Here is a 91,889-nt window from a genome sequence, read left to right on the forward strand (position 1 = left end):
ACAGGGGCGCCGCTACCAAACCTGGTGGCGATACGCTCAGTTGGGCTGGTCATCGGCGACAACTGTCCCTAACAGACACAGATTGGCTGGTGCGCATTGGTCAAGCTGATGCTGCTAGCCAATTTTCAACGGGCTGCTAGTCCCGGTCCTGCACGATCACCGGGCGGCCATCCGGATCGACGAGTTCCAGCAGATGGCTACCCCAATGGCTCTGCGACCAGGGCGCGCTAACGCTCGCCTCAGGCACGGGCACCGGGGCGTGACGGTCTCCGGTGAGATAGATCCGCATAGCGGGCTCGCGGTCCTCGCTCACCTGCTCTAGGAATACCGCGCCTTCGCTCTCAGGGTGCACGAACTTGCCCGCAGTGCCGAGACTCATTATCAGCTCAAAGCCGAGCGACTGCCAGAAGGCCTTACTCCCCTCCCAGTCGTGGGTTTCCATGTACAAGTACTCGAGGCCCTTGATCGCCATTGCACTCACCCTTCTGCACTAAGGAGAACGAGTTGATCCTACACGCAGGCTCACGACGTCACACCACTCGGCGAGTAAGTCGCTAGACCGCGCTAGCCGCTCCTCCGCCGCTGCGATGTGCCGGCGTGGCTTCCCTCAAGTAGGGTTACCCTACAGAACTTCACCACTGAGCGATGCGCAGGGCGAGGGCATGGCGATGGGACTCTCTCTAGGCCGTGGCGTTGGCGAAATGCGCTTGAGAGCGCCACAACTCGGGTTAACGACTTGTTTTCGGTTAGCGCTGACGTCTGGCGCGTTGCTAGGGCTCGCCGCCTGCGACGTCGACGACGCCAGCAGCCCCACAGCCTGCTCGCCCACCAACATCGCCCTCACCGCTACCAAGGACAGCGATCGCGTCAACGCCGTCACGAGCCACGTCGATGAGGCCATGAACGCCCTCATGGGCACGGTCGGCAACGGCTCGTGCAGCGTGGTTCTGGTGGCCGGCAACACGATCAAGACCATCAACGGCTACGGCGACCCGCGGCCGCCGGAGTCCACGGATTCCATCCCCGTGACCTGGCCCGCGCAGGCGCCCTACTACGTGGGGTCCATCGCCAAGACGGTCACCGCCCTCGCCATGCTGCGGATGATCGAGGAGAGTCCGGACCTAGGGCTCGACGACACCCTCGGCGAACACTTGGCCGATTACGACATCCCCTCGGGCTGGTCGGCCCTGACCCTACGCCAGCTCCTCTCGCACACCAGCGGCATCGCGAAGGACCCCACGAGCATCGACAGCGAGGCGTCCCTGCAAGCGACGTTCCCCGAAGCGGGGGACCACCCCGGTATTCACCCACGCTACGCCTTCGAGAGCTACAAGCGCTTCATGCCCCCTGGGCTGGGCTTCAATCAGCAGTTCACCGCCCTCTACTCCAACATTGGCTACTCCCTGCTCGGCTTGATCATCGACGATCGCGTGGCCGGCGAGCTGGCGGCCGACGCGTCGGGCTACGAAGCTTACGTCTTCGATAACATCGCCCTCGACGCAGGCGGGCTGAACGAGCCGGCCATGGTGTCTATGTGTTTGGGGGCCTCCTGGCGCGCGGACAACATCGAGAACCTCGCGGCGCCACGCAACGCTGCCGGGGTTGGCATCTCCGTGTTCCAGGGCAACGGCTGGGAAGGGCCCTCCGGCGGCTGGACCATGACCGTGGGGGATCTGGGTCGGCTCATGATTGCCATGGAGTACAACGAGCGGATTTCGCCGACCATGCGCGAGGAGATGTTGACCCGCGAAGGCCGCGACTCGGGCACGCAGATGAGCAGTGAGACCGGCGATGAAGTAGCGCAGTACGCCCTTGGCGTGGCGGTGGAGCCGAGCGGCGCCGAGCCGTACTTCGCCAAGGGCGGTGATATCGACGGTTACACCTCCAACTTCAAGTACTACACGTCGGCCAACGTGGGCGCAGGCATCCTGTGCAGCCGCCAAAGCGTGTCGCACGAAGCGCTCCTGGACGCCATCCACGCCATCCTGGAGCCGTGCTTGGGTGAAGGCTTGAACAAGCCGGCTTTCTGCTCGCCCACCGGCGGGCTGGCGGGCGGTTGACGCGCCGTGCGTAACGGTCGGCCCCCGCCGCAGAGCAACGAGGGCCGCACGTCGACCTAGACCCCGAGGGGGGTCTTTAGTATCTCGGTCCTAGCAGCGCTACTCGCTAGTTGCCGGCGAAGTCCGGGATAGCGTACTCGCTGTACGGGTCGCCCAACACACCGATGCCTTCGATCTCGCCTGTGGCGTGATCGACAGCGCCGCTGACGTTGCCGAAGCAGAAGCCGAAGGTGTCCTCGTAGGTGGACGAAGTCTCGCCCCAGGGCAGGCCGATGAACAGGCCCGTGGAACCGCAGCTCGTGCTCGTGAGCTGGTCGAAAAGCTCAAAACTATAGCGTCCGATGTTGCCCACGGAGTTGTTGACGAAGGTCATGTAGCCCGGCCAGGGGAACGACGGGGTGGTACGTCCGATCGGCTTGACCTTACGCGTGGTGTTGCCCACACCGATGCCGTTGCCCGGCTCAGCCCCGGTGATGCCCAGCAGCGTCTCGCCATACGCCTTCGTGAACTGAAGCGTGCCTGGCTCTCCCAGATCCTGCACTTCGCGTACCGTCCACCCCACGAGCTGGGTGGTGGGAGTACAGCCCCGAATGCGTACCCAGCCAAAGCCGGTCTGCCCCGCAGGATAGCCGAGAGTGCCCGGCTGCAGACGCAGCGTCTGGCCCGGCGGTAGGCTCGCCTGCGTGCCGGAGCTGATCTGCGTGCCGTTGGCATCGAAGTACTGCACGGTCACGGGCCCGGCATCCGCGTTGCCTACGTTGGAGACGCCCATCAGCGTCTGGATGATACCGCCGGGGCCAGGATCGAAGCTGAAGTCCGGGTTGACCAGGACCCAGTTGGGGTCGTTGGCCATCATCGTCGTCGCCATGCGGTAGCGCGTGTTGAGCGCCAGATTGTCGGCGCCATCGTCACCGAAGAAGTCGGTCATGATGCCGTCGCCGAGGATCGGTAGCCCCTGTTCGCTGGCCACGTGCACCGTGACGTCCAAGTCGGCCCCGACTGCCGGCAGCAGCAGGCTTAGGGCGGTTTCGAAGAACCCAGGCGCCGCGCCTCCGATAGACAATAGGTGCGATCCAGTGATGTCCAGCAGAGTGCCGTTTGGCGGCAAGGTGATCGTGCGCCACGGAAGGTTGACGACGAAACCGGTGTTGCGGTCAAAGAAGTCCACGTCGATCGTGATCGTGTTGGGGACATCGTTCGGGTTGACTATCCAAAACGTCGGCAAGTTTCCGTTGAAGAAGTCGACGGCGGAGCTACTAGTGACCGGCAGCGGACCCCACCACAGTTCCGAGGTCTCGGGCTTGACTTGAAGCTGCTGCGCCGAGGAGGCGCCAGGCGTGAAGTCGTCCGGGTCGACCAGGCCTGCAACATCGTTGGTGTGCATCAGCGTCGTGCCCACGATGCCCGGGCAGTCCTGCGGGTTGGTCACCCGAATACGCGCGGAGCCGACGCCAGAGACTGAGCTCAGGTTCACCGGCGTGACGGTGCGGAACTGCTCGGGCGGGATCTGGAGAGAATCCGTCTGTGTCGGGTTGCCGCGCTCATCGAAAGTGTCGACATCCACATCACACACCGCGGATGGATCGGGGTTGTGGATCGCCATGGCGCTGGTGAAGCCTGAGAAGATCGTTGGTACCGGGTTGTAGACCAGGCCACCGGCCCATTTCTCCAGCGCACGGTTGCCCTGAAGGTGCGTGCTCGAGTGAACGTAGCGGTGATCTTGAGGGCCGAAGATCGCAGGAAAGCCCTCAGCCGGCTTGCCGGAGCCTCCGGTGGGGAAGGGGTCGACGACGAAAGTGCATAGCTGCGCGCTAGCGGGCGCAGCAGCGAGGGCCACCGCTGCAACGAAGACGGATCGCAAAGCAAGGGCTCGATCGCGGGATGATCGAAAGCGAGTACTCATACATCACCTCATCAGGATCTACAGTGACAGCGCCAACACTTCGGGCGCTTCCCTTGTGTAAGGAGTACTCATCGGGTGCGGATTGCCCCTGTCGGGGTCGACAGTCGCGCTGCGACCGAGGGAGTTTCCTCGCATCAAGTAGAGCGCCCGACGAGAGGAGATGCGTGCGTGCCCACAACCGCCGTGCATCGAACGCTCACCTCCCTCCCGCGCCCGCCCTTCACAACACGAGCCGAGCTGTCCGCGTACGTCGAGCGCGCCAGCGCCGGCCAGGGGACTGAGATAAGTGTCTATCTGCGGACACTACCCCCTAGTCCATTCCGCCTCAGAGAGGAGCCCGTCGTGCGCATACCCACCCTGACGCGCCGCGCCGCGGTCGCGTGCATCACGAGCGTGATGATGGCCAGTGCAATGGCAGTTGCCGGCGAAGTCACCCTGGCGGGCACGATCGTCATCCAGGATCCGATCACGTTCGAGATCATTGACGCGGACCCAAGCCCCGAGGCGCTGGTGGACTTCGGTGACAACATTCTCATTGCTGGATTCAACGACAGCGCACGCCTCACGCTGAGCGGCGGTTTCCAGTCCACCGGTCACCGCCTCACGGTGAGCGAGGCCTTCCAGGCCTCGGGCTTCGCCTCGGTACAGATCTCCGGCGTTGGCACCCGCCTGGAGCTGCTCGGCTCGCAGCGAGCAGGCTTCGGCTCCCTCGTCATCGCAAACGGTGCCGACGCCTTCGGTGAACTTATCGTAGACACCGGTGCGGTGGTGGACGCCTCCACATGCCTGGACGCCGACGGGTCATGCTTCGTCATCGTCGGCAATGGGGCGGGACTGGAGCAAGGCACGCGAGGGTCACTCATCGTGCGCGACGCCGGCACGGAGATCTCCGTCAACGAACGCTTCATCGTCGGCAATCTGGGTGTGCTTGAGGGCTTTGGCACGCCGGGCGGCGCAGTCACCGGCGAGATGCTGCTGACTGCGGGCGCGCGTGCGGTCGGCAGCGGCTTTGCGATTGGCGCCGCCAACGTGGATCCCAACCTGGCCACTGGCACCGAAGTTGGGTTCGGCGTGCTCACCGTTAGCGATGGCGCCGAGATGATCGGCGACCTGGCCGCTTACGTCGGCTTCGGCACTCAGGCTCGGGGGGAGGTGCAGATCAGCACCGGCGGACTTATCCAGCAGCAGGGGTTCCTCGCCGTCGGTCTCGCCGAGGGGGCTGGCGACGTCGATGTGAATACCGCGGGTCAGCTGCTGCTCACGGGCGCGGACCCAGCCCTGTTTATCGGTGACGCCTTCTCCGGGGAGAGCGATCGACAGCGCACCAATCGGGTCTCCGTACACGGCGCTGGCTCAACGCTTCGTCTCGCGGCCCAGAACGGCGCACTTATCGATCTGTTCGCCAACGGCGTAGGGAGCCTCACGGAGCTAAGCGTGTCGGACTTTGGGGTGATCGATGCGAATGCCGGCGAAGGTGACGGCATCGTTCAGTTAGGTGCCGTGGTAAGCAGCACGGCCGTGCTCAACGTCTCCACGGCAGGGCGCCTAATCGCTTCGGAGATCTTCGTGAACGACGGCGGGCATCTGGAGGGTGATGGCGGCCTCATCGAGGGAGATGTCTTCATTACGAACGGCGGCCGGCTGGCGCCGGGCAATTCCGCAGGTATCCTGAGCATCGACGGCAGCCTCGACCTGGATGGGACTCTCAGCGCAGAGATCTTCGGCCTGGACGCAGGGCAGTTCGACGTACTCGAGGTGAGCGGTAGCGCGGACCTCTCAACAGGGAGAGTCGAACTTCTGCTGAGCGACGGCTTCTTGCTCGAGACCGGTGATCAGCTGGCCTTGCTCACCGCAGGGGAAGTGCTCGGCTTGGATACGGCTCAGTTCGCGTTCCCGGGTATCGCTCCTGACTTCGTCTTCGATCTGACCTTCGACGGGCAGACCGGAGACTTAGTGCTCACCGCCCTAAACGACGCCGCCTTCGTGCCCTTGCCGGGCACCCTGCCCCTCCTGGCGGGCGCGCTCGGGCTGCTGCTTCGCCGGCGCGCGGGGGGCTCTCGCTGATCGCTCTATGGGGGCGGTCGCATCACGATGCCCGCAATCCTTCGCGATACAGTGGCTTGGAGTTTCCCGGCACGCGAGCCCACTCCCGTACGCTGAGGCCCTGCTGGTTCGGGACCGAGAAGCCCCGCGCACCCTACCCTAGTGTCTTGAGTTAGAAGTTCGTTGATGAATTCGCGGCACCTTTTCGCCCCTGAACACGTTGCTCCTCCTCCCGTGGGACCTGCCACGCTCGTCCTCGCGCCGCGCTCAGGCACAAAAACTCGCCTGCGAATTCATCAACGAACTTCCAACTCAGGACACTAGCTCTAGTGGGCCGCTTGGTAAATAAGGTAACGCTCAGTCTGCGTAGGGGCAGCGTCAGTAAGGCGCGTCGCGCAGCCAGTGGCATCGCCATTGGCAAGCGATGCAACGCCGCGGACGCTGCCCCTGGGCAGACCCGAAGGGCGAGTAGCACGGGCGCCATCGCGGCGTTGGTCAAATGCAGCCATAGCTCGGCTATGGCCGCATTTGACCGCCTTGCCCTGGCGCCCATGCTACTCGCTGAGCGTCACCTTGTTTACCGAGCGGCCCACTAGGGTCTGACCTTCCGCTTCACACGCCGCAGCAATCAGTGGCGCTAGGTGCGTCTCATAGTGCTGCCAGCGCGCCTTCGAGGAGGTGTAGATGGGCTGGCGCACCTGCCAGCGACTCGGCGTCTGCACGGCCCGCGAGCTCTCGTGGAAGGCGAGCACGCTCGGATCCCACGGCAACTCCAGGAAGTCCAGCAGGCGGCGTGCCTGGCGTTCCGGGTCTTGCACCATCGCTTCGTAGGGCGCCTCGATCATCTGCAGCGACGTGACCTCCCCCCAGTGCGCCATCAGCCGCCGGTAGCCACGCCAGTAGGTCGCGATGTCCTCGAGGTCCGTCGACCAGCGCTGGTGCACGTTGAAGTTCTGCGAGTAGATCGAAAATCCGTTGTCGCGGATGTCCCGCGTGCAGTGGATGATCTTCGCGTGTGGCAAGGCGATCGCCACCAACCCGAGCTGCCAGAAGTTGAGGGGCTGCTTGTCGATGATGCGCACAGCGCCCGGCGGCGCCAAACGCGTCACCTGCGCCGCGTAGTCGTTGCCCAGGGCCTGGGCCTGCGCGTCGGAGAGGTCCGGTGCGTTCTCGGGCCAGGGCGGCTCGGCGCGGCCGAGGCGATCTGGTGTGCCCGTCGCGAGGTCCGCGAGCACGCCTAGCTCGCCCGCCCCGAAGCAGGCGGGGTGGGCCCCCAGGATCTGCTCGGTGAGCGTGGTGCCCGAGCGCGGCAGTCCGACGATGAACACAGGCGCCGTCGCGGCGGCCCCCCACCCGGTACGCCCATGAAAGAATTCAGCGGAGAAGATCTCCGTTAGGCGCTGTACACGCGTCTCGAAGGCGTCCGGAACGAACGGCCCCGCCAGGCTGCGGCGGGCCGCGTTGGCAGCGGTGAGCACGGTGAAGGCCTCGTCGTAGCGCTGCAGGCGATCGAGCGCCTTTCCTAGCCCATAGCCGATCAGCGCACGGTCGCGGTCCTCGGCGGCCGCCATGCGCTGCTCGGCGAGGGCAATCTCATCGCTGATGTCCACGCTGCGCCCAAGGCCCAACAGATTCGCTAGCGCTTCCCCATGGTCCGGATAGCGTGCCAAGACGCCGCGATAGGCATCAGCAGCCGCTTGCGGATCTCCCTGGTCTTCACACAGCTCCCCCAGTCCGAGCCGGGCCGACCGTGAGGTGGGGTCGAGGGCCAGCGCCTGGTCGTAGGCGCGGCGTGCACCCTCGACCATACCGAGTGCCTGAAGCGCGCGCGCGAGCCTGGTGGCGGCCACCGCGCTCTTGGGTTCCGCGGCCACCCCACGCCTGTAGCACTCGAGGCCATCGCGGGGCTGCTGGTTGGCGTCGAGCACCTCGCCGAGGCCGATCCAGGCTGCGGCGGCGTGGGGGTTGAGCTTCAGGGACCGACGGAACGCATCCAGCGCGCCGGCGAGGTCGCCCGCACGCTGCTTCTCCTTCCCCGCCTCGTACCAGCCTCGGCCGGTGGTCGGTGCGGGCGCGGCGGACGCATCAGACCGGGAATCGCTCAATAGCTCCACCGCACCTGAAGTTGAGCATTCAGTGGCTGGCCGAAGGTGAAGCCACCGCCGGCACCGAAGCCAAAGCCGAAGGCCCGCAGGTATTCGTTGTCCAGGGCGTTGAACACGTTCAGCTGCACGTCCCAAGAATTGTTGAACTGATAGCCTAGCATCAGATCGGCGATGGCATAGCCGTCGACGAAGCCGAGATCGCGGTGCGGAACGAACACCGTCGGGAAGCGCAGGGGCACATCGCCCGTGAAGCGCACGCCGATGGAGCCGCGAAAGCCCGTGCTGAGCGAGTTGTAGTCGATGTACGCGCTGCCGTTGTACTCGGGGATCAGCCACACCTGACCGATGTTGCCGAAGATCTCCTCGGTGATCTCCACGTCGTTGTAGCCAAAGTTCACGCTGATCGAGATCGTGTCGGTCACGTTTCCGCTGGCGCTGACCTCGAAGCCCGTGCTCTGCTGCCCGCCGGCGGCGACGAAGAAGCCATCGCCCGGCTCGTTGGTGGGATCGAAGGCGGCCAGGTCCTCGCGGGTGATCTCGAACACGGAGGCATCGAAAGACAGGCCGCGCGGTCCGCGGTACTTCACGCCCACCTCGTGCGCCCGGCCGCGCTCGGGGTTGAGAAATCCCGTGCGCGAGAGCTGGGCCTGGGGCACGAAGGACTCTGCATAGCTGTAGAAGACGCGCACGGAGTCCGTGATGCTGGCGTTGATGCCCGTCTTGATCGTGGTATCGCTCTCCGTGCGCACCTCCGGCGTGGCGAAGCGAGAGGTGGCACGCGACTCCTCCACCTCATCCCAACGGAAGCCGAAGGGCACGGTGATGCGCTCGTGGGGCCTCAAGTAGACCTCGGCGTAGACAGAGGTCAGCTCGTCCTGGTTGTTGAACCCATCGGCGTCTTCGGGCAGCTCGAGGGTGATCGCCGGGCCGATAAAGGTGGAGGGATCGGTGAGGACGACGATGCCCAGATCTTCCGTGAGGAAATTGGTGTTGAAAGACTCACGGTCTGAGTAGGTGAAGCCGAGGAGCGCGTCGTGCTTCTGGCCGAAGAGGTCGAAGGCGCCGGCAAGCTGCACGTCGAGGTACACCTGCTCCTCCTCGTTGGCGCGGACGAACCCGTAGCGATTGCCGGTGCGATCGTCGAAGGGGATGCCGTTGAACTGGTAGTCCGGGTTGTAGTCGTCGTAGTAGCTGCAGCGGTAGAAGCCGTTGCCGTAGGCCTGATCGCCTTCGGTATCGAGGTAGCTACCGCGCACCGTGAGCTTGAGGTTGTCGAGGAAGTCGTGCACCACCTGCGCTACGGCGTAAACGTACTCATTGTTAAGGCTATTCCTCGCCGAGCCGATGAAGGTGCCGGTGGTGATCTCCTCGGGTACGGTCAGATCGACATTGAGGGGGAAGTACGGCTCGAAGCCTCCCTCGAGGTTTTTGACCGGCTGCAAACTGGCGAAAGCAAATGCGCACTCGAGGATGGAGATCGCGCTAAGAAAACCCCATGACCGCTGGGGAATCTGCGCCAGGTCAGGGGGTTAGCTGCCGTTCCTGAAAATGAGATGAGGCATTGCTTCCCCGCAAACGCGAATCATTTGCGACCGGGTACGAATGCAACCAAGATGGCGGCAGTGCAGTGCGGTAATGCCGATGGCAGGTGGCGTGAACAGCGAAACGGACACCGAGCAAGAGGGCCTTCGCGCCGCCGTGGCGATGGCCACCCGGGTGGCCCTGATCGTCGCGGGCGGCTACGCCTTAACCGGCGGGCTCTCCGCCCTCGGCGGGATCGCCATGCACGCCTCGGGGATGCCCCTGGACGATGCTATGCTGCTAGCGTCCATGGTCGGCTTCCTCGTGTACGTCGGCATCGTGATCTGGGGCTTCAGCGCCCCACCGCACTGGCGCCCGTCCCTCATCATCTTGACCCTCGCGGTGATCACGATGGCCGCTGCCTCCACGCTAGCCCCGAGCGAGGTACTCACGCCGTGAGCAAACGCCAGCCCGGTTTTCGAGACTCCATGGAGTGGCTCCACACCTGGACCGGCGTGGTGGTCGGCGCCCTGCTGTTCACGATCTTCTGGATGGGCACGCTCTCCGTGTTCGACAAGGAGATCGATCGCTGGATGATGCCGCAGATGCGCGGCTCAGCCGCGCCTGTCCCCGCGCCGAGCGCCATCGATATAGACAGTGCCATCGAGGCCCTGAGCGCCGCGCCTTCCGAGTTGCCGATCGAGGGCATTTACCTCTCCCTGCCCACCGCACGCACGCCAGTGATGACCGGCTACGTCAGCTACGCCGCCGCCCAGGAGGGCACGACGGCGCGCAGCGGCGAGGAAAGCGAGGAAGAGGCGCAGTACATCGCCCGCATCATCGAGCCGAGCACCGGCGAGTTCCTCGGCGAGCCAGACTCCCACGCCGGCACTAGTTTCTTCTTCCCCTTTCACTTCCGCCTGCACATCCCCGGCAACCTCGGCTATTGGCTGGTCGGCTTCGCCGCCCTCAGCATGCTGACCATGCTTATCTCCGGCGTGATCATCCACCGCAAGATCTTCGTCGACTTCTTCACCTTCCGCCCGCGCAAGCACGTGCGACGCTCAACGCTCGATCTGCACAACGTCACGGGCGTGCTCCTGCTGCCGTTCACCTTCATGTTCGCCCTCTCCGGGCTGATCATCTTCGCCGGCTGGTACGCCTCCTTGCCGTGGCAGTTCGCCCGTGACCTCGCCGGCGACGAGACGGTCGCCCTGTACGATCACGCCGACCACTACGCCCACTACGAGCAGAAGGCGCTCGGCGAGCCCGGGGAGCTCACCGCGATCGCGCCGCTGCTCGCACAAGCCGAGGCGATCTGGACCGAGCGCTACGGGCAACCGGCCCGCGCTGATGGCCTCAACATCCAACACGCGGGCGATGCCAACGCCCTGGTGGCTGTGCGTCGCACCTTCCCCGAACAGCGCGTGGAAATGGGGCAGGACATCGTCTACTTCCACGGCGTCACCGGCGAGCAGCTTGCCGACTTCACCCCATCACCTATCTTCCACGCCAGGCAGTGGCTCGAGGGTCTGCACTTCGTGCAATTTCGCCACGTCGCCCTGCGCTGGTTTTACTTCGCCGCCGGGCTCGGCGCCTGCGTGATGATCGGCACGGGCTTTCTCTTCTGGTCGGCCTCACGGCGGGCGACGCGCGCCGGCAAGGCCGACCCGCTCAAGGTGCGCGTGGTGGATTCGCTGAGCGTAGGCACCGTGGCCGGAATCATCCTGGCGAGCGTCGCCTATCTCGTCTTCAACCGGCTGCTCGCGATCTTCGGGGGTCCCGAAGGGCACGCCCGCGCCGATTTGGAAGCCCTCGTCTTCTTCATCGTCTGGATAGGCACCTTCGTGCACGCTGCCATTCGTGGCCGCCCCGCGTGGGGCGAGCAGGCGTGGGTGATCGGCGCCCTCGCCGTTGCCGCCCCCGTGCTGAACTGGCTGACCACCGCAGACAATCCGGTGTCCGCCGCCTTGACCGGTCACTGGGCGATCCTCGCCATGGATCTCGTGCTCATCGCCTTCGCCGCCGCCGCCATCGCCACCGCGCGCCGGCTCACCCGCCCGGCGGTCTCGACAGGCTCCACGCGACAGGCACCCGACGCCCTGCCGGTGCCCGGGGACTCGCCCGGGCTCGCGGTCAAGTAGCGTTACACGCGGTGGAGACCTTGCTGCTAGCGTTGGCCAGCGCGAGCTGCATGCTGTCGGCGGCGCTGCTCGCCCTCAGCCAGCAGCGCAACTGGCGTGCGGTAACGGCAGCGCCGTACCCTAGCGCGATCCGCACCACCGCCCGACCCCTGGCATATGGGCTGATGGGGCTCGCCCTCGTGCTATGCGTGGCTCGCGATGGCGGCAGTTTCGCCGCCCTGCTGTGGCCCCTACTGCTCGGTGCTGCCGGCCTCGCCGTGACACTGGTCATCGCCTATCGCCCACGTTGGCTGCGTCCGTTGACGAGCCCTTTCGCGCGGCGCTGACATCCCTGCGCTCGACGCCCGTGACGCCCTCACCGCGAGGGCGTATCACTCGCCCCACGCCGCGGCGCCACCTCAGCGCCCTCGTAGGCTGCCTCGAAGCGGCGATACCTGATCCAGTCGCTCACTAACGGCAAGTACCCAGGCGCGTACCCGGTCATTTGGCGCTCGCCCTGCTCGTCCTCTGTGAACTCGACGATCCCGTGGTCCGTATCGGGAAAGAAGGCGACGTCGATCGGGCGGCCCTCGCTCTGCAGCTCCGTGAGGATCACGCGCGTTTGCGCGGACGGTGCCGACCGGTCTTTGCCGGCCAACACCCAGAGCATGGGGGCGTCGATCGAGCGCAGCACGGGCACGGGCTCGTACTCCCAGCTCGTGTCCTTGCTGAGAAAGAAGTAGCCGATGCGGAACTGCCACAGGGGTCGGATCACCATGTCCCAGGAGACCCCACCCTCGATGTGGGCAAACCAGTCCTCATCCTCGTAGGCTTTGCGCACGCGCACGAGATCCTCTTTGCCATCCTGGAAGTCCGAGGCCAGGAGGCGACCGGTGATGTCCGTCACCTCGCGCGCCTTCGCCAGCACGTCTTCGCCGTAGCCCGCCTCACGCAAGCGAAGCTGCACTTCGTCGCGATCCTCCGCCAGGGGTCCCTCGGCCATGCCGTAGCTGGCGATGACGAAATCGCCCTCACTCAGCGTGGCGGCCAGCGGCGCCACCCAACCGCCCTGGCTGCCACCGAAGTAGCCGCTCGACGCCACCCGATCACCTGCCATTTCAAGAGCCGTGCGGTGCGCGGCGGCAGCGTCGCCGGCAAGGAGATCGAAGTCCTGCGTGTACTCGCCGGTGGATCCCCCGGTACCACGCTTGTCGTAGACGAATACACCTATGCCCTGGGCGGGCAGCATGCGCTGATGGTAGGAGTAGTCGAGGGCGCTGTAGTCTTCCGAGCCGTGCACCAGGACGACCACGGGGACGGCGTCTTTACCTTTCGGCAGTACTAGGCGACCGGCGAGCTCTTCCCCGACGCCCTGGAAGCGGGTGCCCACGGCGTCCACCGCCACGCGCTCACCCTGCCCGTCGACACCCGCGATGCCCTCGACGCGGATCTGCGCGTCGCTGCACTCCCCGAGGTGAATGCGGGCCGGGTGAGGCTGCGTCGTCCATCCTGCCGTGCCCGTCCATACGCCCGCCTCGTCGGCCAAGGCTACGCGACCGACGCGGCCATCGAGAGTTCGCCAACGCAGGTGGTCGGCGCTGGACACACCGATGTCGATGAGCGCACCGGACGCCATGCGATACGTGCCCAACTGGCAGCGCAGGTCCTCGCTGATCGGCTCAGGCTGATCAGCGCAGGCAGCGAGTAGGAAGAAGCTGAGGAATACGAGGGGTGAGCGCACGGCGAGTCCTTTGCACAGTCTGAACGTAGAGGTTACGCGCCAACATCGGGCCAGGGCCAGGCCACACCGGGACCAGTGCGCCATGGTGGCCGCCGCCAGTGCCGATGTTCCCATCATCTCTGGGGTGTTGGCATCATCTGGGAACCCACTGCACACTGGTGAGCTCGCGAATCCCGAGGGCGCTCACCCTGAAGACACATCTCCCTGAGTTTTGGTCGCAATGATCACGCGACGAGACGGCGATCGAGGAGTTCTGAAGATAGGGGGCTGGCAACCCACGCTGACGCCGCAGGGCAAGTCGTTCGGCACACGGCTCTCGCGCTGATCGTCCTCGACGGACAGGTCGTCGAGGGAGAGGGTGAAGCCCCACCTAGCGGCGCCTATGGTTGCGGGCCTCACCAAGCTTTCGCTAGAGAAATCGCGCCACGGAGAGATTCGCGTGCGCGTTGCGTTCACCACGCCCCTCGCGCCACTTAGGCGAGCGCATGCTCGGGGACATCGTTCGCCTGGCAGCGCTGAGTGCAGACTTCACCACCATCGGGCTGTTCTGCGCACCCGTCCGGCCGCACCAACGTGGGACCCTTCGTTGACAACGTGTTCGACGAGCTATTCCGGGAGACCGCCGCCTACTGTAGACTTTGCGCGCCGCCCAACTCCCGTTGGAAAAACCTCACCATCGACGCGATCGCGTAGGCGTAGCGGTCGCCCCGTCCCTCGTGCGCATGATTGGTGCCGGGGAACAGCACCAGATCGTAGGGCTTTCCGTGCTCAGCCAGCGCATCCAACATGCGATGCGTATTGCTGATCGGCACGTTCACATCGCTGGTACCGGCGATGAGCTGCAGTGATGCCTGCCACCCGGCCAAGCGCTCGCTGAGCTCACCCCGCGCGTAGGCTTGCGGGTGCTCTCCCGGCGCACCGAGCACAAATTCGATGAAGGCCGTGTGATCCGTGAAGCTCGTCTGCGGCACGCTGACCGAGACGGCGCGATAGGCGGTCGGCGCCTCGATCCCGGCCAGCAGCGCCGAAAAGCCGCCCCAGGAGTTACCAGCGATGCCGAGGCGTGACAGGTCCATCCACGGGCGCTCCATCGCCAATGATTGCAAGGTCGATAGGTGCTCCGACACCTGCCCCTCGGGCCAGCGCCCGTAGGTGGCTTGGCGGATCGCCCTACCTCGCCCGGGCGTGCCGGCGCCGTCGATGGTCACCACCACAAAGCCTGCGCGCACGAGCATGCCGATGACGCTCGTGTAGTCAGACCCACTGCCATGTTCGCCGAATCCGTAGTAGCCGAGCGGGGTCGCCAGCAGAGAAGGCGCGCCGTAGACGCGCTCGATCACCGGGTAGCGACGCTCGGAATCGAAGTCCGGGGGGCGGAAGATCATCCCGGTCACACTGTGCGGCCCTAAGGATCCGGCGATGGAAAACGGCTCCGGCGAGGGCCAAGTGCTGCGTGCCGCGGGTACGGACGCTTCGAAGGGAGTGCTCAGCACCGCCCCGTCCTGCAGGCGTCGCAGGCGCAGCGTGGGTGGCTCGTCGACGGCTGAATGCAGATCGAGGAAGCGATCCTGGTCGATCGCCACGTTGATGGAATGCACGCCCGGGCGGCTCGTGAGGAAGCGTTGCTCATGCGCCCCCTCGGCTCGCTGCGTCACCCGCAGCAACTGTCGATCGAGGGGCCGCTCCGCCGTGCCGGCGGTGAAGTAGAAGCGGTCCGTCGTGTCATCGTGGGCGATGAAATCAACCACGTCGAACGCCCCGGTCGTGAGGCGCGTGGGCGCTCCACCCTCGCGGTCGATCAGGTAGTAATGGAAGTATCCCGTGTGATCCGAGCGCCAGAGCACCTCATCGCCGCCGTTGAGGTAGCGCGCCGTCTGCGGGCCGCCGGGCCACTTCACGGCGCGCTCGCTGGACTGCATGTGCAGGATCGACACGCTGCCGTCGGCCACCGAGATCTCACTGAGCACGTACTCGCTTAGATCGCGCGCCACATCGATGACGAGGAAGCGCTCGCCGTCGGCGGCCCACTCGATGAAGAATCGGTAGCGATCGCTTGGCGGTGGCGGCACCGTGAGCGCTACATCGGCCTTGTCGGCGTCCACCACCACGAGGGTGGTGCGTGGCAGGGGTTGATCGACGCGGCCCCAGTAGCGAAACTCGAGGAGTTCGTGCGCGAAGGGATCCAGCGCGCGCATCGGGACCATCTCGGTGCTGTCGTGGCGACGGCCGACGAAGTAGCGAGCCGTAGGTGAGAAGATGCTCGCGGACGCCTCCCAGATGTCGCTGCCCAGGAAGTAGGGAGCGGGCGAGGTGCCGTCGTCGGTGATTGCAACGGCGTTGGCCTCACCCACCTTGCGCAGAGCGAGGTCCGGACCTAGCAGCGAGGCGAAGTAGCGACCGTCCGGCGACAGGCGCTCCCGACGGTCCCACCCCCACATGGGAAACATCCCGCGCACCGTCCTGGGCGATGGGGGCCGCGTCGACGCCAGCTCGACGAGCGCGCCATCGCGCACTCGCCACTGAAGCCCACCGGGCTTCGCGCCGTAGAACTCGCAGGGACGATCCCCCGCCACGAGGGCTTGCGGATCTGCGTGCGTCGATGCCGCGCCGTCCTCGCTGCGAAAGACGCGGTAGCCGACGCACACGCCCATGCCGTCCGCACTGAATCCCCAGCCTGGCGCGGGAACGGCGAGGCCCTCGTGGAGGGCCTCGATCTGCTCCCGCACCTCGACGAGATCGTAAGCACGCTCCGCCGCCGCAGCCGCATGCGGCGCGATCGCCGCAATCGCCGCAATCGCCGCGACTAACAGCCTAAGTTGGATAGCCATCGCGTCCTTGGCACCGGAGCACAGCGATGCACCCGTGGCCTGGCGGCCGTGCCTAGCGCCCCCCGAAGGTCACATTGAGGGTACCGAGCACCACCAGCGGCTCGCCAAAGTTGAAGCCGCCGTTGGGCCGGCCGCTGTTACCGACGGACTCGAGGTACGACTCATCCAGCAAGTTGTTCACATTCACCTGCAGCCGGTAGCGCTCGTTGAAGCGATAGGAGGCGAAGAAGTCGACCAGCGTGTAGCCATCGTAGGTCAGGCCGCTGCCGGTGGAACCCGGCCGATCATCCAGGAAGCGCACACCGCCACCGATCTGCAGTCCGCTGAGGTTCGGCTGCTGGAACCGGTACGACGTATACGCGCTGAAGGTGTTGTCCGGCGCCACGCTGGGGCGAAGGCCCTCCAGCCCGTCGAGGTTCTCGGTGAACTCCGCATCCAGGTAGCCGTAGCTCAGGTCGATGTCCCAGCCGGGCGCGATCTGGCCATTGAGCGCGAGTTCGAAGCCCCGGTGACGCTGCTCACCCACGGCTACCACGAAGAACTCGTCGACGCCGTTGTTCGGATCACTGTTGGCGACGTCCTGGCGCACGGTATTGAAGGCGGCGGCGCGCAGGCGCAGCCGCCCGTTCAGGAAGCTCGCCTTGGTGCCGATCTCGTAGCTAACCGCCGTCTCCGGCCCCACCGGGTTACCCGAGCGCAGGACCCCACTTTGGGGGACGAAGGACTGGGCGAAGCTCGCGTAGACGTTGGCGTGCTCAGTCACCGAGTAGGTGGCACCAATACGGAAGGACACGTCGTCGTCCTCTTCCACGGTCTCCTGCACGAAGTCATCCTCAGCCAGGTCATCGCCGCCAGACGTCGGGTCGCGCAGGGTGTTCTCGAGGTCGTCGAAGCGCACGCCTACAGGGATCGTCAGGCGTGGCGTGGGACGGAAGATCACCTCCGCGTACAGGGACGCCAGCTCCGTGGTGAAGTCGAAGAACGGCGTCGGCTCCACCGTGTTCACCGGCACGGGCACCGTGTCGAAGTCTGGGTCAGTGATGTCGACGACGGCGTTGAAGCCGTCGAAGCCGAAGGTGGAAAGGCCGTTGGTCTCCTGCAGCGTGCCGCCGAACACGAAGTCGATCTCGGCGCTGCCGATCGATGTGGACCAGGCGAGCTGCGCATCGAAGTAGGTGACTTCCTCATCGAAGGAGCCGGTCGAGGAGTAGAAGTTGCCAACCGGGTTGCTCGGCGCGATGCCGGGCAGCCCTTCATCGAAGTTGTAGTTGTAGAGGCCCTGAGAGTTTTGGTAGTCGAGGTTCGTGTCCTGGTAGCTACCGCGCACGGTGAGCTTCAGGTTGTCCAGGAACTCGTGCTGCACCTCACCGTCGACGAGGATGTCATCGCCCTGCCCGCCCACGTTGTCCGGCGGCCCGAAGAAGACATCGTTTTCGAAGGCCTCCGGAATCGAGCCGTCCTGGAAGATGGGGAAATCCAGGTCGGGCACCGTGTCCAAGTCGCGGTAGGCAATGCTGAAGTTCGAGCGGGTGCGCGGCGAGAAGTCGATCTCCACCACCGGGCGCACGGCGAAGGTCTCGCGGGCAGCGTTGTCGGCGGCGAACTGGGCATCCTCGTAGGCCACGGTCAAGCGTCCGCGCACTGCGTCCGTGCCGAACAGCGCACCGCCGTTCGCATCGATCATCCCGCGAATGGTGCCGAAGCTGCCGCCGCGCAGCTCGACGTCGACGAAGGGATCGAGTTCGGGCAGCTTGGTCACCGTGTTGATGATGCCGCCGGGCAGCACCGGTCCGAGGCTGATCGACGCGGGCCCCTTCAACACCTCGTAGCGCTCGACGAAGGCGTTGTCGCGGCGACCGAAGCCGCGGCTGCTGGTCTCGGGCCGGTTGTTCACGAGGATCGAAGCATCGAAGCCGCGGACCAGGAAGTTCAGGCCGCCAGAGCTGAACTGGTCGCCGCTGATCACCACGTTGGGGATCGTCTGCAGGGCCTCCAGGGGACGCACGAAGCCGCGCTCGTCGAGGAAACTGCGATCGATCACGTCGAGCGAGTAGGGCAGCTCCTCAATGGTGATCGGCAAGCGGTTGACCAGGGAGTTCTGGAAGCGGCCGGTGACGATGATCTCCTCATCGACCGACCCGTTCTCGCTCTCCTGAGCCACCACCGTGAGCGTCGAACCGGCGTAGGCAGCGATCGCCAAGGCGGTGCATCGACCTAGGGAATAGCGCGCTTGCGGGCGGCGGGCGGTGGTGGGTTCGGATGCCGAGGGGCGCGCGGAGGTCGTCAGGTCCATCGAGGTCACTCTCAGTACGAATACGAATGAGAATGATGTGCATTCGTGGACTTAGTGTCAAATTGCGCCGTGTGATTTCAGCGGGAGAGCGCTATGGGGTAGCCGCATGCCGTCGACGCGACCGCGTGACGGGCACTTCGGCCGGGCACCGCTACCAACCCGGCGGGAATGGATCGGGCGTCTCGAAGCGGACGAGGCCTCGACTGCCCTCCAGCGTGAGCGACATGCGCGGTGCGCCTTCGCGTGCGTCGGCGCTGCAGTTGCTCGACGCTAGGGGCTGCTCAAACAGCTATACGGCGGTGTCCAAGAGAGTCGCGGTCATGGACTCGGGTCCCGCCCGCCTCCATGCTGGCACGCCCGTCTGCTCCGTCTCCAGCGCCCACAGTGCAGCGTCGAGCGCGCAGCGTGCGCCGTTGGCCGGTAGCAGCCCGAGGAGATCTCGCCGCGTCGTCCGATCTGTCAGGTCAGGGGCGAGGGCTTCGATCTGCGCTGCCAGACTTTGCGCCGTCTCCGGCCGATAGAACAGGGCCATGCCCTCCCCCTGGCCGACGGCACCCCCCTCGCCACCCGCGCCGTGACGCATGGGATCGATCGCCAACGAAAGGTGGCGATATCGATCGGTTGGCGCAGGGCGCGCGGGCACGCCGCAGCCATCACCTGCTGCTGGGGTTCGCCGCTCAACTTAGCAACACTTGACAACTCCTTCCCGGCGCGGAGCAGGGCCAGCGGGAGGCCCAGGCGACAACCCTACCTCACTCACGCGGCGCTCGATAATGAACCAGCGGGCCGGCAGCGGCGATGACGCACGAACGACGCCGACCGCTGCCGACCCCGAAGGTCATGGTTCAGCCTAGGCTAGTACTCGCCGAAAGCGAGCATTACGAGCTGATTACCAGGATCAAACGTCAGACCCGCACTCGCGCAGTCCCACGCCGCCGCGCCGTCGGTCGGGGCGACCACCGTCTGCCCGGTGCTGAGGTTGCGACACTGCACGGCACGCGCAGCGAAGCCCGTCGTACCGCCGCGCAGCTCGCTTGCGGTATCGGCGGACGCGATGCCCCGCAGGAGCACGATGAGTCGATCCTCATCGCCCACCACCAACCCGCTCGCCTCACAGTCCCAGCTGCCATCCCCGGCCACCGCTGCCACCACGCTCTCGCCCGTGGTCCGGTTGAGGCACCGGGCCGCCGTGAGATCCAAGCCTTCTGCGATACCGCCGACGGACGGGCGCAAGGTCAAGATTTGATCGGCGCCAAAGGGGCCTGCGAAGCGCTGCGTGCGCGAGGCGAGCGCGCCCGCCCGCGGCCAAACGACCTCGATCCAGTCCGCGCTGGCGCTCGCACCGAGGCCGAAGTGAGCACGCAGGTCTTCCGTGGCGGTGACGCTCGAGCCGCTGCGCACCTCGCGCACCTGCTGCAGTTCCCCGGTGGCCACGCGCACCAATGCACCGATGCCCTCGCGGTTGGTATTGCCACGGCCGTCGAGTTTCACCTTCAGCCAGTGGCCGGCGTCTGAACTGGTGTTCTCGTACACCGTGACCTGGGCGAAGGGGTCGTTGACGACCAGATCCTGGCGACCATCGTTGTTGTAATCAACTACTAGCGAGTGATAGCTGAAATCAAGGGTGCTGCCGAGACGTGTCGAGACGTCGACGAACTGGCCACCGCCCAGGTTCTCGATCAGGAAGTCTGGGAAGAACTCATTGCTGTGGCAGTCGCCTGCGGTAAAGAAATCCAGATCGCCGTCGTTGTCACCATCCAGCCAGTTTACGCCCCAGGTGCAATCAACGGTAAAAGGAGTGACAGCCGTGAACACGCCATCGTCGTTTCGGTAAACGATTCCGTTCGCTACGCCGTCCACACTGACGGCGAGGTCGAAGTCGCCATCGCCGTCGTAGTCGCCGGCGGCGATGCCCATCGGTGAGATGCCGGTAAGGGCGACGGTCTGGCCTGCCGCAAGCTGGCGGCCGCCATCCTCGGCGGCAACGTTGTTTAGGATCATCATGAACCCTGCCTGGAAGCCGACCACGGCGTCGGCAAAGCCGTCTAGGTCGACATCCGTCCACAGGGCGGAATAGGCGTAGCTCGGCACCGAGGGCGCAGCCACGCGGTCCGAGGCGTCGCGGAAGCTGCCGTCGCCGTTGTTGAGCAGGAGGCGGAAGTTCTCGGCCTCCGGGGTAACGATAAACAGGTCTGGCCAGCCGTCGAGATCCACATCGCTCCAGGTGGCTGGCGAGGTATTCTCCACGTTGCGCAGCTCCACGCCCGCCAGCGCCGTGACGTTGGAGAACTGGCCAGCGTCGTTTCGGAACAGAATCCCCAAGCGTGATCCGAACACCGATCGCGATGAGCCGTAGATGTCTGGGTCTCCATCGCGATCGTAATCGGCGGCGACTACCGCCTGCACTTCGTTAGAGCGTGGCAGCCCGGTGTCGTCGAGGCCGCTGCCAGCGGTGACGTCGAGGAAGTTGCGATTGCCAGGCCGCGACGGATCCTCGACGTTGCGCCACAGGACATAGGTGCTGTCGGGTCGCACCACGAGCAGATCCATGTAGCCGTCAAGATCCACGTCGATTGCGCTGACGCCCTCGGACGGAGCACCGAGGTCGATATGCCCTTGCGAGGTGACGTTGTCGAAGTTGAGCCCTTGACCCAGGGCAGCCAGCGGTACCACGGATGCGAGGACCACTAGGCGGGGCGCGAGCACCCTTTCGACCCCCATGGGTCCCGTAAGTTGCTGATTTACCATCACACGAACTCCTTAGGCGTTTAACATACGCCCTTAGTCTACGCGCGACAGTTTTTGCGGCGACATACAGTTCGCACTAAGGGATCATACAAATATGTAAAGTAAGAGCCCGCCCAGACGCCACGCCTCATCCCGGCGACTGTGAGCCCTCCGGTGCCGCCGGAATCGCCACGGTCACCACCAATCCGCCATCGTTCGCCACCCTGAGTTCCGCCTCGTGCAAGCCACTTACGGCCGCCACCAGCGATAGGCCAAGCCCAGTGCCCGCGGACCCTCGGTGCGCCTCTACACGATAGAAGCGCTCGGTCAGTTTCGTTAGGGCGTGTTCCGGCACCCCAGGCCCCTGATCGCGCACCTCCAGGTGCCAGCGGGAGCCCGCCCGGCGCATCGACAGCGTGACTCTGGCGCTGCCCGATGCGTACTTCAGCGCGTTCTCCAGGAGATTGGTCAACGCCTGCGCCCATAGGCCACGATGACCGACGATCGATGCGCTGCGCGGCAACGCCGCGACCAACTGAATCTGGCTGTCGGTGAAGACGGGCTCGTACAGATCCGTAACCTCGCGGCAGATCTGCGCAAGGTCGATAGCGGTGAACGCTTCGCGTGGCCCGCCCTGCTCGAGCTGCGCGATACGCAGCAGAGCGGTAAAGGTCGCCAGCACCTGATCGGCCTCCTCGGCGATCTGCGCTACATCCTCAGCCCGCGGAGCAGCTGCCTGCGTGAGGTGCTCGATGCGGTTACGCAAGCGCGTGAGCGGCGAGCGCAAATCGTGAGCGATGTCATCCGATACCTGGCGCACGCCGCGGATCTGCTGCTCGACCTGATCGAGCATAGCGTTGAGCGTGGCACACAACCTATCGATGTCATCACCCGCCCCACGCACAGGCAATCGGGACGATAGGTCGCCTCGTCGTACCTGATCGCTGAAGGCTTCGATCTGGCGTACGCGTCCGTGCAGCCGCAGACCGAGCAGCGCGCCCAATACCAGCGCGCCCACTAGGCTCGCGAGCGCGGCGCCCTGCCCGTAGCGCTCGCCGAGGTACACGGCGCGCAGCGTGTCGTCTGCAATGATGCCGTAATCGAGGAACTGGCCTGCCTCGTCCAGGGCCATCTCGTGCACCCAACAGCGCCGCGTTGTCGCCGCCAAAAGCGCGCCTCCTGACAGGGACACGGCGCGCATCGCTGGCGAGCCCGTCACCTTCAGGTCCTGCCAGCGCGGGGCCTCACCGTCCCGTTCGCCAAGCCTCATGCAACGGTCGCCTGGGTCCAGCTGCTGAGCGACGCCGGCGAGTACCGCAGCGAAGCGCTCAGGTGGCGACATCGCCGACCAACGCCAGGCGGTGGGCCAGAGGGGTTCTCGTAATCGCAGCATGGGGCTGAGCTCATGGTGCCATCGCGGCGGCAATTCACGCCGCAGCAGCTCAACGTAGAACTCGAAGGGTCGCTCGACGGTGGGCAGGAGGGCGCCGCTGCCGATCAGCCACAAGCGCGCGTCGATCGCCCGCCGGTTGCCCTCGTCGTCCACCCCTTCGCGCATCAGCTGCAAGCGTCGCGCGTAATCGGCCAATACGGTGTCGAAGTCGTCATGATCAACGTCGCCGAGATCGAGCGAGCGCCGCGCCAGATCACCCTCGAACCACAACCACACCTCGAGCTCGTCGCTCTGCGCTACGCCTTGAAGCTCCTCGATCTCCTCGAGCACCACCGCGGTCAGTGGCTCGAGCAAGGCATCACGCACCTGGGACAGCACTAGGAGCATCGAACTGAGCGCACATGCCCACACCACCAGGGTGATCAGCAGGAAGCGTCGAACGCTAGCGCTGCGCCAGGCACCAGCATCACGTGCGAAGGACATACCCCATCCCCCGCACGGTCTGGATGATCGGTCGAGAGAAACCCCGATCGACCTTTTGGCGCAGGCGAGAAACATGCACGTCCACCACGTTGGTCTGCGGGTCGAAGTGCAGCCCCCACAAGCGCTCCAGCAGCATCGTACGCGTCACCACCTGGTCCGCGTGCTCCATCAGAAACTCGAGCAGCGCGTACTCGCGCGGGAGCAGATCGAGCAGCCGACCAGCGCGCCTCGCCGTGCGCGCGAGACGGTCCAGCTCGACCTCGCCCACCCTCAGGTGCGTATCGCCCACCGCCCGCGAGCGACGCCGGCCGAGCGCCTCCACCCGTGCTAGAACCTCACTAAAAGCGAATGGTTTAGTTAGGTAATCATCGGAACCTGCGCGAAGGCCCTCGACCCGATGATCCACCTCGCCGAGAGCGCTCAGGATCAACGCGGGCGTCTCGTTGCCGTTCGCACGCAGCGCCCTGATGATGCTAAGGCCATCCATCCCCGGCAGCATGCGATCGATGATCATGACATCGAAGGCACCGCGGGACGCCTCGATCAAGGCGGCATCGCCATCCCCGATGGCCTGCGCCCTATGCCCTGCTTCGCTAAGGCCCTTGGCCAGATAGGCGCTGATCTTCTCGTCGTCTTCGGCGATCAAGATATTCATTATGTCCGTGGACCTGTCGCGTACACCAGACAGTGTAGGCCAGAGCGTGGTCCGCTTGTCACATTACACGCCTGTAATGTGCCCTCCACCTTGTTGCAACCCTCCCCCGCGTAGGCTCGAGACAGTCGTACTTGATAGGGCGAGTGAGCCCAAGGGGGAGAGTGGTGTCGATTCGATCTGGCAAGGGGCCTGTCCTAGTGCTCGCGTTGCTGGCCGCGACGGCTTGCTCGGATGCGACGGACAGCGAGGAGCTGAACGCGGCACCCGAACCCGCGGCGGTGACCAAACAGATAGACGGGCTGCTAGCGACCTCCACGGTCAGCCTCAGCGAACCTCCCCTCGTGCCCACCGCAAACGGCGGCGGCGCGTTCGCCACGGCCACGAGCACGAGTCGATTTCTCACCCAAGCCACCTTCGGCCCTAGACCCAACGAGGTAAGCCGCCTCATCGGGAGCAACCCCTCGCAGTGGTTCGTGCGGGAGCTGAACAAACCCCCGTCTCTGCACTTACCGGTGTTACAAGCCTACCTTAGCGTGATCGAAGACCCCCTGGAACTCACGGAGTTTCGGGGCGAGCGCACAACCTTCTCCTTCTGGAGTAAGGCGCTCGGAGCCCGCGACCAGCTGCGCCAGCGCACGGCCTTCGCCCTGTCTCAGCTGCTGGTCGTGTCCAACTTCGGGGGCGAGACCCTATCGGACATCGCCGAGGCCGTCGCCTACTTCGAGGACGTGCTGATCACCGGCGCCTTCGGTAACTACCGCGATCTGCTCGAGCAGGTGACCTACGCCCCAGCCATGGGCTTCTACCTCACCTACCTCGGCAGCATCAAGGCGGACCCGCAGACCGGCCGCATGCCGGATGAGAACTACGCCCGGGAGATCCTTCAGCTGTTCTCCATCGGACTGGTGGCACTGAACCCGGACGGCACGCCGCGCCTAGACGACGATGGGCACCCGATCGAAACCTACACCAACGAAGACGTGACGGGCCTCGCCAAAGTCTTCACGGGGCTCGACATCTTCACCGATGACGAGGAGTTTCCGTTCGATCCGTGGATCGCGCCGATGTTCGTCAACCCCGAGGAGCACTCGACGGCGGCCAAGACCTTCCTCGGTGTCACCATCCCGCCGTTTACGGACTCCGCGACGAGCATCGATATCGCCCTCGACACGATCTTCGCCCACCCAAACGTCGGGCCCTTTGTCGCGCGTCAACTGATCCAGCGCTTCACCACAAGCGACCCGACGCCCGCCTACGTCGAACGGGTGGCGGCGGCTTTCGATGCGGGCAGCTACCCGCTGCCCGACGGCACCCGGGTGGGTACCGGCGAACGCGGGGATCTGGCCGCAACCGTGGCGGCGATCCTGTTCGACGACTACGTGCGCAGCGATGAGCGCCTCGACGATCCCACCTTTGGCAAGCTGCGCGAGCCGATCCTGCGTTTCACCTCGTGGGCGCGAGCCTTTGGCGCCAGCACCGTCACGCCCCAATACACGCGGGAACTGTGGGACACATCGGCAAGCGGCGCCCTCACCCAGCACCCGTATCGATCGCGTTCCGTCTTCAACTTCTACCGCCCCGGCTACGTGGCCCCCGGCACGCAGTCCGGCGCCCTCGGCATGACCGTGCCGGAGCTACAGCTGGTCAACGCCTCGTCAACCCCGGGCTACGTGAACTTCTTGGATTTCTTCATCGACGGTGAAACGGCGTTCACCGACGTGCGCGCCCTCTTCGAGGCCTTCCGCGATGAAGGCGTGCGCCTTGACCCCAGGCGGGCCCGCACGAGCTTTCTGCCCAATTACGCACCGGAGCTCGCGCTCGTCGACACGCCCACCGCGCTGATCGATCACCTGGCGGACAAGCTCACCTACGGCACCCTTTCGCCCGAACTGCGCGCAGGGATCGTGAGCGCCCTCGACGCCTTCGCGCTGGATCCCGCGGTGGACGATGCAACGCTCGTGCAAACCGCCATCACCCTCGTCATGTCCTCTCCCGATTTCCTCGTGCAACGCTAGGCCCCGCAGCAGGAGTATGTCCATGAGCCTCTCGCGCAGAACGTTCCTAAAGCACTCCATCGCCTCCTCCCTCGCGGCTGCTAGCCTCACCGGCGTCGGCGGCGCCCTGGCCGGTTTTCAGGCCAAGGCGCAGGAAGTGGGCGGCTACCGCGCCCTGGTGTGCGTGTTTCTCTTCGGTGGCCTCGACAATCACGATGTCGTCCTGCCCTACGACCCGCCCTCCTACGACGCGTTTGCCGCAATTCGAAGCACGCTGCTCGCGCAGCAAGGCGATGCCCGATCCCGGGAGAATCTCCTGCCCCTACTCACGGCAAACCCCGATCAGTTCGGCAGTCGTCGCTTCGCCTTGCCGCCAGAGCTGGCCGGTATCAAGTCCATCTACGACAGCGGTCAGGCCGCCGTCGTCGCCAACGTCGGCCCCCTCATCGTGCCCACGGACCGCCAAAGCTACGACAGTCAATCGGTACCCCTCCCCTTACGCCTGTTTTCGCACAACGATCAGCAGGCGACTTGGCAGGCGAGTGCCCCCGAAGGCGCTCAGTTAGGCTGGGGTGGCCGCTTCGCCGACGTCGCCCTCGACGCTGGCGCCAATGGCGCGCCGGAGTTCTCCACCATCAGCGGCAACGGCGACGGCCTGTTCCTCACCGGGCAACTGGCCCAGCCCTACAACGTAAGCCCAGGCGGCGCCGACACGATGCGCCTGCTCGATGAGCTGGAAGCCCGCCCGGGCCGTCCGGGAGCTGCCGAGACATTGGCCCAAGTGCGCGCCCTGCTGCGCAACGAGCTGTACCAAGGCGCAAACGTCATCGCTCAAGACATCGGCACCGCTTTCCGCAACGCCATCGACAGCAACGACCGCTACAACGATGCCCTGAGCGGTGGCGATCCGCTCGGCACTCCCTTCCCCGAATCCGACTTGGGTCAGCAGCTGCGCGCCGTGGCCGAAGCCATCCAGATTCGCGATAGCCTGCAGGCCACGCGGCAGGTGTTCTTCGTCGGCATGGGGGGCTTCGATACCCACTCCGAGCAGGCCCGCGCCCTGCCGGAGCTGCTCGCTGATCTGGACGCCGCCGTCAGCGCTTTCCACTCGCAGATGCAGGAGAGTGGCCTTGCCAACGACGTCACCCTGTTCACTGCCTCGGATTTCGGCCGCACGCTGGCCGTAAACGGTGACGGCACGGACCACGGCTGGGGCGGCCATCACTTCGTGGTCGGCGGCAGCGTGCAAGGCGGCGCGATCTACGGAGACTTCCCACCGGTGGGCTTCGACCACACGCAGGACGCTGGCAACGGTCGACTCATTCCGACCATCGCCGTGGAGAAGTTCGCGCAGCCCCTCGGCAGCTGGTTTGGACTCAGCGCCGAGCAGCTCGATGAGGCCTTGCCGAACCTCGCCAACTTCGCCGCAGAGCCGGACCTGACCTTCCTCTAGCGCGCCGCTGGCGGTGGGATCGACGCAGGCCGCGGGCGCAAGCGCCAACCGCGCAAAGGGATATCCCCAGATGACACAGCCACTGCGATTTCCTCGCCATAGGAGGGCGAGGGGCGGATCCGAGGAGGTCCCTGGTCCTCGTCAACCTAACACCGGAGAACACATATGCGTGCATTCGCAACGATTTCTGCCCTTGCACTTGCCGCCGCCAGCGCCACCGCCGGGCCGGTTGAGGACATGGAGGTCAAGCTCCTGGCGTGGGAGGCGCTCGCCATCAACTTCCCCGTCGTCGACGACGTGCAACGCCTAGTGGACGACGCCCAGCGGGACCTTGCCGGCGACGATTTGCTCAAGGCGATGGTCCACATCGACGACGCGCGAGGCAACCTGATCGATGACTTCATCGACGGTGACCTCAGCACCGGTGATTACGAGCTGCTCTTGCGCGACCTGGTCGATGCGATACGCATCGGCGCCGCGGACCTCATCGGCATGCCCGCCCCAAGCCCGGTCGCGCAGCCGTTCGCCTTCGATGGGCGCACGGGGCTATGCAGCCGCACCATGGACGACGGTTCCACCGTGTCGTGGCCGTGCACCAGCGTACCCGCGGGCGGGCCGCCGCTCCCTGCCAATTGTGACGTCGAGCAGGCCGTGTGCACGCTGGGCGGGGTGGTCATCGGCACCTACACCAGCACAGACACGGACGAAATCGTCGCGACCGTGACGATTCAGGGAATCACCGTCGATCTTCTCGTCGCCGAGCCGTCGGGCGTCATCGAATACACGGCGCTGGATATCGACAACGCCTGTGGCACCCTCGGGGTGACGCCTCAGCCCGTGTGGCCATTGCGTAGCGTGGGCACGCGCCCGGGCAATCCCGGCGTGGCCCTGGCCATGAACGCAGCGACTGGGCAGCTCGAGTGGCTGCTGCTGAGCACGCCTTATACGGGGCCAGCGTGGACCTCAGACGCGCGGATCGAGGGCAGCCCCTGGGAAGACTCCGGACCGACTGTGCCGGGCACATGCAGGTTCGCCGGCGGTGGCGATGAACCCGATCCGCAAGACCCGATCAGCCAGGGCGCTTTCTTCATCACCAGCGACAACTTCCTGGGGGTGCCCACCTTTGATGCCGTACGGCTTGGACCTTCGGGTCCGTAGCGCCACGTGACCCGGCGACGCTTGGGCGTCGCCGGGCAAGAGCTGCGCGCACCGCCAGCAGCGACGAGCACGCCCAGAGGCCCGTTCCAAACGCCCGAAACGCCGCTTCCCTTTTGAGCTTCAGATAGTAATAATTCCCATTTGCATTTAACCTCGAATAGGTGAAGCGCAAGTGAGACAGTCGGCACTGCACTGGCGTGGGCGCAGGCGCTGCCCCGACCTGGAGATCCTGGGGTACTCGGGATGATCCGCGAGGCGGTGGTCTTTGGCCTACTGAACAGCGCGCTGATCAGCGTGCTCATCCTGCTCTCCTTCAAGCACGAACCTCGCCTGTGGCTCCACCACTTCCCCGAGCAGATGCAGGCCTTGGTGCCGGCGAAAACGGCTGCTGAAAAGCGCCTCGAGAGGCGCTGGGGCGTCCCTATCATCGGCTGCATGATCGTGCTGCCCCTGGCGGTCGCCATGTGGCGCCACCAAACCCACGGCTTCACCTACCTCGACGCCTATCTGTTTCTCTGGATCGCCACGCAGACCTTCAACCTAATGGATCTTCTCGTCCTCGATTGGTTGGTCACCGTGCGCTGGAGTCCACCTTGGATGCAGCTGCAGGGGGCAGAGTCGATGAAGCGCTACGACAACTATTGGTTCCACTTTGTGGGCTTTCTTAAGGGCCTCCTCATCGGTTCCGTCGGCGCCGCCGTGATTGCCCTACCCTTTCTCTGGCTCTGAGCCAGGGTTGACTCTATCGACAACGGAAAAGGCGAAGCTATGACCTTGAAGGCGGCCAGCGTGGCCCTGGTATTCGGTACGGACCTCGGCAACACGGAGGAGGTGGGAGAGAAGATCATCGAGCGTCTCGCGCCAATGGTGGCGAGCGCCGTGGAGATGTTCAATGTGCGCGAGGCCTCGACCGAACTCCTGGAACGTTACGACTTTCTGATCCTGGGTATCCCCACCTGGGAGTTCGGCGGTATCCAAAGCGACTGGGAGGACTTTGAAGCCCAAGTGCTCGCTGCAGACTTCGAGGGCAAGACCGTGGCGTTGTACGGACTGGGCGATCAGATCGGCTACCCAGACTACTTCCTAGACGCGATGGGCTGGCTGCACGAACGCGTGCTACGCAACGGCGCAAACATCATTGGCACCTGGTCGACACAAGGCTACGACTTCGAACGCTCTGCGGCAGCGAACGAGGACGGCAGTCAGTTCTGCGGACTCGCCATCGATCAAGATCGCCAGCAGGCACTTACCGACGAGCGCGTGGCGCAGTGGGTGACGCAGTTGGCAGTGGAGTTCGAGCAGATCGTGCCGGCGTGAGCAGCCACCGAGGCGCGCGCATGAACCGCCGCAGGCGCCCTTTTCGATATTGATAATCATTCTCTTTTGGCGCTGCCATCAGGCCAAGCATCGGCTCTCGAGTGAGCTGAGGCTGGCATGCCCGCTCGCAGCACTCACCCCCCTGCGCAGCGATGATCTTGCGGCAGACAAGCTGGAGCCCCTAACGCCAGTGAACCCGATCCCAGCCCGCCACACGCTCGAGGAGAGCGTGCGCTTAGGCTCATCGCCGGATGACCCACAGCTGCTCCACGCCTACCTAGCCCTGTGCGACGAGCTCGACTGCTGGCGCGTGTACCTGCGCGCCCACCGCACGGTACTCGCCGTCATCCGCGACGCCAAGGTGGCTCGGCGCTGGCGCTTGTGCTGCCAAGATCACGCCTATCGGCCCCTCGCGGGACTCTATCGCCTGGCCCGCACGGACGCAGAGCGCGAAACCGTACGCCAGTGCAACCATGAGCTCAGCCTATCGAGCCACATGCACTTGGTAGAGGAAAGGGCAGCGTCGGTAAGCCGCTCTCGCCGCGCCTGTTAGCTGCCCCGCACCTCGATGGCACTTAGGTGGTTATCCCACCGCAGCGTGCGATGGGTCGCGCCCCGGTGAGCCTGCACGGAGCGCACTTCGCCCTCCCCAGTGCTCACGATCATCCCGTCGCTGCTCCTGGCGACACCGCAGACGTCCACCAGCGACGTCGCGTCGAGGAGGCGCCCGGTCGTCGCCTCGTAGGTGTTCACCCGATTGCCGCGAGGACTGGTGACCGCGACGATCGGGCGCGAACTGTGTGCGGAGACCGAACCCACGTAGCCTGCGAGTGCGCTGGTTTGCTGTGAGTCACCGATCACCTGCAGCGCCGCGTCTCCCCGCCGGTGTCGAAGGACCAGCGGTGCGCCGCCCCCCCCCCCACCCTCGTCCTGCCCCCCGACCCAGACGCTGCCATCGCTCGCCTGGGCCAGGTGCCGGAGCGACACCTGGTGCCACTTTGCGGGCAACTGCACCTGCTCAAGCAATGCGCCGTCAGCCGCGCGAAGGTACGCCAGGGACGGGCGCATGTTGGCCAGATTCAGCTTGCGTCGCGGGTAGTCCGGGTGGGTCTCGATGCCGCCGTTGGCCACGGCGATGGCAGCGCCGTCACCGAGGAGCACCGCCTCGTGCGCGCCGATACCGTGGGTGATCATCTCGCCAAGGCGGCGAAAGCCGGCATTGACGTCGTAGACTCCAAGCACGCTGGTAGGCGCCTCGAAGTCGTTCTCCGTGGTGTAGAACAGCCCACCGTTAGGGCCGAAGAACCCATGTCCGAACAGATGCCTCTGCCGCGGCGTGTCGAAGGTGTGGGCCGCGCGCAGCTGGCGCAGGTCGATCACGGTGGCCGTGCGGCTCGGGCGCCGCCCCAACACCACGGCCAGGTGGCCTTGGGGCGCCACCGCGATGCCGTGCCCCCTGGCGGCCAGGGGAATGCTCGCTAGCTCGCGCCACGCTTGATCGAGCACCACGGCAGCGAAGCCGCCCTCACGCAGCGCGCAGCAGCCGATCAGGCGAGGGGAGCGGTCCGAATTCTCACGAACACAAGCGTTGGGCAAGACCCCAAGCGGCGGCAACGCCGCCAGCCACCTAAGCGAGCGCCGGCGCTGGCGGTCAATCGCCATCGGTGGAGTTGAACCCCGCGCTCAGGCCCAGGGCGCCGGTCAGCCCGGTGCTCAATCCATTGTGCGCACTCAACAGGGGCTGGCGCAGGTAGCGCAGGCGCTTTCGGTGCTCCTCATCACGCACCACCCTCTCCCAGGTGCCCGCCTCGGCCAGCACGCCCAGGTGAAACTGGACATCCTCCAGTTCGCGCAGCATGCCCGCGCCCACGTACCGACTGTCCTCTGGCAGCAGCCGTTGGAACTCATCGCCTAACATTTCATGAAGGCTACCTACCATGGCGCCAATCGCCCGCGCGGCGAGACTCGAGCGCGAGAAAGGGGCCAAGGCTGGGCGCGCCGCGGACGCTTGCTCACCCATGGCTCGGCCGATCTTGCCATCGGCCGCGAGCGTGAGCGCAGAGGCCGCCTCCTGCATGGTCTTGCCTAGGGCCCGTTCTTCGCTCAGAGGCTCATCGGTGCGGCTCAAGGCCGCCGCCAGGGTTCGCTCCGATCGCCAATCCCGTGCCAGGGAGGCGGTGACTTCGCTCACGAGGGCAGCCATGGGGCGGGCGGCGACGCACTGGGCACTCTCCGCGCGGATCGTCGGAGGATCAGCGTAGAGCACGTACTCCAGTGCCGACAGCCCCTGCAGCGCGACGCTCTTAGTGGCCAGGCCGTCGCGATCGAGCTGCCCGGGGCCGAGCTCAGCGATGAAACGCGCTAGCTGGCGTCGACCGCGCAGGCCGCGATCGGGCCAATAGAACAGGCGCTCGTAGCGATGGTCGGTAGCGACGGGCCCGAGACGCAGCCACTCCACCCGTGACCAGGCGGCCACTAGAGCCTCGAAGGCAGCATGCGCCTCTCGCAGCGCGCTCGCAGGGTCGACATCCGGCTGACAGAGCTGCTCAACTGCGCCCTGTTGCGCGCGAGCGCGCTCGGCCAACGCGTCGTAGTCGCTCGCGAGGTGCTCGAAGGCTTGGTCGAGAAACGCCCGGTAGGCGTGCTCCGGGGGGCGCGGCTGCGCACCGCAGCCGGTCAATAGCAGTGCGCACAGCGCCAAGAGGCGTGCCGCTCGCCCCAAACCCCGCGTCTCGAACCGCACGTTCACAGGGATCGTAGGAACGCGAGCAGCGCGCGACGCTCACTCGGGGCTAGGGCCATGACCCGATCGCGAGCGGCACTGGCCTCGCCGCCGTGCCAGAGGATCGCCTCAAGCAATCCGCGGGCACGCCCATCGTGGAGCAGCTGCGTGTGGCCGCTGACGGCCTCCGTGAGTCCGATTCCCCACAGCGGCGGCGTCCGCCACTCCCGACCGGACGCTTGACCGACCGGCGTTTCGCTGCTGAGCCCCTCCCCCATGTCGTGGAGGAGTAGATCGGTGTAGGGCCAAATCATCTGGAACTGGTGCGCAGCCCGCGATGCATCGCGCCGAGTGACGTAGTTAGGTCGATGACAGCCGGCGCAGCCAACCTCGTGAAACAGGCCCTTGCCGGCCAGCACCTGCGGATCGTCCACATCGCGCCGCGCCGGCACCGCCAAGTTGGCGGAGTAGAACACGACAAGATCGAGCATTTCGTTCGTGGCCTCGAAGGGGCCCTGGGCGTCCTGAACTCCGGTCGGCGCCGCGAGACAAGCGGTCTGTTGCAAGGTGCACTCCCCGGATGCGCGGGGCTGTACGGCGGAGGAGATGCCCATGTCGTTCAGAAACGCCCCACCAGTCTGGGCGCGTAAGCTGGGCGCGGCAGCCTTCCACCCGAAGCGCCCTACGCGCCACTCGCCGCTCTCGGGATCGCGCACGCGCTGGGCGCGACCGGAGATGCCGTCCCCGTCAGCGTCCTGTGGATCCTCCCGATCGAGTAGATCGCCCTCGTGGATCGCCTCGAGCAAGCCGAGACCGATCATCGGTTGCGCCACGCGAGCCGAGAGCACTGCGCTGGGATGCAGAGGACCGTAGGCCGGATTGGCGAGTGTGAAGTGGGGCTCGCGCAAGCTCACGCGCTCACCGCCACTCAACTGCACCTCATGCTCTACATAGGCGAGCCCCACCCTGCCCTCGGCCGGTACGCCGGCAACGGCCACGTCCTGAATCTGCCCGCCGTACGCGGGATCTGGCGTGGCCAGTCGCTCGCCCTCGCGGCGCGCGCGCACATCGTCGTCCGTCTCTGCCGTCAGGGCGACCCGCAATAGCAGCGAAGTGCTATCGTCCTGATCGTCCACCGGTGGATGGCCCCGCCCGTCCTTGAGATGGCAGCGTTGGCAGGACCGTGCGTTGTAGATCGGCCCGAGGCCGTCGGAGGCTTGCGTGGAGGACGGCGAGGAGACCCACAGTTTGCGGAAGATCGCATTGCCCAAAGCGAACGCCTGGAGGCCCTCGAGGGAAAGGTTGCTGGACGGATTGGAGAAGGCGTTGCGCGATACGCTGCCGGTGAAGGTGGCCGCACCGGCGCTGTTGATCTCGAAGGGCTGCGCAACCGCGACCGCCCCGGGCGCGGCGGTGAGATCGCGCACTCGCTCACGGTCCCGCGGAGTCAAATCGGTGCGCCATGGGAGCGGCCCGGAATCAGCTTCGCCCGGCGCTGGCCCCTGCGCTGGCCAGGGTATAGGCCGCAGTGCGAGCGCCGCGAGCACGACCGCGACGCCGATCGCAGCGGCGATCAGGAAGCGGCCGTCAACACTCACTGGAAGATGGCGGCAGGGTCGTCCAAGGCATCGGAGCCTTCGATGTACACGCTGCCAAGGCCGAGCGCCGTGACTAGCTGCTCCAGGGGACGGGTCTGGGCGATCAGCGCGTCGACGCCCTGTTCGATCGCTCGCTGCCCATCCGCGTTGCCCTCGGCGATCATCTGATCGAAGGCCTCAATGTCATCCCCGCGTGCCTTCAGGGCGGTGAGGGCCTGGGTCGCAGCCAGCACCGCCTCCTCCAGCTGCGCTGCCAAGGCCGGGTCGGCTTCCTGCGCCAGACCGGCAAGGGAGGGGCCGCTCACGGTGCTGCCGTCGACCCGACGGTAGCGACCTCGATACACGTTCTCGATGCCCACCTGGTTGTAGTAGTGGGAGTTGTGCGTGTTGTCCGAGAAGCAGTCGTGCTCCTCTTCCGGGTCGTGTAGCACCAGACCGAGGCGCATGCGCTCTCCGGCCAGCTCGCCGTAGGAGAGTGAGCCCATGCCGCTGATCATGGCGTTCACGCCCGTCACGGGGTCGTCGGTAAGGTTGGTGCGCGCCGCGCCGCCGTCCTCCCACAGGGCGACCATCGTCTCGAGATCGTCGATCAGCAGCTGCGCCGCCGTGCGCAGGTAGGCGACGCGGCGTTCGCAGTGCCCCCCGGTGCAGTCCGCTGCCGCCTGAGCGAAGTCGCTCGCCGGCCGTTGGCCAGCACCCGGGCCGGTCCCATTCAAATCCTGCCCCCAGAGCAGAAATTCGATCGCGTGATACCCAGTTGCCACGTTAGCTTCCACGGCTCCGGCCTCGTGCAGTACTTCGCGCAGTAGCTCACCGTTGATGGCGCTGGCGTCGACGGGCTCACCGTTGACCGATGGTTGAGCGTTGGCGATGACGTTCACCGCATATGCGGGATTCGCGTCCGACTGCTGCCCGTAGCTCGCGTCGACGTAGTCGATCAGCCCCTCGTCCAGAGGCCAGGCGTTAACTCGCCCTTCCCAATCGTCCACCAGCGGATTGCCGAAGCGAAAGGTCTCCGTCTGCTGGTAGGGGACGCGGGCCGCCAGCCAGGCGTTGCGTGCCGCGTCGAGGGTGCTCTGCGCTGGCGCGTCGACGAGCGCCTCGATCGCCTCACTCAGGGCCCTCGCCGTTAGCAAACTGTCTTCATAGGTCGCGTGGGCGAGGTCGGCGTAGGTATCTACCACCGCGCCTGCGCGCTCGACGCTCAGGCTAAGCACCTCGGGCTCATCGGACTCCACGGCCGTCGCAGGCGGCGCCTCGTCGGCGCAGGCGCCAAGCAGGAGCGCTGCGGTGGCAGCGACACCCAGGGTCCGTGCCGGCCTACTTCCAGCCAGCACGGTCAAAGGCCATGATGGCTTGCGCTTGATGCTCTCCGAGCAATGCAGCATTGAGTTCATCCTCTTTAAAGGTCCCCAAGGTTTCCACAGTGGAAGACGCATCCAGCCCGGCCACGGCCGGATACTCGTTGTTGCCGTTGGCGAAGTACTGCTGCGCCTCGGGAGACGTTAGGTACTCCAAGAACTGAACGGCGTGATCGCGATTCGGTGCGCCCTTGACGACACCCGCGCCGCTAATGTTGATGTGGGTGCCGTGACCCGCTTGTTCGGGGAAAACCACGGCGACGGATTCGGCAATCGCGCGCTCGGCGGGGTCATCGGAGGCTGCCAAGCGGGCGATGTAGTAGGTGTTGACCACACCGATGGCGCACTCGCCCGTCGCGACCGCGCGAATCTGGCCGGTGTCGTTGCTCTGCGGCGGCCTTGCGAAATTCTCGACGACCCCGCGCGCCCACGCCTCGGCGTCATCGATTCCCTGGCGCGCGACGATGCTCGCCATCAGGGAAACGTTGTAGATGCTCGAGGATGAGCGCACGCAGACTGTGCCACGATGGGCAGGGTCCGTAAGGTCAGCGTAGGTGTCGAGTGGCTCGGGCTTGCCGCCCGCGCGATTGTAGATGATGACCCGCGCGCGCTTGGATAGACCGAACCACAGGCCGTCCGGATGGCGCAGGTTGCTCGGCAGGCGCTCGCTGAGCACCGTCGATTGCACGGCTTGCAGAATTCCCGCCTGCTCGGCTCGCCACAAACGCCCGGCATCGACGGTGACGAGCACGTCGGCGCGGGTGAACTCGCCCTCGGCGCGAATCCGTTCGATCAGCTGGTCGGCGTCCGCCTCGATCAAGTTCACGCGGATTCCCGTCTGTGCAGTGAAACCGTCGTAGAGCGCCAAGTCCGTGTCGTAGTGGCGCGAGGAGTAGAGGTTGACCTCTCCGCGCGTCGCCACAGGCAAACTCTGCGCTGCGCCGTCGGGCGCGCCCGACTCGGCACAGCCCCCTAGAGCCCACGCGAAGCACAGCAGAAAACCGACGGGAAGGACGCGCATTCGGGGAGCACCTCGCAATGGCAAGACGGGCGCTGATGGTAGAGCCCTCGCCCGGCGAGTTCAATTCGTTGCGCGGGGTCAGATCACGCGCTCAGAGCCGCGAACACGCAGCGATCGACTGGCGTGACGGATACTCGTTCCCCCGGTGCCAGCGGCGGCGCATCGCGCATCCGCAGGACCTGTAGGCGATCCTCGGAATTGGGCGCTTCCAAGTGCACGATCAGGGCGTCGTCCGAGCGCCGAATTTCAATCACTGTGGGTCCGTTCTGCGCGACCGCTAGGCGCAGATCCTGAGCGCGCACCACAATCTCCACCGAACCGTCCTCGAGGGTACGGTCGACCAGGCAGTCGCGCGACCAGCGACCGAACGGCGTGCTTAGGGCATCGTCCTGCAGGGTGCCGCGCAAGCGTTGAGCGCGGCCGAACATGGCGGCGACCTGGAGCGTCGCCGGCCGATCGTAGAGCTCGCCCGGGGTGCCCTGCTGACTGACGCGGCCGCGCTCCAGAACCACCACTTTGTCCGCCACTGCCATGATCTCCTCGGGATCGTGCGTTACGAACAGGCCCACGGCGTTGCGCTCGCGGATCGTGCGCCGCGCATCTTCGCGCAGGCTGCGGCGCAGGGCGACGTCTAGATTGGCGTAGGGCTCATCGAACAGTAGCGCTCGGGGCGCACGGGCGAGTGCCCGCGCCAGACCGACCCGCTGGCGCTGGCCGCCGGACAGCGCGTGCGGGAGGCGATCGCCGAGGGCATCGAGCTGCACCTGGGCGAGCAGCGCGGACACCGTCGCCTCTCGTTGCGCTCGGGCGAGCCCGAAGCCGACGTTCTGCGCCACGCTCAGATGAGGGAACAGCGCCCCTTCCTGGAACACCAACCCGATCGGTCGCCCCTCCGGCGGCAGCGCCGCCGGCAGCGCTTGCCCATCCAGGGCGATCGAGCCGGCCTGGAGGCGCAACAGGCCCGCCGTGATTCGCAGCAGGGTAGTCTTACCGCACCCGGACGTGCCGACCAGGCAGGTGAGTTCTCCCGCGGCGGCGCTAAAGCTGACGTCGGTGAGCGCCGCGAAGGCATCGAAATGATGAGAAACTTGATCGAAGGTGAGCACAGGCGCCGCTAGCGGACCTCCATGGATCGAATGACCGATCAGCCTACACGCAGCCCCAAGCGCGGATCCAGCGCCCTTTGGACCCTGCCACCGCTCCTCGTTGCGCTGGCGATCGCGGTGCCACTGCTCATCGTCCTTAGCGTGCTCCCCGCCCCCGCAGGCGAAGCTTGGCGACACCTGCGCGAGACCCTGCTCCTAGAATACATGGGCAGGTCACTGCAGCTGATGCTGCTAACGGGATCGTTCGCTCTGATCATCGCCGTGCCCTGCGCATGGTTCACGGGGGCCTGCCGCTTTCCCGGTAGCGCTACCTTGGGCTGGCTGTTGGTCTTGCCCCTCGCCGCGCCCGCCTACGTCGTGGCCTACGCCTACACGGACCTGCTGGACGTCTCAGGTCCGATTCAAGCGGCGCTGCGCCAAGCGCTGGAACTGTCGCCCCAAGCGCTCGTACTGCCACCAATTCGCAGTCTGCCGGGCGCGGCGCTGCTGCTCTCGCTCGTGCTCTACCCCTACGTCTACGTGCTGGCTCGCAATGCCTTCGCCACCCGCTCGGGGTTGCACTTCGAGGCGGCCCGGGTGCTGGGAGTGGGACCGCTGCTGGCGTTCTGGCGGGTGGCGCTGCCGGCGGCGCGGCCAGCCATCGCGGGCGGCCTCGCCTTGGTCCTGATGGAGACCCTCGCCGACTTTGGCGTGGTCGAGTACTTCTCGGTGCCTACGCTAAGCACGGGGATCTACCGCACGTGGATCGGTTTGGGCGAGAAGGCCGCCGCGCTCAAGCTCGCCGCCCTCATGCTGCTGTTCGTGCTCTTGCTGGTAGGCCTCGAGGCAGCTGGCCGGCGCGGGCGCGCCGACCGCAGCGACCACTCCCGCGCTGCGTCGCTCGAGTTGCGAGGATGGCATCGATGGGTCGCCTTCGCCTGGTGTGCCGTGCCCGTCGCGTTCGGCTTCGCGCTGCCCGTGATGCTGCTTGCGTTCTACGCCATCGGCGCAGGCGATGCGGTGCTGGGGCGAGGCTTCGCCCGCTACCTGTGGAACAGCATTTCGATGGCGGGCGGTGCTGCCCTGCTCGCCACTGCCCTGGCCCTGCTCCTCGCCTACTCCATGCGGCTCGAGGGGCATCGCGCTAACCGGGCACTGATCCGCATCTCCACCCTAGGGTACGCGCTGCCCGGCGTGTTGCTCGCAGTGGCCTTGCTCGGCCCCGTGAGCGCCCTGGATCGCTGGCTCATCACCTGGTTGCCAGGGGCCCAGGGAGGCCGCGCGCTCGTGAGCGGCAGCGTGGCGGTGCTGCTCTACGCGTACGTGTGTCGCTTCCTCACGGTGGCTTATCAGTCAGTGGATGCCGGTTTGACCGCCATTTCCTCGGAACTCGACGCCGCAGCCCGCACCCTTGGCGCAAGCCCAGGCGGGGTCTTAAGGCGAGTGCACTTGCCGCTGCTGGCGCGTCCGCTCGCTGCTGGCATGCTGCTGGTGTTCGTCGACGTGATGCGCGAGCTGCCGGCGACGCTCCTGCTCCGTCCCTTCAACTTCGAGACCCTGGCCACGCGGGTGTACCGCCTCGCCAGCGACGAGCGCCTGGCCGAAGCCTCCACTGCAGCGCTGTGCATCGTGCTCATCGGGATCGTGCCGGTGCTGCTCATCAACCGGGCATCGCGCGGCCGCGCCTGACGCACCCGCCGCCCATCGTCGCAGGGCAGATGCCGCGTTACCCCCTTGTCGAGGGGCGGGCCCAGCTTGCATCGCCACCTGCCCACCGCTATCGTCGCGAATGCTTCTCGTTTAGCGTGGGCGGGCGCTTCGCGGCGGCTCGGCGGCTCCCCCCATCGACCACCTGTTCGAGGTAACACTTATGTCCCAGGGAACCTCTGCCCTGCCAACCCTCCGCGTCGTCTCAGCTGCGCTGCTGCTGAGCATCGGCACTCTCTTCGCGCCGAGCACCTTCGGCCACGGCGAGTCGGTAGCCCGCTTTGTCGCCCCCCAAGGGATCGATGGCGGCGACTGCACCGACGCCGCTGCCCCCTGCAGATCGATCATGTACGCCATCGAGCGCGCGCAGAAGGGCGACAACGTGTTGCTAGCCAAGGGGACCTACACCTTCGACCCGAAGGAAGCCGTGCTTCTCGTGAGCGACGTGATCCCCGTGACCGGCGGCTACAGCACGCGCGACGGTTACCTAAATCGCAACACCTCCAGCGCCCAGACCTTCGTGATCGGCCTGCCGGCGCGATATCGCGAACGCTTGGCTAAGCGTGGCATTACCCTCATCCAGGACCGCAAGGGATTGGCGATCGGCCACGATCGCTACGCAGCACAAATCAACGCCGTCGCGACCGCGCCAGCAACCATCTTCTGCGTGGGTGGCCTCGTGGGACCCTACCCGTGCGAGAACGTAAACCTCCTCGGCCTGCGCCCACTGTCCACCTTCAGCACCCTGCCGTCCGCCGCCAATGACATCTGGGGATTCGTTGATCTTAACAACGGCCGCGAGTACGCGCTGTTGGGGCTCAACAACGCGACGGCGATCGTCGATCTCGCGCGCCCCCGCCGCCCGCGAGAAGTTGGCAGCATCCCCGGGGAGAGCACCGTCTGGCGTGACATTAAGGTGCTGCAGTTCTTCGATCGCGACGAGGGCCGATGGAAGGGCTACGCGTACGTGGTCTCCGACTCGACCGACGATGGCCTACAGATCATCGATCTAACGAACCTGCCCTTTAGCGTGTCCGTCGCGAATACTTACACGGAGTTTGCGAGCGCCCACAACATCTACATCAGCAACGTGGACTACGCGACCGGCCGCGTGACGCCAGGCCGTACCCCCTACGCCTATATCCTCGGATCCAACCGCGACGGCGGCGCCTTCCGAATCCTCGATTTGAGCGATCCCCTCAACCCCGTTGAAGTGACCGCCCCGCCGGGGGGTACGCAGTACGTGCACGACGCCTCGAGCATCACCCTAGAGGGCGAACAGGCCGAGCGCTGCGGCAAGAGCCGCACGCTGTGCGAGATCTTCATCGACTTCAACGAGAGCACCGTGGACCTCTGGGATACCACGGACAAGGACCTCCCCGTGTTGATGAGCCAGACGCCGTACGAGCTCAGCGCTTACACGCACTCGGGCTGGTGGTCTGAAGACGGCCGCTACGTCTACATCCAGGATGAGATCGACGAGCTGGTCTCCGGGATCAACACGACCCTTCGCATCCTGGACATCAACGATCCCTTCGCACCCACGCTAGCAGGCGAGTGGATCGGCCCCACGCCCGCGATCGACCACAACGGGTTCGTCAAGGGCGACCGCTACTACATGTCCAACTATCGGCGCGGTCTGACGATTCTCGACATCAGCAACCCCACGGAGCCCACCCAGGTCGGGTTCTTCGATACTTATCCGGACAGCGACAGCGCCACCTTCAGCGGCGCCTGGGGGGTGTACCCCTACTTCCCGAGCGGCCGCATCATCGTGAGCGACATCGAGACGGGGCTGTTCATCTTCCAAGAAGCCACGCCCCAAGAAGAGGCGCAACGCTAAGCGGGCGCCGGGGGTTGCGGCGCTCCCAAAGGTAGGAGCGCCGGGCAGAAACGGGGGCCGTCGCCGTCGCTCTAGCCGACGATCATCTGCTTTAGCTGCAGAGCCTCGAGCTCCAGCTCCTTGAGACGGAAATGGACGACGTCACCGATGGTGACCATGCCGACCAACTCCCCACCCGTCACCACTGGCATGTGGCGGAAACGGCCTTCCGTCATGCGACGCAGCACGGTCATCAGGGGCTCGTCGGGGTCGCAGGTCTGCACCTTAGAGGTCATCACCTCTTCGACGCGCTGAGGCAAGGTCCGACCGGGCGTGACCGCGAGCTTACGCACGATGTCACGTTCGGAGAGAATGCCCGTGAGCTTGCCGTGCTCGTCCGTTACCACCAGGGCACCGATGCGCTTCTCGCTCAGGGCGTTCACCGCCTGGGCTAAGGTGTCTTGGGGCTGAATCGAGAAGATGTCCGAGCCCTTGGTGTCGAGGAGCTTCTGCACCGTAGAAGAGCTCACGGACATGTTGCTGCGCTGCGACTGGCTGACCGTGCGATGGTCTTTGTTCTTTTGCTTATCGGCGCGCGTCGGCGCCTGGTACGAGCTTGGCATAAGCACCTTCCCTGCTGGCTTGACTGAGCAACGTTCCTAAGGACACTTGAGCTTAGTCGAAGAACGAGCCGCTAGGAAACACCCGCCTTGCACCTCACACCACTTAGCGCCACCACCCTGTTCGTACTCGCCTGCCTGGCGGGCTACCGGTATCGCCGCACGTGGAAGCGCCGCGGACCGGCCTGGCAAACCTGGCTGTACGGCACCGTGGCCGCGCTTGCCCTGCTAGCCCTGGGCTTCGCTCCCCTGTCCGCGGCAGTGCCACCTGGCGGCTAGCGGCGATACTAAGTCAGTCGCGCGCCTGCTCGATGGCGCCGCGGGTGCGAGGGCAATTGAGCCGGTTCTTGAGCGGACTGTTTGGGTCGATCTCGCGCTGACAAACCAGGCAGCGATCGGCCCCTGCCACGGCGTTCAAACCGCCGCAGCTGCCCTTGATCGTCCTGCCCGAGAAGACCACACCGAGGGCCATGGCAAACACGACCAGGAGCAAGAGTAGGAAGGCGAGTATGAAGGTGCTCATCGTCTGCGGAGCTCACTTAGCGTCGAGCTCAGCGAAGCGCTCGCTGACCTCGGTGATGAAGGTGTGTTGTGCTGCTGTGGGATCGCGGCTAACGAACAACGCGGCTAGGCCCCAGCGTTCGGCCACCGGCATGCCGCGCTCCAGCCCCAGGGCGAGCAGTGCCGTCGCCCAGGCATCCGCCAGGGTAGCCGACTCGGCGACCACGGTGACCGAAGCCGTCGTGTGCGTGACCGGCCGGCCGGTGGTGGCATCGATAATGTGCGAGTAACGCACGCCGTCCTCTTGGAAGTAATTGCGGTAGTCGCCCGAGGTGGCGAGGCCGACGTCGGTGGCATCGACGACCTGGTGCACCGATCGCCGGCCCGCCTCCGGGCGCTCCACGCCGATCCGCCAAGCAGCACCCCGGACGTTCGTGCCCGAGGCGTAGATATCGCCACCGATCTCCACCATGAAGTCACGCCACCCCTGCTCGCGAAGGGCGCGCGCCACCGTGTCGATACCGTAGCCCTTGGCCAGGGCGGCCAGGTAGACGGAGGTCTCAGGTCGACGCTTTCTGAGCGTTGCCGGCGCCTCGGCACGCAGCTCCAGCCAATGCGCCTGCCCCACCGCTTGCAGGGCGCGATCGATGGCTTCGCTCGTCGGCACCGCGCGGGCGAGCGGCGCGCTGGCGCCAAAGCCCCATAGCTCGATCAGCGGCGCGACGGTGACATCGAACGACCCCAGGCTGCGCTCGTGCACCTCGCGAGCCACCTGCATCACCTCGCTGAGCGCCTTGGAGATCGCGACTGGCTCGGTGCTCGACAGCGCATTGAAGCGGGAAATCTCCGAGGTATCGGACCAATTCGACAGCTGGGTGGTCACCGGCATGAGCGATTGCTCGACGAGCTCGCCCAAGGCGCTTGGGCTCGGTGCGTCATGGCGCTCGGCGACCAGCGCAATACTGTAGTAGGTGCCCATGGTCTCGCCGGAGACTTCGACCAAGGTCCGGTCTCTAGCACCGCCCAGAATGGGCCCCTCGCAGGCGGCTATCAGGGCGAGGGACGCGACCGCGGCGAGCGCCCGGACTGGATACGCGCGCCGTACGATTCGACCGGTGTCGCGACGTCTCGAGTCAAGCGCTGCAGGCCATCTTGACGAGGTCCGCTGAGTCTCTTTTGGCAATGTGGGTATTCAATGCAAACGTTTCGGCGGGCCGGCCGCCCGAGAGCGGCCGCGTCGGGCCGCACGGTGGAGCAAACTCATGTGCACCAAGTGCTTCCAGTTTAGCAGCGAGTTCGAAATAATTGTCGCCGCGCAATATCACCCCACTCCTCTTCCGTCGGTCAGGTTGGCTTGAAGCAGTTCATGTTAAGAAAGGGTCTGGACCTCCCGATCCTCGGCGCCCCCAGGGTCGACGCCATCGGCGAGGCGCCCCCCGTGCGGACCGTCGCCGTGCTCGGTGACGACTACCTCGGACTCAAACCCCGCGTCAGCGTGCAGGAGGGCGATCCGGTCGGTGCCGGCAGCGCGCTCTTTGCGCACAAAGACAACCCTGGCGCGATGATCACCTCGCCAGCGGCCGGTCACGTGCGCGCCATCAATCGCGGCGAGCGCCGTCGTTTGATCAGTATCGAGGTCGATCTGGACCCGAGCGCCGCCCCACCGGTCGACTTCAGCGATGTGGGCGACATCGATACGCGCCAGGGCCTCGCCGCACGCCTCGGGGCCGCCGGCCTCTGGACGTCCTTCCGCACGCGCCCCTACTCCAAGGTGCCCGCGCTCGATGCGGTGCCGGCTGCCATCTTCGTCAACGCCATGGACAGCGAGCCCCTCGCGCCCGACCCAGCGCACACCCTGGCGCACGCCTCCGAGGCGTTTCGCACCGGGCTCACCGCAGTGAGCCGCCTTTGCGACGAAGACGGCAAGACCTACCTTTGCCAACCCCAGGGCGCGGACATCGCCGACGATCTGGGCCCGGGCGTGGAAGCGGTGACCTTCAGCGGCCCGCATCCGGCGGGCTTGCCAGGCACGCATATCCACTTCTTGCACCCGCCCACGGCGGAGCGCCCCGTCTGGACCATCGGGTATCAGGACGTGATCGCCATCGGTCGGCTCCTGCAGTCAGGCCACCTCGACGGCGAGCGAGTAATCGCCCTCGCTGGCCCCCTATGCCGAGCGCCGCGGTTGCTACGTACCGTGATGGGCGCTTCCCTCATGGACCTCACCACGGGCGAGCTTCACGATGGCTCCGACGCACGCCTGATTTCAGGCTCCGTGCTGAGCGGCCGCGCAGGCGAGGGCCCCACGGCCTACCTCGGCCGCTACGCGCGCCAGGTCACGGTGATCGAGGAGGACCGCGAGCAGATCCCCTTCGGCTGGATCCGCCCCATGGCCGACAAATTTGCGTTTCAACCGGTGTTGGGCTCGGCGCTCGCCAAGCGCGTCTTCGCCCTCACCAGCAACTTGAATGGCGGGCGCCGCGCGATGGTGCCCACCGGCACCTTCGAGCAATTGATGCCCCAGGATTACCTCCCCACCCAACTGCTGCGTGCCCTGCTGGTAATGGACACAGATACGGCTCAGGCCCTAGGCGCCCTGGAACTCGACGAGGAAGATCTCGGCCTGGTCGGCTTCGCCTGCCCGGCCAAGTACGAGTACGGCCAGGCCCTGCGCGACTGCCTCAGCAAGATCGAGCGTGAGGGCTGATGGCCATGAAGCTCCGTGCCTTCTTCGATCGCATCGAGCCGCACTTCGAGCAGGGCGGCAAGTGGGAACGCTACTTCCCCCTGTACGAGATGATCGAGAGCATCCTGTACACGCCAAAGACAGTCACCACGGCCGCACCCCACGCGCGCTCCTACGTGGACATGAAGCGCATCATGACCTACGTAGTGCTGGCCACCTTACCCGCGCTGTTCGTGGGGCTGTACAACGTGGGCCTGCAGGCAAACGGCGCCATCGCCGACTACGGTGCCAGCGGTTGGCGCGCAGGGCTACTCGAGTGGCTCGGCATCGGCTTCGATCCGCGCAACCCGCTCGTCAACGTGCTGCACGGTCTGCTGTACTTCATTCCCATCTACCTCACGACGCTGATCGCCGGCGGCCTGTGGGAAGTGCTGTTTGCCACCGTGCGCAAGCACGAAGTGAACGAAGGCTTCATGGTCTCCTCTATGCTCTTTGCCCTTACGATGCCGGCGACCGTGCCCCTGTGGCAGGTGGCCCTCGGCATCTCCTTCGGGGTGGTGATCGGCAAGGAGGTGTTCGGCGGCACGGGCAAGAACTTCTTGAACCCCGCCCTCACCGGTCGCGCGTTTCTGTACTTCGCCTATCCCGCCCAGCTCTCGGGCGATTCGATCTGGACCCCCGTCGACGGCTTCTCCGGCGCCACCGCCCTGGCCGTGTCCGCCTCGGACGGCGTCGACGCCCTCGCCGACCAGGGCATCACCTGGCTGGACGCGTTCTTCGGCACGATCCAAGGCTGCATCGGCGAGACCTCGGCCCTCGCCTGCTTCATCGGCCTGGCATTCCTGCTGTTCACCAAGATCGCCAACTGGCGCCTGATCGTCGGCTGCCTGGCCGGCATGATCGGCTTCTCGACCCTGCTCAACCTGATCGGCTCGGACACCAACCCCATGTTCGCCATGCCCTGGCACTGGCACCTGGTGGTGGGTGGCTACGCCTTCGGCCTCGCCTTCATGGTGACCGAGCCCGTGTCTGCATCGCACACCAACCTCGGGCGCTATGTCTACGGCGCCCTGATCGGCTTCATGGTGGTGATGATCCGCGTCATCAATCCGGCCTTCCCGGAAGGCATGATGCTAGCGATATTGTTCGGTAACGTCTTCGCACCACTGATCGATCACTTTGTGGTGCAGGCGAACATCGCCCGAAGGGCCAAACGACATGCCTGACGATCCTACGCCGCCACAGCGGCAGCCCGGGCCGCTTCGCCGGTTTCTGAACCTGCCCGCCGACTCCATCCCGAAGACGATCTTCGTGGCCGTCTCCCTGTGTCTGGCCGCCTCGATGGTCGTATCCGCCGTGGCGGTCTCCCTGCGGCCGATGCAGGAGCAGAACCGCCTGCGCGACAAGCACGTGAACATCCTGCAGGTGGCCGGGCGCTACCAGCCGGGCATCGACATCGGCGAAGCCTTCTCGGCCTTCGAACCACAGGTGCTGGAATTAGAGACAGGCCGCTTCACCGACGTCTTCGACCCGGCCACCTTCGATGATCGCGCCGCCGCCGACGATCCCGCCACCTCCATCGCCCTCGACGGCGAGGACCCGGCGTCCATCGGTCGCCAAGGTCGCTACGTCACGGTCTACCTCTTGCGCGACGATGAGGGCAGGCTCGACAAGGTGATCCTGCCCATCCACGGCTATGGCCTGTGGTCCACCCTGTATGGCTTCATCGCCCTCGAAGAGAACGGCAACGACGTGTACGGCTTACAGTTCTATGAACACGGTGAAACCCCAGGCCTCGGTGCCGAGGTGGACAACCCGCGCTGGAAGTCGCTCTGGCGGGGCAAGCGCCTGCGCGACGACGGCGGCGAGCTGCGAATCACCGTGGCCAAGAACCAACCGGCCGCGGGCGCGGACTACCACATCGACGCCCTGTCCGGCGCCACGCTCACCTCGCGCGGCGTCGACAACCTAGTGCGCTTCTGGATGGGCGACCAGGGCTACGCGCCCTTCCTCGCCCAGCTGCAGACGGAGGACATCTGATGGCGCAGACCCAACGCGAACTGCTGGTCGACCCGATGGTCGACAACAACCCCATCACCCTGCAGGTGCTCGGCATATGCTCGGCCCTCGCCGTCACCTCGTCATTGAAGGTGGCGCTGGTGATGTCGATCGCCGTGACCCTGGTGACCGCTTTCTCCTCCATGTTCATCTCGATGCTGCGCAATCACATCCCCAGTTCGATCCGCATCATCGTGCAGATGGTGATCATCGCCTCGCTAGTGATCCTGGTCGATCAGATCCTGAAGGCCTACGCCTTCGAGGTGTCGAAGACCCTGTCCGTGTTCGTTGGGCTCATCATCACCAACTGCATCGTCATGGGGCGGGCCGAAGCCTTCGCCATGAAGAACCCGCCGATCGCCTCCTTCCTCGACGGCATCGGCAACGGCCTCGGCTACGGCCTGATCCTAATGCTGGTCGGCTTTATCCGCGAGCTGTTCGGCTCCGGCACCCTGTTCGGCACCACCGTGTTCGAGACGGTGCACAACGGCGGTTGGTACGTGCCGAACGGGCTGCTGCTCCTGCCGCCCTCGGCTTTCTTCGTGATTGGCCTGCTGATCTGGGCCGTGCGCGCGTGGAAGCCGGCGCAGGTGGAAGAGCGCGAGTACGAGATCCAGTCCGTCGAGGCCCACTGATGGAAGCGCTCCTCTCCCTGGCGGTGAAGGCCATCTTCGTCGAGAACATGGCCCTCTCCTTCTTCCTCGGCATGTGCACCTTTATCGCCGTCTCAAAGAAGATCTCCACCGCCATCGGCCTTGGCATCTCGGTGATGATCGTGCAGGCGATCACCGTGCCCGCCAACAACCTGATCCTGAACCACCTGCTCGCCCCGGGCGCCCTGGCGTGGGCAGGCTTCTCCGAGGTCGACCTCACATTCCTGGGACTTATCTCCTACATCGGCGTCATCGCAGCACTGGTGCAGATCCTGGAGATGGTGCTAGATAAGTACTTCCCACCGCTCTACAACGCCCTCGGCGTGTTCCTGCCGCTGATCACCGTCAACTGCGCAATCCTCGGCGGCTCCCTGTTCATGGTGGAGCGCGACTACAACTTCGCCGAATCGCTGACCTACGGCCTCGCATCCGGTTTCGGCTGGGCCTTGGCGATCACCGCGATGGCGGGCGTACGCGAGAAGCTAAAATACTCGGATGTGCCCGACGGCCTGCAGGGCCTCGGCATCACCTTTATCAGCGCGGGCCTCATGGCCCTCGCCTTCATGTCCTTCAGCGGCGTGAAACTCTAAGGCCTCTCAACCTATGGAAACCTTTACCCTCGGCATGGTGCTGTTCACGGTGATCGTGAGCGCCCTGGTCGCGATGATCCTCCTCGCCCGCTCGCGCCTGGTCTCCACCGGCGATGTCAACATCACCATCAACGGCGAGAAGACCATCTCCGTTCCCGCCGGCGGCAAGCTGCTGCAGACCCTCGCCGGCGCCAAGCTGTTCGTGCCCTCGGCCTGCGGCGGCGGCGGCACCTGCGCCCAGTGCCGGGTGAAGATCCACAGCGGCGGCGGCTCCATCCTCCCCACGGAAGAGAGCCACATCACCAAGCGCGAAGCCTCGTGCGGCGATCGCCTCTCCTGCCAGGTGGCGGTGAAGCAGGACATGCAGATCGAGGTGCCCGAAGAGGTCTTCGGGGTGCAGAAGTGGGAGTGCGAGGTGGTGTCGAACGAGAACGTCGCCACCTTCATCAAGGCCCTCGTCCTCAAGCTGCCCGAAGGTGAGGACGTGAACTTCCGCGCCGGCGGCTACATCCAGATCGCCGCCCCGCCCCACCACGTGCGCTACGAGGACTTCGCCGTGGGCGAGGAGTATCGCGAGGACTGGGACCGCTTCAGCCTCTGGCAGTACGAGTCCGTGGTGAACGAGCCCATCGAGCGCGCCTACTCCATGGCCAACTACCCCGAAGAGCGGGGCATGATCATGCTCAACGTGCGCATCGCGACACCGCCGCCCGGCAGCGAGGGGATTGCGCCGGGGAAGATGTCGTCGTTCATCTTCAACCTGAAGCCCGGCGACAAGGTGACGATCTCTGGGCCGTTCGGCGAGTTCTTCGCGCGCGATACGGACAAGGAGATGGTATTCGTCGGCGGCGGCGCGGGGATGGCGCCGATGCGCAGTCATATCTTCGATCAGCTCAAGCGCTTGCACAGCGATCGCAAGATCAGCTTTTGGTACGGCGCGCGCTCCAAGCGTGAGATGTTCTTCGTCGAAGACTTCGATGGGTTGGCGGAAGGCAACTCGAACTTCGACTGGCACGTCGCCCTGTCAGATGCGCTGCCCGAGGATGAGTGGGAGGGCTACACGGGGTTCATCCACAACGTGCTGTTCGAGGAGTACCTGAAGGACCACCCGGCGCCTGAGGATTGCGAGTTCTACATGTGTGGGCCGCCGATCATGAATAAGTCGGTGATCAACATGCTGCTCGATCTGGGAGTGGATCGGGAGGACATCATGCTAGATGACTTCGGTGGGTGAATGTCGGTAGCGGTACGCGTCCTGCCCGCAAGCTCCTTCGAAATCCAGGTACAGCATCCGCACGATCGATGGCGATTGCGTAGAGCACTGCGGGCACCGGTGCTGTGTTCGGTAAGGTAGGGCCTCCTTACGCTATTCGTCACCCTCACCGAGCCGAGCGCAACGAGGGCTCCCTAGGCCGCTTCCCTGGCGACGCCCCGACCCGCGGACCGATCGTCACCTGACATGGCAGCACTCCGCGGCCAGTCACTTCCCAAAGCAAGACGCACGGACGCAACCGGCACGCAGCCCAGGGCGAACCCTCCCGTGCCACCGTAAAGCTCAAAGGGCCAGGCTGATGCGCTCCCAGTCTCTCCGTTCGCGCTTACCTGCGCTCTTCCTCCTCGCCCAAACCCCGCTGGTTGGAGGCCTCGCCTTGGCTACGGAAGAACCCGCCTACGAGGTGATCGACACTCTTGGCACTATCGAGATTCGCCGCTACGACGCCTACGTCGTGGCCGAAACCACCGTCGAAGGCAACTTCAACGCCGCTCGCCGTCAAGCCTTCGGTCGCTTGTTCCGCTTTATCTCCGGCAACAATACGCGGCGCCAAGAGATCGCCATGACCACGCCGGTGAGCCAGAGCGCGGGCGACCGAAGTGAGGGCGAGAAGATTGCGATGACCGTCCCGGTCTTCTCCGACCCCAAGCGCGCCGAGCGCGCAAACGCGTGGACCATGGAGTTCGTGATGCCGCCGGGGGCGACGCTCGAGCAGCTGCCCGTGCCGCGCCATCCGCTGGTGAGTCTGCACACGGTCCCGTCGCGCACGGTGGCCGCCTATCGCTACTCCGGCAGTACCGGCGAGAAGCGCTTCCTCGAACACGCGCAGCGCCTCGAGGCTGCGCTCGCCCACGAGCGTATCGCCACGGTGGGAGCGCCAGTGCAGGCGGTGTACAACGGCCCGTTTACGATTGGGCCCCTACGCCGCAATGAAGCCGTTGTCGAGGTCGACCTCGACGCACCAGGGCGCACTGCGGGTCCGTAGCGAACCTCCCCTCGCGTGTCGGCGGGGCCACGAATACCGCCCGATCGCGTGAATTTCTCCGCTCGTCTGCTGGAAACGCCGCTAGCTGCTTCAAGAACCCTACGGTATGCGGCGGTACTCGACCTCCGCTTCGAACGAGTCGCCAACGCCGATGCTGTCGTCGGGCAGGATCTCCATGTAGTACTCGCTCACGCGCAGCGCCTCCTCGGGGATTGACCCATAGTGACTCGACGGGTCTGGCTTGAAGCTCAGCACGTGGGTCAGTCCCTCCCCCGACTTTGCGAGCACGCGCCCTAGGTCATCCACTATCCGCACTTGCCCAGGCACCTCTAGGGTGACGGTCAGCTCCATCATGAAGTCCTCCGAGAGCCACGGCGGGCACTCGATGCATGAGGGAATTGGCACGTGGGCCATCCGGTCAAGATCATCCAGGCGCAGGTGCAAGGTCAGGATGTCCATGTCCGTGTAGCCGCGCACGCGGTACTGCTCGGCGAAGTCGCAGGCAAAACCGAGGCCATTGCTGTCCGTGTCCAGCTGGTCCGGGTTGTAGGTCCGGGGGCAGTTGTCGGCGCCGTCCGGATGCATGTCGTTGTCGTCATCCAGGTCGCACTCGTTGCCGTCGCCGTCGCGGTCCGTGTCGAGCTGCGTGGGGTTGGGAATGCCCGGGCAATTGTCGCAGACGTCGCCAGCGCCGTCGCCGTCATCGTCCAGCTGCGCCGTGTTGGCGATCAGGCGGCAGTTATCGCTGGTGTTGGGGGCGCCGTCGCCGTCAACATCGTCGTCGCAGACATCGCCGATACCGTCCCAGTCGCTGTCAGTTTGGCGGGGGTTGTAGCGGGTTGGGCAGTTGTCCTCGATGTCGATGTATCGGTCCCCGTCAAGGTCTTGGCACCGGTCGCCAACCCCGTTGCCGTCGCTGTCTTCTTGCCCCGGATTGGCCCGATTGGGACAGTTGTCGACGGCATTGCCCGAGCCGTCGTCGTCGCGATCTGGGTCGCAGGCATCGCCGAGCTGATCGCCGTCGACGTCGCCTTGACTCGGATTTCGCACGGTGGGGCAGTTATCACGTACCGTAGGAATGCCGTCGAAGTCCGTGTCGGTGCTCTGGTCATCGTCGAGGCCATCGCAGTTGCTGTCGTTGGGCCCTAGACCAACGGCGTGATAGGCCTTGATCACGGCGCATACGTGGCTGCTCGTGAACCCGTGGGTGCCACTGCGCTGCCACGCGCTGGCCTGGGCGACGACGGCGTCACGCAGGTCCTCGAAGGTGGACGTCGGACTCAGCCACAAGCGCAGCACTTCGAACAGCAGCTGCTCCGTGCGCGGTTCATCGATGGCCGTCACGCTAACGCCGCGGTGCGTTCCACCGAATACCATTAGGTGGGCGGCCTTCGACGGAATCGTGGAGTTGAAGTGAACGCCGCCTCGGTTGTTGTTCGAGTTAGGGGTAGTCGTGTTGGGCTGGCGTCCACTGATGTGGTCCGGATTGCCCGAGGCGCTCGGGTTCGCGAGATCGCGCACGACAACGTCGAAGTTGTTGATCACCCAGTCATTGGCTTGGAAGGCCGCCATGAGGTCTGAGTAGCTCTCGTCGAGAGCACCGGACTCGTTCTCGTAGACGAAGTCTGCGTAGCGAATATTGAGTGCATGCGTGTACTCGTGGACGATCACGTCAGTGTCGGTAGTCAGGGCCGCGAACAGCATGTGATCGCAGCGAGGGTCGTAGGCGGCGACGGGGCCGAACGCCAAGAGCAAGTTGCCGTAGTAGACCAGGCCCTCAGGCGCATCGCCGGTCCACCCCTCCACCCCGAAGGTCGTGTCGAACCAGTCCCAGGTGGTGTTCACGCCGTCGAACACTGCCTGCCCGTCCAGCAAGTAGTCGCCAAAGTTGAAGTCCAGCGGGTCGAAGTTGTTATCGAACACGGGGTCGGGCAGCACGCCGGGGTAGCCAGCGGTGGCGCCAGAGGCGTCGAACCACGAACGCGGCAGACCGTCGCTGCGCGATAGGGCGGCCCAGCAATCCGTGGCCGTGGAGTGCTGGGCACTCAACACCTCAAAGGCCTTCGCATCACGCCGCTCCGGGTACGCGCGCACCACATCACCCGTGTGGCCATCTATCAGTAGGATCCAGGGACCCGGGTAGTCACTCCCGTCCTCGCCGCGGGTCGGCACGCGATAGACCCACTGGGCGGTGCTTTCGAACGCGGGGTTCAGGATCGACGGATCGAAGTAGCGCAGGCGAGGCAGGGCGATGGCGCTGACCCCTGCGGGCAGAGCAGTGAGCGTCTGTTGCGGTAGGAGCGCTGGCGGGTCTAGGGCGACTGGCTCGGTCACCCAGCGGCCGCGCACGGCGGTGACGTTCCCTGCTGAATCACCGTGCAGGGCAATCGAGGCGCCGAACACAGGAGTTTGGTCGATGAGTTGCCCGAATTCCAGGTGGGGGCCGCTGTGACGACGGGGAAACAGATTTTGCCTTGGGGCCGCGAGGCGTAACGCGGTGGCGTGCTGTTCGAGAAAGCCGAGGCTTCGCTCGAGGGCGTCGCTACCCTCAGCGGGAAAGGTCCCGGTGATGACTTGGGGCCGGGCATCGGTCACCTCCAGGCTGGTAGGCCCGGTGCTCTGCGCTAGGAGATCCGTCAGGGCTTGCCCGAACGCCAAGTCCTGGGCAACGGGGTCGTCGTCAGCAGGGGGTTGCGCCACGGCGAGCTTGAGGGTGAGCAGGCAGAGGCCGCCACAGACTGTCCATTTGCGGTTGGTCACTGATCGATTCCTCCATGAGCGAGAAGTGCTAAGCGCAGGCTGTTCCACCTCTCCTACCTACTCCTACGCGTGGCCGCGACTAAGTGATCTAGATGCGCACGCTTTGCCTTCGCCAAGGTCCCCGCTGACGGGGAGACGGATGCCCGAAACCGTCGCCGCCTGGGTTCGCCAGGGGATTGACTCTGTTCATTGCCATTCGGTCGTCAGTTAGACTGGCAGGCCGTCACCGTGTCGCACTGCGCGAAGGCTAAACGACAACACCGAAATCGAGCATCCGGCGCCAGGGAGGGAGCCATGTCGACCGACACCACAAGAAAACTCTGTATCGCAGCGGCAGTGAGGAGGGCCCTGGGTACCTCAGCCGTGGTCTCCATGCTGGCAGGGCTCTCGCTTTCGGGGACCGCCGCGGCCCCGGGCCCGCGGGCTGACGCAGACGCGAACGCCGCATTTCCGCCTGTCATCGAACTCGCGAGCCTCCTGCCGTTCACCGGTGGTGACGGGAGTGCTGGCTTCGTCGTGTCGGGGTCGAGCCTCGATACGGATGGATTCCTATCCGCCGTCCCCGCGCATAGCGATTTCAATGGGGATGGCATCGACGATCTCATCTTGCCGTCCGGACGAGACAAGTTCGTGCTCTTCGGCGACTCCTCCGGGTTCCCTCCCTTCTTGTCTGTCGATGCGCTCCGGCCGGCGGCCGGCGGTGATGGGTCTCGCGGTTTCGTCATCATCGACCCGTCGGAGGGCGGCAATCAGCGGAGCGTGATCGCATCCGCCGGTGATGTGAACGCGGACGGAATCGACGATGTGATCATCGGCAATCGCCGGGGAGAAGACGGTGACATTGCCCCAGGGGTCGCCTACGTGCTCTACGGCCGCTCGGACGGCTTCCCGGCCGAGATCGATCTCGCATCGCTCAGCGCCGAGGGAGGCGGTGATGGGTCGACAGGCTTCGAGCTCGTGGGGGTGGAGGATCTTGCCAGTACGGGGACGGCCGTCTCCGGCGTCGGCGATATGAACGGGGATGGCATCGATGATTTCGTCGTGGGAGCGTCGGACGAGAGTGTCGAAGGCTCCTCACGTGGCGTGGCTTACGTGGTGTACGGTCGCGCCGAGGGCTTCCCGATCCGCTTCGAGCTGGGGACTTTGCGGGCGGACAACGGTGGCGATGGCAGCGAGGGCTTGGTGATCGAGGGCACCAACGATCTTGATCGGGCTGGCAGTCGCGTCGGCCCTGCCGGGGATATCAATGGCGATGGCCTGCAAGATCTCATCATCGACATCACCGGTTTCCTGAGCCCCGGTCCCACGGCCGTCGTGTTCGGTCGACGCAATCTGCCAGCGCGTCTGCCCCTGAGATCACTGAACGGTGCCAACGGCTTCACCGTCCGCGAAGGCAACCTGATCGACGGCGTCACGGTGGTGAAGGGCGGCGATATCAACGGTGATTCGCTTGACGACCTCATCGTCGGCGAACCCTTCGCCTACGTCGGCAACCTCCGCCGCGGGTCGGCCTACGTGTTGTTCGGTAAGGTCGAGCCCTTCGAGCCAGCGTTCAGCATCACCTTCCTGACCGGCGAGCGCGGGGGTGACGGCTCAGAGGGCTACCGGCTCGCCGGCAATGGCTACAACGAGCTGGCGGGTAGCGGGATTGGCGCGGCAGATGTCAACGGTGATGGACTCCAAGACGTGATCGTGGGCATCCCTCGGGTGGATGTGCGCGACAACGTCGATGCCGGACGGGTCTACGTCCTCTACGGCCGAACGGAACGCACCGGGCCTGACATACCGCTCTTCCGTCTGCTCCCGGTGCAAGGTGGGGACGGCAGCGAGGGCTTCTCGGCGAGCGGTATCGCCGAGGACGACGAGACCGTTGGCGTGGGCGGCGTTGGCGATATCAACGGGGATGGTATCGAGGACTTCGCGTTCGCGGCGACAGAGGCAAACCGCTTCGGCCGGGAGGACGTGGGTCAGGTCTACGTGCTGTTTGGACGCTTGCCAACTCCATAGCCTTAGGGTGAAGTTAGCACCGCTCGCCATCAGTCCCTACTGGAGGTGAGTGAGATGAGCTGCGGGCACAACGCGACCCGGTTGCAGTCAAGGTTCGGGTTGACCCGATGTTCGGCGCACGCCCAGAGCCGAATGTCCTACTTTCTTGCGACCATAACCACCGATAGCGCTTGCGAGCCGATCGAAGGCGCGCTTGCTCACCCGAGCAGCGACTTGCCCCCGAGGTCAGCACCACTTGCTTGTGACGTCGTTCGAGCAGGGCCAGGCCGACGTGCGCTTCGAGCTGCACCCTCCGGCTCACCGCAGGCGTGGCGGCAGCGTTCTGTAAGATCAGAGAGACTCGGGAGATCTGTCCCGCAATTTCGAACAAGCAAGACGTATCCGATCTTGTGCATGGACACCCTCGCTGTCGCCCCATCGTCACCCCCGAGTGGCTCAAGGAGCGATGCATCGCGGGCTGATACGGCGGCGCATCCCTGGATCGCCTGAGGGGGCGGTGAAGTCGTACCCGGGCCACGCTCTGCCTCACCATCTCGATCGCGGACTCTGCATCCATGAGGGGATCTGCACTCGCTTTTCGTATGAAGAGGGGACATACGCAAAATCAAGTCAGCGTTAAAGGGGAGCGACAAGATGAAACCACCCAGGGCAACTACCTTGAGCCTCTTCGCCTCCAGTGCCTTGGCGGTCTCGAGTGCATGGGCCAACAACAACCCACCCAAAATCGGGAACGTAACCGTCGACTCTGACGCCAATCAAATTGTCATCGTTGGTACAGGCTTGCTGCGGGCAAACGGCAACGTCCCCAACATCAGACTTCTCGACAATCCCAATATCATCCTCGAGGGCTGCGTGGCTGATCCCGTAACCCCGAATTTAGTTGTGGTGTGTGAGCTGCCTGCGGTCAGTGGCACTGACTACGTTCTTCGCATCTCTGACGGCAGCGGCACTGATGATTTCAATTTGACGATCGGCATGGTTGGGCCACAAGGCGACCCCGGTCCTCAGGGCGAACCTGGCCCTCAGGGCGAACCTGGCCCTCAGGGCGAGCAGGGACCTGTTGGCGCACCTGGGCCTCAGGGTCTCCCCGGTGACACCGGACCGCAAGGACCCGCCGGCGCAACCGGACCGCAAGGACCCGCCGGCGCAACCGGACCTCAAGGGCCCCCAGGTGACACCGGGCCGCAAGGACCCATCGGCGACACCGGACCCCAGGGACCGGCTGGTCCCGATGACCAGACGTTGAGCGTCAATGGCACCGAATTGAGCATTGAAGACGGTAACACTGTGGAACTGGCGTCCCTCTTGGACTCGACAGACATACCCTTGCCAGCAAACATGGCATGGATCAGCCCTGGGTCGTTCAACTTGGGCAGCCCGCAGGCTGAAGAGGGTCGGGATTCGGACGAAGACGATACTGCTGGCGCTGGTGGACGGCAGGTAACTGTTTCGATTCTCAGTGGGTTCTGGATCGGTATTCATGAGGTGACCCAACGAGAGTACCTGAATCTGATAGGACTCAACCCCAGCTTCTTCACCGACAGTCTGGATCAGCCAGTTGAGCAGGTAAGTTGGAATGACGCGATCTTCTACTGCTTAGCACTCACTTCAGACGAGCGAGCAGCCGGAAACATCCCGACCGATTGGGAGTATCGCTTGCCCACCGAAGCGGAATGGGAATACGCAACCCGGGCGGGCACGGTGACGGCTTACAGTTTCGATAACTCTCCTTCAGACTTGGGGGACTATGCTTGGTTCTCAGACAACAGCAGTAGTCAAACGAGGGAAGTGGGCCTTAAGTTACCCAATCCTTGGGGCCTTTATGATGTTCACGGCAATGTGGCTGAATGGGTATTGGACGCCTATGCAGCCTCCTACCCCCCCGGGGCGTTGATCGACCCCCAGAGTCTTCCAGGCGGTTCTGAGCGCGTGATACGTGGTGGCAGCTGGTCCCTGTCGAGCAAAGACGCGCGCTCAGCGGCTCGTCGTAGTGCGATGACCATCTCCGCTTCCATCGACATCGGATTTCGTGTAGTGCTCGCACCAGTTCGATAACGAAACTGAGGGGACGGGTTCACCTTCTTGCTCAAGGGGCTCACAGAGCAGCCGGCCCTCTCTTCTTTTATCTGATCATTTTGTCGGGGGCATTCGAGCCGTATCGGATCGAGGCCATGCGGAGGTAGTGCAGATGCACGCCCTGAGGGAGCTAGGTTGTAAACCCCGTGGCGCACGCCGGGAACGTGCGCTCTCAGGCCGGGGCTGCAGTCGCCGACGGCGTAGCTTTTGCGAAGAGCTGTTTCTTAGCCGCCGGAGTAACCCGTGGGAATGGCGCCGTTGGAGATCTCTGCTCGAATCAGTTCGAGTGCCGCGTCGTGCTTATCTAGTCTACCGCAACGTGTAGTGAGCTTCCTGCCGGGAAGTTCACTCTTGAGTTGGAAGTCATAGGTCTTGTCGAGGAATGCGCGCCATTGCTCATGTATTTCAATCACGCAAGCGCTGTCTTTACCGCAACCGGGGTCTGCAATGACATCACTCACTAGTAGCGAAGAGAAACTTTCGCTCCTTTCATTACGCCCTTCGATGGCCTGCCCGACCCAACAGACTGCATACACTCGCGCTACTGCTGTGCGGCAGGCCATGCATAAGAGAACGAATAGCGCGGATCTAGAATGACTCACCATCGTCACTTTCTTGCGGTCTAAAGTAGGGGATTAAGATGGCTTTGGGCCGTTCGAAGTATTGTATTGCGAAATCGCATGCTCCTTGGTCCCTCTCTCCAGCCTCGCGAGACTAGCACAAGCGCAGACCACTCCCGTGTGGCAACTCAATGATATCAATAGTGACTGTGGATTTTTGACTAACCGGCTATGCAAATTCCTTATCGAAGGTGCAGAAGTCAACGTTCTCATCTCGGGACCGTCAAGTAGGCCTGTGCGCAAGGTCATGTGGTTGAGGGGCAGCGTGGCGGCGGGTGCGGGAAGCATGTCGCGGTTTGCCGCCAGATCGGGCGGATCGAGATGCACGGTGCCGCCGAGCGATGTACATAGGCGGGGGCACTCGGCCTCAAACCTGTCGTTCGAGGTTGCGTCGACGTATTGAGTGGCACTCAGCGAGGGCGCAATCGCGCCGTTGCCCCGCAGCAGCGGCCTTAGCGTGCGCTGGCGACTGTTCGGGTCGAACGTCGTGGCGACCGTTCTCTCGAGTTGGCCCTACTCCACTCGTTGGAAGCTCGGCGCAAGATACCTGATTTCCACTGGATCGTCGTCCCGACGCGGCGCCAACCCCACCCGCGCGCGCCGAAATCCCGCCGCCAACCTGGCAGCTCGCAGGCAGATCTTCTAAGGTGCGCGCCATGGAAATCGCGCTCCCCCTTTTGTTCGGTGCCCTGCTCGGTGCCGCCATGACCTTGCTCGTCTCCCGGCTCCTCGCCGCGAAGGCGGACGAGCCGGCGTCTACGCAACCCGACGAACAGCCGTCTACGCCCGACGGCGAGCACACGACTAAGCCCGAGACCCCGTCGTTCAACGCCGCAGCCCTGCACAAGCTGGCCGAGGACCTCGAACCTCGCGCGGACGAGCTAGCGAGACCGAACGACCTACTCGAGGACGAAGATTTCCGTAAGGCGGTCGCCCTGCTACGCGATGGCGCAGTGTCCGTAGAGACGCTGGTCGAGTACGCCGGCGGCGCCAACTGGCTGGTGGCATGCGCAGCCCTTGAGGTGCTGCGCACCCACGCCGAGGGCGCGAAGGCCCTTGACGACATGCCCGACGTGCTCCAAGGGATGGGGGCCTGGCCCATGTACTTCGGCAGCCGCTACGTCCAAGCCCACGCACCCGAGCGCGCCATCGGCCTCGTCTTCGCCCGCGTGCGATCCTGGTGGACCGACAACGTGCGCATGCACGCGCTGCTGAACGGCATGTTGCGCGAGCTCGACGCCGCGGGCGTCCCGTGCACCTTCGGCAGCGAACTCCCGCGTATCCCCCGCAAGCGCCTGGAGAAGCTGCGCGAACTGCTCAAGCAACTGTCGAACCCAGCCGTCAGCACCCTTGCCGTCGAGGTGGACGAGGCCCTCGCCAGCACGGTCGACGTGGACTTCCTGACCACAATCGGCCGCGTGCGACGCCCGGGACCGACGCTACCCGCCGAGGCGCCACCCATCGCCGATCCCCGCTCGGCGAAGTATCTGGAGATGGTGAGCGCTCGACTTCAACGCGATCCACCCGCCTCGGTGGTGTTGGTCGGCGACACGGCCGTCGGCAAGAGTGCCGTGCGCGAGCTGTTGGCCAGCGCGCTCATCGCCGATGGCTGGACGGTGGTGGAATTCACCGCCAACCGCCTGGTAGCGGACAAGTCCTACATCGGTCAGATCGAAGGCGTGGTGCAGCGGGTCGTCGAGAAGGCCACCGTGCGTGCGCGGGTGGCTTTGTTCGTCGACCGCATGCACGAACTGAGCTCCGCCGGCACCTACCGCAACCACCCCCAAGGCGTGCTCGACGCGCTGCTGCCCGCCCTGGAGCAGGGCACGGTGTTCCTCGTCGGCGAGACGGGCACGCGCGCTTGGCAGCAGCTGCTAAAGCAGAGGCCAGCGCTGCCGACGGCCCTCGAGGCCCTCATGGTGGACCCCGCCACGGATCGTGAGACCACGGCCCTGGTAAGCGCCTACCTCAACTCCCTACCGTCGATGCGCGACAGCGGCGACGGCGCCGTGGCCCAGCTTACCGGCGAGGCCATCGCCCTCGCGCGCAGCTACATCTCGCACCTGAAGCTGCCGGGAGCCGCGATGGAGCTGGTGAAGATGGCCGTGGAGCGTGACCGCCGACGCGCCACGGACAACACCGCAGCCAAACCCCTGGGTCGACAAGATCTACTCGCCACCCTGGGCGAGGTGAGCGGCCTACCCGAAGCCCTTCTCGACGAGCAGCAGCGCCTGGACATCGACGCCATCGCCCACGGCTTCGCCGAGCGCATCATCGGCCAGCAGGAAGCCATCGACTGCCTTGTGGAACGCATCGCCATGATCAAGGCGGGACTGACCGACGCCGGTCGGCCCGCGGGCGTGTTCCTGTTCGCTGGCCCCACGGGCACCGGCAAGACGGAGATCGCCAAGACCCTGGCTGAGCTCCTGTTCGGCAACGTCGATCGCATGATCCGCCTCGACATGAGCGAGTACCGCGGGGGCGAGGCCCCGGCCAAGCTCCTGGGCGCGCGCTACGAGACGGGGCAGCAGCAGTCGCTCGTCGACCAGGTGCGACGCCAGCCCTTCTCCGTCATCCTGCTCGATGAGTTCGAGAAGGCGGACCGCACCGTGTGGGACCTGTTCCTGCAGGTCTTCGACGATGGCCGCCTGACCGACGCGGTGGGCAACGTGGCCGACTTCCGGCACTGCATCATCATCCTCACCTCCAACGTCGGCGCGACGATCAGCTCCAACGCGGGCATCGGCTTCACGGGCGAGGACGCGGGCGGCTTCGATCCCCGCGACGTGCGCACGGCGATCGGTAACACCTTCCGCAAGGAGTTCGTCAACCGCCTCGATCGCGTGGTCGTGTTCCAGCCCTTCACGCGCCCGCAAATGCGCCGCATCCTGCAGAGGGAACTGCACGATGTGTTGCAGCGGCGAGGCTTGCGCAACCGCGAGTGGGCCGTGGAGTGGGAAGACTCAGCCGTCGACTTCCTCCTGGCGAAGGGCTTCAGCCCTGACCTGGGCGCGCGCCCCTTGCGCCGTGCCATCGATCACTACGTGCTGGCACCCCTGTCGATGACCATCGTGCGCCAGCAGTTCCCCGAGGGCGATCAGTTCCTCTTCGTGCGCGGCGACCAGCACGGCATCCGCGTCGAGTTCGTCGACCCTGACCTGCCCGACATCGCGAAGTCACCCCCCGCCGCCGCCAGCCTCGAGTCGGCCGGATCGGCATCGGCGGATCTGTCCCTCGGCCAAGTCATGCTCGATGGGACAGGAAATGCCGCCGAGCGCGCTTACCTAAGCGCACAGATCGCCACCCTGGCCCAGACGCTGGAAGGCGAGCGCTGGGAGAGTCAGAAGAGTGCACTGCTGGCGAGGATCAACGAACCCGCCTTCTGGGAGTCGCCGGAGCGCCATCAGTCCCTCAGTCGTATGGAACTGATGGATCGTCTCGAGTCGGGCTGGCGCGCCCTGCACTCCCTGCTCCAGCGAAGGACCAACGGCGCGGCGAGCGCTCGTCTGCACGCTGATATCGCGCAAAAGCTGCACCTGCTGGGCGCGGCGCTGGAAGACCTCAACGGCGAGCGTCCGATCCACGCCTTCATCGCCGTCTCCGCCGGCGAGGCTGGGCAGGCGCTAGCAACGGATCCCGAGCATTGCTACGCGGCCGTGTGTCGCATGTACGAGCAGTGGGCATCGCACCGGCGCATGAAGTACGAGGTGCTAGAGCCACGCGCCGAGACTGGTAGCGCGCGCGAACAGCACGCCGCCGTCAGCGGCTTCGGCGCGTACAGCTTGCTGCGCGGCGAATCGGGCCTGCACGTGTGGGAGATTCCCCTGCAGGAACGTCGCACGAGGCTCGTGGTGAGAGTGACGGTCACGCCCCAACCGGTGGCGCCCGCGCCCTCGCGCGCGGCCTGGCTCGAGAGCGCACGGCAGCTGCTGAGCGACGCGAGCGCTAAACCTATGGATATCGTTCGGCGCTATCGAGAGCAACCCTCACCACTAGTGCGCGATGCGCGCGGGTGGCGTACGGGGCGTTTGGATCGGGTGCTGGACGGTCACTTCGACATCATGTAAGCGGTACGAGATCGCTCGTGCGCGGGGTGGTTCGTGGGAGCTCGGCCGCGCACCCTGGCGCACCAAATCGATCAGCCCCCGAGGCGACGCAGCAAGGCGAGCGCTTCATCGGCCAGCGGCTGGAGTGCCTCTCGATCACTGCTCTGCGCCGTCCCGTATACCTCCAGCAGGAACCGTCGCAGGTTGTGCCTCGCGGCCAAGCGTTCGAGGGTTGTCGTGGCCCCGTCAAATACATCGGCGTTCGCCTGTGCCAATTCCTCGAACCAACGCTGCCAGGTCGACGCGGACGCACGTTCATGCAGTGCCATGTAGAGAATGGGCCGAGCGAGTCGCTGGGACTCGCCGTGCACATATGGGGCGGCGGGGGCGACTTGGGCCGCGACGGCAGCCCGCAGCACCGCATGTTGATCGGCATCGGTCCTGTCGTTGAGCACGAGCTGCAGCGCGAAGTCACTGCTGTGGGCGATCGCGTGGCGCCATCCAACGTCCGGATCGTAGCCGCGATAATCGCGCACTTCCCGCAGGCTCTGGGAGGCAGTGGACACAAGTCCCGAGAACTCCTCGTCGCTCAGGAACTGGTGTAGACGATCGACGCGTGCCAGCTCCGACAGCCCTAGGATTGCGAAGGACCGTCGAACGCCTGCCGGATCAGGCTCCTGCAAGCGCGCGGTGAATAGATCGATCAGCTGGCGCGCGGTGGCTCGATCCCCATCCCCACGCCTGAGAATGGCGGACAGCCCGGTGAACCCGATTTCGTCGCGGAGAAAGGGGTCGACGTCCTGCATCAAGCGAGCGAGCAGCATGAGGCTCGCGTTAGGATCGTCGGTCTGAAACTCCCCAACCCGCCAGGCCTCGAGCTCGGCGCGATCGGTCGGCACCTGCGTCGCCTGGGCCAGGCCAGACACGCCAGTGAGCAGAAGCGCTAGCGAGACGCCCCATGTTGCCAAAGGCGCGAACGAGCGACCTATCATGTATTCCTGCCCCCTGATCAAGGCGCCGGCACGGGACGCGGTCGGCCAAAGACTACGTAGGCCCCACCCCCAGCGGGATTCAAGAAGCGCGGCGAGTGCGGCGCGCCTAGCAAGACGTCATCGTAGCCATCGCCGTTCAGATCCCCCGCCGAGGACACCGCCTCACCCATGCGCCCCGGGTTCTCTGTGAGGGTGAGCGACTCCCCGCGAAACACGATGCCTTCAGTGCCGTCGCCGCCGTTCGCCACGCGCAAATCCGTCAGATCCACTTGGGCAGGAAAGCCGCCAGAGCGACCGTAGAGCAGGTACGTGACACCTTCCGCGACAACGCCATCTCGCTGCACCCCGTTGGCGTCGATGTCCGGGTGACCGATGAGCAGGTCATCGATACCGTCGCCGTCGAAGTCGCCGGCGCTTGCCACCCGGTCCCTAACGAACCCCTGAGGATTGGAAACCTCGGCGCGCAGGAAGAACCCGTCGGTGCCGTCACCACCGAGCGCTGGCCTCAATCGATCCAGGCGCACGCGGGCCGGCCGTGGCGCTGAGCTGCCGTACAACACGACGGCCTCTCGCGCGCCAATCCCGTCGATGCCGATCGGCGCCAGGTCGACAACCATGTCGCTGCGGCCGTCGCCATTCATGTCGCCCGCGCCTTGCACGCGCGACACCCCCTGCGGGCGCTCGACCGTCACGACGAAGCCCGCCCTGCCGTTGCCGCCGTTCTCGGGGAGCAGGTTGGCAAGATCGATCACCGGCGGGAAGGCCGTGTTGCGCCCGTACAGGACGAAGGGCGTGAGCAGCAGATCGGGCAGGCCGTCCGCGTTGATGTCAGCACAGGCGATCTCGTCGCCGATGTCGCCGGCGAAGTTGGCCGGTGCCGCACCCTTCACCACGAAACCCGCGCTGCCATCCCCGCCCGCCTGGGGAAGCAGCGACGCGAGATTGACTGCCGGCGGAAAGTCCGAGCTCCCATACACCACATAGACCACGCCTGCGGCGTTGCGGCCGTCGGGGTCCGCACCGCTGGCGCCGATGAGCATGTCGTCGAGGCCATCACCGTTGAGATCGCAGGCGCCAGCCACATCCTGACCTGTGCTGTCGCCGTCGTTGACGCCGATGAAGCGTGCGCCGGTGCCGGGATTCTCGGCGACGTCGTCGAGGGTGATGACCGGGCGAGGATTGGACTGGCCGAACAGCAGGTAGGCGGACCCGGCGCCGATGAAGTTCCTGGCGCCAATCAGCACGTCAGCAAAACCATCTCCGTTGACGTCGCCGACGCGCTGAGACTCACCCGCGTAGTTGATCCGCTGGCGGGTGCGCAGCAGCACGCCGTTGCCGACGTCGTCCGGCAAGCGAACCAGCGGATCGAACCCGCCGGTGCGGCCGAAGATCAGAAACCCGCGGCCGGCGGGGGCGCCGTAGTTGCCAACGTTGGTGCTGTCGCCGATGTAGATGTCATCGAGGCCATCGCCGTTGAAGTCGCCGATGTTGGTGACCGAGACGCCGATGGCATCGTAACCATCGTCGCTCGGAAACTCTGGGTCGCGATCGCCGTCGTAGACCACCCCGTTGCTGCCATCGCCGCCGAAATCAGGACGCAAGGCGGTGAGCGGTGCCTCCACGGGCAAGGGGTCGAGGGCCATGGCGCTGGTGCAGCAAAGGGCGAGCCCCAAGGGGAGCGTCGGGGCGAGATAGCGCCTTGCGCGCGTCGCGCGGCGCACCGCGCGTTCCAGGCCGAGAGTCCCTTCCATGCTGTGCTGCTCCTGTGCTCACGTTACGGCCGCCTCAGATTTACTATGGAACGCCGCCGCGGCAAAGAGTTCAGCCAGGCCACACGCTGCGTCTTGGGGCCGCTGATCGGCTATCCTCGCTACGCCAAACCGACGGAGGTTCCTGGCGAACAACTCGCTTCGCACGGGTCGCAGCGCCCTAGCGACGCTGATGACGCAGCGCATACTCTCGTCCCGCGGGCGTTGGCGCCGGCCACACATTTTCTTATTCTCAGGTCTTCGTACGCGCCTGGAGCGATAGGTGCCGATGCTCACCCTAACGACGGCGCGATCCATACGGTCAATGGCCTTTGTCGCCGCATTGCTGGCGCTGGGCAGCTTCGTGTCTGCAGCTGCCGCCAGCAGCCTTTTCGACATGGGCGACCGCTACTTCGAGTCCTTCGGCGAACTCGAAGCGATCAGCGCCGATATCGTGATGGGGATACGCCAGGATGCTGCCGGCTTCATTTGGCTCGCCACCCAAGGGGGCCTCATCCGCTTCGATGGCTATGAGTTCCTACCCTACGTCTTTGACGAGAACGATCCCCACAGCATTTCGGGGAACTACGTTCAAGCGATCCACCTCACCGAGCGAAGGATGTGGATCGGCACCTACTCCGACGGCGTATCGATCTACGACCCGCAAATGGATGCCTTCGAGCGCCTACAGCACGATCCTGCGGATCCCTCCTCGCTGGTGGGCAACGACGTTCGGGCCATCACCGGCAACGAGCAGCACATCCTCATCGCCTCACGCGCAGGCGTTAGCCTCTTCTCACGAGCCGACCAGCGGATGGAGCCGCTCGGGCGCGTGGCGGGCTGCGCCGACTTGCTGGCCAAAGGCAAGCTCACCGCCCTCGCCCTCGACGATACGCTAGCGCTGATCGGCTCTTCGAACGGCGTCTGTCGGATCGATTTGCGCGAGCAATCGCTCTCCACCCCAGAGCTGCGCGGCGAGCAGATCGCAGCCCTAGCAGACAAAAACACCTTCAACATCGACATACTTCGCGACGGGGAAGCGTGGATCTCGACCACCGACCAGGGCCTCGCCGTGCTCACCTTCGACGCCAACGAGGTGCGCTGGATAGAGGTGGATGAAGAGGCTCCCAACAAGCTCGACCACCCGTGGGTAGACGAGACCAGGTTGGTCGAGGGCGAGGTCTGGGCTGCGACGGCGGGCGGCGGTATCGCCGTGATCGATGCCAACACGCTCGAGGTCAAGACGCACATCGCCCACCAGCCGACGAACACCAGCGGCCTGTCCCTGAATGACGTCAGCGCGATTCTCGTGGACGACGCCGGACTGGTATGGATAGGCACCTGGGGCGGTGGCATGAACCGGTTCAACCCCGCGAATCGAGCCTTCAAGGCCCTCAAGCAAAACCCCTTCGGGGCCAGCGCACTGGCGAACTCGGACATTCGTTCGGCCAAGGAGATGCATAACGGTGATGTATGGCTAGGGGGGCCGTCGAAGGGCATTCAGGTGGTACGCCCTGGCGCAGGGTTGGTCCGTACCTTCGAACCCACACCGGGGGTCCCAGGCACCCTTCAGAACGGCTACATCCACGCGTTTGAGCAGCTTGCGAATGGCGATATCTGGGTGGCCACCAATCAAACCGGACTCTACCGCTTTAACCAGAGCAGCGATCAGTTCACCCAATTCACCGAGGAACAAGGGCTCACCGACAACGCTGTTAGGGCCTTGTTCCTGCAAGACGAGAGCACGCTGTGGGTGGGCACGGACGCAGGTCTGACACGAATGGACGTGCGCCACGATGTCCTCACCCCCGTGACCCTCGACGGTCAGCCATCCAATACCTTTGACAAAGTTGTGGAGACGATTCAGGCATACAACGGCGACCTGTGGGTGGGCACGAACAGCGGGTTGTTCGTGGTGCCAGCGGGCACAACGCATTTGGTGGCCGTCCAGTCCGATCCCGCTCACCCACTGTCGGACAACTTCATCGCCGATCTGCTCGTCGACTCGAAGAACCGCCTGTGGTTGGCCACCTCCCAGGGCCTGGATCTACTCGACAGCTGGGACGGGCAGGTGGCGCGCTTTTCGTCGGTCAACGATAAGCTCGGTCTGCCCCAAGGTGCCTTGGGAGAGGCGTTGGAAGAGGATGGGCTCGGGCGAATCTGGGCCCAAGCCAACCTCATCGACCCCGCTGACTGGAGCTACACGCGAGTACCGCGCAGCGCCGGTTGGGATGTGGGCAATCAGTGGATCGGCAGCAACGCGCAGCTGAGCGACGGAACCCTCCTATTCGGCGGCACGCGCGGTCTGCTGATGGTCAACCCAGCGCTCTACGAGCAGCGCCAGTACGCACCAACGCTCGCGATCACGCGCAGCCAAGTGGGCACGCGCCATGTCCCTATGGCTCGCATGGACCCGCTCGAACTTGCGCCGGCATCACGCGGCTTTTTCGTCGAGTTCGCAGCCTTGGACTATTCGGGCTCTGCGGACTACCGGTACGAGTACAAGCTGGATGGCTACGACGGCGATTGGGTAGCCACGGACGCACGCAACCGACGAGCCAGCTACTCGAGGCTTGCACCGGGCGACTATACGCTTCGCATCAGAGCCACGGACAACTCCGGCAATTCGAGCGCGAACGCCATCGCCCTTAGGGTCCGCCAGCTCCCAAGCTGGTACGAAACCGCTTGGTTTCTGGGTATGGTGTTGATCGCCTCCGTGTTGACCCTATACCGGCTCTACAAATGGCGTGTGAACACCCTCAAGCGACAGAAGCAAGCCCTGGACAAACTCGTTGGCGAGCGAACGGAGAACATCCGTCAGCTCGCAGAGGCCGGTCAAGACATCACCGCGTCGCTCGATCTGAACCGTGTGCTCGACTCGGTCTACGAGCACACGGGTCGCTTCGTGGACAACTCGGTCTTCACGATCGGACTGCTGAGCGAGGGCTCCCAGCGCATCGAAAGCACGCTGCGTTACCAAGATGGCGAGCGAGTCGAGGATCTTCAGCCCTCCCTCGCCGACAGCGGCAGCATGGCCACCTGGTGCATTAACAACGAGACACTGATCAACATCGACAGTGTGGCGACCGTGGCCAGCGATTCGCGCCTGCTCGACCCTACGTGGCTGTCGGAGCACGTGCAGTCTCTCGTCTACTGTCCCCTGCTCGTCGACGAGAACGTGGTGGGATTGCTCAACCTGCAGAGCTACGAGAAGGCTGCCTACGACGAGAACGCGCTGGAGATGCTAAAGACGATCGCCTCCTACGCGGCCGTCGCCATACACAACGCCCGAGCCCACATGAAGCTCAACAGCGCCAAGGCGGAGATCGAACGTATCAGCCTGACCGACCAGCTCACGGGCCTTCGCAACCGCCGCTTCCTGGACGGACTCATGCCGAGCGAGATTAGCCGCCTGCGCCGACTCGTTCGCGAGGGAAGCCCGGAGCGACTCGGTGCGCTGCTGATCGACATCGATCACTTCAAAGCGCTAAACGACAGCTACGGTCACGACGCGGGCGATGCGGTATTAGTGCAGATGGCGGAGCGCTTGCAGTCCACCTGTCGCGATATGGACTGGGCCGTACGCATCGGGGGTGAGGAGTTTCTGATCGTGGCGCGGATCACGAGTGAGACCCAGCTGATGGGCCTTGCGGAACGCCTTCGACGCGCCATCGAGTCGCATGAGTTCAAGGTGCACGATGGGCAGACGCTGCACAAGACCTGTTCGATCGGTATGTGCCTGTTCCCGTTCGTCGCGAGTGACTTCGACTGCATGAGCTGGGAGCAGACGCTCAGCGTTGCGGACCGAGCGCTCTACAGAGCGAAGCGCGAAGGGCGCGACCGGTGGGTGGCGATATTCGCACGCGATGTACAACACCCGCAGAATGTCTACGAGGATATCCTCGGGCGACTCGATGATCTGCTGCGCACCCGGCAGATAGCGCAGATTAACTCATCTGCCACGGGCGCAGAGCCACCGTAATCACCATATCGCAAATGGTTCTCATTTGCGATATGGTGCGCTAGCGTTAGTGGTGGCTATGGAGCCAGCCGATGAGTGACTCTCACCTGACCGACCTAGAAGCCGTACAGCTGCTCGTCGGCAGCCCACCGGGCGCACGCGACCTAAAGGTACTCGATTATCTGGACGATCATGCGCGCCGCTGGCTTGGATTCTCCACCCTGGCATTCCTGAGCTTCGCCCACCACGGCAAGCCGTCGATCACGCTCGCTGGCGACGCGCCGGGCTTTCTCGTAGACGAGGCAGAGCAAGCGCTCAGCCTCCCCTTGAGCGCACTCGACGAGCCACGGGATGCACGCGTCGGCAGCCCGTTTGGTTCTCTCTGCCTGGTGCCGGGCATGGGCGAAACGCTGCGCGTGAACGGTCACGTGCACGCAATCGAGGACGGGCGTCTTCAGCTTCGCGTCGAGGAGTGCTTCCTGCATTGCGCCAAGGCTTTACTGCGCGCCGAGTACTGGCAGTTCCACAGCGATGGGACGGCGACACGCCCCAAGGCTCTTCTGGCCGTCGACCACTGTCGACTGCTCGCGTTGGCGACCAGCAGCGCGCAAGGGCAGATGGACATCAGTCCGAAGGGCGATCCCGCCGGCGCATTGTTGGTCTTCGACAACGAAGGCGACCTGTCCTACCCGGACCGACCTGGAAATCGCCGCATCGACAGCTTCCGCAACATCATCGAGCAACCGGAGATTGCGCTGATCGCGCTGGCGCCAGGCACGACTAAGCTAATAGAAGTAATCGGAAAGGCCCGTATTACCAATCACGAGACCCTGCACTGTGCCTTCGCTGTGCAGGGCAAGGTGCCCAAGCTAATCACGCGGGTGCGGGTGACGAAGATGCAGCACCGGGAGAGCCCGGCCCTGCTGCGCGCACGGCCCCATGCGCTGGCGCAGGCCCCGCCTGAACTCGATGCGGCGGAGATCTTCCGAGATCACGTCAAACGCAGCCGGGAGCGTGGCTTCAGCGCTAGCGTGGGTCGCGCCATGGTGGGCCTGCCGGGCCTCATGCGCCGTGGATTAGCGTCGGACTACAAGAAGAACATGTACTAGCCGCTGAGTCGCTACGCGCAGGGCGCGTCCGGCTTTGCAAGAGCGGGGCCGAGCTCATCGAACGCCACCCAGGCACCGACGGCCGGCGTGGCTGCCTCCCTTCGCTCCCACGCCCCACGGGCTTCGCGCTGGGCGAACCTATCGATGACGAAAGGCAGGACGGCAGCCTTTAGCGGGTCGTCCATTTGATCGAAAAGGTTGAAGTGCAGGTACGGCGCTGTGGTGTTGCCGGACAGGCCGATGCGACCGACTCGGGCGCCGACGGTCACCTGGCGCTCGTGCGCATAGGATCCGGCCAATCGCTTGCACCGTGCAGCACCTCGCCAGAGAGAGAGCGGCGCGAACACGGGTTGATCCCAGCAATAATAGCGCGCCGCATCGATAGCCCCCGGCCCGTTATCCCCGGTGCCGGCCTGTGCATGCGTCCCTGGTGGTCTGTGCGCACGAAGTCCATGGCGAAGGGGTGAGGCCCGGCGGTCTCAGCACGCGCCACTCGCCCGCGAGCGGTGCGCTGACCTTCACCGGCGCTGGATTCGGCACCAAGTTACCCATGCGCGTAGGCAGTTCTCATCGGTCGCTGATCCCTGGCCCTGTGTCGCCATCGGCGCCTAGCCCAGCGACGATCGGCGGCACGTTCACTCGGCGACGGCGCGCTGCGCCTTGCGCGCATCGATGAACGAGCGCACGCACAGCACGAGGAACACGATCAGGCTAACGCCCATGACCAATTGCACGACCGTCGCCAGGCGCAGGGGCGCACTGAAGTCAAGGCCCGCAAGCGCGCGACTAAGCGAGCCCAGGGCTCCGAGCAAGGCGATCGTTGCTGCTGCGTGCATCGCGTGCTTACGCCAGCCCTCGCGCAAGGCGAGCGCTCCCGCCAGCCCGAGCGGTAAGCCGAAGAAGGCCGGGATCATCGCCGTGATACTGCTTTGGCCTGAGGCGAGCCAGGCGCCTACGCCGAGTGCGACGAGGGCAGCGGAGAAGGCGAGCGTGATCTGCGGCATACGGAAGACTCCTGGAGGTGCGTGATGAGGCATACGATGATGCCATCATCCGACACCATTCGTGCGTGAGCACGAGAAGCGCTGATGCTCGCCAGCGGCGATCTCGGCAACCTACCCCAGCGACCGGGCTGCACAGCATCGAAAGAAGCGCGCCTATGTTGGGGTGCTGTCAATCCCCCGCCCTAGCGCGGTGACCGCGTTGCCTCGACGCTCACACGCGATAGCCAGAAAGGAACGCGAGCGTGGCGGGGCAGTACTGGGCGAAGCGGCGCTCACTCGCTGATGCCATCGCGCACGACCGAGCATGTACACGGCCGTGCGCGCCAGGGCGCACTCCAAGCCTGGACCTAGGCGCCCCAACCCGGTCGGTCAGTCGCCGAAACGACAGCGCAGGCGATCTCGTAAATCGAGGCCACTGCGCTGGGCAGGGCGAACTCGAACCCGCCGGCCCGTGTCATCGAGGTCCGTCGCCAGGTTATTGATGCCAGCATCCGCATCGAAGTACGCCTCACCAACGCGGCCGTCATCAACCCGGTTTTGCGTGGTGCGGAAGGGGAACGCCACGTCTTCGTGACTGCTAAAGCCGAGCGGGAAGCCGAACTCCCCGGCCCCCGGCACCTCCGCGGACAAATCCCAGTCATCGACGTGAATGTGAGGCGTGGAATCGTCCTTGGGCCGGGACCAGAAGGCCAGCCCTATCTGGCTACCGGGCTCGCTGCGAAGATCCGGGTTGCCAACCCCCATCATGAAGCCGTTGAAGGCGCGACGGCCATCGTCGTCCACGTCCCAGGTTCCGTCCTGCAGCAGCTGCTTGGTCAGCGTGTCGAAGGCGAAGTTGACCGTGGGGTAGAGCTCGGGATCTTGGTTGTCCTCGTAGGTACGCAGCAACGCGCCCTGGGGATCATAGAAGGACACGTCCAGGGCGATCAGGTCTTCCTCGCGCACGATCCCGTTGGCGGGCGCGGCCGCCGCGTCGTAGCTGAATCGCCCCGTCACTGTGAAGCCGGCGATCTGACCGCTCCAAGCGAATTCGTAGGCCTCCACGGCGCAGGCTCGGTTCTCGGCGGAGGCGGGCGATGCGCCGATCACCAGCGCAGCAACAGCCAGCGCGGCGGTGGAAAGGGGATGCTGGGTGATGGGGGGCATGTTTGCACTTCCTCGCTCGGATGGTAGGGTGTAATTACCCAAATAGAAACACGAATCGTTCTCATTACGGTAAAATAGTCGAGGTGAGGCGGTCAACCCCTGCGGCCGGCGTCTCTTATCGGCAAGCTCGCCCGTGTGCCGCGGCCCTTTCCGTCTCAATTGCATGCGCGGGTAAGGACGCAAGGAACTGCATTGAACGCCGCCACGATCACGAACTACCTCGCCATATCGCCGGCGCTCACCTCGCGCGCGCGCGCGAGTCGCTACGCGATCGTGTGCTCGCTGTTGCTAATCCCCTTGATCGGCGGCGACGCCACCCGCGAGGCATTCTTGCAAAGCCTCGCCTCCGCATACCTAGCGGTCACCGTATTCGTGGCACTGACGTTGGCCATGTTCTACGGACTCGAGCACTTGCTGCGTCTCGACACGGGCGCCCTCCTGCAACACCACCGGCGTTACCAGGTGCCGGTGGCTGCCCTGCTCGGCGCCCTCCCTGGGTGTGGCGGCGCCATCGTGGTGATGACCCAGTACAGCACCGGACGCGCAGGCTTCGGTGCCGTGGTCGCCGTGCTCACCTCAACGATGGGAGATGCAGCGTTCCTGCTCATCGCCAAGGAGCCAATCACTGGCTTCGCGGTAGTGTCGCTCGGGATCTGCGTCGGTATCGTGTCCGGCTCGCTCATCGAGAACATCCACGGCGATCAGTTCCTTCGGGTCCAAGCACCCGTCGCGCTACCTTGCGGCGACCCGAGACCGCCTATCCCGCTTGGCCCCTTGCAGCGCCTGTGGCTCGCGCTGCTGATCCCGGGGGGCGCCCTCGGCTTACTCGGCGCCTTCCAAGTGGACGTGAATGAAGTGCTTGGCACCAAGGGACTCGACGTTACGCTCGGCGCCGTGGGTGGGCTGCTTTCGGTACTGCTCTGGTTCGTCAACCCAAACTCCCCTTCGAGCATGGTCAACCGGACGGACACCGAAAACCCCAGCTACGCCTGGGAGAAGACGATTGTCGACAGCTGCTTCGTGACCGTGTGGGTGGTCATCGCCTTTCTCTGCTTCGATCTGACCACGCTCTGGGGCGGTTGGGATTTCGCCGCGCTGTTCACGCCGACCGGCCCCCTGGTGCCCCTGCTCGGCGTGGCCATCGGCCTCATTCCAGGATGTGGCCCGCAAGTGTTGACGACCACCCTGTACCTGCAGGGCGTGATTCCCCTCTCTGCCCAGCTGGGCAACGCTATCTCTAACGACGGCGATGCGCTGTTTCCCGCATTGGCCGTTGCACCTCGGGCTTCCGTGCTCGCGACTCTGTACACAACCGTCCCCGCGCTGCTCGTTGCCTACGGGTACTATTTCCTCGCCGAGCGCTAAACCAGCGGGCCTCGCCGGCCGACACCCACAACAAGGAGATCGCTACAGTGACCGACGAACGATTCCCCTTAGAGGCGCAGGCCGATTTGCCAGGCGTACCTTATGCTTCCATTCGCCAGGCGATCTTAAGCACCGCGCAATCGAGCGGCTTGGAGGTACTCGAAGATCGCGAGCCGAACCTGACCGTAAAGACAGCACATGGGTTGATCGGCCTGCGGCCCGGGCACGCGGCCTCGACCGCTGGCATGGTGGCAGCCACCGACGCGCGCCGGTTGTTCGTGATGAAGGACGCCGTAGTCTCGCAAATGAAGCGCATGATGCCGGAGGTGGCACACGCCATGCGCTGGTCCGACGGCGACGTGGAAGGCAGCCTACCGCCGAACTTCCAGTTCGTGCGGGTAATCGACGTGCAAGCCGTGGGATCGGTGTTCGTGCGCGTCACGCTCTCCGGCGAGAGCCTCTCGAGCTACGGGACGGACTCGATCCACTTCCGCTTACTACAGCCAGCGAAAGGCATCGAACCCGAGTGGCCAGCCCTAGCCGCAAACGGGACTACCACGTGGCCACAAGGGCCAGGTGCCGTGCACAAGCCGGTGTACACGGCGCGGGCTGTCGACCACAGCGCAGGCCACCTGGTCACCGATGTCTTCCTCCACCAAGGGGGGCGCACCACCGCGTGGGCGCAGGAGCTGCTCGCAGGCGAACGTCATCGCGAAGTCGTGGGCGTCGTTGGGCCCTCGGGCGGCGGACTACTCCACGCCGATCGCGTATTGATGGCGAGCGATGAGACAGGATTCCCCGCGGTGGCGCGCCTACTCGAGAATTTGCCCGAACATGCGGTTGGTGCACTCTACCTGGAGGCCGTCGAGGGCGAAGCGTGCGCCTATCCACTTGTCGCGCCGGCGGGGATCTCGGTGCACTGGCTCTCTCGCCGGCGCGGCGAGCGGCTCATCGATGCCGCCGGCGAAGCGCTGTCGCGCCACCGCGATGCCAGCGTGTGGTTCGCCGGCGAGCGCGATGACGCGCGTGCCCTGCGCGAGACCGCCAAGGCAGACGGCTGGGATCCCAAGGCCCTGAGAATCTCTGGATTCTGGCGGCGCGCAAGTAGCGGCCTTCTCTAGTGTTGAGCACAATCCTGGTGGGGGGCGTACTCACGAGTATCGCCATTACGCTCGTGGTGCTCGCTACCTACGTGCTGTGCCCCCACGTCTTCCTGGCCGAGCTCACGCACGGCAAGGAACACGGCCCGCCCCTGATCACCGCTGCAGTTGCCGTCTCGATTACGCTAATGATGGTGGGCGGCGCAGCGCTCACGTGCGCGTGGGCGACCCCGGCTGAGCCTCTTACCTTCTGGCAACGGACCCTGATCGCCTACGGCGTCATCGCGTTCTTCTGCCTTTACGATTTGTTCATCATCGACGTCGTGATCTACGACTGGATCAAGCCGCCGTTCATGCGCTTCGAAGGCTATCCACGCCTAGACATCTGGCACCACACCAAGGCGAGCTTGAAGGGTCTGGTACCCATCGGCATCCCGATGGCGCTGCTCGCCGGCTACCTCGGCGGGCGACTTCCGAACGCCGGATAAGGCTAGCGCGGAGCGCCCGACGCCCATCCGCAACGCGCGAGAGCCTAGCCTGCCTCCCGGCGCTCCCCCGCTTGTACCAGGTACAGCGTAGTGCAGGTGACGATCACACCGGACAAGAGGTAGAGCGCTGCGGCACCGACACCGAAGGACACGGTCAAGGCAAGGCCCACCAACGGCGCGAACGCCGCACCGACGATCCACGCCAGGTGGATGGCGATCGCACTCGCCGTGTATCGGTACTCGGGCGGGAAGCGAGAGGCTGACACGGCACCCGCTTGCCCGTGGGAGAAGCCGAGCAACACGAACCCGAAGATGATGTAGATCCCAGGGTGCTCGCGCAGCGTGCCGATCGTCAGGCACAGGATGGGGATCATCGCGGTGCTCACCCAGCGCACCCAGCGGGCGCCGTAGCGATCGGCGAGGATGCCCGAGAGAATGACTGACACGATCGCCAGCGCGCCGCCGATCAGCTCCAGCAGCAAGATGTCGGAGATCGGCCCGCCCGAGTAGAGCGCTTCGTAGCCGAGGGGGAACACCGTCACCATGTGGAACAGCGCGTAGCTGGCGAGGGGCGTGAAGGTGGCGAGGAGGATAGGCCGCCACTGGGTTCTAATCGTCTCGAAGTACGGGGACGGAGTAGCGATGGTCTCGTCCGCGCCAAAGTCCGTGGTCAGCAGCCGCAACTTGGCGAAGAGCGACACCACGTTTACAGCCATGACGCCGAAGAAGGCAAAGCGCCAGCCCCACTTGATGAACTCCTCCTCCGTGAGGAAACCCGTCAGCACATAAAACAAGGAACCCGCTACGCAGAACCCTATCGGCCCCCCTAGCTGGGGAACCATGGCGTAGAGACCCTTGCGACCGGCGGGCGCAGCGTTTTGGAGTTGTAGCGTGATGCCATCCCACGCGCCGCCGAGACCGACCCCCTGAAGTACCCGAAGCACCGCGAGCAATCCGGGCGCGAGCCAACCGATCTGCGCATAGCCGGGCAGCAAGCCGATCGCCACCGTCGAGCTGCCCAAGATCATCAGCGCCAGGGTGACCTTCGCTGCGCGTCCAACCTTGCGCTCCACGGAGCGGGCCAGGTAACTGGCCACCGGTCGGGCAAGAAAGGCCACGGAGAACAGGGAGAAGGACACCAGCGTTCCCGTGATGGGATCGAACATGGGAAAAAAGAGCTTCGGAAACACAAGCGCGGAGGCGATCGCGTACACGAAAAACCCGAAGTAATCCGTGACTCGCGCCATGATTACCGTGGTAATCACTTCGTCGATAGTCGCGGTGTGCGAGGAGGTGGTGTGCATGGGGGTCGCGGGAGTCGCCATCGTGTGCTCAACCTGTCGAAGTCGACGTTTTTTCAGCAGCGCAATATCTTATACTTCACCTGGTACCGGACACGAGTGCTTATCGCGCGCCATAGCTCATGGCCAAAGATTTGCCGGGACCTTAAGGCGACTTCTGTTGTCAGACCACGTGCCACCAGGCAAGTGCGATTTTCGGTAAAGGCTCATGCGATTGTTGCGACTGTCAAGCGTCTTGCTCGCCGCTCTTCTCTTAGGCGGCTGTAAGCTCACCGTACTGGACCCATCTGGCGACATCGCGAGTCAGCAGGGTGACTTAATCGTCTACTCCACCATTTTGATGCTCATCGTCGTCGTGCCCGTGTTGGCGCTGACGGCGTTCTTCGCTTTTCACTATCGCGACTCCAACAAGCGAGCGAGCTATGCACCCGATTGGGATCACTCCATAAGCCTGGAGATCGTGGTCTGGTCCGTGCCGCTCGCCATCATAAGTTGCCTGGCGGGGCTCACCTGGGTTGCCACGCACCGCTTGGATCCGTACGAGCCTCTCACGCGAATATCTGAGTCCCAATCGATCGATGAGAGCGTGGCACCCCTGCGCGTACAGGTGGTCGCCCTAGATTGGAAATGGCTGTTCATCTATCCCGAATACGGGGTCGCCTCCGTCAACGAGGCGGCGGCCATCGTAGACCGGCCGATCCAATTTGAGCTCACGTCCACGACGGTAATGAACTCGTTCGCCATACCCGCCTTGGCGGGGCAGATCTACGCAATGGCGGGAATGGAGACGGAACTGAACGCGGTCATCAACGAGCCCGGCACCTACGACGGTTTCTCCGCCAACTACAGCGGCGCCGGCTTCTCCCAGATGCGCTTTAAGTTTCACGGACTGGATGACAACGCGTTCGACGACTGGGTCACAGTATTGCGAGATGCCGACGAGGCGCTCGGTCGCGAAGCCTTCGTGGCCCTCGAAGACCAGAGTGTCGATCATCCCGTCACTTACTACTCCGAGGTGGAAGAGGGCCTCTGGCGACGCATCGTCAACCTTTGCGTTGGTGATGATGCCCTCTGCCTGGACGACATGATGGTGGTGGACGCTCTAGGCGGCGGCGGACTTGCGGGGCTGTACAACCGAGACATGTTCCGCGGCATGTGCAGCGCCACAGACACGCGCGCGCTCTATTACATGCTCAAGTCGACCATGCCGCAGGAGTCTGAGGACATCATCGCCGCCCTGGACTTGGCGCCCGAGGACTGGATCGCAGCGCCACTCGCCTCGCCCGTACCGCCAGCCGCTTCCCTGGCTCCGCACTCAGAGGGTCGCTGATCAATGGCTTCCTCCGCACTCGCACCACACGGTACGGCCGGAGCGCCGGTCGCCGATCCGATCTTCGGCAAGCTCACCTGGCACATCTTTCCCTTCGGGGAGCCCGTCGTCTTCGTCACCTTCATCGGGGCGATGGTCGCAGGCGCGGTCATCGTAGGCCTGATCACCTACTACCGCCTGTGGGGTTACCTGTGGAAGGAGTGGTTCACATCCGTGGACCACAAGAAGATCGGCATCATGTACATGGTGCTCGCCCTGGTGATGCTGGTCCGCGGCTTCGCCGACGCCCTGCTCATGCGCTCGCACCAGGCGATGGCGGCCATGGGCCACGCGGGTTACCTCGATGCACACCACTACGATCAGATCTTCACCGCCCACGGCGTGATCATGATCTTCTTCGTCGCCATGCCCTTCGTCACGGGCTTCATGAATTACGTGATGCCGCTGCAGATCGGCGCCCGCGACGTCGCCTTCCCGTTCCTCAACAACTTCAGCTTCTGGCTCACCGTGTCCGGCGCCGTGCTGATGATGCTGTCGCTCTTCGTCGGCGAGTTCGCCACCACCGGTTGGCTGGCCTACCCGCCCTTGTCGGGGCTTGATTTCAGTCCGGGGGTGGGCGTCGACTACTACCTGTGGTCCCTCAACATCGCGGGAATAGGGACCACCCTATCCGGGATCAACCTGATCACCACGCTGGTGAAGATGCGCGCGCCGGGCATGACCTGGATGAAGATGCCCGTCTTCTGCTGGACCACCCTGTGCACCAACGTGCTCATCGTGGCCACCTTCCCCGTGCTCACGGCCACCCTCGCGCTGCTCACGGCGGATCGCTACCTCGGCACCCATTTCTTCACCAACGAGCTTGGCGGCAATCCGATGATGTACGTCAACCTCATCTGGATCTGGGGCCACCCGGAGGTGTACATCCTCACGATTCCGATCTTCGGCATCTACTCGGAGATCGTGCCCACCTTCACGCGCAAGCGCCTGTTCGGTTACACCTCCATGGTGTACGCCACCTGCGTGATCATGATCCTGTCCTACATCGTGTGGCTGCACCACTTCTTCACCATGGGCGCCGGCGCCGACGTGAACTCCTTCTTCGGCATCACCACGATGATCATCTCGATCCCCACGGGGGCGAAGCTCTTCAACTGGCTCTTCACCATGTACAAGGGCCGGATCAAGTTCGAAGTGCCGATGATGTGGACCGTGGCCTTCATGCTCACCTTCGTGATCGGCGGCATGACCGGCGTGCTGCTGGCGGTGCCACCCGCGGATTACGTGCTGCACAACAGCCTGTTCCTGGTCGCCCACTTCCACAACGTCATCATTGGCGGCGTGGTGTTCGGCGTCTTCGCGGGCATCACCTACTGGTTCCCCAAGGCCTTCGGCTTCAAGCTCGATCCCTTCTGGGGCAAGGTGAGTTTCTGGGGCTGGGTGGTCGGCTTCTACCTGGCCTTCATGCCGCTGTATCTGCTCGGCCTTATGGGCGTCACCCGTCGCCTAAGCCAGTTCGAGGACACGATCTACGCGGGCTACTTCCTGACCGCCGCGATCGGCGCCCTGTGCGTGGCCATCGGTATCGCCGCCTTCATCGTTCAACTCGTCGTGTCGATCCGCAAGCGCGTCGAGCTGCGCGACCACACGGGCGATCCCTGGGGTGGGCGCACGCTCGAGTGGGCCACAGCCTCACCACCGCCCTTCTACAACTTCGCCTTCTCGCCGCGGGTCTACGAGCTAGATGCCTGGCATCACATGAAGGCGAACGGCTACGAGCGCCGCACGGAAGGCTACACGCCGATCCACATGCCTCACAACACGGCCTCCGGTGTGATCATCTCGGCCCTCCTGACCGTGATGGGCTTCGCCCTCGTCTGGCACATCTGGTGGCTCACGATCGCGAGCTTCCTCGCATCGATCGCCTACGGTATCGGCCACACCTTCAACTACCGCCGCGAGTACTACGTCCAGCCAGATGAGGTAGCCGCCATCGAAGCGGCGCGGACCCAGCTGCTCGCCTCGGCGCCGTTACCGGGGGAGCAAGCGCCCTTCTCGACGGCGACGACCAACGATCCTGCATCAGGCCGACGGCCCAGCGGGCTGACGGAGGCGGTAGAGCTATGACTTCCCCTTCGGACACGGCTGGCACCGCCAACCCGCTCGCGCCTCCCAAGGGCGCCTACGAGTTCGACGTCGTCGAGGCCGAACATCACGACGCTGCGCACGAACACGCGGACGGCGGCACCATGCTCGGCTTCTGGCTGTACCTAATGAGCGACAGCCTGCTCTTCGGCATCCTCTTCGCGGTGTACGCCGTGCTGGGGCGCAGCTACGCGGCCGGCCCGGCGCCAGCGGATCTGTTCGAGATCGAGATGATCGCCGTGGCCACCTTCGTGCTGCTGCTCTCATCGATCACCTACGGCTTCTCCGTCATCGCCATGCGCGCGAAAGAGTCGAGTCAGGCGATGATGTGGCTGGTGGTCACGGGCGTGCTCGGCGCCACCTTCCTGTGGCTGGAAGTACGTGAGTTCTCCCACCTGATCCACATTGGCGCCGGCCCCCAGGCGAGCGCCTTCCTGTCATCGTTCTTCTTCCTGGTCGGTACCCACGGTCTACATGTGCTGGCCGGCTGCATCTGGCTCGTGGTGCTCCTCGCGCAGGTACGCCAGCACGGCTTCACCCCTGCCAACGAGCGACGCGTGATGTGCCTGAGTGCCTTTTGGCACTTCCTCGACCTGATCTGGATCGGTGTCTTCTCCTTCGTCTACCTCACGGGGGTGATGCTGTGAGCGAAGCTACGCACGACGCCCAGACGGGCTACAAGTCCTACCTGACTGGGTTTGCCTGGTCTGTGTTGCTCACCGCAGTGCCCTTCGGTCTGGTGCTGTCGGAGGCCATCGACAGCAAGGCGCTGGTGATCAGCGTCATCTTCCTCTTTGGCGCCGCCCAGATGCTGGTGCACATTCACTACTTCCTGCACGTCTCCCTGAAGGCCGAGCAGGGCTGGCAGTTCATGTCCCTGCTCTTCACCATCGTCATGCTGGTGATCATCCTCGCCGGTTCCGCCGAGGTGATGTTCCACCTGCGCGAGAACATGATGCCCGGCCACGAGCAGGTCGAGCGCGTGCGCGAACTGCCGTGACGTCGCCGTCCGCCGGGGGCCATCGCCCCCGGTGGGTCCAGGTAATCGTAATCTGCTGCTGCGCCGTCGTGTTCCTCACGCTCGTGGCGCTCGGCAACTGGCAAGTGCAACGCCTGAGCTGGAAGCACGACCTCGTCGCTGCAGTCGACGCCCGCGCCTTCGGCGAGGCCGTCCCCGCTCCCATCGCAACTGACCTCGACCTCGAGGCCTCGGCCTACCTGCGCGTGTTTCTCGAGGGTCGCTTCCAACACGCCCACTCACGGCGGGTCAAGGCCCTCACCGCGCTGGGCGCAGGTTTCTGGCTCATGACCCCGCTGGAAACGGCGCAGGGCCACGTATGGGTGAATCGGGGCTTCGTGCCCACCGGTATCGAGCCGGGGGAGGTCACAACGCCCACACAGGCCGTTCGCCTAGAAGGCCTATTGCGACCCACGGAGCCCGACGGCACCTTGCTCGAGAAGAACGACCCCGTGAGCGGTCGGTGGTACTCCCGTGACGTCGACGCCTTGAGCCGCGATGCCGGTATTCGCTCGACCGTCTCCTACTTCATCGACGCGGACCACACTGATGGCCCGGACGGCTTCCCACGCGGCGGGCTCACGGTGATTAAGTTCCGCAACTCCCACCTCGCCTATGCGCTCACCTGGTACGCGATGGCTGCGCTTTTGCTGGGCGCGGTGATCTACCTGAGATTCGCTCGCCGCCCTTCGGCGTAGACACGAGCAGGGTCATTGGGCTGCCCTGCATCCCACCGCCCGCCTGATCTTCGGCGAATCCGATGCCGCTGAAGCCTTGGGCGGGTAAGCGCAAGAATTCTGACACTCGTGACGAAAACGTGAGGAATTGCGCCGAACGCGTCTCCAGATCACTCCTCCAATACCCTGACACGAAACGGAAGGAGTTGAAGATGAAGTACGCCATAGTGGCGAGTGCTGCCCTGCTCGCAGGCCTTGCGAATCCGATCGCTGCGCAGGCGATGGCCACCGAGATCGATGCGCAAGCGACAACTACTATGAGCTTCGACGACGCCTACACGGGTGACGTCGGTGCGGTCGGCTCGCAGGTCCGCTGGGGCGGCGTCGTATCGCGGGTTCGCTGGCAGGGTGATGCCGCCTTGCTGCTGGTCGAAGAGCGTGTGTTGAAGCGCAACGGTAAACCCACCACGCGTGCCACCGGCAAAGCGTTCGTGGTCGAGCTGAGCGACGTCGAACGGCCCGGGCGCATCGCCGTTGGTCGACGTTTCACGGCCAACGGGGAAGTCACGCGCGCCGAAACGGTCAAGGTGGAAGGCGAGGTGGTGACGCTGCCCGTGGTCTCCAGCGCTGAGTGGCGCTCTTGGCGCAGCGAGCCTACCGCGGTGGCGACCGGTCAGCGCCGTTTCGCCTACGCGAATGGCTTTAACGCATACCCCTACTACGGTGGACTCGGCTTCCGTCGCTTCGGCCGAGCGGGGTTCCGCGGCGGCTTCTACCCCTACGGTTTCCGAGGGCGTTTGTTCTACTAGGGCGACGCCGACGGTCACCTCACCTCACCTCACCTGCCAGCTGCCGGCACCATGCCGGCAGCGCCGCGGCACGGCATGACGCGCCCACTTCCTGCCCAAGGCACCTCCCAAGAAGCACAGCAGCAGGTCACTCCCACAACCCGACTAGTGGCCTGTCCCAGCAGTTTCGGGAGTGATGAGCGAGTCATTCGTCGGCGAGATGAAGGCGCGCTGACGAGTAATGGCCTGAGCCATTGCGAGGAAGTGCAACGCGCAGATCGTCGACGAAGGGCTCGCTCAGCACTTTCGAAACTGGTGGGACAGGCCACTAGCTACAGCGTCGAGCGATCCACGTGCCCCAGCGACTTACCCGGCGCGATCGCATCGCGCACCAAACGCTTCAGTTCGGTGATCTCGGGAAAGCGCCCCCGCGCCGCCCGCGACCAAAGCACCTGCCCCGCAGCACTCACTTCAAAGATGCCGCCATCGCCCGGCACCAGCGTGAGTTCGCCGATCTCCCCCTCGAAGGTGGTCAGCAGCTCCTGGGCCATCCAGGACGCGCGCAGGAGCCAGCGGCAGCGCGTGCAGTAGCGAATGCGCACCACGGTGGGCCTTACGGCTCTCGGCGGCCTCACTCACCCGTTGGCGCCGAAGATGGCCTTCTTCTCGAGGAATTCCTCGAGTCCTGCCTCGCCCCATTCGCGGCCGTTGCCCGATTGCTTGAAGCCGCCGAAGCAGCTGGTCGGGTCGAGGGGTGCACCGTTCACGTGCACGTTGCCGCTGCGCAGGCGAGCGGCTACGCCCAGGGCCCGTGCGCGGTCGGCGGAGGAGACGTAGGCGGACAGGCCGTAGGGCGTGTCGTTGGCAATACGGATGGCATCCTCCTCCGTGTCGTAAGGCAGGATGCACAAGACCGGCCCGAAGATCTCTTCGCGGGCGACAATCATGTCGTTGTGCACGTCGCTGAACACCGTCGGCTGCACGTAGTAGCCCGTGTCCAGCCCCGCGGGTTTGCCCGGCCCGCCGCTTACCAGCGTCGCGCCCTCGTCGATGCCCTTCTGGATGAGCCCCTGAACCCGCGCCCACTGGGTCTCGCTCACCACCGGGCCGATGGTCGTGTCGTCCGCTTGTGGGTCGCCGGCCTTCACACGCTCGGCAGCGGCCCTGGCGATGGCGACGGCGTCGTCATAGCGCGAGCGCGGCACGAGCATGCGTGAGGGTGCATTACACGACTGACCGGAGTTGTTCATCATATGCGCGACCCCACCACGCACCACGCGCTCGAGGTCCGCATCGTCGAGCACGATGTTGGCGGACTTGCCGCCGAGTTCCTGCGTCACCCGCTTCACCGTGTCGGCGGCGCGGCGCGCCACGTCAGTGCCGGCCCGGGTGGAGCCGGTAAAGGACACCATGTCGATTCCCGGATGACTCGCCATAGCGGTGCCAACGGTGGGGCCGTCGCCATTGACGAGGTTGAACACCCCTGCGGGCACCTCGGCCTCGTGCAGGATCTCGGCGTAGAGCAACGCGCTCAAGGGGGCGATCTCCGAGGGCTTCAGCACCATCGTGCAGCCCGCGGCAAGGGCTGGCCCCACCTTGCAACTGATCTGGTTCACCGGCCAATTCCACGGGGTGATCAGTCCGCACACCCCCACCGGTTATTTCACCAACTGGGTGCGGCCGCGATCCTCGGCGAAGGCAAAATCCGCCAGCACCTGGCGCGCCACCTTGAGATGTCCCAGCCCCGCGGGTGCCTGGCTCTTGCGCGCAAGGCTCAAGGGAGCGCCCATCTCGGCCGATATCCTCTGCGCCATCTCCTCGAGTCGCGATTGGTAGACCTCGATCACCCGATCGAGCAGCGCCAGGCGCGCCTCGCGGGTGCTGAACGCGTAGGTCTCGAAGGCAACACGCGCGGCACTCACGGCGCGATCGACATCGCTCGGGGTGCCGAGGGCGATGCGGCCGATCGGCTGCTCCGTGGCAGGGTTGATCACATCGAGCGTCGCCGTGCCCTGTGGGGCGGTCCAGGCGCCGTCGATGTAGAACGTCGTGTTGTCGATCATCTGTGTCTCGATGGGGCGCAGTGGCCCGTGTGATGAGGTAGGTATCCGACCCTGTGTTGCGGCGAGCATGATGCGCTCGTGTCAGCCTACGGTCGATTGGCGGGCGGCTCGCTGGCGCCGCCGGCGTCAGGATACAACGGGGTGCGATGGTCAGGCGTATGCAAGGGTGGCTGCCATCGGCTTTGGGTGGCAGGAGTCACGTAGCGAAACGCTGGCAGAGCCCGCACACTGCGCGATGTCATCCGTGCCGAGGAGTTTCTTAGTGTCCCGATACTGCCGCTTCGCCCCCGCCCTCGTCATTGCCCTCGCGTGTGACCGCTGCGAACGATCAACCACGACTCGATCGCCCGCACCACCAATCCCACGCTTCGCGCTCGCGTGCGAACAGAAATCGCAGCGGGAAGGGCACGCTCAGCAGACCCAGTGGAATCGGAAGGTGGCGTCCTTGCCTTTGGCGTGACCACCTCCCTTCTCGACCCGAGCGACCCGCTCATGGCATTCGACGCCGATCTGGGACCTGATGGCTGCTACGGTGCGCTGCCTGCGGACACACGAGCATACCTGGATAGCCAAGAAACGGAGAAAGACCAATTGCTTGCCCAGGCCCGAGCTCGGGTAGTGGAGCTGCTCAACCCACTGCAGCGTGGACGTGTCGAGGGCAACAAGCTCGAGCTGCTGGAGGTGTCGATACCGTTTGAGCAGGTGGCCGATGATCTCGAATCCTCGTGGGACGACGTCATCAAGACGGCCAAGGACCTGGGCACACAGGACGAGCTGTCCGATGCGGTCAAAGCGATGACGAGCGAGAGCTTTTCCCTCTCGCCGGCGAACAGCAGCGCACCGCCGGACTACCAAGACGCCAAGAGGCGCTTTGCGGTACTCGCCATCGCGTTGAACAGCGAGCTAAGCGATCGAGACGGCGCGCTCTACGAGAAGATCCCTGTGGGTCCCCGCATCGCGAACAAGGTGATTGCTTGTCGACAGGAAACGCAGGCACGCCTGCGCGTGGCGGCGAATCTCGATGTTGGGGCAGCGGCCTTGTGGCGGGGTGAGCCTGGCGACTTCGATCGATTCGATGGCGGCGGCACAGCCCTCTGGACCTCAGCCCATCGGGGCGTGTGGCCAAAGTGCGTGCGATCTCCAACTGCAAAACTATACGATCATCGGCACTTCCGCCCGCTTCGGCTTCGACGAGATCGTCTCGACGGGCGCCACCGGGGTGGATGATCCGAGCCAAGCCGCAGCGAACAACTGGTCCGTCTGGGCGGGGTTTGAACATCACCGACCGAAGCTCAGGCTCGCAGGCCGATACGGGTATGGAGAGACGAACTTCAGCGCCACCGCCAACGACCGATTCTCCAGTTCTGGCGAGCGGTGGCTACTGTCCACCGACTACAAGCTCTTCGACAGCGTCTGGATTGGCATGTCCTACGGCGAAGCCACCGGCAGCATTGACGCCCTTGATGGTGAGCGGTTCATGCTGACGGTGCGGCTGAGTGAGCCGAAGCGCATGAACATCTTCGCGCAGGAATAACCCCCGCCTGGAGGAAAAAGCGCCTGCCCGACTATTCGGGCCAGTAGCCGGACGAGGGCTCACTACCGGACCCTCGCCGGGCCTTCACTGCGCCCTCTTTACGAAACGAAACGACAGGCTATCTTTCACGTCAATTTTTGACGGATTTTGCTACCCGAAGCACCACGCTAAACCATGCGTACTTCACCGGCACTCACCTCCAACGACAGACCAACTCCTTTCTCGCCATAGAACGCGCGATAGCCAAACCGCTCAATCCATTGCTCGTCGCTCCACCAGCGGTTGTAGACACTGGGCTCATTGAACAACAGCACTGGGCTTCTTTCACTCCCCGTTGGAGGTCGGGCGTATCTGAGGACTCTGGCAATGGCCGCCGCGTCTGGATGGTAGTGCTTGATGCCATTAGTAGAGATCAGCCAATGATTGCAGCGAATGGCCTCTACCAGCGCCCGCGACACGTTCTTTTGACTGCCGTGATGCGGCAGCTTGCACGCCGTGATGTTCGGCGGTTCGTCAGCAAACAGAAATCCTAGCGCATCGACTAGACCCTCGGGGTGAGCATCACCGGTGAGCAACAGGCTTTCGCCTGCGTAATCCACGAGCAGCGCTATACTGCTGCCGTTAGCTGCCCGGTCATCGCTTCTGAAAGTACGGTTGGCGAGTCTCTTCAGGTCGGAGCGGGAACTCAGCCGCGGCTTGCGCGGCTTCCGTCTGCCCATGGGCTCGAGGTCCGTTGGCACCAGGTCTTCGTGAACCTCATCGCGCGCTAGGGCGCCTTTGCGCAGCGCCTCGGCGACGGCCGTGCGCCAGTCTCCTTGCAGAGCTTCCAGCTGCGTACTGGTCGGCCCCAGCACGGTGATTTCCAGACCATGATCCAGCTGGATCCTCGGACCAACGCCATTGTTGGGTCGCACGACCGCCTGGCCCCCAAACGCCAGATTCCAAGGCTGGCGACGCAGCCAAATGCTGAACTGTTCCCCTTGTCCGCCGCCGTAGGCCTCCAGGTCGCTGCCGAACATGTGAGTTCGGGCGTCCGCAACAAGCGCTGCCTCCGCGTCCGTAGGAGGCGGCTGAAACGGCTCGATGCGGCCCCCAAGCAAATGGGTCCAGCCGTTGAACCAGATGTCGGCGAACTCGAAGCCTTCGATCGGCTCTGCGTCGACGAGGGCGCTCAGCACGCCGTAAATGTGGTCCGTATCAACATGGGTGATCACCAGCAGTTCAAAGCGTCGCTGTGCGACGGGCAGCCGCACCAAGCGGTCTCGCCAGGCGCGCCCAGTCGCATGCACGCCCATGTCGACAATCAGCTGTCGGCGATCGGATGCGGGTCCCCACTGCAGGTGTAAGGCATCCCCCTCGCCTGCCGCCAGCATCGTGAGCTGCAAACTCACAGCTCGCGTACCGTGAGCGTGGTGCTAGCCCACTCGACGCGCCTGGCGAGTGACGCCACCTTCTCCAACGCTGAGGAGATCTCGACGTCATGGCGCTCGGATCTCCATGCCCGCAGCGCATCGAACAGGATCGAGAGACTCTCCGTAAACATCGGACGCTGGTCACTGGCCCGAATGAGCAGCTCCGCGCGTTCCTCATCGCTGCGACCTAGCACCGCCGCCCGCAGGATTTTACCGTCCGGCATCCAGTCGAAGCTATGCTGCAGATTAGCAAGCCACTCGCTGCGACGCGCCAGATGGCCCGCCCGATACATGATGATCGCCCCAAGCGCTGCGCCGACGGGGTCGCTGTACTTCTCCAGCAGCATCGTCTCGGCAGTCTGCTCTGCTGCCAGCGTCGCGTGGCCAAACTCCCCTTTGTCCAGCATCCGCTGAATCGCCGCGGAAACGATCCGCCCCGGGTGGAAGCCAGCGCTGCAGTAGATACTGTTGCCGTACTCCGTGAAGGTCATCACGCATGCCCCCTGGTCATCGTAGCCATGAGGGTTGATCGGTAGCGACACACTGATCGGCTGGTCGTCTATCCGCAGGTACGCCGTGGGCACGCTCTCGAGGCGACGAGTGGTACGCAGGAATATCCAGCGCTCGTTGCTGCACTCATCGAGTTCCGCTCCGTCCACGCGTTCTAGGATCACGCGCTGCTCGCCGGATTCGAACGGTCGCACACCGCGTCGGCCAGATTTTCCCGACCCACGAGTTTTTGGACGCCCTGGAGGCATTCGCGCTGTCGAGCTGGCTGGCATCAGCCCCGCAAGCTGTACCGTCAAGAAAACCTCCAAGCGCTCTCCCGCGATCACTTGCACGGACTCGGAGTGCCTGCTGCCGTCATCCAGCACGGCGCTAACCTCATACCAACCCGGCGCAAGATCTGCTTCCTCGCCGTGCCTCACTCGCGTAACGAGCGCGAGGCGGCTGTTTCGGATCTCGATGGGCAGGTGATCACGCAGCTCATAGGAAGGCATGTCCAGCCGTGTGCGCAGCTTGCCGGTCATCATGACAACGTCACCTCGCGCTCGCATGCGGGCGGGTCTAACGCAACGGAACGGGTGGTGTCGGCGTAGTCTGGTGCAGCTTTCACCTGCACGATGTAAAGGCCCGCGGGCAGATCACGCGCCACCGGCCAGTCATCCGCATTGCTCACCACCTGCTTGTCGTCTTGATGGATGTCGGCGGTGGCGGTGGAATGGGCCTGCGTGGGATTGAGGGAGATCGTCAGCCGCGCCGGCGGCGGCTCTGAGAAGGTCCGGATCACCTCGTTGGTGGTTCCTACGTGACCGGCGACGTATACGTGTTGCCGCAGGTTGCCCGAGGCCTTGCCGACATAGTCGTTCAGTGTTTTCGCGAGACTGCCCGTGGTGACGCACCAGTCGCCTCCCTGCACTTGCGGCCGGGTTGCCGCGTCTCGGTCGAGGCCCTTGATCAGCGCCTCGTTGAACAAGCTCACGCCTCCTGGCCGGGCCCAGGCCTGCTCCCGTGGCAGCGTCGCAAAGAAGACTGGCGCGGCCGTGCACTCGCCCTCGAGCACGTCGTACCCCACGAACGCCTGGCGGAGCTGCGCGGCCGAGTAGTCAGCTGCCTCGGTGCGCTCACGACAGCAATCGACGAACCAGTACTGCAGCGCGGCCGACTTGCTACTCCTAAGTGTTTTGTTCATTTCGACCAGATCCAGTGCTGCCCACAGCGCAGGCTTGCGAGGCACGCCAAAGTCCTCGAGCAGCAGAATGGCCCCTTCCTTGGCGATCTGCACACCGTGGCCGGCAGCATAGACATAGACGGTGGCATCACGCCTAGCGGCGCAGGCATGGTAGAACTCGTCCCAATCGGTCTCTACCACGTCCCGAGTGGCCGTTGGCGTACTACCGAGGGCAGCGCTAACCGCAGGATTCAGCGTCTCGCCGTCGGCTGGCGATACGTTCAAAAAGAGACCAGCAAGGCGCTCCTCGGGCACGTTAGCCAGTACCCAGGCGGCGAACTCACTTGCTGATCGGGCGGCGCTGGAGAGTTGCGCCAATCGCGAGTCTTGACCGATGTTGCTAGGGGCATCGCCGTCGTCGAGGTGGCGGTAGCGACTGACCCCCACGACGAACGCATACACGGGTTCCACGGCGTGAGGATTACTGACGATCGCGACCATAGCCCCTCCTTGAAAGGGAGATGTTAATCGATCAACTCACCCCGTAGCGATTTAGAGCCACGCTCGCTAGCGGCACGGGCCTCTAGCGCCAGGGCTCCGCCGCTCCCGCTTGCTGGCGTAGGCTCTGCGCCGCTTGCGCGACGTTCTTACCTTGATCCACACCCACTGCCCAGGTGAATAGCGCAAGGTAATCCTGTACGGAGCCGAAGGACGGGTTAGCCCAATAGTACAGCGAAAGGCCGCTGGCAAGGGCAACCACCACTGCCACTAGCGTGATGACGGTCTCCTGCGTCTCTAGAAGACGCGCCCGCAACCCCGCACTCTTTGACGCTGCAACCTTTACCTTTGTCGAGATCGGCTCAGACTGCTGATCGCCGTACCGGAACACCACTTCGATCTCCAGCGTTCCGCGCTTTGGCGAAAACTGGACCACCGTGTTGCCTTCGGCGCGTTCCGTCCATTTCAGCTTTTCATCGCGCCCGCCCGCCCCGGCGCCCCGAGCGCTGTGCAGCGTGAAGCGCCACTCCGCACTTACCTTGTTGCAGAAGAAGAAATCCTCTTGCAGCGTTGGGTCGGCCGGTATCAGCTCGAAACGCGTCGGCCGCAAGTGCTCCACCTCCTGCCCCCGGGGGGCGCCCCCGCTTGCCTCGATGCGAACTTCGCGCGCCTCAAAGGCGGCGCTTAGTTTCTCGAACTGGCGCGCGTTCGACACGTCGAACACCTTATCCACGTCGATTTCAGAAGCCGAGGCGCGGGCGATGAGCTGCAGCAGATCGCCCCTCACTGCGTCATCGTTCCTCTGGCGCCAAAGGACCCGGAGGCTGGAGCTCACCTCGTCGACACGCACCAGAGCCTCTCCATTGGCATCCGCGGGCAGCTCTTTACTAACATACTCATCAAACAGCTGCTGTAGATGCTCCTGCTGCGTCTCCGTGGCCTGCAAGGCGCTGGCCACGAAGCTGTTCAACGCTCGGCGTCGGCTCTCATCGACCAGTCGCAGGTAGCGCGGTCTGGCGGGATCAACCAAGTATTGTGCCAGCTGATCGAAACGCGCCCCGATCGTGGCAGCTGCCTCGCTATCAAGGTTATCAGGTCCTGTCTCGCGCAACACTAAGTCCAAGTCTTGACGCAGGCGATACTTTTCGATGTAGACAACGGCTGCTCTTTCGATCTGATGCTGGAGTTCGCGATAGCGCTTCAGTAACCCCAGCAGCCGGGCGGCCGAATCCAGCAAGCTTGCTAGGTACTGCGGCGCAGGCAACAAGGCAAACTTGTCTACCACCAGCTCCGTGCGCTTGCGATGAGCTTTCAACCAAATAACGGCGGTGAGGTGGCGCAGCTCGTGCAGCCAGTCCCGCTGCAGTTTGTGCACGCGATCACGCAGCGCGTTGCGGTTGCGCCAGTTGACGAAGCCTTGCGTGATCAGCAGCGACGTCATGATACCCACGAGCAGAATGGAGACTGCCGCCAGGAGCGGGTGGCGAACAGTGACTTTCAGATCGATCGTCGGGGCCGAGTCGGGTGCCGCGTTGGTGGCGTCGAGCTGCAGTCGAACCCGGTGCTCACCGCGCGGCAAATCGCTCAACTGAATGCCAAGGGCGCGCTTCCCATCAACGGGAATCTGCCGCAACTCGGCCAACTCTGCTTCGGGTTCGGGCCAGGCAGTCATTCCCGGTACTTCCTTGCCGTCCAGGGAGAAAGCAACATGACGCTGCAGATCGATCGTGCCGGTGCCAAGCGCATCGTCAGCCCGCCGCACGATAATGCCCTCCGCCGCCGTGTCTCCGGTCTTCTCGAACAGGGCGACGCTGTGTTCCGATGCCTCCCCCAGCGTCAGGTCCAAGGTGATCGTCGGTCCGTCCACCTCGAGATCGGCCCTGGGCGACGGTTGGCGCAGGGAAAGTGTCCAGGTCACCGGGTCGAGCGCTGCTGAGGAGACGGTCAGTCCGCGTGTATAGGTCACACCGGGCTGCAGGTCCCGCACTTCCAGTTCGATCACCTGCCTATGCACGCCGTTGCCGAAGCGCACCTGGATGGTGGTTTGGGGCGCAGCCGCGGTCGCGTCCGGCGAGAGGAAATGTACGGCAGCCACTCTGTCGTTCGTGGAGAGGGTGTTGTCCAGGTCTAGATCGAACACTCGCTCTCCCGCCCCCCGGTGATGCAGCTCGAGGTGGAACCTACCGGAGCTGGGTACGCCGATTGCGATGGTCCCGTCCTTGGCCCCGATGAGCGGGGCGCCTGAGCGCCAGCGAGCATCGGCGCCAGGAAGGGGGTCAGCAGCACGCTGACGAGCACCAGCTCCCTAGCCTGGATTATTCATGAGCCAAAAGAGAAGAAGGCCCTCGATGTGTTGGAAAGGTGTTACGACACAGCACTTTCGGACACAAAGAAGGCCTTCCAATGGACGACGTTACCACAGCGCAGGGTGCACTGTTCAACACAGGCTTTGGCAAGCCCCTCACGGCGCGATTTGACCACCCGAACAGCAGCTCGGACGGCGGTGCGATTCTGCTGAAGGCTTGCGACCGCAAGCTTGGGTTGATCGAA

Annotated in this window: 70 protein-coding genes and 1 pseudogene; 37 read left to right on the forward strand and 34 right to left on the reverse strand. The window is 64.7% G+C overall.

Annotated features, from left to right (window positions below):
* Positions 1–136: 136 nt before the first annotated feature.
* Positions 137–472, reverse strand: coding sequence for a hypothetical protein (locus AAGA68_16535; GenBank protein MEM9386668.1), 336 nt, complete (start codon positions 470–472; stop codon positions 137–139).
* A 190-nt stretch (positions 473–662) separates the two neighbouring features.
* Here AAGA68_16535 and AAGA68_16540 point away from each other — a divergent pair, with 190 nt between their 5' ends.
* The gene (locus AAGA68_16540; GenBank protein MEM9386669.1) at positions 663–2,060 is read left to right on the forward strand and encodes a serine hydrolase domain-containing protein; all 1,398 of its coding nucleotides are present in this window, start codon (positions 663–665) and stop codon (positions 2,058–2,060) included.
* 106 nt (positions 2,061–2,166) lie between these two features.
* On the opposite strand, the gene AAGA68_16545 is transcribed toward AAGA68_16540, so the two are convergent.
* Positions 2,167–3,963 (reverse strand): hypothetical protein, encoded by a 1,797-nt coding sequence (locus AAGA68_16545; protein ID MEM9386670.1) that lies wholly within the window; start codon positions 3,961–3,963, stop codon positions 2,167–2,169.
* A gap of 342 nt (positions 3,964–4,305) precedes the next feature.
* On the opposite strand from AAGA68_16545, the gene AAGA68_16550 reads away from it, so the two are divergent.
* Positions 4,306–6,027, forward strand: a complete 1,722-nt coding sequence (locus AAGA68_16550; protein MEM9386671.1) for a hypothetical protein — start codon at positions 4,306–4,308, stop codon at positions 6,025–6,027.
* Between the two features lie 533 nt (positions 6,028–6,560).
* Here AAGA68_16550 and AAGA68_16555 read toward each other — a convergent pair.
* Entirely contained in the window at positions 6,561–8,111 is a 1,551-nt protein-coding gene (locus AAGA68_16555; GenBank protein MEM9386672.1) for a sulfotransferase, read from the reverse strand.
* The gene (locus AAGA68_16560; protein ID MEM9386673.1) at positions 8,108–9,553 is read right to left on the reverse strand and encodes a TonB-dependent receptor; all 1,446 of its coding nucleotides are present in this window, start codon (positions 9,551–9,553) and stop codon (positions 8,108–8,110) included. The genes AAGA68_16555 and AAGA68_16560 overlap by 4 nt, the downstream gene beginning before the upstream one ends.
* 193 nt (positions 9,554–9,746) lie before the next feature.
* On the opposite strand from AAGA68_16560, the gene AAGA68_16565 reads away from it, so the two are divergent.
* From AAGA68_16565 to AAGA68_16575, 3 genes are read left to right on the forward strand one after another with little or no spacing between them, the layout of a single operon-like run.
* Entirely contained in the window at positions 9,747–10,091 is a 345-nt protein-coding gene (locus tag AAGA68_16565; GenBank protein MEM9386674.1) for a hypothetical protein, read from the forward strand.
* The gene (locus tag AAGA68_16570) at positions 10,088–11,776 is read left to right on the forward strand and encodes a PepSY-associated TM helix domain-containing protein (GenBank protein ID MEM9386675.1); all 1,689 of its coding nucleotides are present in this window, start codon (positions 10,088–10,090) and stop codon (positions 11,774–11,776) included. The genes AAGA68_16565 and AAGA68_16570 overlap by 4 nt, the downstream gene beginning before the upstream one ends.
* 11 nt (positions 11,777–11,787) lie before the next feature.
* Positions 11,788–12,102: a DUF3325 domain-containing protein gene (locus AAGA68_16575; protein MEM9386676.1), complete on the forward strand. Its 315-nt coding sequence runs from the start codon at positions 11,788–11,790 to the stop codon at positions 12,100–12,102.
* Positions 12,103–12,131: 29 nt separating this feature from the next.
* Here AAGA68_16575 and AAGA68_16580 read toward each other — a convergent pair whose 3' ends face one another.
* The 7 genes from AAGA68_16580 to AAGA68_16610 all read right to left on the reverse strand — a co-directional run bounded on the left by AAGA68_16580 (position 12,132) and on the right by AAGA68_16610 (position 23,875).
* A complete protein-coding gene (locus tag AAGA68_16580; protein ID MEM9386677.1) occupies positions 12,132–13,496 on the reverse strand; it encodes an alpha/beta hydrolase in 1,365 nt (454 codons plus the stop codon).
* 626 nt (positions 13,497–14,122) lie between these two features.
* On the reverse strand, positions 14,123–16,324 hold the full coding sequence (locus AAGA68_16585) for a prolyl oligopeptidase family serine peptidase (protein MEM9386678.1): 2,202 nt from the start codon (positions 16,322–16,324) through the stop codon (positions 14,123–14,125).
* Positions 16,325–16,376: 52 nt separating this feature from the next.
* Positions 16,377–18,617 carry a TonB-dependent siderophore receptor gene (locus AAGA68_16590; protein ID MEM9386679.1) on the reverse strand — a complete coding sequence of 747 codons (2,241 nt, stop codon included), beginning with the start codon at positions 18,615–18,617 and terminating at the stop codon, positions 16,377–16,379.
* A gap of 289 nt (positions 18,618–18,906) precedes the next feature.
* Positions 18,907–19,200 (reverse strand): hypothetical protein, encoded by a 294-nt coding sequence (locus tag AAGA68_16595; protein ID MEM9386680.1) that lies wholly within the window; start codon positions 19,198–19,200, stop codon positions 18,907–18,909.
* Between the two features lie 272 nt (positions 19,201–19,472).
* Positions 19,473–21,365: a CRTAC1 family protein gene (locus AAGA68_16600; GenBank protein MEM9386681.1), complete on the reverse strand. Its 1,893-nt coding sequence runs from the start codon at positions 21,363–21,365 to the stop codon at positions 19,473–19,475.
* Positions 21,366–21,492: 127 nt separating this feature from the next.
* On the reverse strand, positions 21,493–23,220 hold the full coding sequence (locus AAGA68_16605; GenBank protein ID MEM9386682.1) for a HAMP domain-containing sensor histidine kinase: 1,728 nt from the start codon (positions 23,218–23,220) through the stop codon (positions 21,493–21,495).
* Positions 23,204–23,875 carry a response regulator transcription factor gene (locus AAGA68_16610; protein MEM9386683.1) on the reverse strand — a complete coding sequence of 224 codons (672 nt, stop codon included), beginning with the start codon at positions 23,873–23,875 and terminating at the stop codon, positions 23,204–23,206. Before AAGA68_16610 ends, AAGA68_16605 begins: the two co-directional genes overlap by 17 nt.
* A 164-nt stretch (positions 23,876–24,039) precedes the next feature.
* Between AAGA68_16610 and AAGA68_16615 the strand changes: the two genes are divergently transcribed.
* From AAGA68_16615 to AAGA68_16640, 6 genes are all read left to right on the forward strand, one after another.
* The gene (locus AAGA68_16615; GenBank protein MEM9386684.1) at positions 24,040–25,890 is read left to right on the forward strand and encodes a DUF1800 family protein; all 1,851 of its coding nucleotides are present in this window, start codon (positions 24,040–24,042) and stop codon (positions 25,888–25,890) included.
* A gap of 22 nt (positions 25,891–25,912) precedes the next feature.
* Complete coding sequence (locus tag AAGA68_16620; protein MEM9386685.1) at positions 25,913–27,322, forward strand: DUF1501 domain-containing protein; 1,410 nt, start codon at positions 25,913–25,915, stop codon at positions 27,320–27,322.
* A gap of 165 nt (positions 27,323–27,487) precedes the next feature.
* Positions 27,488–28,480 (forward strand): hypothetical protein, encoded by a 993-nt coding sequence (locus AAGA68_16625; protein MEM9386686.1) that lies wholly within the window; start codon positions 27,488–27,490, stop codon positions 28,478–28,480.
* A 243-nt stretch (positions 28,481–28,723) separates the two neighbouring features.
* Positions 28,724–29,209, forward strand: a complete 486-nt coding sequence (locus AAGA68_16630; protein MEM9386687.1) for a hypothetical protein — start codon at positions 28,724–28,726, stop codon at positions 29,207–29,209.
* A 39-nt stretch (positions 29,210–29,248) separates the two neighbouring features.
* Positions 29,249–29,797 (forward strand): flavodoxin, encoded by a 549-nt coding sequence (locus AAGA68_16635; GenBank protein MEM9386688.1) that lies wholly within the window; start codon positions 29,249–29,251, stop codon positions 29,795–29,797.
* 49 nt (positions 29,798–29,846) lie between these two features.
* Entirely contained in the window at positions 29,847–30,350 is a 504-nt protein-coding gene (locus AAGA68_16640; GenBank protein MEM9386689.1) for a hypothetical protein, read from the forward strand.
* Here AAGA68_16640 and AAGA68_16645 read toward each other — a convergent pair.
* From AAGA68_16645 to AAGA68_16670, 6 genes are all read right to left on the reverse strand, one after another.
* Positions 30,347–31,459 (reverse strand): DUF1513 domain-containing protein, encoded by a 1,113-nt coding sequence (locus AAGA68_16645; protein MEM9386690.1) that lies wholly within the window; start codon positions 31,457–31,459, stop codon positions 30,347–30,349. The genes AAGA68_16640 and AAGA68_16645 overlap by 4 nt on opposite strands.
* Complete coding sequence (locus AAGA68_16650) at positions 31,449–32,546, reverse strand: imelysin family protein (GenBank protein MEM9386691.1); 1,098 nt, start codon at positions 32,544–32,546, stop codon at positions 31,449–31,451. The genes AAGA68_16645 and AAGA68_16650 overlap by 11 nt, the downstream gene beginning before the upstream one ends.
* A complete protein-coding gene (locus AAGA68_16655; protein ID MEM9386692.1) occupies positions 32,543–34,117 on the reverse strand; it encodes a di-heme oxidoredictase family protein in 1,575 nt (524 codons plus the stop codon). The genes AAGA68_16650 and AAGA68_16655 overlap by 4 nt, the downstream gene beginning before the upstream one ends.
* The gene (locus AAGA68_16660) at positions 34,114–35,505 is read right to left on the reverse strand and encodes an imelysin family protein (protein MEM9386693.1); all 1,392 of its coding nucleotides are present in this window, start codon (positions 35,503–35,505) and stop codon (positions 34,114–34,116) included. The genes AAGA68_16655 and AAGA68_16660 overlap by 4 nt, the downstream gene beginning before the upstream one ends.
* Positions 35,438–36,499, reverse strand: coding sequence for a Fe(3+) ABC transporter substrate-binding protein (locus AAGA68_16665; protein ID MEM9386694.1), 1,062 nt, complete (start codon positions 36,497–36,499; stop codon positions 35,438–35,440). The genes AAGA68_16660 and AAGA68_16665 overlap by 68 nt, the downstream gene beginning before the upstream one ends.
* Positions 36,500–36,582: 83 nt before the next feature.
* A complete protein-coding gene (locus AAGA68_16670; protein MEM9386695.1) occupies positions 36,583–37,605 on the reverse strand; it encodes an ABC transporter ATP-binding protein in 1,023 nt (340 codons plus the stop codon).
* A gap of 30 nt (positions 37,606–37,635) precedes the next feature.
* On the opposite strand from AAGA68_16670, the gene AAGA68_16675 reads away from it, so the two are divergent.
* Entirely contained in the window at positions 37,636–39,273 is a 1,638-nt protein-coding gene (locus AAGA68_16675) for an iron ABC transporter permease (protein MEM9386696.1), read from the forward strand.
* Between the two features lie 181 nt (positions 39,274–39,454).
* Positions 39,455–41,134: a choice-of-anchor B family protein gene (locus AAGA68_16680; protein MEM9386697.1), complete on the forward strand. Its 1,680-nt coding sequence runs from the start codon at positions 39,455–39,457 to the stop codon at positions 41,132–41,134.
* Between the two features lie 71 nt (positions 41,135–41,205).
* Here the strand turns inward: AAGA68_16680 and AAGA68_16685 are convergent, their stop codons facing one another.
* Positions 41,206–41,736 carry a CBS domain-containing protein gene (locus tag AAGA68_16685; GenBank protein MEM9386698.1) on the reverse strand — a complete coding sequence of 177 codons (531 nt, stop codon included), beginning with the start codon at positions 41,734–41,736 and terminating at the stop codon, positions 41,206–41,208.
* 87 nt (positions 41,737–41,823) lie between these two features.
* Here AAGA68_16685 and AAGA68_16690 point away from each other — a divergent pair, with 87 nt between their 5' ends.
* Positions 41,824–42,012, forward strand: coding sequence for a hypothetical protein (locus AAGA68_16690; protein ID MEM9386699.1), 189 nt, complete (start codon positions 41,824–41,826; stop codon positions 42,010–42,012).
* A 13-nt stretch (positions 42,013–42,025) separates the two neighbouring features.
* Here the strand turns inward: AAGA68_16690 and nqrM are convergent, their stop codons facing one another.
* Both nqrM and AAGA68_16700 read right to left on the reverse strand, forming a co-directional pair.
* A complete protein-coding gene (nqrM, locus tag AAGA68_16695) occupies positions 42,026–42,256 on the reverse strand; it encodes a (Na+)-NQR maturation NqrM (GenBank protein MEM9386700.1) in 231 nt (76 codons plus the stop codon).
* Positions 42,257–42,268: 12 nt separating this feature from the next.
* On the reverse strand, positions 42,269–43,237 hold the full coding sequence (locus AAGA68_16700) for an FAD:protein FMN transferase (GenBank protein MEM9386701.1): 969 nt from the start codon (positions 43,235–43,237) through the stop codon (positions 42,269–42,271).
* A 351-nt stretch (positions 43,238–43,588) separates the two neighbouring features.
* Between AAGA68_16700 and AAGA68_16705 the strand changes: the two genes are divergently transcribed.
* The 7 genes from AAGA68_16705 (at position 43,589) to AAGA68_16735 (ending at position 50,479) form a co-directional block, all read left to right on the forward strand.
* Entirely contained in the window at positions 43,589–44,941 is a 1,353-nt protein-coding gene (locus tag AAGA68_16705; GenBank protein ID MEM9386702.1) for a Na(+)-translocating NADH-quinone reductase subunit A, read from the forward strand.
* Between the two features lie 5 nt (positions 44,942–44,946).
* Positions 44,947–46,146 (forward strand): NADH:ubiquinone reductase (Na(+)-transporting) subunit B, encoded by a 1,200-nt coding sequence (locus AAGA68_16710; protein MEM9386703.1) that lies wholly within the window; start codon positions 44,947–44,949, stop codon positions 46,144–46,146.
* Positions 46,139–46,960 (forward strand): Na(+)-translocating NADH-quinone reductase subunit C, encoded by an 822-nt coding sequence (locus AAGA68_16715; GenBank protein MEM9386704.1) that lies wholly within the window; start codon positions 46,139–46,141, stop codon positions 46,958–46,960. Before AAGA68_16710 ends, AAGA68_16715 begins: the two co-directional genes overlap by 8 nt.
* On the forward strand, positions 46,960–47,613 hold the full coding sequence (locus AAGA68_16720; protein MEM9386705.1) for an NADH:ubiquinone reductase (Na(+)-transporting) subunit D: 654 nt from the start codon (positions 46,960–46,962) through the stop codon (positions 47,611–47,613). The genes AAGA68_16715 and AAGA68_16720 overlap by 1 nt, the downstream gene beginning before the upstream one ends.
* The gene (nqrE, locus tag AAGA68_16725; protein MEM9386706.1) at positions 47,613–48,221 is read left to right on the forward strand and encodes an NADH:ubiquinone reductase (Na(+)-transporting) subunit E; all 609 of its coding nucleotides are present in this window, start codon (positions 47,613–47,615) and stop codon (positions 48,219–48,221) included. The genes AAGA68_16720 and nqrE overlap by 1 nt, the downstream gene beginning before the upstream one ends.
* Positions 48,222–48,234: 13 nt before the next feature.
* Positions 48,235–49,455: an NADH:ubiquinone reductase (Na(+)-transporting) subunit F gene (gene nqrF, locus AAGA68_16730; protein ID MEM9386707.1), complete on the forward strand. Its 1,221-nt coding sequence runs from the start codon at positions 48,235–48,237 to the stop codon at positions 49,453–49,455.
* Between the two features lie 415 nt (positions 49,456–49,870).
* A complete protein-coding gene (locus AAGA68_16735; protein ID MEM9386708.1) occupies positions 49,871–50,479 on the forward strand; it encodes a heme-binding protein in 609 nt (202 codons plus the stop codon).
* Positions 50,480–50,578: 99 nt separating this feature from the next.
* Here the strand turns inward: AAGA68_16735 and AAGA68_16740 are convergent, their stop codons facing one another.
* Positions 50,579–53,239: a thrombospondin type 3 repeat-containing protein gene (locus AAGA68_16740; GenBank protein ID MEM9386709.1), complete on the reverse strand. Its 2,661-nt coding sequence runs from the start codon at positions 53,237–53,239 to the stop codon at positions 50,579–50,581.
* 294 nt (positions 53,240–53,533) lie between these two features.
* Between AAGA68_16740 and AAGA68_16745 the strand changes: the two genes are divergently transcribed.
* Entirely contained in the window at positions 53,534–55,246 is a 1,713-nt protein-coding gene (locus AAGA68_16745; GenBank protein ID MEM9386710.1) for a hypothetical protein, read from the forward strand.
* Positions 55,247–55,879: 633 nt separating this feature from the next.
* Positions 55,880–57,301 carry an SUMF1/EgtB/PvdO family nonheme iron enzyme gene (locus AAGA68_16750; protein ID MEM9386711.1) on the forward strand — a complete coding sequence of 474 codons (1,422 nt, stop codon included), beginning with the start codon at positions 55,880–55,882 and terminating at the stop codon, positions 57,299–57,301.
* Between the two features lie 245 nt (positions 57,302–57,546).
* Here the strand turns inward: AAGA68_16750 and AAGA68_16755 are convergent, their stop codons facing one another.
* Positions 57,547–57,735: a hypothetical protein gene (locus AAGA68_16755; protein ID MEM9386712.1), complete on the reverse strand. Its 189-nt coding sequence runs from the start codon at positions 57,733–57,735 to the stop codon at positions 57,547–57,549.
* 863 nt (positions 57,736–58,598) lie between these two features.
* On the opposite strand from AAGA68_16755, the gene AAGA68_16760 reads away from it, so the two are divergent.
* Positions 58,599–62,009, forward strand: a complete 3,411-nt coding sequence (locus tag AAGA68_16760) for an AAA family ATPase (GenBank protein MEM9386713.1) — start codon at positions 58,599–58,601, stop codon at positions 62,007–62,009.
* A 71-nt stretch (positions 62,010–62,080) separates the two neighbouring features.
* On the opposite strand, the gene AAGA68_16765 is transcribed toward AAGA68_16760, so the two are convergent.
* Both AAGA68_16765 and AAGA68_16770 read right to left on the reverse strand, forming a co-directional pair.
* Positions 62,081–62,980 (reverse strand): DUF2785 domain-containing protein, encoded by a 900-nt coding sequence (locus AAGA68_16765; GenBank protein MEM9386714.1) that lies wholly within the window; start codon positions 62,978–62,980, stop codon positions 62,081–62,083.
* A 17-nt stretch (positions 62,981–62,997) separates the two neighbouring features.
* Positions 62,998–64,731 (reverse strand): integrin alpha, encoded by a 1,734-nt coding sequence (locus tag AAGA68_16770; GenBank protein MEM9386715.1) that lies wholly within the window; start codon positions 64,729–64,731, stop codon positions 62,998–63,000.
* Positions 64,732–65,017: 286 nt separating this feature from the next.
* Here AAGA68_16770 and AAGA68_16775 point away from each other — a divergent pair, with 286 nt between their 5' ends.
* A complete protein-coding gene (locus tag AAGA68_16775) occupies positions 65,018–68,710 on the forward strand; it encodes a diguanylate cyclase (protein MEM9386716.1) in 3,693 nt (1,230 codons plus the stop codon).
* Between the two features lie 71 nt (positions 68,711–68,781).
* Positions 68,782–69,798: a pyridoxamine 5'-phosphate oxidase family protein gene (locus AAGA68_16780; protein ID MEM9386717.1), complete on the forward strand. Its 1,017-nt coding sequence runs from the start codon at positions 68,782–68,784 to the stop codon at positions 69,796–69,798.
* An 11-nt stretch (positions 69,799–69,809) separates the two neighbouring features.
* Here the strand turns inward: AAGA68_16780 and AAGA68_16785 are convergent, their stop codons facing one another.
* The 3 genes from AAGA68_16785 to AAGA68_16795 all read right to left on the reverse strand — a co-directional run bounded on the left by AAGA68_16785 (position 69,810) and on the right by AAGA68_16795 (position 71,948).
* On the reverse strand, positions 69,810–70,097 hold the full coding sequence (locus AAGA68_16785) for a hypothetical protein (protein ID MEM9386718.1): 288 nt from the start codon (positions 70,095–70,097) through the stop codon (positions 69,810–69,812).
* A gap of 336 nt (positions 70,098–70,433) precedes the next feature.
* Positions 70,434–70,802 (reverse strand): hypothetical protein, encoded by a 369-nt coding sequence (locus AAGA68_16790; GenBank protein MEM9386719.1) that lies wholly within the window; start codon positions 70,800–70,802, stop codon positions 70,434–70,436.
* Positions 70,803–71,171: 369 nt separating this feature from the next.
* Complete coding sequence (locus tag AAGA68_16795; protein MEM9386720.1) at positions 71,172–71,948, reverse strand: hypothetical protein; 777 nt, start codon at positions 71,946–71,948, stop codon at positions 71,172–71,174.
* 192 nt (positions 71,949–72,140) lie between these two features.
* Between AAGA68_16795 and AAGA68_16800 the strand changes: the two genes are divergently transcribed.
* Genes AAGA68_16800 through AAGA68_16810 form a run of 3 tightly spaced genes read left to right on the forward strand, consistent with a single transcriptional unit; the run spans position 72,141 to position 74,901 of the window.
* Positions 72,141–73,313 (forward strand): putative manganese transporter, encoded by a 1,173-nt coding sequence (locus tag AAGA68_16800; protein ID MEM9386721.1) that lies wholly within the window; start codon positions 72,141–72,143, stop codon positions 73,311–73,313.
* Between the two features lie 47 nt (positions 73,314–73,360).
* Positions 73,361–74,434, forward strand: a complete 1,074-nt coding sequence (locus tag AAGA68_16805; GenBank protein MEM9386722.1) for a siderophore-interacting protein — start codon at positions 73,361–73,363, stop codon at positions 74,432–74,434.
* Complete coding sequence (locus tag AAGA68_16810; protein MEM9386723.1) at positions 74,434–74,901, forward strand: hypothetical protein; 468 nt, start codon at positions 74,434–74,436, stop codon at positions 74,899–74,901. Before AAGA68_16805 ends, AAGA68_16810 begins: the two co-directional genes overlap by 1 nt.
* A 44-nt stretch (positions 74,902–74,945) precedes the next feature.
* On the opposite strand, the gene AAGA68_16815 is transcribed toward AAGA68_16810, so the two are convergent.
* Positions 74,946–76,226, reverse strand: a complete 1,281-nt coding sequence (locus AAGA68_16815) for an MFS transporter (protein ID MEM9386724.1) — start codon at positions 76,224–76,226, stop codon at positions 74,946–74,948.
* Between the two features lie 190 nt (positions 76,227–76,416).
* On the opposite strand from AAGA68_16815, the gene cyoA reads away from it, so the two are divergent.
* From cyoA to AAGA68_16845, 6 genes are all read left to right on the forward strand, one after another.
* The gene (gene cyoA, locus AAGA68_16820) at positions 76,417–77,532 is read left to right on the forward strand and encodes a ubiquinol oxidase subunit II (protein MEM9386725.1); all 1,116 of its coding nucleotides are present in this window, start codon (positions 76,417–76,419) and stop codon (positions 77,530–77,532) included.
* Between the two features lie 3 nt (positions 77,533–77,535).
* On the forward strand, positions 77,536–79,659 hold the full coding sequence (gene cyoB, locus AAGA68_16825; GenBank protein MEM9386726.1) for a cytochrome o ubiquinol oxidase subunit I: 2,124 nt from the start codon (positions 77,536–77,538) through the stop codon (positions 79,657–79,659).
* On the forward strand, positions 79,656–80,324 hold the full coding sequence (cyoC, locus tag AAGA68_16830) for a cytochrome o ubiquinol oxidase subunit III (protein MEM9386727.1): 669 nt from the start codon (positions 79,656–79,658) through the stop codon (positions 80,322–80,324). The genes cyoB and cyoC overlap by 4 nt, the downstream gene beginning before the upstream one ends.
* A complete protein-coding gene (gene cyoD, locus AAGA68_16835; GenBank protein MEM9386728.1) occupies positions 80,321–80,677 on the forward strand; it encodes a cytochrome o ubiquinol oxidase subunit IV in 357 nt (118 codons plus the stop codon). Before cyoC ends, cyoD begins: the two co-directional genes overlap by 4 nt.
* Positions 80,674–81,393 (forward strand): SURF1 family protein, encoded by a 720-nt coding sequence (locus tag AAGA68_16840; GenBank protein ID MEM9386729.1) that lies wholly within the window; start codon positions 80,674–80,676, stop codon positions 81,391–81,393. The genes cyoD and AAGA68_16840 overlap by 4 nt, the downstream gene beginning before the upstream one ends.
* A gap of 191 nt (positions 81,394–81,584) precedes the next feature.
* Positions 81,585–82,181: a Slp family lipoprotein gene (locus tag AAGA68_16845; GenBank protein ID MEM9386730.1), complete on the forward strand. Its 597-nt coding sequence runs from the start codon at positions 81,585–81,587 to the stop codon at positions 82,179–82,181.
* Positions 82,182–82,492: 311 nt separating this feature from the next.
* On the opposite strand, the gene AAGA68_16850 is transcribed toward AAGA68_16845, so the two are convergent.
* Both AAGA68_16850 and AAGA68_16855 read right to left on the reverse strand, forming a co-directional pair.
* On the reverse strand, positions 82,493–82,795 hold the full coding sequence (locus AAGA68_16850; GenBank protein MEM9386731.1) for an Rdx family protein: 303 nt from the start codon (positions 82,793–82,795) through the stop codon (positions 82,493–82,495).
* Positions 82,796–84,223, reverse strand: a pseudogene (locus AAGA68_16855) (aldehyde dehydrogenase family protein).
* A gap of 423 nt (positions 84,224–84,646) precedes the next feature.
* Between AAGA68_16855 and AAGA68_16860 the strand changes: the two are divergent.
* Together AAGA68_16860 and AAGA68_16865 are read left to right on the forward strand one after the other, a co-directional pair.
* The gene (locus AAGA68_16860; GenBank protein ID MEM9386732.1) at positions 84,647–85,450 is read left to right on the forward strand and encodes a hypothetical protein; all 804 of its coding nucleotides are present in this window, start codon (positions 84,647–84,649) and stop codon (positions 85,448–85,450) included.
* Positions 85,443–85,757 (forward strand): hypothetical protein, encoded by a 315-nt coding sequence (locus AAGA68_16865; protein MEM9386733.1) that lies wholly within the window; start codon positions 85,443–85,445, stop codon positions 85,755–85,757. Before AAGA68_16860 ends, AAGA68_16865 begins: the two co-directional genes overlap by 8 nt.
* 167 nt (positions 85,758–85,924) lie before the next feature.
* Here the strand turns inward: AAGA68_16865 and AAGA68_16870 are convergent, their stop codons facing one another.
* The 4 genes from AAGA68_16870 to AAGA68_16885 form a co-directional block, all read right to left on the reverse strand.
* Positions 85,925–87,148, reverse strand: a complete 1,224-nt coding sequence (locus AAGA68_16870) for a hypothetical protein (protein MEM9386734.1) — start codon at positions 87,146–87,148, stop codon at positions 85,925–85,927.
* Positions 87,145–88,203 (reverse strand): hypothetical protein, encoded by a 1,059-nt coding sequence (locus tag AAGA68_16875; protein MEM9386735.1) that lies wholly within the window; start codon positions 88,201–88,203, stop codon positions 87,145–87,147. The genes AAGA68_16870 and AAGA68_16875 overlap by 4 nt, the downstream gene beginning before the upstream one ends.
* Entirely contained in the window at positions 88,200–89,342 is a 1,143-nt protein-coding gene (locus AAGA68_16880; protein MEM9386736.1) for a caspase family protein, read from the reverse strand. Before AAGA68_16880 ends, AAGA68_16875 begins: the two co-directional genes overlap by 4 nt.
* Before the next feature lie 82 nt (positions 89,343–89,424).
* Positions 89,425–91,479 (reverse strand): hypothetical protein, encoded by a 2,055-nt coding sequence (locus AAGA68_16885; protein ID MEM9386737.1) that lies wholly within the window; start codon positions 91,477–91,479, stop codon positions 89,425–89,427.
* Positions 91,480–91,889: the final 410 nt, after the last annotated feature.

Source organism: Pseudomonadota bacterium (assembly GCA_039193195.1).
Classification (GTDB): Bacteria; Pseudomonadota; Gammaproteobacteria; order Steroidobacterales; family JBCBZW01; genus JBCBZW01.

Excerpts from the sequence above, each read along its gene's own strand:
- AAGA68_16685 (MEM9386698.1), bottom strand. The coding sequence starts at position 41,736 with ATGCCAAGCTCGTACCAGGCGCCGACGCGCGCCGATAAGCAAAAGAAC.
- AAGA68_16540 (MEM9386669.1), top strand. The coding sequence starts at position 663 with ATGGCGATGGGACTCTCTCTAGGCCGTGGCGTTGGCGAAATGCGCTTG.
- AAGA68_16790 (MEM9386719.1), bottom strand. The coding sequence starts at position 70,802 with ATGCCGCAGATCACGCTCGCCTTCTCCGCTGCCCTCGTCGCACTCGGC.
- AAGA68_16880 (MEM9386736.1), bottom strand. The coding sequence starts at position 89,342 with ATGGTCGCGATCGTCAGTAATCCTCACGCCGTGGAACCCGTGTATGCG.
- AAGA68_16620 (MEM9386685.1), top strand. The coding sequence starts at position 25,913 with ATGAGCCTCTCGCGCAGAACGTTCCTAAAGCACTCCATCGCCTCCTCC.
- AAGA68_16745 (MEM9386710.1), top strand. The coding sequence starts at position 53,534 with ATGTCGACCGACACCACAAGAAAACTCTGTATCGCAGCGGCAGTGAGG.
- AAGA68_16610 (MEM9386683.1), bottom strand. The coding sequence starts at position 23,875 with ATGAATATCTTGATCGCCGAAGACGACGAGAAGATCAGCGCCTATCTG.
- AAGA68_16875 (MEM9386735.1), bottom strand. The coding sequence starts at position 88,203 with ATGATGACCGGCAAGCTGCGCACACGGCTGGACATGCCTTCCTATGAG.
- AAGA68_16625 (MEM9386686.1), top strand. The coding sequence starts at position 27,488 with ATGCGTGCATTCGCAACGATTTCTGCCCTTGCACTTGCCGCCGCCAGC.
- AAGA68_16710 (MEM9386703.1), top strand. The coding sequence starts at position 44,947 with ATGAAGCTCCGTGCCTTCTTCGATCGCATCGAGCCGCACTTCGAGCAG.
- AAGA68_16630 (MEM9386687.1), top strand. The coding sequence starts at position 28,724 with ATGATCCGCGAGGCGGTGGTCTTTGGCCTACTGAACAGCGCGCTGATC.
- AAGA68_16770 (MEM9386715.1), bottom strand. The coding sequence starts at position 64,731 with ATGGAAGGGACTCTCGGCCTGGAACGCGCGGTGCGCCGCGCGACGCGC.
- AAGA68_16545 (MEM9386670.1), bottom strand. The coding sequence starts at position 3,963 with ATGAGTACTCGCTTTCGATCATCCCGCGATCGAGCCCTTGCTTTGCGA.
- AAGA68_16765 (MEM9386714.1), bottom strand. The coding sequence starts at position 62,980 with ATGATAGGTCGCTCGTTCGCGCCTTTGGCAACATGGGGCGTCTCGCTA.
- AAGA68_16795 (MEM9386720.1), bottom strand. The coding sequence starts at position 71,948 with ATGCCCCCCATCACCCAGCATCCCCTTTCCACCGCCGCGCTGGCTGTT.
- AAGA68_16760 (MEM9386713.1), top strand. The coding sequence starts at position 58,599 with ATGGAAATCGCGCTCCCCCTTTTGTTCGGTGCCCTGCTCGGTGCCGCC.
- AAGA68_16750 (MEM9386711.1), top strand. The coding sequence starts at position 55,880 with ATGAAACCACCCAGGGCAACTACCTTGAGCCTCTTCGCCTCCAGTGCC.
- nqrF (MEM9386707.1), top strand. The coding sequence starts at position 48,235 with ATGGAAACCTTTACCCTCGGCATGGTGCTGTTCACGGTGATCGTGAGC.
- AAGA68_16635 (MEM9386688.1), top strand. The coding sequence starts at position 29,249 with ATGACCTTGAAGGCGGCCAGCGTGGCCCTGGTATTCGGTACGGACCTC.
- AAGA68_16665 (MEM9386694.1), bottom strand. The coding sequence starts at position 36,499 with ATGCGCGTCCTTCCCGTCGGTTTTCTGCTGTGCTTCGCGTGGGCTCTA.
- AAGA68_16715 (MEM9386704.1), top strand. The coding sequence starts at position 46,139 with ATGCCTGACGATCCTACGCCGCCACAGCGGCAGCCCGGGCCGCTTCGC.
- AAGA68_16780 (MEM9386717.1), top strand. The coding sequence starts at position 68,782 with ATGAGTGACTCTCACCTGACCGACCTAGAAGCCGTACAGCTGCTCGTC.
- cyoB (MEM9386726.1), top strand. The coding sequence starts at position 77,536 with ATGGCTTCCTCCGCACTCGCACCACACGGTACGGCCGGAGCGCCGGTC.
- AAGA68_16720 (MEM9386705.1), top strand. The coding sequence starts at position 46,960 with ATGGCGCAGACCCAACGCGAACTGCTGGTCGACCCGATGGTCGACAAC.
- AAGA68_16600 (MEM9386681.1), bottom strand. The coding sequence starts at position 21,365 with ATGGTAAATCAGCAACTTACGGGACCCATGGGGGTCGAAAGGGTGCTC.
- cyoC (MEM9386727.1), top strand. The coding sequence starts at position 79,656 with ATGACTTCCCCTTCGGACACGGCTGGCACCGCCAACCCGCTCGCGCCT.
- AAGA68_16590 (MEM9386679.1), bottom strand. The coding sequence starts at position 18,617 with ATGGACCTGACGACCTCCGCGCGCCCCTCGGCATCCGAACCCACCACC.
- AAGA68_16595 (MEM9386680.1), bottom strand. The coding sequence starts at position 19,200 with ATGCGTCACGGCGCGGGTGGCGAGGGGGGTGCCGTCGGCCAGGGGGAG.
- AAGA68_16645 (MEM9386690.1), bottom strand. The coding sequence starts at position 31,459 with ATGGCGATTGACCGCCAGCGCCGGCGCTCGCTTAGGTGGCTGGCGGCG.
- AAGA68_16585 (MEM9386678.1), bottom strand. The coding sequence starts at position 16,324 with ATGGCTATCCAACTTAGGCTGTTAGTCGCGGCGATTGCGGCGATTGCG.
- AAGA68_16535 (MEM9386668.1), bottom strand. The coding sequence starts at position 472 with ATGGCGATCAAGGGCCTCGAGTACTTGTACATGGAAACCCACGACTGG.
- AAGA68_16605 (MEM9386682.1), bottom strand. The coding sequence starts at position 23,220 with ATGTCCTTCGCACGTGATGCTGGTGCCTGGCGCAGCGCTAGCGTTCGA.
- AAGA68_16565 (MEM9386674.1), top strand. The coding sequence starts at position 9,747 with ATGCCGATGGCAGGTGGCGTGAACAGCGAAACGGACACCGAGCAAGAG.
- AAGA68_16815 (MEM9386724.1), bottom strand. The coding sequence starts at position 76,226 with ATGGCGACTCCCGCGACCCCCATGCACACCACCTCCTCGCACACCGCG.
- nqrM (MEM9386700.1), bottom strand. The coding sequence starts at position 42,256 with ATGAGCACCTTCATACTCGCCTTCCTACTCTTGCTCCTGGTCGTGTTT.
- AAGA68_16660 (MEM9386693.1), bottom strand. The coding sequence starts at position 35,505 with ATGCTGCATTGCTCGGAGAGCATCAAGCGCAAGCCATCATGGCCTTTG.
- AAGA68_16775 (MEM9386716.1), top strand. The coding sequence starts at position 65,018 with ATGCTCACCCTAACGACGGCGCGATCCATACGGTCAATGGCCTTTGTC.
- AAGA68_16845 (MEM9386730.1), top strand. The coding sequence starts at position 81,585 with ATGAAGTACGCCATAGTGGCGAGTGCTGCCCTGCTCGCAGGCCTTGCG.
- AAGA68_16675 (MEM9386696.1), top strand. The coding sequence starts at position 37,636 with ATGACCGATCAGCCTACACGCAGCCCCAAGCGCGGATCCAGCGCCCTT.
- nqrE (MEM9386706.1), top strand. The coding sequence starts at position 47,613 with ATGGAAGCGCTCCTCTCCCTGGCGGTGAAGGCCATCTTCGTCGAGAAC.
- AAGA68_16680 (MEM9386697.1), top strand. The coding sequence starts at position 39,455 with ATGTCCCAGGGAACCTCTGCCCTGCCAACCCTCCGCGTCGTCTCAGCT.